The organism is Acidovorax sp. ST3 (assembly GCF_003231145.1).
Classification (GTDB): domain Bacteria; phylum Pseudomonadota; class Gammaproteobacteria; order Burkholderiales; family Burkholderiaceae_C; genus Acidovorax.
Genome location: NZ_QKVP01000004.1, coordinates 111,410 through 224,754, shown reverse-complemented (window position 1 = coordinate 224,754; position 113,345 = coordinate 111,410). Strand labels below are relative to the sequence as shown.

The following is a 113,345-nucleotide window of genomic DNA, read 5'->3' as shown; positions in this document are numbered from 1 at the left end:
TGGACCCGCGCATTCCGCCCGCGCTCATCCACGGCGGTGCGGACCACCTGGTGCTGGCCCTGCGCAGCCGCGCCGCACTGGCGGCCATGCACTACCCGCTGGACGCGGGCCGCACGCTGATGGTGAACGCCAAGCTCGTCACCATCGTGCTGGTGTGGGTGGAGTCCGACCGGCTGCTGCACACCCGCAATGCCTTTGCCTCGGGCGGTGTGCTGGAAGACCCGGCCACGGGCGCTGCCACTGCCGCGCTGGCGGGCTACCTGCGCGACCTGGGCTGGCCGCACGGCGGCGCCATCGATGTGGTGCAGGGCGAGGACATGGGCATGCGCTCGCGCCTGCGGGCCGAGATCGGGCCCGTGCCCGGCAGCTCCATCCGCGTGTCGGGCACTGCACGGTGGATGGGCGATGGTGAATGATTTTTGCTATTGAAAATATAGCTACTGGCATATGATTCACTAGCGCTACCGCCCGATTTGTGCAGAAAGCGGGCAAGCCGAGCACGCGGGGCTCTGTGCGCCCTGCCCGGTCTCCCGCTCAGGCGCTGATCTCGTCCTGGAGCCACTGTACAAAACGCAGCGTCTCCGGCGATGGGTCCGGCGCCATGCCCAGGTAGTGCCGCGTGAGCGGCAGCCGCAAGTTGGGCAGGGGCGACACCAGCCGCCCCGAGGCCAGGTCGTGGGTGATCAGCGACACCGGGGCCACCGCAAAACCCAGCCCATCCACGGCGGCCTGCAGCACAAAGTGCAGGTGGTCAAACTGCAGGCAGCTGGCGGGCTGGAGCCTTGGCGCGTTCACCAGCTTCTTCCAGCTTTCCCAGTCCTTGCTGCGCGATTTGGACAGCAGCAGCACATGGGCCGACAGCGCCTCGGGCTGCGCCACCGGGCGCTGGGCGAACAGGGCAGGCGCGCCCACCACCAGCGCCTCGTCCTCCAGAAACGGCTGCACCTGCATGCCCGGCGGCCAACCGCGTGGGCCGCGCCGCAGGGCCAGGTCGAAGGCCTCGGTGGCATGGTCTGGCGTCAGCGTGCTGGTGATGACCTGGGGTTCGATGTCCGGGTGCTGGGCCACAAAGCCGGGCAGCCGGGGGATCAACCAGCGCACCGCAAAGCTGGGCCGCACATTGATCTTGACGCTGCGCAGCCCGGCGTCGCCCCGCAGCGCCTCGGCGGCGGCGCCAATCTGCGCGAGCGCAGGGCCGACCTGCGCGTGGAACTGGTGGCCCGCTGCGGTGAGCAGCACCTGCCGCGTCTTGCGCTCGAACAGGTCCACGCCCAGGTGGGCCTCCAGCGCCTTGATCTGGCGGCTGATGGCGCTGTGGGTAACGTGCAGCTCCAGCGCTGCGTGGGTAAAGCTCTGGTGCCGCGCCGCCGCCACAAAGGCACGGACCGCGTTCAGCGGGGGCAGGCGGGGTGGCATGCGGAGGATTTTCACACGCGGGGTTGGGCGCTCTGCGGTTGCTGCCGCAGCGGTGCAGGATCCCAAAGCGTGCGATGGCCTCGTCGGATCAAGGTATCCCAGCCCGGCGCGCATTAGACTGCCTGGATCGAATGGCCCACGCTGCCTCTCCCAGCGGTCGGCCTCACCCCTGCACCTTGCCCATGACGCTCGACCTTGCCACTTTGCTGGCCGCCACCATGGCCGCTGCGACCGCCCAGGCGCTGCCGATTGTGTTTGTGGCCCTGCGTGCCCGCTTGCATCGGGGGCTGGCGTTGTGGGGGCTGGGGCTGGTGGTCAATGCGCTGTCCTACCCGGCGTTCGGCCTGCGGGCATTCGGCTGGACCGAAGTGTCGATCCTGGCAACCAACCTGCTCAGCGGCCTGACGCTGGTGCTGCATACCCTGGCGATCGCGTCGTTTCAGCGGCACCGCGCGCAGCCTGTGCGCTCGGCGCTGGTGTGGTTGCCGCTCGCCGTCAACATGGTGGTGGTGCTGTGGTTCATGCGGGACGACCATTGGCGCAACATCCTGGTTGCCGGCATCCAGAGCGTGATGGCCGGCATGTTGCTGTACCAGGCCTGGGGCCCCGCGCTGGTCGAGCGGCGCCTGACGGGCCGCTGGGTCCTGATTGCCGGCTGCGCGGGCTTGGTGCTCACGCTGGTCGTGCGCACCGCTTACATGGTGTGGGCGTCGGATTGGGATGCCGTCTACAACGTGCCGGGCCAGGTGCAGGGGCTGACCTATTTTGCGGTGATGGCCGTTCTGTTAGTCAACAGTATGGGCTTTGTGCTGATGCAGATGGAATTTGCCCTGGAGCAGCAGCACGCCCTGGCCACGCACGACAGCCTCACCGGTCTGTACAACCGCAGTGCCCTGCAAGACCTGCTGCCAGCGCTGGGCGGGCGCGCTCGGCGCCAGGGGGAACCGCTGGCTTTCCTGATGCTGGACATTGACCACTTCAAGCGCGTCAACGACACCTATGGCCACCTGGCCGGAGACGCCGTGCTGCGCGAAGTGGCGCTGCGCATTCGCCAGCGGCTGCGCCAGGCCGACGTGGTCGCCCGCTATGGCGGAGAAGAGTTTCTGGCGGTCTTGCCTGCCACCGACCAAGCCGGCGCTCTGCGCCTGGCAGAGCACGTGCGCAAGGCCATCGAGTCGCCGCCCGTGCGGCTGGCTAACGCCATGGTGCCGATCACCCTCAGCGTCGGTGTGCACGCCGGCATTCCAGACGATTCCCCCCGAGCCCTGGACGCGCAGATCGGACTCAGCGACGAGGCGCTGTACGCCGCCAAGAACGCGGGCAGAAACCGCGTCGAATGGCGTTAGGGCTGCTGCACAGGTCGCAGTGCCTCAGCCCGCAGGCCGCCGGTTCACCAGCACGATGCCCGCGGCCACCAGCACCAGCGCCGCCACCAGCCCGGGCGTCACAGGCTCACCCAGCCACAGTGCGCCAAACAGCAGCGCAAACACGGGCGTGAGAAACACGAACACCGAGATCTTGGTGGCTGGGTAGTGCGCCAGCATCCACATCCAGGCGAGGTAGCTCACAAACGCACCCACCAGCGCCTGCACCAGCAGCGAACCCCAGGCAAAGCCGCTTAACTGCCAGACCCAGGCCTCGCCCAGGCCCAGCGACAGAACCGGCAGCACCGCCGTACTCACCGCCACTTGATAGAAAAGCTGCTTGGCAGGGGCCACACGCGCCAGGGGCGTGGTGCGGATGACCACCGTGGTCAGCGCCCACATCAGGCCTGCAGCCAGTCCCAGCAGATCGCCCAGCCAGCCTTGTGGCAGCGCCGTGCTGGCGTGGCCCAGCAGCCCGTCGCCCAGCGCCAGCCCCACGCCCACAAAGGCCGCGGCCAGGCCCAGCCACTGCCAGCCCTGCAGGCGCTCACCGGGGATGAAGCGCGGCAGCAGCAATGCCACCCAGAAGGGCGACGCATACAAAAACACCGTGAGCCGCGACGCGGTGGTGTACTGCAGGCCCAGGTAGATGCACGCAAACTCGCCGGCAAACAGCGCCCCCGCCAGCAGTCCGGCGCGTGTGGCCCCGGCGGGCTCGCCCACGCCGGAAAGGCTGACACCACGCCACAGGCACCAGGCCGCCACGGCTACCGTCGCCAGCGCAAAGCGCACAAAGGCCTGAAACACCGGCGCCACCTCGGCCACCGTGGCCTTGACCAGCACCTGCTGGAAGCCCCAGAACATGCAGCAGGCGAGCAGCAGGGAGATGGCGAGGGCGTCGATGTGTGTTTTGCGGGTGGAAGGCATCGGTGCATTATCAAAGGGCGCGCCTGCTCTGCCGGTCGCCTCGGTGCATCCGCTGGCCACCTTGCAGGCCCCTGCGCACATCGGAAAGGTACATACGGACGCTTACACAGGCCCACGGTACACTTTGCGCCTTCTGAAACAGGTTCCCGCGCTCCTTTTCCTATCCCCTCATGGCCCTTACGACGGCGGCGCAGTCCCGCTCCAGCTTTGACCTCAAGAGCGCCTCGCTGCCGGTGGTGGCGGTGCTGCTCAAGACCACCGACGCCGCCCAGTTCGTAGCCGACCTGGCCGAGCGCGTGGCCGATGCCCCGGGCTTTTTTGACAACGACCCTGTATTGATCGACCTGGCGCCCGTGCGTGAGGCCGAAGCGCCCATCGACTTTGCCGCCATCGCAGCCGCGCTGCGCCAGCACAACACCCTGCCTGTGGCCGTGCGCGGCGGCAGCCCCGCCCAGATGGAGGCAGCGCGTGCTGCAGGCCTGGCCGCAGCGCCCGATGCCCCCCCCGCGCGTGCCGAGGCGCCCACGCCGGTGCAGGAAGTGGTGCGCGAGGTGATCCGCGAGGTCGAGGTGGAAGTGGTACGCGAAGTCCCGGTGCAGGTGCCCATGCCCGGCCCCGGCACCGTGGTGGTGGACAAGCCCTTGCGCTCCGGCCAGCAGGTGTATGCGCGTGGCGCCGATCTGGTGGTGATGGCCGTGGTGAGCTTTGGCGCCGAGGTGATTGCCGACGGCAACATCCACGTCTATGCCCCGCTACGTGGCCGCGCGATTGCCGGTGCACGCGGCAACACCGAAGCCCGTATTTTTTCGACCTGCCTGGAGCCGCAACTGGTCTCCATCGCAGGCATCTACCGCACCACCGAGACCGAGCTGCCCGCCGAGGTGCGCGGCAAGCCGGCCCAGGTGCGCCTGGAAGGCGAGAAGCTCCTGATCGAGCCGCTCGCCTGAGCCCCCATTTCATTCGTACCAACCCACAGAGAATCAGCAATACATGGCCAAAATCGTCGTCGTGACCTCCGGCAAAGGTGGCGTGGGCAAGACCACCACCAGCGCCAGCTTTGCCACCGGCCTCGCCCTGCGCGGCCACAAGACCGCCGTGATCGACTTTGACGTCGGCCTGCGTAACCTGGACCTCATCATGGGCTGCGAACGCCGCGTGGTGTACGACCTCATCAACGTGATCCAGGGCGAGGCCAACCTGAACCAGGCGCTCATCAAGGACAAGCAGTGCGACAACCTGTTCGTGCTGGCCGCCAGCCAGACGCGCGACAAGGACGCGCTGACGCAAGACGGCGTGGAAAAGGTCCTCAAGGACCTGGCCGCGATGGACTTTGAATACATCGTCTGCGACTCGCCCGCGGGCATCGAAAGCGGCGCGCTGATGGCCATGCACTTTGCCGATGAGGCGCTGCTGGTGACCAACCCCGAGGTGTCTTCGGTGCGCGACTCCGACCGCATCCTGGGCATGCTGGGCAGCAAGACCAAGCGTGCCATCGAAGGCGGCGAGCCCATCAAGGAACACCTGCTCATCACGCGCTACAACCCCAGCCGCGTGCAGGACGGCCAGATGCTGAGCCTGGAAGACATCCAGGACATCCTGCGCATCAAGCTGATCGGCGTGATTCCCGAATCCGAAGTGGTGCTGCAGTCCTCCAACCAGGGCACGCCCGCCATCCACGCGCAGGGCAGCGATGTGAGCGAGGCGTACAAGGATGTGATCGACCGCTTCCTGGGACAGGACAAGCCGCTGCGTTTCATTGACGCTGAAAAGCCCGGCTTCTTCAAACGCCTGTTCGGGAGCAAATAGCCATGGCTTCTTTCCTGTCCTTCCTGCTCGGCGAGAAGAAAAAAACCGCCAGCGTTGCCAAGGAGCGGCTGCAGATCATCCTGGCGCACGAGCGCAACGGCCGCAATGCATCCGAGCCCGACTACCTGCCCGCACTGCAACGCGAGCTGGTGGCGGTGATCTCCAAGTACGTCAAGATCAACCCCGACGACCTCAAGGTGCACCTGGAGCGCCAGGACAACCTGGAAGTGCTGGAGGTCAAGATCGAGCTGCCCGATACCGTGCGATAGGCCGCCACGGCCACCGGGCCGCGCACTCCCATCGCGCCCTCGCGTCGCCCTAGACCCTGCCCTGCAATCTGCGTGGCAGGGTTTCTTTTTGGGCTGGTGGGACCTGATTTGGCCTGACAATTGCTAGATGTACTAGGGTAATCCCTAATCTCTCGGCAACAAGGCTCCTGTGGACACAACCTGGAAACTCAGTTGGCAGCGTGCACGCAACCATGAGGGCGTCACGCGCGGCGCGCGTGCCTTGGTCGCCCTGGCCGCCGTGCTGGCCTATGGCTGGTGGGCCGACTGGCAGGCTGAGCTGATGCCCGTGCTGCTGGGCGTGATCGCCAGCGCACTCACCGAAACCGACGACAGCTGGCGCGGGCGCCTGCGGGCGCAGTGCCTGGCGCTGGCGTGTTTTGGCCTCATGGCCGGGGCCGTCTGGGCGGCGGTGTCCTGGCCCTGGGTGCTGATGGGGGTGATGGCGCTGCTGGCCTTTGGCATCACCATGCTGGGGGCGCTGAGCGAGCGCTACCGCGCCATTGCCTTTGGGTCGCTCATCCTGTTCATCTATGCGGGGCTGGCCGCCCACAGCAGCCGTGCGGGCGCGGGTGACGCCATCCCCCGCATGCTGGCCGGTGCGGCCTGGTACGGCGTGGTGTCGGTGCTGTGGCATGCCGTGCTGCCGCGTGCACCGGTGCGCTACCGCCTGGCCAAGCTGTACGCCATGTTGGGCGAATATCTGCGCCTGAAGGCGCTGTTGCTGGAGCCGGTGCGGGACGTAGACCTGGAGCGCCGCCGCATGGCGCTGGCGCTGCACAACGGCCGCGTGGTGGACGCCCTCAACGCCACCAAGGAAAGCCTGATCAGCCGCATGGGCTGGGGCACGCCCCCGCTGTGGCTGCAGACCGCCATGCACCAGTACCTGGCGGCGCAGGACGTGCACGAGCGCGTGAGTTCGTCCCACGAGCATTACGACCTGCTCGCCCAGTCGTTTTTTCACAGCGACGTGTTGTACCGCTGCCAGCGCGTGCTCACGCTGCTGGGCGAGCAGGCGCTCAAGCTGTCGGTGGCGATCGAGGCGCAGACGGTGCCCCAGCACTGGGGCGTGACGGCCCGTGCCATCGAGGACATGCAGGCTGCCGTGGCGCACCTGGCGTCACAGCCTCAGTCCGTTGGTGCTGCGCCCCTGCCTGCCCAGTCCCGGGCATTGCGATCATTGCAGGCGCTGGCCGACAACCTGACCGCACTGGCCGGGGTGTTTGCCGGTGCGCTGGCGCTGCCCGTCCACACCGCGGAAGCGGCAGTGGACCACGCCCTGTTTGACCGCGAGCCGCGCAGCCTGCGCGATGCCTGGGTGCGCCTGCGCTCGCACTGGCAGCTGCAGTCCCCCTGGCTGCGCCACAGCTTGCGGCTGAGCTTGTCCCTCATGGTGGGCTTTGCCCTCATGCAGGCCACAGCAGACCCGCACGGGTACTGGATCTTGCTGACCATTGTGTTCGTGAGCCAGCCGCAGTACGCGGCCACGCAAACGCGGCTGATGGAGCGCGCCAAGGGCACGGCGATGGGGCTGGCGCTCGGGTGGGCGGTGATCCAGCTGTTTCCGGGCGAGCTGGTGCAGGCCGCCTTGCTGGTGCTGGGGGGCGCGGTGTTTTTTGGGGCGCGGCACACGCGCTACACCCTGGCCACGGCGGCGGTCACCACCTTGCTGCTGCTCAGCTTTCACCAGATGGGCGCGGCCAGCGGCGTGATCTCTGCGCGCCTGCTCGATACCGTGGTGGGCTGCGTGATCGCGGCCGTGGCCTCGTGGCTGGTGCTGCCGTCGTGGCAGTCGCGCCACTGGCCCCAGCTGGCCGCCCAGGTGCTGCAGACCCAGGCGCTGTACCTGCGGGAGATCCTGGCGCAGTACCAGGGCGGCAAGTGCGACCACCTGGCTTACCGCCTGGCCCGGCGCAATGCCCACAACGCAGATGCCGCGCTGTCCAACTCGTACAGCGCCATGCTCAAGGAGCCCTTGCATGTGCGTGGCAAGGCCGAGGTGGTGGGGCATTTCCTGTGCCTGTCGCACACCCAGCTCAACTACCTGTCGGCGCTGGGCGCGCAGCGCGGTGGCGCAGCCGCTCAGCCCATGGACGAGGCCACGCGCGAACTGGCGCAAAGCCTGCTGGCATCCCTGCAGCAGTTGGCGCTGGAGCTGGAGCGCGCGCAGCAGTCCGGCAGGGTGCGCAAGACCCACAGCGCCCCGGCGGTGGCCCAGGTGCTGCGCGAGTGGGGCACGGTGCCGGCAGCGCCCAGCGCGCACAGCCTCATGGCAGCGCAGCTGCAGCTGGTGGGCAAGGTGTTTCCGCAGCTGCAGGCGCAGGCGCGCCAGCTGGTGACCACGGAATAGGTTGGGCGGAGTGCGGTGCGGGAGTCGTGCCGCAGCCAGATCAACGTGCGTGCTTGGCGAACTTGCCCGCAAATGCCTGGGCAATGCTCAGCCCGCGTTGCCCCGCGACCAGCGTCGCAGTCTGCCCGGCGGCGATGGTGCCGGGCCGGTCCACCGCCAGGTAGTAGCCGCAGCAGCCCGCCACCGCCATGGCGCGGCCGGCCTGGGCAAAGCCCATCACGGCGTTGAACTTGAAGCAGGGCTCGCGCGGCGCCGCCACGCGCAGCACGCAGTCCGGGAAATGCCACTCGTCGCCCACAAACACCTCGTGCTCCAGCGGGCCGTCAATGGTGAGGTTCTCGCCCATGAAGCCCGGTGGCAGCGCTTCGTCGAACAGGCTCACGCCCCGCTCGCGGCGCTGGGCCTGCCAGAACGCATAGTGCGCGGCGGGGTAGGCATACACCGCCTTGGCCAGGCCGCCGTGCACGCTCAGGTCGGCCTGCTCGTCCCCCGCCAGCCCCAGCGGGCCCACGGCCACGGGGCCCGTGACAGAGGTTTTGCCGATGGCGGTGAGCACCGACCGCTCGCCCACCTTCAGACGCCGGGCGGTGCCAACGTTCACGTGGCGCACGACGATGACGGGCGCCGTCACAGCGGGTGCTCGGTGTAGAACTTGCCGCCGTGGTACAGCAGGGGCGATGCGCCCTCGCGGTGCTCGCAGCGCTCCACCTCGCCCACGAAGATGGTGTGGTCACCCTCCTTGTACTGGCTGCGGTTGAAGCATTCGAACGTGGCGGCGGCACCGGCCAGCAGGGGCGCGCCGCTGATACCGGGACGGTGCTCCAGGCCGGCCCAGCGGTCAATGCCGCGGGTGGCGAACCGCTCGGCCAGGTCCTTCTGGTCCGCTGCCAGCACATGGATGGCGTAGTGCGAGCCGTTGGCAAACGCGGGCATGGTGCTGGCGCCGTGCGACAGGCTCCACAGCACCAGCGGGGGCTCCAGCGACACCGAATTGAACGAGCTGGCCGTGAGCCCCACCAGTTCACCCGCCGCATTGCGGGCGGTCACGATGGTCACGCCCGTGGCGAACATACCCAGCGCATTGCGGAATTCGCGGGTCGAAAAGCTCGGCGGCAGGGCGAGGGCGGGGCGGGGGAGCGAAGGGTTCACAAAAGCGGCGCCAGCGGTGGCGGCGTGGGGGCAAGCGACAGGACCTATTATCAGGCGCCACCCTCCGCCGCGCTGTTGCGGGGTTTACATCTGCTTTTCACCGCATGGCCGCATTGCTTCCCACCTTCACCACCCTCGGCTCCGGCCCCACTGTGCTCATGCTGCACGACGCGGACGGCGACCACCTCACCTTTGCGCCCCAGGTGGAGACCCTGGCCACCGCCGGCTACCGGGCCGTGGCCTGGGACATGCCCGGCTATGGCCGCAGCGCGCCCGTGGAGCCCTACACCTTCAAGGCGCTGGCACAAAGCTGCCTGGCGCTGATCGATGCGCTGCGCTGCGGCCCCGTCACGCTGGTCGGCCACGGCATGGGCGCCATGGTGGCGCTGGAGGCCGCCGTGCGGGACGCGTCCCAGGTGCGCCGCATGGTGCTGTGTGCGGGCGGCCCGGCGCTCGATGCCCAGGCCGTGCAGGACTGGGTGGCACCGCGCGAGCAGGCCCTCAAGGCCCTGGATACCGGCGGCAGCATGGAGCAACTGGCCCAGACCCTGGTGCCGCGGTGCATCGGCACCGGCGCCCTGCCCGAAGGCGTGCGGCTGGCGGGCCACGCGCTGGGCCAGGTGTTCCCGGGCGCCTACCGCCGCGCCCTGGAGGCCCTGCCCACGTTTGACCGGGGCGCTGCCGCGCTGGCGCACCTGACCATGCCGGTGCTGCTGGTGGGCGGCGAACAGGACCGGTGCACTCCCCCGGCAGCCCTGCAGGCGCTGGCCCAGGTGTTGCCCGATGCCCAAACGGTGCTGCTGCCGCATGTGGGGCATTGGCCCCAGCTGGAAGACCCCGAAGGGTTTGACGCAGCGCTGCTCGATTTTCTGGCCCAGCGGCGCACGCTGCACTGACCCTTTGGACCCCGCTTTGCCCGGCTGCCGCGCCGGGGCATGAACGCTGCCTTTTTTCTCCATGCTGTTTGCCCTCAAGAAAATTCTGTCTGCGCTGCTGCTGCCGCCGGTGTCCAGCATCGTGCTGGCGCTGTTGGGCCTGTGGCTGGCGCGCTACCACCGCCGCACGGGCAACACGCTGGTGGTGTTGTCGCTGTTGTCGGTGCTGGTGCTGTCCTGGCCGCCGGTGTCGGACGCGCTGGTGCGCAGCCTGGAGCGCTACCCCGCCGTCACGCCCCGCCAGCTGCCCGAGGCGAAGGTGCAGGCCATCGTGGTGCTGGGCGGCGGTGCCGACACCGTGGCGCCTGAATACGGGGTGGATGTGCTTAGCCGGGGTGCGCGCGAACGGGTGCGCTATGCCGCCTACCTGCAGCAGCAGACGGGTTTGCCCATTCTGGCCACGGGGGGCTCCACAGGCGGCACACGGGCCGAGGCCCTGGTGATGAAGGATGTGGTGGAGCGGGAGTTCAAGGGCCGGGTGCGCTGGACCGAAGTGGAGTCCCTCGACACCCGCAACAACGCCACCAGGTCGGCCGTCCTGCTCAAGGCCGCGGGCATCGAGCGCATTGCGGTCGTCACCCGCGGCTGGCACATGGTGCGCGCCGCCCGGGACTTTGAGCAGGCCGGGCTGCAGGTGCTGCCGGCGCCCATGGGCTTCAAAGGAGGGCAGGCGCGCAAGCTGTATCGCGTGCTGCCGCGCGCCTCGGCCCTGTCCGACAGCAGCCTGGCGCTGCATGAGTGGCTGGGCATACTGGCCCAGCGCGCTTCGCTGGACCGCTGAGATCAGCCCGCAGCGGGCGTGACCAGGAAGCGGCTGGCCGCCTCCACCGCCTGCGCATCGGCCTGCACGGCGCCCGGGGGGCCGCCTTTGCCCCACAGCGCACCGCCCCAGGTCATGGACAGGAACTGCGCGCACAGCGCCACCGAATCGATCATGGGCTGGGCCTTGGTGCGGTCGCCGCTGGTAGTGATGAGCGACAGCGTCTTGCGGCCCATGGCGCCCTTGAAGTCCAGGCCCGGCACGCGCATCCAGGCGCTCCAGTGGTCAAGGTAGGTCTTGAGCGGCGAGGGGATGCTGTACCAATACACCGGGGCCACCCAAACGATGTGGCTGGCGGCCAGCGTGGCGTCCAGCAAGGTTTTCATGTCGCCCTCAGGCGGTGCGTAGGTGCCGGTGGTGTGGCGCTGGTCCACAAAGGGCGGCAACTGCATGCGCGCCAGGTGGTGCCAGGTTTGCTCCGTGCCTGAGGGCAAGGCCGCCGCGGCCTGCCGCGCCAGCCATTCGGTGTTGCCGAGGTGGCCGGGTTCGCGGGTCGAGGTGGTGAGGAAGAGGTAATGGGGTGCAGACATGGCCGGCATCGTAGCGGGACCGGCCCTTGTCTGCAGGCGCGCTGTGGGAGCCGCCCCTTAGAACGTGTTCACGATCTTAGGCCGCGACCACGGTGCGCGGCGCGCGCACCGCCTCGGCCCCCAGAAAGCCGAAGTTCATCGCAGGCTGCTCGCCGCTGATCAGCTCTGCCAGGGCCTTGCCCGAGCCCGCACCGTGCGTCCAGCCCAGTGTGCCGTGGCCCGCGTTCACCCAGAGCTTGCCCACGCGGGTGCGGCCGATGAACGGGATGTTGGTGGGCGTGGCAGGGCGCAGGCCGGTCCAGTACTGCGGGTTGCCGCCTTCCTCGGGCGTGCGGGTGTCGCACACGCCGGGCAGAATGGCCTCGATGCGGCGCGAGAGCATGTGGCAGCGGGCGCGGGCCAGGGAGCTGTCGAGGGTCAGGTCCCAGCCATTCAGTTCAATGGTGCCCGCCACGCGCAGGAAGTTGCCCAGGCGGCTCATGGCGATCTTCTTGCCGTCGTCGATGGTGGAGACCATGGGCGCACCCTCGGGCTTGAGCAGCGGGAAGGTCGCGCTGTAGCCCTTGCCGGGGTAGATCGGCAGGTCCACGCCCACGCTGCGCAGCAGCGGCGCGCTGTACGAGCCGCAGGCCACCACAATGGCGTCCGCCTTCAATATGAAGTCTTTTTTGCCGCTTGCGCTAGTGGAATTTGGCATGACTGCTACTGAATCAATAGCATTGCCAATCTTGTTCAGACGCAGCACATCGTGGCCGTACAGGAACTGCACGCCCCGTGCCGCGCAGCGGCGGGCCAGTTCTTGGGTGAAGACCCGTGCATCGCCGCTCTCGTCGGTGCTGGTGTAGGTGCCGCCGGTGATCTTGTCGCCGTAGGCCTTGAAGGCCGGTTCGATCTTGAGCAGCTCGTCGCGGCTGATCAGGCGGCGCTGCACGCCATGCTTGCGCATCAGCTCCACGGCATGGCCTGCGGCGTCGAACGATTTCTGGTCGGTGTAGAAGTGGGCAATGCCGCGTTCGAGCCGGTTGTATTCGATGCCCGTGGTTTTCACCAGGTCCTTCAGCGCGGCATGGCTGTAGGCGCCCAACGCCACAATCTGCTGCACATTGCGCTCGAACGCCGCATCGTTGCACTGCGCCAGGAACTGCAGGCCCCAGCGCCATTGCTGCCAGTCCATCTGCGGGCGAAACAGCAGCGGCGCTTCTTTGTCGAACATCCACTTGAGCGCCTTGAGCGGCGCCTCGCGGTTGGCCCAGGGCTCGCAGTAGCTCACCGAGATCTGCGCGGCGTTGGCAAAACTGGTTTCGAGTGCTGCATCGGGCTGGCGGTCGATCACGATGACTTCGTGACCGCGTTCCAGCAGGTGCCACGCTGTGCTGATGCCGATGATGCCGGCGCCGAGAACAATGGTTTTCATATGCGGAATGCCTTGTGAGCCTTTGCGTGCCGCCCGCCCCAGTGCGGGACACGATGGGGCGCAGTGTGCGCGACATTGCATTCAACTAAAAGCAAAATTAAACTTACTCCAAAAACATCAGCGTACCTAATGAATAGCGCTGTAGAGACAACCCTCTTTTGTTCGAGTCCGAGACCATGAGCACCTACGATCCCGCCGCCCTGGAATGCCTTGCCGCCATCGTTGAAGAGGGCGGCTTCGAGCGCGCTGCGCAGCGCCTCAATGTCACGCAGTCGGCCGTTTCGCAGCGCCTGCGTGCGCTGGAGGCGCAGGTGGGCTCGGTGCTCATCGTGCGCAGCCGCCCGCTGCGGCCCACGTCGGCCGGGCAGTTGCTGCTCAAGCACACCAAGCAGATGCGCCTGCTGCGCGCCGACCTGGAGCGCGACCTGCAGGAGCTGGCGCCCAGTGCGCCAGGGGGCTCGCGCGAGGACGAGCGCATCTCGATCGCCATCAACGCCGACAGCATCGCCACCTGGGCCATGGGCGCGCTGCACGACCTGGTGCGCCAGCGCCTGCCGCTCGAAATCATCGTGGACGACCAGGACTTCACCCAGGAATGGCTGCGCTCCGGCCAGGTGCTGGGCTGCGTGACCACGCTCAAGCAGGCGCTGCGTGGTTGCAAGATGGTGCCGCTCGGGGCCATGCCCTATGTGGCGGTGGCGTCGGCCAGTTACGCGGAGCAGTACCTGCCGCAGGGGCTCACGCCCCACAACTTCCGCGATGTGTCGTTTTTGTCGTTCAACCGCAAGGACGACATGGCGGCCGAGTTCGTGGCCCGTGCGTTCGGGCTCAAGCGCGTGGCGCTCAACCACCTGTTTGTGCCGGGCTCCGAGGCGCAGATGCGCGCGGTGGCCGCTGGCTGGGCCGTGGGGGTCATGCCCGAGCTGATGGCGCGACAGGCGCTGGCCGACGGCAGCATGGTGGACCTGGCCCCCGGCCGGTCGCTGCCGATCCAGCTGTACTGGCATTGCTGGAACCTGGAGTCCGAGTTGCTGGATGCGTTGTCGTCGGCACTGACGAGCGCTGCGGCCCAGGCGCTGGTGTCCTAGGAACCTGTTCAAAGGCCGTCTGGCTGCGCCCCTGCGGCGGGGCGCGCGGCACGTTTTGTGCTGTCAAAAACGTGAACGACGTAGTTGCATTGCAACTTCGTCATTTATTTTTTTACTGCAATGTATAAAATGGACGCCATGCAAACGCCGCAACCCAAAGTTTCGTTCAAGGAGCAGATGCACCAGGCCCGCGAGGATGCCATCCTCCAGTCCGCCTGCCGCCTGCTGGGTGAAAAGGCCTTCGACGCCATGACCATGGACGACGTGGCCAACGCCGTCGGCATCGCCAAGGCCAGCCTGTACAAGCATTTCTGCAGCAAGGAAGAGCTGTGCAGTGCCGCCATGGTGCAGATCCTGGGACGGGTGCAGACCTACCTGGCGGGCCTGCCCGCCGACATGCCGCCGCTAGAGAAGCTGCATGCGCTAGTGCGCTGGTCGCTGGAACGTCTGCTGACCAACGAGATGCCCCTGCTGCCCAGCCGCAACTCCACGCTGCGCGCGGTGCTCATGGCCAACAAGGACTACCTGAACGGGCTGGTGGCGGTGAGCGACCAGATCGGGGAGTGGATCACCCAGGCCCAGGCCCAGGGGGTGATCAGCCCCACGCTGCCGCCGCTGGTGGTGCTCTACACGCTGTATGCGCGCGCCTGCGACCCGGTAGTGAGCTTCCTCAAGGAAGGCGGGCAGTATTCGGACGCCGAAATCGTGGACCTGGTGGTGCGCACCTGTTTTGACGGGCTGGCAGCGCGTTGACATGGCGGCACGATAAGCCGCATCGATAAAAAAAGCCCGGCACGCCGGGCTTTTTGCTGTGTGGGTGCTGCGCCGGTGGGGGCGCGCAGCACCTGGGATCCTGTCACTTCGGCAGGATCACCTTGTCCACCACGTGGATCACACCATTCTTGGTGAATACGTCGGTAGCCACGATGTTGCTGGTGCGCATGTTCTGGTCGGTGATCACCAAGCTGGAGTTGATGGTGAAGGTCTGGCCCTGCACGGTGGTGATGGCGGTGTTCACAGGCACTTCGGCCTTCAGCACGCGCGCGGGCACCACGTGGTAGGTCAGCACCTGGGTGAGCAGGGTCTTGTTGGCCAACAGCGCGTCCTTGGTCACGCCCAGCTCGGTCAGCAAGGCAGCAAACGCCGCGTTGGTGGGGGCAAACACGGTGAAGGGGCCAGCGCCTTGCAATGTGCTCACCAGGCCGGCGGCCACCACGGCCTCGACGAGGATGCTGAAGTCCGGCAGGGCCGAGGCGGTGGCCACGATGTCCTTGTCGGCGGGCAGCAGCACCTTGTCCACCAGATGCACCACGCCGTTGCTGGCCTGGATGTCGGTGCTGGTGATGGTGCTCACGCGATTGCGGCCGTCGGTGATCTTCAGGCCGTTGTTCGACTCGATCTTGAAGAAGCCGCCCGACACCGGCGTGATCGCCTTGCCCAGGGGCACATCGGCCCGCATCACCTTGCTGCCCAGCACATGGTAGGTAAGCACGGCGGTCAGCAGGGGCTTGTTGGCCAACAAGGCTTCCTTGGTCACACCCAGTTCGGTCAGCAACGCGGCAAACGCTGCGTTGGTGGGCGCAAACACGGTGAGCGTGCCCGTGCTCAGCGTGGGCGCGAGGCCCGCAGCGACCACGGCTTCGACCAGGATGCTCAGCTCGGGGGTGTTTTGGGCCAGCTCGACGATGTTGCGCTGGGGCTCGTCGTCTCCGCCCCCACAGGCTTGCAGCAGGGTGGTGCTGGCGCCCAGGGCGGCGGCCATCAGGACGGTGCGGCGATTGAATACGGTGTTCATGGCGGCTTCTCCTCGTGAATGGATGGTGGGTGAAAAGAGCGGTGGTGCCGGTGGCTTACTTGGGCATCAGCACCGTGTCGATCGCATGGATCACGCCGTTGCTGGCGGCCACGTCGGTGGCAATGACCTTGGATTGGTCGACCATCACACCCATGCTCGTGCTCACGGTGAGTTCCTGGCCTTGCACGGTCTTGACCTTGCCCGCCTTCACATCCTTGGCCATGACCTTGCCGGGCACCACGTGGTAGGTCAGCACCTTGGTCAGTGCGGCCTTGTCGGCCAGCAGGCCGTCCAGCGTGGCCTTGGGGATCTTGGCGAAGGCTTCGTCCGTGGGGGCAAACACCGTGAACGGGCCGGGGCCCTTGAGGGTGTCCACCAGACCGGCGGCCTGCACTGCGGCCACCAGGGTCTTGAAGTTGCCCGCTTTCACAGCGGTATCGACGATGTCTTGCGCCATGGCGCTGAAGGTGGCGCCAGCGGTCAGAGCGAGTGCAATCAGGGTCTTCTTCATGGGTCGTTCCTCTCGGTTTCGATGGAATTGACACGCCAAGATGGGCGTGGCGCGAATGTATAACCATTTGGTACGAAAGTAAACTAATTGGTTATTCAATAACCATTCAGTCGTAACGAGATGAAAAAAAGCCCTGCAAGGCAGGGCTTTTGGATGGTGTTGCGCGATTGCGCAGCGGAGCTGGACGTTCAGCGAACGATCAGTAGCGGCACCTTGCTGTGCGCCAGCACCTGGGTGGTCACCGAGCCCATCACCAGCGTGGCGATGGCGCCATGGCCGTGCGAACCCATGACCAGCAGGTCGAACTTGCCGGTGTCTGCCACCTTGGCAATGGTCTCGCCCACCGCGCCGACCTTGACGCTGCGCTTGGCATCCACGCCGTGGCGGCCCAGGAACTTGCACACCGGTGCGAGGATTTTTTCGGCTTCTTCCGCGTGGTAGTTGTCCACCACTTCCTTGCCCAGCGCGGCGCGCGCGCGGGGAGGCAGCGGGGCCTGCACCGTCAACACGGTGTAGGTGTGGGTGCCGCCCAGCAGTTCTTCGTGGGTGGCCAGGTAGGCCAGCATTTTCTTGGTGTAGGCGCTGCCATCGACAGCAAGCAGGATGTTCATGGTGTTCTCCGAAAAGGGATGGGGCAGACTACTCTGCGCGGGTGCCTGTTGTCTTGACCTGGGTCATGTTGTTCTGTTCGGCGCGTGGCGGATTCGTACGAACCGCATGCTGATCATACGGTGACCACGCAGCGCGGCTGAAACGCTGCCTGCTCGCCCTTGCGTGCGTAACCCAGCGGGTTGGCCACCACCCGGCACTGCCAGGGCGATCCGTCGCTGCGTTGGCCCTGCGCGGTGTAGTCGCTGGGCGCATGCAGGTGGCCATGCAGCCACAGCGGGGTGTGCAGCAGCAGGTCATCCAGCGCGTTGCAAAACCCTGCTGTGCCAGGCACCAGGCCGTAGCGCGGGTCGGCGCTGCGGAGGCTGGGGGCAAAGTGGGTGACGACCACGGTGGGGCCGTCAAAAGGCTGCTGCAGCACATCGCGCAGCCACTGCTGGCAGACCAGCGCCTGCTCGCGCATGGGCTCGGCCAGAAACGGCTCTGTGTGGCGCGTGCCCCCGGTCTTGCGCAGGTAGAAGTTGGCCGCGCGAAAGGCCTTGTCCCGCAGCTTGAGCCGGCGCGTGAGGTCGGTCGTGCCCTCATGGTCGGCCAGTGCGTCGAAATCGCTCCACAGCGTCGTGCCGACAAAACGCACGCCTTGCAGCACCAGGGTTTCACGTTCGAGCCACGCTATGCCCAGGCGGTCACAGGTCCGGCGCAGCCGCAGGTGCGCGGCATCGAAATCCTGGGCGTCGTACTCGTGGTTGCCGGGCACAAACAGCACGGGGGTCGGCCAGCCCCCATGCTGGGGCAGCGGAGAAAACCGGGCCAGGCCGAAGTCGTCGTCGTCCAGTTGAGAGCCCTGCTGGTAGGAGCCCACGTCCCCCGCCAGCACCAGCACATCGGCGCCAGGGGCGGGCTCAGGCACAAAGTGGGGGTGTGCCTCCAGATGGAGGTCGGACAAAAGCTGGATATTCATCAGCCGTGCAGTCTAAGGCGTGCCGTGCAGGCCCTGCTCCGGAAAGGTGCGCCGTGCTGACCGTGCAAGTGCCTGCAGCAGCCAGGTCATCGCAGCCTGCTGGGGGCCGCGCCGGCGCCACAGGGCATCCACGTGCACGGCGGGCACGTCCAGGGGCAAAGCCCGTTGCACCAAGGCGTCGGCGATGCCGGTCACTGGCACAAAGTGGCGCGGCAGCACGGTCAGCAGGTCCGAGCCCGACACCACCCGACCGGCGGTGAAGAATTGGTTGACCGTGATCACCACCTTGCGCTCGCGGCCCAGCGACGCCAGGGCTTCGTCGATGAAACCAAAGGGCCGGCCCGAAAAACTCACCAGCATGTGCCGCGCTGCGCAGTAGGTGTCCAGTGTCAGGGGCGCGTCGGCCAGAGGGTGGCCCTGGCGCATCACGCACACGTATTCGCCGTCGTACAGCCGGCGGCTTTCAAAGGCGACCACGCCGCCGGACTGTGCCCGCGCCGTGAGGTCGGCCAGTGCCGCTGGAAAGTAACCCACAGCCATGTCGGCCGCCTCTTCTTCGAGCAGACGCCGGGGGTCGCGCGTGGTCAGCGGCAGCACGCGGATGGAGATGCCAGGGGCTTCGCGCTCGATGATCTCCACCAGGGCGGGCACCAACGTCGCCGCCGTGGCATCGGCCATGGCCAGCACAAAGGTGGACTCCGCCGTCGCCGGGTCAAAGTGACCGGGCGCCAGGGACTCCTGCAAATGGGCCAGAGCCTCGCGCACCGGCGGCCACAGGGCCAGTGCGCGTGGCGTGGGCTCCACCCCCTGGCCGCTGCGCACCACCAGTTCATCGCCCATCACGTCCCGCAGGCGCCGCATGGCGTTGCTGACGGCCGGCTGGGTGATGGAGAGCTTGTGCGCGGCCCGGGTGAGGCTGCGCTCCGCCATCACCTCGTCAAAGACGCGCAGCAGGTTCAGGTCCAGGGAGCGGAAGTTCAAAGGGGTCATGGTCGCCCCACAGCATATTCATCACCGATATGAATATCAATGATTCAAAATATAAACTTGAACATGCAAAGGGTAAACCCTAATATCACCCCATCGCCCGGCAATCTCGCCACAAGCGTTAGAAAAGGGAAACCGAAATGACCGCCTTTGCACACGTTGAGTACCCCACCGAACACCCCGGCGTTGTCCGCGCCGAAAACGCAGCCGCCGCCCTGAAGAGCGCTGCCGCCCATTTTGACGGCGCGCGTGGCGCTGCCTCCTTGCTGCTGGCCGCCGTGGTCTCCGCGCTGCTGGTGGTTGCCAACCAAGTCATCGACACTTGGACCGAAGGCCACCTGCTGGCCGCCTGGATGGTGCTGTGGCTCGTGGCCTTCGCTGCGCTGGCCCTGCTGACCAGCCCCGCCCGTCGCGCTGGTGTGGCGCTGCGCGGTTCCGCGCTGGCGTGGGCTGAAAACCGGCGCCGCGCCGCTGAAGACCAGCGTACCTGGCAAGTCGCCCTGAAGGACCCCCGCATCATGGCCGAGTTGAACCACGCGATGGGCATTCCCACCGTGGACAGCATTCGCAAGTACTACTGAGGGTTTGGCGCGGCGTACGCTGCGCAACCCAGCCCATTCAAAGCCGTGGCGGACGCCACGGCTTTTTTTATGCCTCCGTTCGCCGTGCCCCTTCCTGATGCTCCAGGCCGCTGTTGTCGCTGCAGCGCGGAGACGAAAAAAAACCGCCCCGCGAAGGCGGGACGGCTTTGAGTGGGGGAGATTCCGGGAGCGGACCGGCGTATCAGGCCGCCAGGCGCTTTTCCAGTTGCGCCTTGGTATCGAGCAGCGCCTGGGGCAGGTGGTAGGCCAGCTGCTCAAAGTGGGCGGTGTGCAGCTTGAACTCTTCCGTCCATGCGGCCTTGTCGATGCTGGTCACGGCGTCGAACTTCTGGGCATTGAAATCCAAACCGGTCCAGTTGATCTCGGCGTACTGCGGGGCCACGCCAAACATGGTTTCCTGGCCTTGGGCCTGGCCTTCGATGCGGTCGATCATCCACTTGAGCACGCGCATGTTGTCGCCATAACCGGGCCAGACGAACTTACCGGCTTCGTCCTTGCGGAACCAGTTCACGCAGAACACCTTGGGCAGCGCCTTGCCGGTGGCGGCAATTTGGCCTTCCATGTTCAGCCAGTGCTGGAAGTAGTCGCTCATGTTGTAGCCGCAGAACGGCAGCATAGCGAAGGGGTCGCGGCGCACCACGCCCTGGGCGCCAAAGGCGGCGGCGGTAGTTTCGGAGCCCATGGTCGCAGCCATGTACACGCCTTCGGTCCAGGTGCGGGCTTCGGTCACCAGCGGCACGGTGGTGGAGCGGCGGCCGCCGAAAATGAAGGCGTCAATGGCTACGCCATTGGCATCGTCCCACTGGGGGTCGAGCGCTGGGTTGTTGGTGGCAGCCACGGTGAAGCGCGAGTTCGGATGGGCAGCCTTGGCGCCGGTTTCCTTGGCGATCTGGGGCGTCCAGTCCTTGCCTTGCCAGTCGATCAGGTGGTCGGGCAGCTTGCCGGTGTCCTTTTCCATGCCTTCCCACCACACGTCGCCGTCGTCCGTCAGGGCCACGTTGGTGAAGATCACGTCCTTGTCCAGGCTGCGCATGCAGTTGGGGTTGGTGTGCATGTTGGTGCCGGGGGCCACGCCAAAGTAGCCAGCCTCGGGGTTGATGGCGTACATCTTGCCGTCGGCATGGGGCTTGATCCAGGCGATGTCGTCACCGATGGTGGTGACCTTCCAGCCGGCAAAGCCCGCCTCGGGCGGCACCAGCATGGAGAAGTTGGTCTTGCCGCAGGCGCTGGGGAAGGCCGCTGCCACGTGGTACTTCTTGCCTTGGGGGTTGGTCACGCCCAGGATGAGCATGTGTTCGGCCAGCCAGCCTTGGTCACGGCCCATGGTGGAGGCGATGCGCAGGGCCAGGCACTTCTTGCCCAGCAGCGCGTTGCCGCCGTAGCCCGAGCCGTAGGACCAGATTTCGCGCGTTTCGGGGTAGTGCACGATGTACTTGACCTTGGGATTGCAAGGCCAGCTCGTGGTGTCCTTCTCGCCTGCTGCCAGGGGAGCGCCCACGGTGTGCATGCAGGGCACGAATTCGCCCTCTACGCCCAGCACGTCGTACACGGCCTTGCCCATGCGGGTCATCAGCTTCTGGTTCACGGCCACGTAGGCGCTGTCGGTCAGTTCCACGCCGATGTGGGCGATGTGGCTGCCCAGCGGGCCCATGGAGAAAGGCACCACGTACATGGTGCGGCCCTTCATGCAGCCGTCAAACAGTGGCTGCAGCGTGGCGCGCATTTCGGCGGGGGCCATCCAGTTGTTGGTCGGGCCTGCGTCTTCCTTCTTGGCCGAGCAGATGTAGGTGCGGTCTTCCACGCGGGCCACGTCGGAGGGGTCGGACCAGGCCAGGAAGCTGCCGGGGCGCTTGGCGGGGTTCAGCTTCTTGAAGGTGCCGGCATCGACCAGCTGCTGGCACAGGCGGTCGTACTCTTCCTGGGAGCCATCGCACCAGTAGATGCTGTCGGGCTTGCACAGGGCGGCCATGTCGGCCACCCAGGCGAGCAGCCGGGCGTTTTTGACGTAAGCGGGGGCGTTGAGATTCAGGCCCTGCATCGTGGGTGCGTTCATCGGGGAGCTTCCTAAGTTGAAAAAACGTTTTTCCAAAGGAAGCGGACCGAACGGGTCACGGCGAGGCCTGGCGCAATTGCGGTGCTGAGCGCTGCCTTTGAAAAAACGGCTTTCGTGCTCAGTCGGCGGGCGGGAGCGTGTGTCAGCCCCACGGGTGGAGGCTAGTTCCACGGATTCCGCGGGTCGGCTGGGATGTCAATTTTATGAATCTGCCGCCCATTTGTCTGTCAGACAGGGGTCAAAATCATGCAAAAAAAACATGGGGTTATGCAACCAATTCGACGCCCGCCAAGGACCGGGCTTTGGTGCTAGGGGCGGGTCGCCGCACCGCTCCAGCGCTCAAAGCCCGCCTTGCGCAGCGCACAGGCCGGGCAGGTGCCACAGCCGTACCCCCAGGCATGCAACGTGTCACGCACGCCGTGGTAGCAGGTGTGCGAGTCGTTCACGATCAGATCGACCAGTGCCTGCCCACCCAGGGTCCGCGCCAGCTCCCAGGTCTCGGCCTTGTCCAGCCACATGAGGGGCGTCTCGAACGTGAACCGCTGGCCCATGCCCAGCGACACCGCCACTTGCAGCGCCTTGAGCGTGTCGTCGCGGCAGTCGGGGTAGCCGGAGAAGTCGGTCTCGCACATGCCGCCCACCAGGGTGTGCAGCCCGCGCCGGTAGCCCACGGCGGCCGCCAGCTGGAAGAACAGCAGGTTGCGCCCTGGCACAAAGGTGTTGGGCAGGCCGGCCGCGGTCATCTGGATCTCGGCGTCGCTGGTCAGCGCGGTGTCGCTGATGTGGCCCAGCACCGCCAGGTCCAGCATGTGATCGTCGCCCAGCCGGGCGTTCCAGTGCGGAAACTGCGCGCGCAGCGACGCCAGCACCGTCTGCCGCGCCTGCAGCTCGATGTGGTGGCGCTGCCCGTAGTCAAAGCCGATGGTTTCCACATGGGCAAAGTGCTCCAGGGCCCAGGCCAGGCAGGTGGTGGAGTCCTGGCCTCCGGAAAAGAGGACGAGTGCGTGTCCGGGTCTCATGGGGTTCTCCAGGTCAAACGAAGATGGGGTGTGGGGGCGGGACGAAAAAAAGCCCCGCACTGCGGGGCTGTGGGGGTGATGCCTGTCGGAGCGGTCAGGCCATCATCACGGCGATGAACGCCAGCAGGAACATCATGATGCCGCCCACCACTGGCAGCACCACGGGGACCACGTGAACGACGTTTTCCACTGGGTCGTTCGATGGCGTTGCAGAGGCGTGCGAAGTGTTGTGGTCAGACATGGTGGGCTCCAGATGCTTAAAACTTGCGCAATTCTAGCCGCGAGAACCTGTGCAGGGGCAAAACCCTGTGGTCTCTGTGCACAGGCTCTCAGATCAGGTCGGCCTGCATGCCCGCCGCCCGCAGCTGTCCCAGCACCTCATCGACATGGGTCTTGCCCCGGGTTTGCAGCACCAGCTCAATCTCCACGTTCTGCGCGGCCAGCATGGTGAAGGCGCGCTGGTGGTGCACTTCCTCGATGTTGGCACCTGCGTCCGCCACGGTGGCGGTGATGCGCGCCAGCACGCCGGGCACATCGCGTGCGCTGACCTTGATGCGCGCCAGGCGCCCTGACCGCACCATGCCGCGTTCGATGATGGCCGCCAGCAGCAGTGGGTCGATGTTGCCGCCGCACAGCACCAGGCCCACGCGCTTGCCTTTGAAGCGTTCGGGGTAGCGCACCAGCGCCGCCAAGCCAGCAGCCCCTGCGCCTTCGACCAGGGTCTTTTCAATCTCCAGCAGCATCAGCACCGCCTGCTCGATGTCGCCCTCGTCCACCAGCACCAGGTCGTCCACCAGACGTTTGACGATCTCCTGTGTGATCTTGCCCGGGGTTCCCACGGCAATGCCCTCGGCTATTGTTGACGTGCCCTGCGGGTGGTGCGTGCCCTTGACGGCGTTGACCATGGCCGGAAAGCGCGCAGTTTGCACGCCCACGATCTCGATGCCCGGCTTGATCGCCTTGGCGGCCGTCGCCACTCCAGAGATCAACCCGCCGCCGCCGACGGCAATCACCAGCGTGTCGAGGTCGGGCACGGCCTGCAGCATCTCCAGGCCCAGCGTGCCCTGTCCCGCAGCCACGCCTTCATCGTCATACGGGTGCACAAAGGTCAGGCCCTGCGCGTCTGCCAGCGCATAGGCATGGGCGCGGGCTTCTTCCAGCGTGTCGCCATGCAGCACCACCTCGGCGCCAAATCCGCGCGTGCGCTCCACCTTCACGCCGGGCGTGAAGCGCGGCATCACGATGACTGCGCGCAGGCCCAGGCGCTGTGCGTGGTAGGCCACGCCCTGGGCATGGTTGCCGGCGCTCATGGCCACCACGCCGCGCGCACGCTCCTCGTCGGTTAGCAGCGTGAGACGGTTGCAGGCGCCGCGCTCCTTGAAGGACGCGGTGAACTGCAGGTTCTCGAACTTGAGGAACACCTGCGCACCCACGATCTGCGAGAGCGTCTTGGATTCGACACAGGGGGTGTCCAGCACCTGGCCTTGTAAGCGGGTGGCGGCGTCGCGGATGTCTTGAAGGGTCAGCATGGGCCGATTGTGGCGCAATGCGCGCCGTTGGAGCGCGGCGGCGGGTGCAGGCCGAAAAATGGAGTGAAAAGTACCCCAAGCGCTAGAGGATCATGCGTTAGCAGCTATCAATTTTGATGATCTATTTGAGACCCAGCCTGCGCGCCAGCTTGTGCAGGTTGCTCGCGTCCACCTCCAGCGCACGCGCGGCCTGGGCCCAGTTGCCCTGGTGGCGCGCCAGCGCCTGGGTGATGGCGTGCCGCTGGCAAGCATCCACGGCGTCGCGAAGCGGGCTGCCGGCTGTGTCCGTCGTGGAGGCAGTCGCGGGTGGCTCTGTGGCCTGAGCGGGAGCACTCGCGTCCAGCGGGGCAGGGGCTGCGCTGGCGGCGTGGGCGTCCAGGTCCAGCAGCACGGGCTCCAGCGTCACGATGTCGGTGCGGCTCACGCCCCGGCTCAGCGCCTTGAGGGCGGCCCGGCTGATCACATGCTCCAGCTCGCGGATATTGCCGGGCCAAGGGTATCGGCGCAGCGCCTCTTGCGCGCTGGCCGACAGCCGTAGGCTGCGCAGACCGAGGCGCGCACGGTTCAACTCCAGAAACCGGCCCGCAATGAGCAGCACATCGTTGCCCCGCTCGCGCAGCGGTGGGATGGGCACGGGGTACACGGAGAGCCGGTGATACAGGTCAGCGCGAAAGTCGCCCGCAGCCACCTGCTCGCGCAGGTTGCGATTGGTGGCGGCGACCACCCGCACGTCCACACGGCGTGGCCGGTCGGCGCCCAGGCGCTGGATTTCGCCGTTCTGCAGCGTGCGCAGCAGCTTGGCCTGCACGGCCAGCGGCAGCTCGCCCACCTCGTCCAGGAACAGCGTGCCACCCTCGGCGGCCTCAAAGCGACCGGGTCGGTCGGTCACCGCGCCCGAGAACGCGCCGCGCACGTGGCCAAACAGCTCGCTCTCGGCCAGCGATTCGGGCAGCGCCGCGCAGTTCACGTGAACCAGGGGCTTGGTGCGGCGCGTGGACTGGCGGTGCAGCAGGCGCGCGAACAGCTCCTTGCCCACGCCGGTTTCGCCCAGCAGCAGCACCGGCAGGTCCGAGCCCGCCACCACCTCCAGCTCGTGCAGCAGGCGCAGCAGGGGCTCGCTCTGGCCGACGATCTCCATGTCGCCCTCGCCCGCGCGGGTGGTGCGCTCATCCTCGGCACCACGGGTGTGGGGGGCGCTGCGCAGCGCCTGCACCTCGCGCTCCAGCCGTGAGATGCGCACGGCGGCCTCCACCAGCACCTTGCAATCGGCCAGCGCGGCGCGTGCGGCTTCCCCAAAGGTGCCGGTCTGTAATGCATCGAGCGTGAGCACGCCCCAAGGCTGGCCGTCCATCTGCAGGCTCACGCCCATGCAGTCGTGCACGGGCAGGGGCTCGCCCACCAGGGTGTCGAGCAGGCCGTCGTAGGGGTCGGGCAGGGTGCTGTCGTGGTCAAAGCAGGTCACCTCCCGCCGCGCCAGGATGGCCGCGAGCCGCGGGTGCTGGCTGACTGCAAAGCGGCGCCCCAGCGCCTCGCGCACCAGGCCGTCCACGGCCAAGGGTCGCAGGTGGTCCTGTTCCAGCTGCAGCAGCGCCACAGCGCCGCAGTGAAAGCGGGCGCGCAGGTGGTCCACCAGCCGCTGCAGGCGCACGGCCTGCGGCAGATCGGTGGACAGGTCGGCCAGCAGGGGTTGGTGGTTCATGGTGATTTTTACCCATTATGGGTGAATTTAACCCCAATCCAATGGGGTAATAAATACCATGAACTTCGTAAGCACTTGATTTTATTGGGTGCCGCTGCTGGCCCGGCGCTTGCGATAGGTGGGTGGATCGATTCACTCGTCACCTCACCATGATCTTCACATCCAGTCCACCTGCGGCCTGCCTGGCCCTCCGGGCGGTCCATCACGCCGCCTGTCTCGCTGTGGCCAGCCCACGCTGGCCCCGCCCGTTCGCCGTTTCATCGAAGCAGGAGGCCCGCCATGGGTAACTACCGCAAGCTGTGGTTCACGCTGATCGGTGTGCTCATCGTCACCTTCAGCCTGCTGGGCTACTACGGCGCCGAGGTGTACCGCACCGCGCCGCCCATTCCCGACAAGATTGCCACGGCCGGGGGCGAAGTCCTCTACACCCACGACAGCATCCTGGACGGCCAGACCGCCTGGCAGTCGGTGGGCGGCATGCAGCTGGGCTCCATCTGGGGCCACGGCGCCTACCAGGCGCCCGACTGGACGGCCGACTGGCTGCACCGCGAGCTGCTCAACTGGCTCGATGTCGCGGCCGAGCGCGCACATGGCAAGCCGTTTGCCGAGATCGACACCGCCGCCCAGGCCGTGTTGCGTGACCGCATGAAGACCGAGTACCGCACCAACACCTACGACCCCGCCACCGGCGTGGCCACGGTGTCGTCCACCCGGGCCGATGCGATCGCGATGACCGTGCTGTACTACGACCAGCTGTTCAGCGACGCGCCCGCGCTGCACAAGACGCGCGAACACTTCGCCATGAAGGAGAACACCTTGCCCAGCGCCGAGCGTCGCGCGCAGATGATGGGCTTCTTCTTCTGGACGGCCTGGGCCGCCGCTACCGAGCGCCCGGGTACGACAGCAACGTACACCAACAACTGGCCGCACGAACCGCTCATCGGCAACAAGCCCACCGCAGAGAACATGGTGTGGTCGGTGATGAGCGTGGTCGTGATGATGGCGGGCGTGGGCTTTCTCGTATGGGGCTGGGCCTTCCTGCGCAAGCAAGACGAGGTGGACCCCACGCCCCCGAAGCACGACCCGCTGTCGAGCGTGCCGCTCACGCCCTCGCAGCGTGCTCTGGGCAAGTACCTGTTCCTCATCGTCGCGCTCTTCAGCTTCCAGGTGCTGCTGGGCGGCTTCACGGCGCACTACACCGTGGAAGGCCAGCAGTTCTACGGCATCGACGTGTCGCAGTGGTTCCCGTACTCGTTGGTGCGCACCTGGCACATCCAGAGCGCGCTGTTCTGGATCGCTTCGGGCTTTTTGGCGGCCGGCCTGTTCCTCGCACCGCTCATCAACGGCGGCAAAGACCCGGCATACCAGAAGCTGGGCGTGGACATCCTGTTCTGGGCGCTAGTGGTTGTGGTGGTGGGCTCGTTCGCGGGCAATTACCTGGCGATTGCGCAAATCATGCCGCCCGAGTGGAACTTCTGGCTGGGTCACCAGGGCTATGAATACGTGGACCTGGGCCGCCTGTGGCAGATCGGCAAGTTCACCGGCGTGGCCTTCTGGCTGGTGCTGATGCTGCGCGGCATCCTGCCCGCGTTCCGCCAGCCCGGCGACAAGAACCTGCTGGCGCTGCTGTCTGCATCGGTCATCGCCATCGGCCTGTTTTACGGCGCCGGCTTCTTCTATGGCGAGCGCACGCACCTGTCGGTGATGGAGTACTGGCGCTGGTGGGTGGTGCACCTGTGGGTCGAGGGCTTCTTTGAAGTCTTCGCCACTACGGCACTGGCCTTCATTTTCTCCACGCTGGGGCTGGTGTCGGTGCGCATGGCCACCACGGCCAGCCTGGCCTCGGCCTCGCTCTTCATGCTGGGCGGCGTGCCTGGCACCTTCCACCACCTGTACTTTGCCGGCACCACCACGCCGGTGATGGCGGTGGGCGCGGCCTTCAGCGCGCTCGAAGTCGTACCCTTGGTGGTGCTGGGCCATGAGGCCTGGGAACACTGGCGCCTGCAACACCGCGCGCCCTGGATGGCGCGGCTGCGCTGGCCGCTGATGTGCTTCGTCGCTGTGGCCTTCTGGAACATGCTGGGCGCGGGCGTCTTCGGCTTCATGATCAACCCGCCCATCTCGCTGTACTACGTGCAGGGCCTGAACACCACGCCCGTGCATGCCCATGCTGCACTGTTTGGTGTGTATGGCTTCCTGGCGTTGGGCTTCACGCTGCTGGTGCTGCGCTACATCCGGCCGCAGCTGGTGTTCAGCGACCGGCTCATGGCCACCGGCTTCTGGTGGCTCAACGCGGGCCTGGTGCTGATGATTGCCACCAGCCTGCTGCCCATCGGCCTGTTCCAGTTCCACGCCAGCGTGAGCGAAGGCCTGTGGTACGCCCGGGGCGAGGCCTTCATGCAGCAGCCCTTCATCCAGACGCTGCGCTGGGTGCGCACCTTCGGCGACGTGGTCTTCATCGTCGGCGCGCTGGCCGTGGCCTGGCAGGTGGTGAGCGGTGTGTTGGGCTCGCGCGCACCGGCCGTCCCTGCGGGCGCCACCCTGGCGGAGACCCGCCGCTGACCCGCGCCGTGCGCTGCCACCACCATCCCCGGCGGCAGCGCAGGCTCTTATTCATCCCCACAAGGAGCGAACATGAACCTCGACAAATTCAAGCACCAGCACACCGACATCCTGCGCAGCATCGCCACCTTGCGCGCCCTGGCACATGCCGGTGTGGAGGCCAACGCCACGGCCATCGCCCAGGGCATCGTTGCGATGAGCGGCACCATCAAGCTGCACCTGGCCGTGGAAGACCAGGTGCTGTACCCCGCACTGCAGCGCGGCGGCAATGCAGACCTGGCGCGCATGGGCCGCCAGTACCAGAGCGAGATGGCCTCCATTGCCAGTGCCTACGACGCCTTCGCGCGCCGCTGGAACACGGCCGACAGCGTGCGCCGCGATGCCGAGGGCTTTCGCAGCGAAGCCAATGTGGTGCTGCGCCGCGTGTTCGAACGCATGCAGCGCGAGGACCACGACTTTTATCCACGCATCGAAGAGGAAGAAACCGCTGATTGCCATTGATAGGCCCAATGGCTGGGCGCTCCAGCCGTTCCCCATCCATCGGTAGGGCCTGAGGGCACCTCCCTTCACCGGCCCCAGAGGCCGGTTTTTTTGTTGCGGACTCGGTCTTTAGCGCAGAGCGTCAGCCTTGCTGGCACACCCTCAGCACCTCCGCCCCATACGCCTCCAGTTTCTTCGCCCCCATGCCGCTGATGCCCTGCAGGTCGTCCAGGGACGCGGGGTTGCGCTCTGCAATCGCAGCCAGTGTGGCGTCGTGAAAGATCACATACGCGGGCAGGTTGTGCTCGCGTGCCACCTCGGCACGCCAGGCCTTGAGGTTGATGAAGCGCGCCTGGGCATCGGGCCCCAGGTTGGCGGCAGCGGCTGGCGGTGCCGTGCTGCGGCGCGTGCGCTTGGCGGGCGCGCTGGCCGTGGATTCGCGCAGCAGCACGGGCACGTCCCCCTTGAGCACGGGGCGGGAGCCGTCGGTGAGGCTCAGCGTGTCGAAGCTGTGGCCACTCTCAAGCATCACTTTTTGCAGCCCCACGGCCCCGGTGGCCAGCAGTTGGCGCAGCACGCCGCGCAATTGCGCTTCGGAATAGTCCTTGCCCACGCCGAAGGTAGAGAGCTTGTCGTGCCCAAACTGCTTCACCTTCTCTGTGTCCTTGCCGCGCACGATGTCCATGATGTGGCCGGTGCCAAAGCTCAGGCCGCTGGCCTGCTGCACGCGGTAGATGGTGGACAGCAGCTTGCGGGCGGCATCCGTGCCGTCCCACACGGCGGGCGGGTTCAGGCAGTTGTCGCAATTGCCGCAGGGCGTGGAGTGCTCGCCAAAGTAGCCCAGCAGCTGCACGCGCCGGCAATCGGTGGCTTCGGCCAGGGCCAGCAGCGCATCGAGCTTGCCGCGCATCACCTGCTTGAACTCCTCGCTCGCGGGGCTTTCGTCGATCATGCGGCGCTGGTTCACCACGTCCTGCAGGCCGTAGGCCATCCAGGCGTCGGCGTTCAGCCCGTCGCGGCCTGCGCGGCCGGTCTCCTGGTAGTAGCCCTCGATGTTCTTGGGCATGTCCACATGCGCCACAAAGCGCACATCGGGCTTGTCAATGCCCATGCCGAACGCAATGGTGGCCACCATCACGATGCCTTCCTCGCGCAGGAAGCGGTCCTGGTTCTGCTGGCGCACCTCAGCAGGCAGGCCTGCGTGGTAGGGCAGGGACTTGAGGCCCGCTTCCACCAGCGCGGCCGACATCTCCTCCACGCGCTTGCGCGACTGGCAGTACACCACGCCCGCGTCCTCAGGGTGCTCGCGCTCGATGAAGCGCAGCAACTGCGCCAGCGGCTCCTTCTTTTCCTCGATGCGGTAGCGGATGTTCGGCCGGTCGAAGCTGCTCACAAAGTGCTGCGCGCCCTCCAGTTGCAGCCGCTCCACGATGTCGGCGCGCGTCAGCGCATCGGCGGTGGCCGTGAGTGCAATGCGCGGCACGCCCGGGTAGCGCTCGTGCAGCACGGTAAGCGCGCGGTATTCGGGGCGAAAGTCGTGGCCCCACTGGCTCACGCAGTGCGCCTCGTCAATGGCAAACAGCGACAGGTGCCCGCCGTGGTACAGACTGTCGAGCAAGCCCAGGAACCGGGGCGTGTTCAGCCGCTCGGGCGCGGCATACAGCAGCGTGATGTCGCCGGTCTGCAGCCGCAGCTCCACATCCTGCGTCTCGTCATAGCTCAGCGTGGAGTTGAGAAACGCGGCAGATACCCCCGCCTCGTGCAGCGCGCCCACCTGGTCGTGCATCAGCGCAATCAGCGGCGACACCACGATGGTGACCCCACGCCCCTGCTGCTGGCGCACGATGGCTGGCACCTGATAACACAGGCTCTTGCCGCCGCCCGTGGGCATGAGCACCAGCGCATCGCCGCCCGCGATCACATGCTCGACGATGGCCTGCTGGGGACCGCGAAACTGCTCGTAGCCAAAAACGTCCTGCAAAACGGCATGGGCAGGGGACAGTGCGGGGGACAGGCGAGGAGACAAACGAATACTCTGAAATTGATAGCTGCCAGCGCATACGAATCCAGCGCTTGGTGCCAATAAGACCAAAATCCTTTGCCGTGCACGGGCTTGGCCCCGTGCGCGGCAGGCGCATATTGTGCGCTGCAAGAGGGCGAGGGGCTGGCTTTCTACAATAGCGCCCTATGCAAGCCCTCCACTACACGCGCGCCGCGCAACTGCCCGACATCCTCGCCCAACGCATCGTCATCCTCGACGGCGCCATGGGCACCATGATCCAGCGCTTCAAGCTGGGCGAGGCGCAGTACCGGGGCGAGGGCTACACTGGGCCGGATGGCGCGGGCGACCGGTTCAAGGACTTTGCGTACGACGTGAAGGGTAACAACGAGCTGCTCAGCATCACCCGTCCCGACGTGATCCGCGACATCCACGAGCGCTACCTGGCCGCTGGCGCCGACCTGATCGAGACCAACACCTTCGGCGCAACCACGGTGGCGCAGGAGGACTACCACATGGCCGAGCTGGCGCGCGAGATGAACCTGCGCTCCGCCCAATTGGCGCGCGCGGCTTGCGACAAGTATTCGACGCCCGAAAAGCCCCGCTTTGTGGCGGGCGCCCTGGGCCCCACGCCCAAGACGGCCAGCATCAGCCCCGACGTGAACGACCCGGGCGCCCGCAACATCGACTTTGAAACCCTGCGCGCTGCCTACTATGAGCAGACCGAAGCGCTGGTCGAAGGCGGCGCCGACGTGCTGCTGGTCGAAACCATCTTCGACACCCTGAACGCCAAAGCCGCGCTGTTCGCGATTGACGAGTTCTTTGAAAAGAGCGGCGAGCGCCTGCCGCTCATCATCAGCGGCACCGTGACCGACGCATCGGGCCGCATCCTGTCAGGCCAGACCGTGACCGCCTTCTGGCACAGCGTGCGCCACTCGCGCCCCCTGGCCATTGGCCTCAACTGCGCCCTGGGTGCCACGCTGATGCGCCCCTACATCCAGGAGCTGAACCGCGTGGCCGAGGACACGTTCATCAGCTGCTACCCCAACGCCGGCTTGCCCAACCCCATGAGCGACACCGGCTTTGACGAAACGCCCGAGATCACCAGCCGCCTGGTGCACGAGTTCGCGGCGGAGGGGCTGGTCAACATCCTGGGCGGTTGCTGCGGCACCACGCCAGACCACATTGGCGCCATTGCCAAGGCGGTAGCCGATGTGCCTACACGCAAGATGTTCTACCCCGCAGAAGCCTGAATTTGAGTCAAATCAGTCTCTGGCGCTTATTCAATAAGCGCAAGCAGCTATAAAAAAAGTAGTGAATGCCGTACCAGCGCAGTGCGGCAGCCCATTGCAAGGCGCCGCCGGGTGCGGCAACCTTGCAATCCCCCCTTCATTGCGCCTTCCCGTTTCGCCGTCCGGTCCGTCCACTCCATGCTTGATACCGCCACCCCGCCCGCCTCTTCCTTTGTGGAGGGCGACGACGCAGCCGCAGCGGCTGCCAAGGCTGCCGCGCACGCCGCGCTCAAGCTCGAAAAGCGCCTGGTGCGCCAAGTGGCCCAGGCCATTGGCGACTTTGGCCTCATCGAAGACGGCGACAAGGTGATGGTGTGTGTGTCGGGCGGCAAAGACAGCTACGCCATGCTCGACGTGCTGCGCATGCTGCAGCAGCGCAACGGCAACCGCTTCGAGCTGATCGCCGTCAACCTCGACCAGAAGCAGCCAGGTTTTCCGGCCCATGTGCTGCCCGAGTATTTGACGCAGGTGGGCGTGCCCTTCCACATCGAGACGCAGGACACCTACAGCGTCGTCAAAGAGCACATCCCCGAAGGCAAGACCATGTGCAGCCTGTGCAGCCGCCTGCGCCGGGGCATCCTGTACCGCGTGGCCGATGAGCTGGGCTGCACCAAGATTGCGCTCGGCCACCACCGCGACGACATGCTGCAGACCTTCTTTTTGAACATGTTCTTTGGCGGCAAGCTCAAGGGCATGCCGCCCAAGGTGCAGAGCGACCGGGGCGACCACCTCATCATCCGCCCGCTGGCCTATGTGGCCGAGGATGACCTCACGCGTTGGGCAGAGCACCGCCAGTTCCCCATCATCCCTTGCACGCTCTGCGGCAGCCAGGAGAACCTGCAGCGCAAGCAGATCGGCCAGATGCTGCGCGACTGGCAGCAGCTGTACCCCGGCCGCATCGAGAACATGGCCGTGGCGCTGCGCAACCTGGTGCCCTCGCACTTCATGGACACGCGCCAGTTTGACTTCAAGGGCCTGGTGCCCAGTGGCGTTGCTGATGCCGATGGCGACAAGGCGTTTGATGCCGAAGACCTTCCTGCGCAGGCCGTGGGCATGCTCGGCGGCCTGCCGCTGATGCCCCGCTGAACCTGACCTCTGACGATTTTTAGATTGGGCCACCCCATGACCACCCTCAAAGCCCCCGAACTGCTCCTGCCCGCTGGCTCGCTCGACAAAATGCGCGCCGCCTACGACTTTGGTGCCGACGCGGTGTACGCCGGGCAGCCGCGCTACAGCTTGCGCGCGCGCAACAACGAGTTCCGCCTGGAGCAGATCAAGCAGGGTATTGACGAGGCCCACGCACGCGGCAAGAAGTTCTTTGTGACCAGCAACCTCATTGCGCACAACGACAAGATCCGCACCTACCTGCGCGACATCGAGCCCGTGATCGACTGCAAGCCTGACGCGCTCATCATGGCCGACCCAGGCCTCATCATGATGGTCAAGGAGAAGTGGCCGGAGACGGAGATTCACCTGTCCGTGCAGGCCAACACCACCAACTGGGCCACGGTGAAGTTCTGGCAGAAGATGGGTGTGTCGCGCATCATCCTCTCGCGCGAGCTTGCCCTGGACGAGATCGAAAAAATCCGCCAGGAATGCCCCGACATGGAGCTGGAAGTGTTCGTGCACGGCGCGCTGTGCATTGCGTACTCGGGCCGCTGTCTGCTCAGCGGCTACTTCAACCACCGCGACCCCAACCAAGGCACCTGCACCAACGCCTGCCGCTGGAACTACGCCACGCACGACGCCGACATCGACCCCACCACGGGCGAAGCCATTGCGCAGAAGATGGAAGGCGACTTCAACTTCGAGGCCGCGCAGCAAAAGGCCGAGCAATCGTTCTCCACCACCGGCATCGGCCAGCGCCACCCCAAGGCCGACAAGGTCTACCTGATCGAAGAAGCAGGCCGCCCCGGCCAGCTCATGCCCATCATGGAAGACGAGCACGGCACCTACATCATGAACAGCAAGGACCTGCGCGCGGTGGAGCATGTGGCGCGCCTCACGCAGATCGGTGTCGATTCGCTCAAGATCGAAGGCCGCACCAAGAGCCTGTACTACGTAGCCCGCACCGCCCAGGTGTACCGCCGCGCCATCGACGACGCCGTGGCGGGCCGCCCCTTCAATCCCGAGCTGCTCATCGAGCTGGAAGGCCTGTCCAACCGCGGCTACACCGGTGGCCTGCTGGAGCGCCGCCCCAGCAACGACTACCAGAACTACATCAGCGGCCACTCCGTCACCCAGCGCAGCCAGTACGTGGGCGAGGTGCTGGGCACCGAGGGGCTGGCCGATGCGGGCCTGAGCGGTGACTGGGTGCAGGTGGAAACCAAGAACCACTTTGCCGTGGGCGACCTGATCGAGGTGGTGCACCCCAGCGGCAACACCACCGTGCGCCTGCAAGAAATGCGCAATGTGGAAGGCCAGCCCGTGCAGGTCGCCCAGGGCAGCCCCGTGCGCGTGTGGATTCCGCTGCCCCCCCGCTACAGCGGCGCGCTGCTGGCGCGGGTGATTGAGTCGCAGCCCCCCGCAGCCCAGCCAGAGCCCGCGCTGGCCGCCTGATTTTTTGAGAACGCCCCGGGGCTCCCGCATGACAACACTTTTTGAATGCTGCCCCCGCCGGGTGGTTGCGGCTGCTGCGCTTGGTGTGGCTTTGTCTGGCGGTGCCAGCGCCCAGGCCCCAGCCGTCGCTCCTGCCAAGCAGCGCTACGTGCAGGGCTCTTGGGTCAACCTGCGCGAGTCGGCCCAGTCCTCGGCCCGCATCGTGGCCCAGGTGCCCGCCAACACCGTGCTGCAACAGCTCACCGAGCGCGACGGCTGGTGCGCCGTGCTCTACGCAGGCGATGCCCGCCTGGGCCCGCCTTTGGCGGAGCCCCTGCAAGCCCAAGTGGCCTGCAACCTGCTGGCCGACCAGCCCCTCACCCTGGCCCAGGCAGGCAAGGACGCCGCCCGAGCCTTCTGGGTCGCACCGTCGGCCAACCGCATGCGGGCCTACGGCAACGCCCTGCCGCGCCCGGCTGCCTTGCAACTGCCCGCGCTGGCCAAAAGCCATACGCCCGAGATGCCCGTGCAGTACCCCCTGCGCCCTGAATGGGAGGCTGCCAAGAAGCTCATGCGCAGCGGCGTGCTGCTGCGGCCCGAGCAAGAGATTGACCGGGGCCGCCCCGTCAACCCGCTGGACGGTGTGAAGCTGGCCACCCGCGCCGTGGACCACATCCCGGCCGTGGCGCCCCTGGCCGCACTGCCCACGCTGCCTGCCATTGCCCCGTCGTACTTCCGCAGCCACGCCAGTGTGGCCCTGCTGCACGAGACCGAGGCCGATGGCCTGGCGGCCGTTGCGGGCACGCGCATCAGCGTCATCCCCACCAAGGAACCCTACGGCAGCTTCAACCGCCACAGCGGCCCGGAGATCGAATTCGTGACGGGTTTTTGGGACGTGGGAGCCGCCGACCTTGCTTTTGCCCCGGCGCTCACGCTGTACGCCATCACGCACCAGGGCCTGGTGGGCGCCCGCACCTTGGGCCGGCGGTATTGGGACATCAGCAACGCCGACCACTATTGCGGTGGCCACTACCCGGGCAAGGGCTTTGACGACCCGCGCAACGACGAGACCACCGCCGTGCGCGGCTATGCCAAGGTGTCAGAGTCGGCCGACGTGCTGGTGCGCCTGGTGGTGCCCGGCAAGCTGCCGCCCGACGCTGTGAAGGTCACCACCCGGCGGTACTCCACCAGCTGGATGATCCCTTCAGAGCCGCCCGAGCGGCCCAAGCCCCAACGCAAGAACACCGCAGTGCTGGTGCACGAAATTGACGTGGACCGCGACGGCGTGGCGGACATCCTGCGCATCGATACGCCGTCGCCGGGCGGCATGAGCTTCGAGCCCATTTTCGAATGGCGTTGGTATCTCAATATCAACGGCCAGTGGTTTCCGGCGGGGTATTGGGTGGATCAGGAGTGCACCTGAGCTGGCCGGAATGGGCAGCACGTGCTCAGGGGGACACACCGTCGTCGTAGGTGGTGCAGTTGAACCCGTTGAGCGAGGCCAGTGAAGGGACTGCAAAGCGCTTTTCTTTGCTTGTCTTGACGCGACCCTTGGTCCGTTCATAGGTGATGAACTTGTCGGCCAGGTAGTTGACGCTGCTGCGGCCGTACTCCTTGCTTTGAACTTCCCAGACGTTTTCCTTGCCGATCAGTTCAAAGTCGGCACGCCGTGGGTTGAAGCGGAACTGCAAGGTGGTGGTGGCTGATACCTCACCCTCCGCCTTGTCCACAGCAGTCACCCAAAGTGACGCGCCCTTGGCTTCGAGGTTGTAGAACTTCTGCGCCACGCAGTAGCTGGAAGAGGCAGATAGAAGGGTGTAGGCGCCGCCCGCCGTGCCCGCCAGAACCACAAGGCGTATTTCCATTGGCCTGTCTACAGGCCCATCGACTTCGTTGAGTATCAAAGCGATGTCCTGGACGCCATCGCCGTTCCAGTCGCCCGCCGTGGCAGTCCACTCGACGAATTTCTGGTTCGGGAACAGTGCTGCTACCACCGCCTTGGGATGGGCAAATTCTTGTGGTTGTGCGCAGGCTGCCGCCGCCAAGGTCAGCAGGGCGACGGCGATGGAAATGCGGTGGGTGACGGGCATGGGGCGCCTTCCGGGCTCTGTGGATGTGTGGCGTGGAGATTGTGTCAGCGCAAGGGTCATCGCGGGTTGCCCGGTTGCCGCAACAACGCCCCCAACACCAGCGCCTCGGCCACTACCTCTAGTGCCTCCTCCAGCGTGGCCACCAGCGACGGCAGTTCGGGCAGGCTGGGCCAGCGTGCTTGCACCTCGGGCCATTGGTCCACACCAATCGCCAGCCAGCCGACGGCCAGGCCCGTCCACAGCAGGGCGCGGGTGCCGGTGTGCCACAAGGCGCGGTGCAGCCAGGCCATGGAGAAGAGGCCCCCCACTGCCACGGCCAGCATGGGGGCTTCGCGCACGGGGGCCCAGCGGCAGGCGTCGGTCCATTCGTGGCAGCGGAACTTCCACAGCTCGTGCAGCATGAACTGCTCGTCCAGCGCCAGCACAAAAAACGCAAGTGCCAGCCAGGCGCCCAGCAGTCGGGGCAGGGCGCGGTCCCCCACCATCCGCAGGGCCGTGATGCTGAGCGCCAGCAGCAGCGCACTCGACAGCCATGACACCGGCGAGCCGTCCGAGCGGAAGGCTCGCTCCCATTGCGGCGCATACGTCCATACACTGACCAGCAGGAAGCCCAGCACGGCCATTAGCAGGGCCAGCGCAACCCCGGTGTGGGGCGTGGGGTGGCGATCGACAAGGCGAGGGCGGGCAGTGGTGTGCGGGTGCATGGCGGGGCGGTGATTGCGTGCGGAGGGGCTGCACGGCAGGTGGTGGAGCCGAATTGTGGGCAAAAAATGCCGATAGCGCTGGAATTTATTGCACCTTTTGCTATGTAATTGATAGCTGATGCGCTCGGCAGGCCTGCTCGCACCACGGCCTGTTCACGCCGCGCGAATCACTACAGAATCGGGCATCCCTTCCCCAGGCAGCCCGGCATGACCCTCCCTATCGATCCGTCCCGCACGGCATTGCCGCCCGTGGCCCAGTTTCTGGCCGAGGCGGCGCTGCAGCGGCAGACGGCGTTGCTGGGGCTGGACAAGCCTAAACCTGCTGCACCCACCGCCCCCGCGCCGTTGCACACCGCAGACCCCAGCGCCCCGCCGCCCTTCGTCGCGTCCCCCAGCCCGCCTGGCGGGCCGCTGCCCACACCGGCAGACCAGGCCAGCATCTCGCCCCAGGCGCGCGAGCAGTTGGCGGCGGGCTTTGACCCGCGCCGGCCGGGTGGGGCCGATGGCAATTGGCCGGGCACAAGGGGCGAGGGCGCCGCGCGGGCCGCGTCAGCGGGGGCGTCGGCGCTGCTGCCGCGTGGTGCCCCCACGGCTGCGCCAGCCAATGCATCGGCGTCCGCAGCGTCCGCCACGGGCGGTGCCGCCTGGCCTGCGTCGGGCCTCAGCGCACCGCTGCTGCGGATGGTGAGTGCCCTAGTGGCACAGGTCACCGCGCAGGCCGGGGTGCCGCAGCGCGTGGTGGCCGCGCAGCCCTGGCCCATCGGCATGGCGCAGGCGCTGGAGAGTGGTGCGCTGGATGCCGACCAGCCGCCGCTGCAAACCTGGCTGGTGCGCCAGGGTGTGGTGGCGACGCCTGAGGGGCCGCGCGGGCTGGCGCTCACCTTGCGTGCCCCGGTGCCCTGGCTGGCAGCCCAGGCGTCTCCCGCCGCTGCAGGCGCGGCGGCGGTGCAAGTTGGCGCAAGCCTGGGCCCGGGCGCCACCGCAGCAGGAGGTGCGCTGCAGGTGCCTTTTGCGGGTGGGGGCCAGGCGTTGCAATCGGGGGTGATGGCTTTGGTGTTGCAGGGCATGGATGCTGCCGCGCCGCGCACCAGCGCGCTGCTGGTGCTGGACCTGCAGCCGCAACTGGCTGCCACCGTGTATGGCCGCGACATGCTGCAGCAGACCACCGGCCGCCTGGACCCCTGGACCCAGATGGCCGTGCTGCAGGCCAGCGGCCAGGTGCCGCGAGAAGAGGAGAAGGCGCGCAATGGCGCGTCAGGCCTGTGCGAGACGGTGGGCTGCCCTTACGCCGCGCGGGCCGAGTGCGTGCAGCCCTTCTGCCTCGCGATGCGCGGTGTGCTGCCGCCCGAGCCCGTGGGGCCGACGCCGTCTGCCTGAGGGCACGTCCGAAGGCTCTTTAACTCTCTGAGGACCCTCTGCACGAATCACCGCGCCGTGTGCATCTGCGGTCTCGGGCGGTCTGCTGCGTTGCAAAGCCTCGCAATAGCTACGGCTATTGCTGCGTTTTGCGCCTTGCAGCCCATCCCGATCCGCTGCGCTCACTTACCGCTCGATTCGTGCAGAGGATCCCTAGCGGCTGTGTGCGAAGTCGTGCCCACCACTGGGCAGCGTTCGGGAGGGCATCCACGCAGGGCGGGTGGTGTGTTCGCTCTGGCGTGCAGGGGTTGCGGCCATTGCTGCCACTGCGGTCGTACTGACCGCCTCCGCCGTCGCGGGAGCGCCTACGCTGCGCACCAGGTCTGCATGGCGGGCGCGGGTGATGGGGTAGGCCAGCAGCAGCGGAATGGCCAGCACCAGGCACAGCGCTGGCAGCAGTCCCGTCATGGTCGTGATGCCCTGCAGCGCCTGGGCCGACTGGGCCACGTTGGGCACATAGCCTGTCAGCTCCAGCATGCCGGCCACCAGCACCGTGGCCAGGGTGCGCGCCAGCTTGTCCACCAGGCCGTACAGGCCGTAGTACATGCCGGTCTGGCGCTCGCCCGCCTGCATGTGGCCGTGGTCGATGGTGTCGGGCACCATGGCAAACGGCACGATCCAGTGCGCGCCCATGCCGATGCCCACCACCACCAGGATGCCCGTCACCAGGGCCTGCTGGCCCGGACCCACCCAGTACAGCGCCACCAGCCCTGCGCAGCAGAACACCAGCCCGAGGATGTAGGCCAGGTTCTTCTCCCACCGGTCCACCACGCGCTTCCACACGAACAGCGAGATGCCCACCACCGCAAGCAGGATGCCCATGAAGCGCGGCAGGTCGCCCTTGTCGCCCTGCAGCTGGTAGATGACGAAATACGCGAGCGAGGCCTGCACCAGCGTGAGGCCCAGGCGCACCAGCCCGGCTGCGCTCACCAGCATCACAAACGGACGGTTGCGCAGCGTGGCCAGCAGGGTGCTGCGGACCGATGCCCAGCCGGGTGCGGCTGCTTCGGTGGTGGGGGTGGCGGGCGTGTGGCTGGTGGTGGCGGGCTCGCGCACGCGCCAGGCCACCACGGCCACGGCCACCCCGGCGGCCAGCCCAAAACAGGCGCCCGCCAGGGCATAACCCGTGCGTGCATCCGGTGCGGCCCGCACCAGCAGCGGCATGAACACGCTGCCCGCAAAAAAGCCCAGCAGGGCGCCCATGGATGCAAACGCCGTGAGGCTGGTGCGCTCGTCGTAGTCCTGCGTCATGTTGGCGGCCATGGCCTGGTAGGGCAGCTGCACCAGCGTCATCACGGTGTCGAACAGGGTGTAGGTGACGGCGATCCACACAAACGCTGCCCAGGGGCTCAGGCCTGGCGGCACCATCCACACGGCGGCGGCCACCACCGCCAGGGGCAGGGCGCCGTAGATCAGGTACACGCGGTGGCGGCCGTGGCGGGAGCGGGTGCGGTCGGTCAGCCAGCCAAACAAGGGGTCGTTGATGGTGTCCCACACCTTGCCCACCAGCAGCGCCGCACCGGCCACGGCGGGGGGCACCAGGGCCACATCGGTGTAGAAGATCATGAGCAGGAAGCTCATGGCTGCAATCAGCATCTGCAGGCCGACGTTGCCCACGGCGTAGCCGAGTTTGGTACCCAGGCTCAGCCGGATCTGTGGGGTGGGCTGCATGTTCATGGGCGCTGTCATGGGTGAGCGGGTGCCATGGCTTCAGGTTGGGGCGCCGTCGCCATGGCGCCCGCCACATGCGCTGCACTGCTGCGCGGCGGCATGGCCTCCAGCATCAGGCGCACCTCGCGCCGCAGCATCTTGTTGAGGAAGCTGCGCGGAATCTCGGTGACCAGGCGTACATCGTCGGGCCGCATCTCGGGCGGCAGGTGCTGCACCAGAAACTCCGCCAGGTCGTGCTCCAGGGCCTGGGTGCCCCGGTCGTTGCGCCAGTTTTGCCGTAGGCTGGCCACCAGCACGGCGGCGGGGCCATGCTGCACCAGGCAGGCCTCTTTGACGGCCGGGTGGCAGTGCGCTACTTCTTCGATCTCGCGCGGGTTCAGTGCCTGGCCATTGCGCACCACGCGGTCTGCGCTGCGGCCCAGCACATGCAGGTAACCGGCGGCGTCGAAGTAACCCAGGTCTCCCATCACCACCCAGCCGTCGCGCAGGGTTTCGCTGGTCTTTTCCGGGTCCAGCCAGTAGCCGTCAAACCGCACCGGCGTCTGCACGGTGATCAGGCCCATCTGGCCGAGGGGCAGCGGCACAAACTGTTCGTCGCGGATGACCACGTCCACACCCGGCATCACACGGCCCACGGTGGAGAGAATGTCGTTGCCCAGTGGTTGGCCCTGCGCGTCCACGTGCTCGTGGGGCAGCAGCCAGGTGATGGGGGGCAGGGCCTCCAGGCAGCCGTAGCCCTGCTGAAAGATGGGTCCAAAGCGGCGGATGGCCTCCGCAATCTTGGGCGCTGGCATCATCTCCGAGCCGTACGGCACATGGGTCAGCGAAGACAGGTCGTACTGGCCCAGCGTGGGCTCGTCCAGCAGGTCGATGATGGCCGAGGGCGAGAGGAAAGCGCGCGACACACGGTGCTTCTGGATCAGCCCGGCCAGCGTGGTGGCGCGGAAGTCCTCGGGCATGACCAGCGCCGCGCCCGCCAGCAGCGTGGGCAGCACCAGGCCTGAGCCCGGGCCGGTGAGCGGCAGGCCCAGCATGTTCACGTCCGGCCCGTTGGCGGGCGGCTTGAAGTCGATGGCGCGCGAGATCAGGCGCACGCTGTCCAGGTACTTGCGGTTGCTGTAGCCGATGGACTTGGGCAGGCCCGTGGTGCCCGAGGTCATGTGCAGCGCGAACACATCGTCCTCGTGCACATCGACCGTGCCGGCCGACGGAGTCTGCTGCGCCAGGGCGCGCTCGTATTCGTCACCCAGCGCCAGCATGCGCAGGCCGGGCAGTTGCTCGCGCACGGCCTGCAGGATGGGCGCGCTCAGCAGCGGGTCGTGGATGAACACCGTGGGCTTGACGCGGCCCATGGTGGTGAGCGCCGCATCGGCCGGCAGGTGCTTGTGAAAGCTGGCAAAGATGGTGCCGTTCTCGAACGTGGCTAGCCGGGTTTCGTACTGCTCACCGGTTTCGGGCAGCCAGGTGAAGACCACGTCGCCCTTCTTCACGCCCTGCGCCTGCATCCATGCCTGCAGGCGGTACACGCGGTCTTGCAGCTGCGCGTAGGTGAGGGTGCCGCGCCGGTCGATGAGCGCAGGTTTGTGGGGGTGCAGGCGATACGCCAGGCGGGCCACGGAGCGCGCGGTGCGCAGGCGGCTGAGCAGAAAGCGCGCCAGCAGGCTGCGCAGGGATGGAAGGGCCACCGGAATCTCCCGAAGACGGCGTGAATGCGAAGTCCAGGCAGTTTTTCACGCAAGGTCCGGGGCAAAGATCACCATTTGTATGTGTACGTATCTTTTGGTTTCTGCGGCTGCTGCGCGGTCGTTTTGGGCTCTTGAACGGCTGGCGCATGGCATGGTCGCGTCGCCACGGCGCAACAGCCGCCGGGGTTGGGCGGGGTGAGGGCAAAGAAAAACCGCCAGGGCTGGATCGCAGCGGCTGGCGGTGGTCTGACGGCCTGCCCCGGGTAAGGGGCGAGGCCGAGAGGGTGGGCGGCGAGGGCTTATGGATACAGGCCGCGCATTTCGCGGGCGTGCAGGATGCGCTGGCAGGCCACGATGAAGGTGGCGGTGCGCAGGCTCACCTTGTGCTCTTGCGCCACTTGCCAGATGCCCGCAAAGGCCTCTTGCATGATGCGCACCAGGCGGGCGTTGATCTCGTCCTCGCTCCAGAAGAAGCTGGAGAAGTCCTGCACCCATTCAAAATAGCTCACCGTCACGCCACCGGCGTTGGCGATCACGTCGGGCAGCACCAGCACGCCCTTGTCGTTCAGGATGTCGTCGGCTTCGGTGGTCGTGGGGCCGTTGGCACCTTCGATCACCAGCTTGGCCTTGATCTGGCCCGCGTTGTCCTTGGTGATCTGGCCTTCGAGTGCGGCAGGGATCAGGATCTCGCAGTCCACGCCCCAGAACTCCTCGGCCTTCATCACTTCGGCGCCGGCAAAGCCACCCACGCCGCCACGGGTCTTCACATGCGCCAACAGCGCGGGCACATCCACGCCCTTGCTGTTGAAGATGGTGCCGGTGTGGTCCTGCACAGCCACCACCTTGGCACCGGCTTCGGCAAACAGCTTGGCGGCAATGCCCCCCACGTTGCCGAAGCCCTGCACGGCTACGCGGGCGCCGTCCAGCGCCAGGCCGGTCAGCTTGGCGGCTTCCACGCCCACGGTGAACACGCCGCGGCCGGTGGCTTCCACACGGCCCAGCGAGCCGCCCAGGTCCACAGGCTTGCCGGTGACCACGCCGGTGGCGGTAGCGCCCACGTTCATCGAGTACGTGTCCATCATCCAGGCCATGACCTGGCCGTTGGTGTTCACGTCGGGTGCGGGGATGTCCTTGGACGGGCCGATCAGCAGGCCGATTTCGCTGGTGTAGCGGCGCGTCAGGCGCTCCAGCTCACCCATCGACAGCTTCTTGGGGTCCACGCGGATGCCGCCCTTGGCACCGCCGTAGGGCACGTTCACCGCCGCGTTCTTCACCGACATCCAGGCCGACAGGGCCATCACCTCGGACAGCGTCACGTCCTGGTGAAAACGCACGCCACCCTTGCCGGGGCCCCGGCTCAGGTTGTGCTGCACGCGGTAGCCTTCGTAGTGGGCGATGGTGCCGTTGTCCAGCTCGATCGGCACGTCCACGATCAGGATGCGCTTGGGCCGCTTGAGCGTTTCCACCCAGCGCGCCAGGCTGCCCAGGTAAGGGGTGACGCGGTCCACCTGCTGCAGGTAGTTGCCCCAGGGGCCGAGGTGGTCGGCCTGCAGGTACGAGGGCAGGGGGTGGGATTGTGCGGCGGGGGCGCCGACGGGGTTTGACATGGTGAATTTCCTTGTGGGATCAGTTCAGGCTGCGAAGCTTATGCCTGGGCTTGGGCACTGTCCAAGGCCGGTGTGTTTGTGGGTTATGCGTCTGATGCATAGTTTGGCAAAGACGCATTCCATGCTGCGGTGCGGCAATGTGCGGGCGCGATAGCGGCCGCTGGCTCCGGCCCTTGCCCGGCGCCGGTTGCCTCTAGACTCAGCCAGCCTGGCACAGCACCGGGCGCTGCGCCAGGTCCCCCAGAAAGCGGGGGCCACGAAAAAAGAGAGGGAAAAAATCATGAGCGTGACCCAGACCCCCTGCCCGCAATGCCAGGCGCCCAACCACCCGACGGCGCGCTGGTGCGTGAAGTGCGCCCACCCGCTGGAGGCAGAGGCGCCCCCCGCCGCCCCGGCGCCGATGGAATTTGTGTTCGATGACGATGAGCACCCCACCGGCACCCCGCCGCGCCAGCGACCCATGGCCTACGCAGGCGCCGCCGTGGCCGTGCTGGCCGTGGCGGGCGCCGCTGCCTGGTACATGCTGGCCCGGCCCGATGCTGCGTCGCCCGCTCAGCAGGCCTCGGCCGTCGAGTCCCCAGTGGCCGCGCCCGGCACCCCGGGCATTGCGGAGTCCGCTCCCGCGCGCCCCGAGCCGGTGGAAGAAATCATCGAATCCCAACGCGCACGCCCGGCGGCCACTGCATCTGCACCAGACAGCGCCACTGCCGCCCCCCCGCCCGCAGCCGCAGCGGCAGCCTCTGCACCGCCGTTCACCCCCGTCACCGTGCCCCGCGTGGCCGATGCGGCATCGTTGCCCGCCACCGGCAAGCCCCGCACGGCGGCACCAGCCGACGACGCACCCTGGCCGCCCCCCGCAGCACCCGTGCCGTCGCCGGGCGACAGCCTGGCCCGCCTGCGCGGCGCGCTGGCGCAGTGCGCCGCCATGAGCAATGAGCTGTCGCGCGCGAGTTGCCTCACCCGCACGCGGCAGAACTTCTGCGGCGACGCCTGGGGCCGCATCCCGGAATGCCCGCCGGGCCAGTGACGGCCCGCGCAGTTTTTTTCCGCACCCCGCACTGCCGGGCCCGCTGCGGGGCGGGGCCTATTCGATGCGGATCTTCTGCAGCGCCGGGTCGCCCGGCGGGTAGCGCAGGTCCAGGCCGGTAAGCACCTCGCGCACCAGCGTGGCGATCATCAGGTTGCGGTGGGTCTTGGAGTTGGCGGGCACGATGGTCCACGGCGCCCAGGGCGTGTGCGTGGCGGCCAGCAGCATTTCGTAGGCCTTCTGGTACTGGCTCCACTGCTTGCGGGCCTCGATGTCGCTCATCGAGAACTTCCAGTGCTTGGCCGGGTCGTCCAGGCGCTCCTGCAGGCGTTCGCGCTGCTCGTCAGCGCTGATGTGCAGCATGAACTTGAGCACGATGGTGCCGGTGTGCGTGAGCATGCGCTCAAAGTCGTTGATGTGCCCAAAGCGCTGGTGGTGCTGTTCGGGCGTGATCCATCCGTTGACGGCGGGCACCAGCACGTCCTCGTAGTGGCTGCGGTTGAACACCGTGATCTCGCCCGCACCGGGCACCTTCTGGTGGATGCGCCACAGGTAGTCGTGGGCACGCTCGGCCTCGGTGGGGGCGCTCCAACCCACGGCGTGCACGCCCAGCGCGCTCATGCGGCCAAACACGCCCCGGATGGTGCCGTCCTTGCCCGATGTATCGGTGCCCTGCAGGATCACCAGCAGCTTGTAGCGCTTGTCGGCGTAGAACAGGTTCTGTAGCGTGTCCAGCTCCTGCGCGATGGACTCGGTCACGGCTTTGTCCCTGAGCTTGTCGCCCAGCGAAAACGGTTTGGCCGACGGGTCAAAGTCCTTGAGCGACACCGTGCGGCGGTGTTTGCCGGCCTTGCGCCGCTCGGGCTGGCCGTCGGGCCGCTTGTCATCTTCATGCTGCGGCGCGTCCGGCTGCCATTGCGACCAGCGCTGGGCCACATCTTTGTTGCTGCTGTGAAACGGGTGGTTCATGCGGGCTCCTCGATGGGCCATCGTACGTCAGCGGCACGGGCGCAGTATCCTTTTCTTTCAAAAATCAGACGCTACCAAAATCATAGCTATTAGCGCATGATTCACCAGCGCTTGAGGCCTGCTGGGCTTGAAAATGGCCGCAGGAGCCGCTCAGCGCGCGCCATGCGCCATGCGGTAGGCCAGCGGCGTCTGCCCCGTGGCCTGGCGGAACGCGCGGTGCAGTCCGGCCTCGCTGGCAAAGCCCAGGTCTTCGGCAATGCGCTTGAGCGGCAGCGGCGTGTCGCACAGCGCCTCGCTGGCCTGGCGCAGCTTGATGCGGCGCATCCACAGGGCCGCCGTCAGGCCCGTGTGGGCCTGCACCCGCCGCGCCAGTGTGCGGGGCGAGAGGCCCAGCGCCTGGGCCAGCGCCGGCAGCCGCAGATCGGTGGCGGGGCTGCGCTGCACCCACAGCATGGCGCGGCGCAGGTCGGCGTCTGCCAGCGTCATCAGGTCATGCCCGGCAAATGCCGGGTGCGCCGTGCGGGGGCGGGGCAGCATCAGCAGCTCCTGCAGGTCGTTCAATGCCTGGGGCGGCAGGCGGGCCGTCAGCGCGTGCAGCATCAGCGGCAGGTAGCCGTTGGCCCCGGCGGCCGTGGTGGCGGTGGGGCCGGCCACCAGCGGCTCGTCAAAGCGCCAGTCCACCTGCGCAAACTGCTGCTCCAGCGCGGCACGCAACCACCAGGTGGCCGTGGCGCCCTGGCCGCGCAGCCGCCCACTGGCGGCTGCCAGCACCACTCCCGCGCAGTAGCTCCACACCTGGGTGCGCCGGGGCAGCGTGCGCAAGGCCTGCACCGCCGGGGCCAGCTGCTGCAGCGGCGCTTGCAGCTGGTCGGGTGACGAGAGCCACAGGCCCGGCACCAGCACCACATCGGCCTCAGCCTGCTGCAGCGCAACGGTGGGGGCCAGCGCGGGGCCCTGCCAGGTGGGCACGGGCAACCGGTCCACCCCCGCCCAGCAGATGTCCATCACGCTGGCCTGCGCACGCAGGTTGGCGGCGCGTGCCATGTCCGCCGCCGCAAACAGGCCGGCGGGCATGCAGCCCGGGTAGAGCAGTAGTGCCACGCGCAGGGGCGGCTGGGGTGTGGAGGATGGGGAAACCATGGAGGGCACAAAAGCGCAAGAAATTGTCAATCTGCGCCATTTTCGCGGGAGGCCTGCTTTTTAACAATGGCAGCACCTCCTCCCACTGAAAGCCCCCCCATGCTCATCACCCAATTGCGCAACGCCACCGTTCTGCTGGAGTTTCAGCACGCGGGCCGCCCCGTCGGCCTGCTGGTGGACCCCATGCTCGCGCCCCGGGGCAGCCTGCCTGCGCTGCGCTACCTGGGCACCCGTCGCCAGCGCAACCCCCTGGTGGACTTGCCCGCCGAGGCCGACGCGGCGCTGCAGCGCGTGACCCACGCGCTCATCACCCATTGCCAGCGCGGGCACTTTGACCACCTGGACCGCGCGGGCAAGCAGTTTCTGCGCGAGCGCCAGATTCCCGTCTTCTGCATGCCACACGACGCCGCCTACCTGGCGCAGCGCGGCCTGCAGGTACTGCCGCTGGCGGGCGAGGGCCGCCAGCGTTTTGCACTGGGCGGGCACGTCACGCCCGTGGCCTGCACCCACGGCCGGGGCTGGGTGGCGCGCTTCATGGAACACGGCCACGGCTACCTGCTGGAGCTGCCGGGCGAGCCCAGCGTGTACCTGGCGGGCGACACCGTGCTGACGCCCCCGGTGCGCGACTGCCTGCAGCGCCTGCAGCCCGATGTGGCCGTGCTGCCCGCCGGTGGCGCCCGGTTTGACCTGGGCGCCGACATCCTGATGGACGCTGCAGAAGTCGCGCAGGCCGCCGCGCTGACAACCGGCGCGGTGGTCGTCAACCACCTGGAGGCCCTGGACCATTGCCCCACCACCCGCGCCCAGGTGCGCGCCCTGGCGCAGCATGGCGGATGGGCGCACCGCCTGTGGGTGCCTGAGGACGGCGAGTGCCGGCACTACCCCGTGCCCACCGTCAAAAGCGATGCTATGAATTCAGTAGCTGCAGAGGCATGATCGACTAGCGCTACCGCCCGAAAAGGCTGCAAATCACGCCAGCTCGGCCTCCAGCGCCCGCTGGTCCCGCATCAGCGCCACAAAGCGCGCAGCGCCCAGACCCAGTGGGCGCTCCTTGGACCACACCACGTCCACCCACAGCGCGGCGCCGTTGCTCAGGTTCTCGAACGGCATCTCCACCAGCCGCCCCGCCTCGATGCGCGATTGCACCAGCGCGCGCGGCTGCCAGCCCCAGCCCATCCCGGCTTCGATGAGGCCCAGCGCGGCCAGGTGGTTGTCGGTGCGCCAGTGGTGGCGGGCAAACACAAAGCGCGGGTCGGTCTGCGCCAGGTCGCGGCTGGCCACCACGATCTGGCGCGTGGTGGTCAGGTGCTCCTCGCGCAGCATGGCGTCCTCCGGTGGTGCACCACGTGCCTGGGCGGCGGCGCGGGCTGCCACCAGCACCGGGTGCTGCGGCGCCATCACCGCCACCAGGGTTTCGGTGCCCACTTCCTGAAAGCCCTCGCGCCCGTCGATGCTGGGCCGCTCAAACACCAGCGCCAGCTGCGCGCGGCCGCTGTGCAGCAGCGCCAGCGCGTCCACCTGCGGCGCGGCCAGCACCTCGATCTGTAGCAGCGGGTGCTCTTGCGCCAGTGCCGCCAGCGCCTCCGTCCAGCGCGCGGCCAGCAGTTCGGGCGCGATGGCCAGCGTGAGCCGCTCCTCCAGCCCCTGGGTCAGCGCCAGCGCCTGGGCGTTGAGCTGCTGCAACTGCCCCGCCAGCAGCCGGGCCTGGGGCTCCAGCGCGCGGGCGGCGGCGGTGGGGCGGGGCTCGCGGCCGCTGCGGTCAAACAGCTGCACATCCAGTTCGGCCTCCAGGTGGGCAATGGTCATGCTCACGGCCGACGGCACACGCGACAACGCCCGCGCGGCGGCCGAGAACGAGCCGTGGTCGAGCACGGTCAGAAACACCTGCACGCTGTCGGAGTTGAAGGCCATGGTGGTTTGATCTATCAATAAAACTGAAACAAGCTGACTTTATGTGTCAGTTTGGCGAATATAAAGTACAGGCCATGGACAAGACACCGACCCTTTTTGGCCTGCAAGGCGTCAAGCGCCGCCTGATCTATGTGACCCTGTACGAGCTGATCGCCATTGGCGCCGCCACGTTGGGCCTGGCGCTGCTCACGGGCCAGGGCGCTGGGCATTCGAGCGTGGTGGCGGTGGCGGCCTCGGCGATCGCCATCGTCTGGAACATCGTCTTCAACTGGGCGTTCGAGCGCTGGGAGGCGCGCCAGCCCGTGCGCGGGCGCAGCGTGGCGCGGCGCGTGGCACACGCCATCGGGTTCGAGGGCGGCCTGGTCTTCACGCTGGTGCCGCTGTTTGCCTGGTGGTTTGGCGTGAGCCTGTGGCACGCGTTTGTGATGGACCTCGGGCTGATCGTGTTCTTCCTGATCTACACGTTTGTCTTCAACTGGGGTTTTGACCGCCTGTTCGGCCTGCCAGCGTCTGCGAAGGCTTGATGCGAAGCCGCCTGGCGCACCGGGCGCCGGCTTCGCTCAAGGCGCTCGTGTAACCACCAGCACCATGCCCTTAGGTTGGGGACCGGAACCCCGCGCCATGAGCGTCAACGTCCCGTTGTCGTAGTACATCACGCCCGTCCTTGCGCCCATCAAATCCGTGTTCCCATAGCACAGGCCGATGTTGGTGGTGAAGTCAAAGACGTTCTTGCTACCCGCGCGTGGGGTGGCCTTGCCCGTGCCAGTACAACCGATGGTGGCCAGGGTCATGTCCCCCGAGTCGGATACGTGGAGGGACAGCCGCCCCTGGTACCTGCCCGCGATGGCCGCGAGCGACGGGGCCTGGTTCAACGCGCTGGAGTACGCGCCTACGAACGCGCCTTCTTGGAGTTGCATTTGCATGCGGCCGTTCGGGGTGTAGGTGCCGCTGTAGCTGCCTTCCAGGATGTCGGCCTCGATGCCCGTTCCGCTGAGTTTGCCATCAGCCCACGATGTGGCTCCGTGCAGCACGAAGCCCCCCGCCAGCGAGCCGTCGGGGCGGCGGTAGTGGCCCCAGGTATCCCCATCTTCCAACACCAACAGGGTCAGCGTGCGTCCCGTCGGCAACGTACCGGTCCACAGTCCTGTGGGATTCGCCAACGGTTGGGCTGGAGGCGGTGGTGTGGGCGTGGGCCCCGGTGTGATTTCCGATGTGTCGACCGCGACGGCCAGCTCGCCATGGCGCTGGGATACGGGGTCCGGCTCGGGCGTCAACCCCATCAAAATCAGGTGGGTGCCGTCATGCCAAGCCGCCCCCGACATGCGGGGCGACTCGCTCCGGAACAGGGTGGCGTCGGAGCAGCCCTCGCCTGAAAAACTCACTTGCAGGTCAAACACGTTTTTCCCGCTCGTGCGCGGCTTGAGGCTACCGTTGCCCACGCACTTCAGCGCAGGGATGACGCGCAGAGTGCCGGAATCAGAGAGGGTGACGAACCATGGGGACGCAAGTCCCCCTTTGCCGGAGGCCCAGCGACCGCCAGCGAACGCGGGTAGTGATGCGCGCTGGTCATAGCTGCTTACGTAGTGGCCCACAAAGTTGGAAAACCCCAGACGCGCATCGATGCTGTCGCGTGGCGTATAGGTGCCGCTGTAGCTGGTACCGGGTGCTGCGGGCACATCGGAACCGCTGATTTTGCCGTCCACAGAAGACATCGTGCCTCGCAGCGCGGAGAGCGGCGATCCCAAGCCAACGAGGCCCCAGGTATCGCCGTTCTCCAGCACCAACACGCTCGCGGCGGGGCCGGCCAAGCTACCTACGGGCGAAGTGCCCGTCCATATGCCTTCCGCCGTGGTGTGCGTGGGCTGTGGCGGTGCACGGTCGCTGCCTCCGCCGCAAGCGGCCAAAAGCATGGCGCTCGCCAATACTGAGCATGCGGTTGCGCGATTCATAACTATCCCCTGCATAGTTTCTTGAAGGGGACAGTGTAGCCAGCACAGGTCGAATAACCCCGTTGGGTTTGGCGGACCGCCCGATTCCAGGCGACCAGCCCTCGCGGCTGTCCGCGCAAGCCTGCGCTGCCAAGCCGGTAAAATGCAGTCCATCCCAAGGAGCGTTGCAACGGGCCGTTCACCGGCGCGCCAGGCTTGGGATGTTCTCTTTGTGCAACGACGCTCACCTGTTATCTGCCTTTTTGCACAGGTGAGTCCTATGTCTGCGTCTGCCCCGTCCCTGCCCCCCATGAAGCTGTCCGGCCTGGAGCCCGTCTCCATTGGCGAGGGCACGCTGTTCGTCAACATCGGCGAGCGCACCAACGTCACCGGCTCCAAGGCGTTTGCGCGCATGATTTTGAACGGCCAGTACGAAGAAGCCCTGGCCGTGGCGCGCCAGCAGGTGGAAAACGGCGCGCAGGTCATCGATATCAACATGGACGAGGCCATGCTCGACAGCAAGGCCGCCATGGTGCGGTTTCTGCAGCTCATCGCGTCCGAGCCCGACATCGCCCGCGTGCCCATCATGGTCGATAGCTCCAAGTGGGACGTGATCGAAGCGGGCCTGCGCTGCATCCAGGGCAAGGGCATCGTCAACTCCATCAGCATGAAAGAGGGCGTGGAGAAGTTCAAGCACGAGGCGCGCCTCGTGAAGCGCTACGGCGCTGCCGCCGTGGTGATGGCGTTTGACGAAGTGGGCCAGGCCGACACCTACGCCCGCAAGATCGAGATCTGCGAACGCGCCTACCGCGTGCTGGTGGATGAGGTGGGCTTCCCGCCCGAGGACATCATCTTCGACCCCAACATCTTTGCAGTGGCCACCGGCATTGAAGAGCACAACAACTACGCGGTCGATTTCATCGAGGCCACGCGCTGGATCAAGCAGAACCTGCCGGGCGCCAAGGTCTCGGGTGGTGTGTCCAACGTGTCGTTCAGCTTCCGTGGCAACGACCCGGTGCGCGAGGCCATCCATACCGTGTTCCTGTACCACGCCATCAAGGCCGGCATGGACATGGGCATCGTCAACGCCGGCATGGTGGGCGTGTACGACGACCTGGAGCCCGTGCTGCGCGAGCGCGTGGAAGACGTGGTGCTCAACCGCCGCCCCGACGCTGGCGAGCGCCTGGTCGAGATTGCCGAAACCGCCAAGAGCGGCGCCAAGGACGAGAGCAAGAAGCTCGAATGGCGCGGCACGCCCGAACACCCCAAGACGGTGGGCGAGCGCCTGTCGCACGCGTTGGTGCATGGCATCACCGACTTCATCACCGAAGACACCGAAGAGGCTTACCGCGAGATCCTGGCCAAGGGCGGCCGCCCGCTGCATGTCATCGAAGGCCCGCTCATGGACGGCATGAACGTGGTGGGCGACCTGTTCGGCGCGGGCAAGATGTTCCTGCCGCAGGTGGTGAAAAGCGCGCGCGTGATGAAGCAGGCCGTGGCCCACCTGATTCCCTACATCGAGGAAGAAAAGCGCCAGGACGAGCTGGCCGGCCGCGACGTGCGCAGCAAGGGCAAGATCGTCATTGCCACCGTCAAGGGCGACGTGCACGACATCGGCAAGAACATCGTCACCGTCGTGCTCCAGTGCAACAACTTCGAGGTGGTGAACATGGGCGTGATGGTGCCCTGCCACGAGATCCTGGCCAAGGCCAAAGTCGAGGGGGCGGACATCGTGGGCCTGTCGGGCCTCATCACCCCCAGCCTCGAAGAGATGCAATACGTGGCCGGCGAGATGCAGAAAGACGAGCACTTCCGCGTCAAGAAGATCCCGCTGCTGATTGGTGGCGCCACCACCAGCCGCGTGCACACCGCCGTCAAGATCGCGCCGCATTACGAAGGCCCCGTGGTCTACGTGCCCGACGCCTCGCGCAGCGTGAGCGTGGCGCAAAGCCTGCTGGGCGACGGCGTGCAGAGCTACGTGGATGAGCTGAACGCCGACTACGACAAGGTGCGCACCCAGCACGCCAACAAAAAGGCCACACCCCTGTGGCCCCTGGCCAAGATCCGCGCCAACAAGACACCCGTGGACTGGTCGGCCTACCAGCCCGCCGTGCCCCGTGCGCTGGGCCGCCGCGTGTTTAAGAACTTTGACCTGGCCGAGCTGGCCAAGTACATCGACTGGGGCCCGTTCTTCCAGACCTGGGACCTGGCCGGCCCGTACCCCGCCATCCTCACCGACGAGATCGTGGGCGTGGAAGCCACGCGTGTGTTTGCCGATGGGCAGGCCATGCTCAAGAAGATCATCGAAGGCCGGTGGCTCACGGCCAGCGGCGTGATGGCCCTGCTGCCCGCCAACAGCGTGAACGATGACGACATCGAGTTCTATACCGACGACACCCGCACCGAAGTGGCCATGACCTGGTACGGCCTGCGCCAGCAGGCCGAGAAACACACCATCGACGGCGTGACCCGCCCCAGCCGCTGCCTGGCCGACTTTGTGGCCCCTAAGTCCAGCGGCATTGCCGACTACGCCGGTATGTTTGCCGTGACGGCGGGCCTGGGCATTGAGAAAAAAGAAAAGGCTTTCATCGACGCGCTGGACGACTACTCCGCCATCATGTTCAAGAGCCTGGCCGACCGCCTGGCCGAAGCCTTTGCCGAAGCCCTGCACCACCGCGTGCGCACCGACCTGTGGGGTTACGCTGCCGGTGAAGCGCTGAGTAACGACGACATGATTGCCGAGAAGTACCAGGGCATCCGCCCCGCGCCCGGCTACCCCGCCTGCCCGGACCACAGCGCCAAGACCGACCTGTTCCGCGTGCTGCAGGCTGGCGAGATCGGCATGTCGCTCACCGAAAGCCTGGCCATGATGCCCGCCGCCAGCGTGAGCGGCTTCTACATCGGCCACCCCGACAGCGTGTACTTCAACGTCGGCAAGATTGGCGAAGACCAACTGCACGACATGGCCCAGCGCCGGGGCATGGAGGAGAAGGTGCTGGAGCGGCTGCTGGCGCCGAATTTGTAATGCTATGAATTAAATAGCTACTGGCGCTTAATGGACAAGCGCTAGGGGCGCAGTTGGTCACAAATACGAAAGCCCCGCATGCGGGGCTTTCCATTTGGTGCATCTTTCAGCTTGTTAGCGTCCAGAGCGCATATCCCAGTGACCTAAGTGTTTGAGAATCTACCTGAATCCGATACAAACGGCAAACAGGAGAGAGAGGCTCATTCATGCAAAGAGACAACCCCCTGGTCTATCGCTTGGCAATGGACTTGGGCTCCACATCGCTGGGCTGGGCCGTTTTCGATTGGATGCAGAGGGCAGCCCATCAGCCATCATCAAAGCCGGCGCACGCATCTTCAGCGATGGCCGCAACCCCAAGGATGGATCGTCCCTCGCCGTCACCCGTCGGGCCGCACGTGCCATGCGGCGGCGGCGTGACCGGCTGCTTAAGCGCAGGGCCCGCATGCTGGCAGCGCTGGAGCGGAATGGGTTCTTTCCACATGAAGAGTCGGCACGCAAGGCGCTGGAGAAGCTGAATCCGTTTCAACTGCGCGGACAAGGACTGGAAACGCCGCTGAAGCCGGAAGAGTTTGGACGTGCCCTGTTCCACCTCAACCAGCGTCGGGGCTTCCAGAGCAACCGCAAGACCGACCGCAAGGACAGCGACAGCGGTGCGCTCAAGCAGGCTATCGGCACGCTGCGGGCGCAGATGCATGAATCCGGCTGCCGCACGGTGGGCGAATGGTTCTGGAAAGCGCGCATGGAGCAGAAGCCAGAAGGCGTGAAAGGCCAGGGCGTGCGCGCCCGATACCGCGAGACGCCCTTCACCACCGACGAGGGCAAGAAGCGCATCGACAAGCGCTACGACCTGTACGTGGACCGCGCCATGGTGGCGCAGGAGTTCGATGCACTGTGGGCTGCACAGGCGGCCTTCGCCCCCGCGCTGTTTAACGAGGCCGCCCGCGCCGAACTGCGCGACATCCTGCTGCACCAGCGCAAGCTGCGGCCCGTGCAGCCCGGCCGCTGCACGCTGGAGCCCGAGGAGCCGCGCGCCCTGCTGGCGCTTCCGAGCACGCAGCGCTTCCGCATCTACCAGGAAGTGAATCACCTGCGCGTGCTGCATGACGAGTTGCGCGAAGAGGCGCTGACCCTGGCGCAGCGCGACCAGATCGTGGCACTGCTGGAGAAGCAGGCCAAGGTGACTTTCACCGCCATGCGCAAGGCGCTGGGCTTTTCGGCCCTCTTCAACCTGGAAGACGCCAAGCGCGATGGCCTCAAGGGCAATGCCACCGCGGCGGTGCTGGGCAAGAAGGACTTGTTCGGCCCGCTGTGGGCCGGATTCGACACTGCGCTGCAGGACGAGATCGTCACGCAGCTGATGACCGAGGAAAGCGAGCCGCGCCTGATCGCTTGGCTGCAGGAGCGCACAGGCGTGCACGAGGCGCGGGCGCAGGCCATCGCCAATGCCGGCCTGCCGGAAGGCTATGGCAGCCTGGGCCGTACGGCGCTGGCCCGCATTGTTCCGGAGCTGCAGCGCGATGTCATCACCTACGACAAGGCCGTGCAGGCGGCCGGCTTTGCGCATCACAGCGACCTGGGCTTCAGCTTCGAGCACGATGCGGACGAAGTGGAACGCATCGGCGAGCGCACCATTGCCTCCACCGGGGAGATCAAGCCCGTCTTCGCCTTCAAGCAGTTGCCCTACTACGGCCGCGCCTTGCAGCGGCATGTAGCGTTTGCCAAGGACAACCCACGCAACGACGAAGAGCGCTACGGCAAGATCGCCAACCCCACCGTCCACATCGGACTGAACCAGGTGCGCGTGGTGGTCAATGCGCTGATGCGCCGCTATGGCCGGCCGGCCGAAGTGGTGATCGAGCTGGCGCGCGACCTCAAGCAGAGCCGCGAACAGAAGCTGGAAGCGCAGCAGCGGCAGGCGGACAACCAGCAGCGCAACGCGCGCATCCGCCGCTCCATCGCCGAGGTACTGGGCATCAGCGTAGAGCGCGTGCGCACGCTGGACACTCAGAAATGGATCTTGTGGGAAGAGCTGAGCCACGACGCGGCCGACCGCCGCTGCCCCTACAGCGGCGTGCAGATCAGCGCGAGCATGTTGCTGGGCGAGCGCGTGGAGATCGAGCACATCCTTCCGTTCTCGATGACCCTGGACGACAGCCTGAACAACCGCACGGTGGCCCTGCGCGAAGCCAACCGCATCAAGCGCAACCGCACGCCGTGGGAGGCCCGTGCCGACTTCGAGGCCCAGGGCTGGAGCTACCACGGCATCCTGCAGCGCGCCGAGCGCATGCCGCTGCGCAAGCGCTACCGCTTCGCGCCCGACGGCTATGACCGCTGGCTGGGAGAGGACAAGGACTTTCTGGCCCGTGCGCTCAACGACACACGCTACCTCTCGCGCGTGGCCGCTGAATATCTGCGGCTGGTGTGCCCCGGCAGCGCCACCCGCGTGATCCCCGGCCAGATGACGGCGCTGCTGCGCGGCAAGTTCGGCCTGAACGACGTGCTGGGACTGGACGGCGAGAAGAACCGCAACGACCACCGGCATCATGCGGTGGATGCCTGCGTAATCGGCGTGACCGACCAGCGCATGATGCAGCGCTTCGCCCAGGCCAATGCGCAGGCCCGTGAAGATGGTTTGAAACGCCTGGTCGAAGACATGCCGCTGCCCTGGTCAACCTACCGCGCCCATGTGGAACGCGCCGTGCGCCACATCTGGGTGAGCCACAAGCCCGACCACGGCTTCGAAGGCGCCATGATGGAGGAGAGCAGCTACGGCATCCTGCGCGACGGCAGCATCAAGCAGCGCCGCAAGGCCGATGGCAGCGCGGGGCGCGAGATCAGCAACCTGATCCGCATCGCCGAGCCCGGCCAGCCCCAGCGCCATGGCGTCGATGCCGAAGGCCGGCCGCTGCCCTACAAGGGTTATGTGGGGGGCAGCAACTACTGCATCGAGGTCACCGTCAACGACAAGGGCAAGTGGGAAGGGCGGGTGATCTCCACCTTCGATGCGTATCGCATCGTGCGGGAAGGCGGCCTGCGGCAGTTGCGGCATCCGACCCAAGGCCAGAATGGGCAGGCATTGGCCATGCGGCTGGTGATTGGCGATAGCGTGCGGCTGGAAACAGGCGAAGGGAGCTTGCAAACCTTGCGCGTGGCGAAGATGTCTGCAGCGGGGCAGGTCTACATGTCAGAAGTGAATCAAGCCAACGTGGACGCCCGCAACAGAAGCGGCGATTTGCCCTATGTCTCCAAGATGGCGGGCTCTTTCCAGAAAGCCAGAGCCCGCCCAGTCACCATCTCCCCCATTGGCGAACTCCGCGATCCGGGGTTCAAGGGCTGACGCAGCATGGTCGGCCGCATCGTCGAAATCGCGGACGACCGGCGGCACCTCTTCGTGCATCGCGGCTTTCTCGTAGTGCGCGACACCGAGGGCGAGCGCAAGGAACTGGGCCAGATCCCCCTGGACGACATCGCCGCCGTCATCGCCTACGCCCACGGCCTGAGCTACACCAACAACCTGCTGGTGGACCTGGCCGAGCGCGGAGCGCCCTTCGTGCTCTGCGGGGCCAACCACAATGCCGTCGGCATGCTGCTGCCCCTCGACGGCCACCATGTGCAAGCCAAGCGCATCGAAGCGCAATTGGCCGTCGGGCTGCCGTTGCTCAAGCGCCTATGGGCGACAGTGGTCAAGGCCAAGCTGGAACAGCAGGCCGCCGCGCTGGAAGCCGCAGGCGCCGCCACGGCACCGCTGCTGGCTCTGGTGGGCAAGGTGCGCAGCGGCGACCCCGAGAACATCGAAGGGCAGGGCGCCAGGCGCTACTGGAGCCTGCTGTTCGGTGCGGATTTCCGGCGTGACCAGGAGGGCGAAGGATTGAATGCCCTGCTCAACTATGGCTACACCGTGCTGCGCTCCGCAACCGCCCGCGCCGTGGTGGCTGCCTGCCTGCACCCCAGCCTGGGCCTGTATCACAGCAACGATGCCAATCCCATGCGGCTGATAGATGATCTGATGGAGCCCTTCCGGCCAGTGATGGACCTCAAGGTCTGGCAGCTGCACCGCGCGGGCGATGCCCACTTCACGCCCGAAACCAAGCGTGCTCTGGTGCGCGTGCTGTACGACGACATGCAAACCCTGCAGGGCGTGACGCCCGCCATGGTGTGCATGCAGCGCATGGCGATGTCGCTAGCCCAGGTCTATCTGGGGGAGCGGATCCGGCTCGATCTGCCCCTGCCGGGATTGCCGCTCTCACTGGCAGGCAGCTTCGATCCCGATTGAATGCAGCCAACGTACAGGCAGGATTGCAACCATGCTGACGGGGTACCGACTCATGTGGATGGTGGTGATGTTCGACTTGCCAGTAATCACCAAGGCCGAGTGCAAAGCAGCAACGGGCTTTCGCAATGCCTTGCTGGGCGTGGGTTTCCCGATGAGTCAGTTCAGCGTCTATCTGCGCTTCTCCACCAGCCAGGCCAAGGTGGACACGCTCTGCCGGCAGGTGGAGCAGGCCTTGCCGCCTGGCGGCAAAGTGCATATCTTCCAGTTCACCGACAAGCAGTACGAACGCGCCATCTCCTTCCACGGCCGCAGTCGCCAGCCCGCACAAAAAGCGCCCGATCAGTTCGATCTTTTCTAGCCCCACGCCAGTTTTCCTGGACTGCGGAAACGAAAAACCCCTTGACGAATCAAGGGGTTATCGCGATCAGAGTCTAGATCACTGGGATATGCGCACTAGCCGGAACCAGCACGCTGTCTGCCGCCTGGGCGGGTGGGAGTCTAGATCACTGGGATATGCGCACTAGCCGGAACACAAACTAGGAGAAGAGCATGAACCTCGCAAGTCTAGATCACTGGGATATGCGCACTGGCCGGAACCAAGCAAGGAGCAAACCATGACTGAGCCGAAGTCTAGATCGCTGGGATATGCGCACTGGCCGGAACTCTGGGGGAGAGGGGTGGGTGACAACTTCAAGTCTAGATCACTGGCATAAGCGCACCTGCCAGAAGGCGAAGAATTTTTCTATATGGGCCTCGGTCGCGTGGTATCGCAAGGAAATCGGAATCCGACCATGCAGGTGCGGCGGAGGGGGCCCAAAACCGGTGTTTGCTATCTGGCATGCACAATGCTTCGCTTTGATGCCGTCCACCCGCACCGATGCACCACCAACAGCCCGACTTCCTTGACAACCTGAACCAGGAGTTCAAGAACGGGCGGCGGTGGCTGGAGCGCAGCGTGGTACTGGCCTACGCCGCCGCAGCGGGCCTGTGCGTGGTGGTGTTCACGTTGATGGCTGAGCACGCGTTCGGGCTGTTTGAGCGCATTTTCCATTGGCAGGGGGGCTGGGCGGTGCTGCTGTGGACGCCCGCCGTGACCGCCCTCGCCGTGTGGGCCACACGCCGGTGGGCCCCCGGGGCTGCAGGGTCGGGCATTCCGCAGGTCATGGTGGCGCTGGAGCCCGGGCTGGACGCAGGCCAGCGCAGCCGTTTTGTGTCGCTGTGGCTGTCGTTCTCCAAGATGGTGCTGGCCAGCGCGGGCTTTGCGGCGGGGCTGTCGATCGGGCGCGAGGGGCCCTCTGTACAGGTGGCGGCGGGGGTCATGCACCACGCGCGGCGCTGGTTTGGCCCGCACTCAGGCATTACCGGCCATGGGTTGCTGGTGGCCGGCGGTGCGGCGGGCATCGCTGCCGCGTTCAATGCACCCCTGGCGGGGGTGGTGTTTGCGTTCGAGGAGCTGTCGCGCAAGCTCGAGTCGCGCTCCAGCGGTTTGCTGATTGCAGGCATTGTGCTGGCGGGCCTGATGGGGGTGTCGGCCTTCGGCAACCTGAGCTACTTTGGCCGCATTCAGGTGCCCAGGCTCACGTGGGATGCGCTGCTGCCCGGTCTCTGCGTCACGCTGGTGTGCGGTGGTTTGGGCGGGCTGTTTGCCAAGCTCATGGCCGCGTCGTTGACGGCTGCCCCAGAGCGCCTGAACCGGTGGCGGGCACGGTTTCCGGTGCGCTTTGCCGCGCTGGGGGCGCTGGTCGTCGCGATCATCGGACTGGTGACCGGAGGGGCTACGTTTGGTGCAGGCTCCGAGGCGGTCAAGCACATGCTGGAAGGGCAGGCGGATATGCCGGCGTTCTACGTCACGCTGAAGTTCGTGGCCACCTGGCTGTCGGCATGGGTGGGGATTCCGGGCGGCATCTTTGCGCCGTCGCTGTCGATAGGTGCGGGGGTGGGGCACAACGTGGCCGTGCTCATGGGCCATGACATTGCTCCCGCGTTGATTGCCATGGGCATGGCGGCGTTTCTGGCCGCAGTGACGCAGGCGCCCATTACCGCCTTCATCATCGTGATGGAGATGGTGGACGGCCACTCCATGGTGCTGAGCCTGATGGCGTCGGCCATGCTGGCCAGCCTAGTGTCGCGCATGGTGGCGCGGCCCTTGTACGAAACCTTGGCCCTCTACATGCTGAGTACCTTGCAGCCCGTAGCGGCACCGCCGACTGCCGAGCCGGTGCCCGAGCCAGCCCCTGCCGATGCGACGGCTAACTCGTCGGCACCGCATGGAGAGCCCGAGGTCTCAGTAGAACCGATCAAGCCCCCGTCTGCGTCCTAGTGCGGGCCTTGGGTTGCTGCTGCCCCCTCGGCGGACGCGACCTGCGTGGAAAGCGGCCATGCCAGCGAATGGCATCGTTACTCAGCGGCTCCCAAGCCGCTGTGGAGCGATCATTGACCGGTTGGCGCGCCGTCAGTGTCCCCTGGGCCGCGGGCGCTGTGGGCCATCTCCAACTGCATCATCACCATGTTGACCAGCGTGTGCACCGACGGTCGTCCGGTCTCGATCACGTAGTGGGCGGTCTCGCGGTACAGGTGGTCGCGCTGGGCGTAGAGGTCGCGCAGCTTGTCCATGGGGTTGCCGCCTTGCAGCAGGGGGCGGGTCTTGTCGTGTTTGACGCGCTTGAAGATTTCTTCGGGCGAGGCGCGCAGGTACAGCACGTTGCCGAACTGGCGCAGCACCTCGCGGTTCTCGGGGCGCAGCACGGCGCCGCCGCCGGTGGACAGGACCATGCCGCCGGGCTGGCGGGCCACGTCGGCCAGCACCTGGGCCTCGATGTCGCGAAAGCGGGCTTCGCCCTCGGCCTCGAAGAAGCTGCGGATGGTGGTGCCCAGGGTTTGTTCCAGCCGGTGGTCCAGGTCGATGAAGGGCACGCCCGCGCGGTGGGCCAGTTGCCGGCCGACGGTGGATTTTCCCGAGCCGGGCATGCCGACCAGTGCGCAGCGAATCTGCATAGGTTCAAAAAAGAGATCTGGGGGACGGGCTTGCCAGCGGTGTGTGAGGCCGCGGCGTGCCGAAACTGGACGTTGAGTGTAAGCCTGCCCTTCTGGCGCCAGATTTAGAGCGTAGCCTTTGCAACTGGCACGACCCCCGCCAGGGACGCCGAGCAAGGGCCGCCCCGCAGCGAGGGCGTCGTCCCCCTGCCCGCGCGCAGCGCGAGAGCGGGGGGCTGAGGGCCGCGGCTCCAAGCCTGCCTGCGCAGGCTTGGACGGCCTGAAGAGCTGCCGCCTCTGGCGGCTGCCCCGTGGCGCGCGCTCAGGGGGGTGTCCCAATCAAAGAGCTGCGTACACCAGCGCCGGATACAGCTCGCACAGATACCGCAGCTGGCCGGGCGCCTGGGTGAGCAGGATGGCGAACAGGTCTTCCGCCGGGTCCACAAAGAAGAAGGTGCCGCCCAGGCCGCTCCAGCTGTAGTGCCCGGCCGATCCGGGGCGGGTGGCCTGGCCCGTGGCAGTGCGCACGGCCACGCCCAGCCCAAAGCCGTAGCCGGTGGGCAGAATGTCGCCCGCCACGGGCAGGTTGCCCAGGTGGTCGGCGGTCATGAAGTCCACCGTGGCGCGGCCCAGCAGGCGCACGGGGGCGTCCATACCGTCGGGCCCGGGGGCGGTGCCCCGGCCCAGCATGAGCTGCAGAAAGCGCGCGTAGTCGCTGGCGGTAGACACCAGCCCGCCACCGGCCGACTCGAACACGGGCGGCGCGGTCACGTCGATCAGAGGCATGCTGATGCCGGTCTGCGGGTCGCGTTCAAAGGCTTCGGCCAGGCGGTGCTGCTGCGCGGCGGGCACCGAGAAGCCCGTGTCGTGCATGCCCAGCGGGCCGAACACGCGGCGCTGCAGGATGGCGCCCAGGCTTTCGCCCTCGATCACCTCCAGCACCGCGCCCAGCACGTCGGTAGCGCGGCTGTATTCCCAGCGGGTGCCGGGCTGGTGGACCAGGGGCAGGGGGCCCAGCGCCTTAACCAGATCCGCGTTGCTGTGGCGGCGCGAGCCGACGCGGGCGGCGCGGTAGGCGTCGGGCACTGTGCCCGCCTCCCACGCGTAGCTCAGGCCGGCGGTGTGGCGCAGCAGGTCGTGCACCGTGGCCTCGCGCTGCACGGGGGCGGTGGTGCCGGTGGCTTCGTCGTACACGCGCTGGCCGGCAAACGCGGGCAGGTAGTGCGCCACGGGGTGCGACAGCAGCAGGCGGCCTTCTTCCATGAGCATCATCGCCACCAGCGAGGCGATGGGCTTGGTCATGGAATAAATGCGGAACAACGTGTCCGGCGCCATGGCGGGCACCGCCGATTCGGCGCTGGGCGGGCGCTGGTGGCCCACCGCCGTGTGCAGCACCGTGTGGCCCTGGTGGTGGACAAGTGCGACGGCGCCGGGCAGCAGGCCCTGGTCCACATGGGTTTGCAGCACGGAGCGCAGGCGGGCGAGGGCGGTGGGGTTCATGGCAGTGGGAAGTGGGTTTTGAGGTAATTTTGGCCAGTAGCGCAAGTGCATATTGCGCTGGTAGCTATCAAAAACAGAGCGTATGACGCAGGCCTTCCATGGTGGCTTCAGGGCGTCGCATTGGCCGCGCGGCTGCGTTCCTGCTCTTGCAGCTCGCGCCACTGCACCTTGCCCGTGCCGGACTTGGGCAGGCTGTCCACCAGCTGCACGATGCGGGGGCTTTTGTAGGCGGCCATGTGTTCGTGGCTCCAGTCGATGATGGACTGCTCGCTCACCTGGCCTTTGAAGGCGTCGCGCAGCACGACCAGGGCCTTCACCGTCTCGCCCCGCCGCTCGTCGTGCGCGGCGATCACGCACACCTCCTGGATGGCGGGGTGGGCGTACATCATGGCCTCGACCTCGGCGGGCCAGACCTTGAAGCCCGACGCATTGATCATGCGCTTGAGCCGGTCCACCATGAAGAAGTAGCCATCTTCATCCACCTGCGCCAGGTCGCCCGTGCGCAGAAAGCGCTTGCCGTCCAGCGTCACAAAACTGTCGCCGGTGGCCTGCGGGTTGTTCCAGTAGCCCAACATGACCTGCGGGCCATGCACCACGATCTCGCCGATCTCGCCCGGGGGCAGTTCGGCGAACGTGGCCGGGTCCACCACGCGCGCATCCACGTCGAACACCGGGATGCCCAGGCACTGCGGCTTGGGGCGGTGGGGCGGGTTGATGTGCGTGGCGGCCATGGTTTCAGACATGCCATAGCCCTCCACGTAGTCGAGCCCGGTCAGGTCCTTCAGCTGCTGCGCCACGGCCTTGGGCATGGCCGCGCCGCCGCCGCGTATGGCCTGGATGCTGCTGATGTCGTAGTCGGCGATGCGCGGGTTGGCCAGAAAGTCCACCACCATGGTCGAGATGGCCTGCCAGATGGTGACCCGGTAGCGCTGGATGAGCTGGGCAGCCGCATCGCGGTCCCAGCGCGGCAGCACGACCACGGTGGCACCCACAAACAGCGGCCCGTTCATGCTGCCCGACAGGCCGGTGACGTGGAACAGCGGCAGCACGGTGAGGTAGGTCGAATCCTGCGTGCGCGAAAACCACTGCGCGCCGCCCACCAGTGTGCTCATGGCGCTGCGGTGCGTGTGCATGCAGCCCTTGGGGTGGCCCGTGGTGCCCGAGGTGTAGGGCATCACGCACAGGTCGTCGGGCCCGGTGGTGATGGGGCCCGGGGTGCGCTGCTGCGCCAGCATGTCGCTCCACAGCGTGACGCCGGGGGCATCAATGGCCTGGCGCGGAGCGCTGACGAACGCGGGCACGGGCAGGTCGGTGGGCACCTGCAGGTAGTCGCTGTACGCGGCCACGATGAGGTGCTTCAGCTTGCCTTCCCCGCCTGCCACATCCACCAGCGGCTGCACCTGCGCATGCAGGTCCTGCGGCACAAAGGCCACGGTCGCGCCGCTGTCGTGCACATAGTGGCGCAGTTCGTCGGTGCGGTTCATGGGGTTCACCGGCACCACCACCGCGTTGGCGCGCAGGATGCCGTAGAACGCCAGAATCCACTGCGGGCTGTTCTGCATGTACAGCAGCACCCGGTCGCCCGCCTTCACGCCACACACCTGCTGCAAGAAGCCCGCGATGTGCTCGGCCTGCTGCTGGAACTGGCGGAAGGTCACCAGCGTGTCGTAGAACACCAGAAACGGCTTGTCCGGGTAGCGCGCGGCCGACACCTCGGCGTTGTGAAACAGATGAGTCTGTGGCAGCGTGAGGTGGCAGGGCAGGCCGGGCGGCCAATGGGCGAGGTGGCGGTCGGACATGGGATACGGAACGCTGGGTTGGTTCGTGCGGGGCGCAGACCTGACGAAGCAGGTCGCGCCCCAGGGGGCGTTAAATCAAGCTAGCGCCACCATCCACCACGATGGACTCACCCGTGATGTGCCGCGAGGCGTTGGACGCCAGGAACACCACCGCGCCCTTGAGGTCCTCTTCGCCGCCAATGCGGCGCAGGGGGGTGCGCTCGATCATGGCCGGGCCCAGCTTTTCGATCAGGCCGCTGGCCATCTTGCTGGGGAAGAAGCCGGGGCAGATCGCATTGACGCGAACGCCGTAGTGCCCCCATTCGGACGCCAGCGTGCGCGCAAAGTGCAGCGCCGCCGCCTTGGAGGTGTTGTAGGCAATGGTGTTCATGCCCGGGGGCGTGCCCTTGAGCGCGGCCACCGAGGCTGTGACGATGATCGAGCCCTTGCCGCGCGGAATCATGCAGCGCTTGCCCACTTCGCGCGACAGGAAGAACGGTGCGCTCACGTTCAGGTCCATCACCTTGTGCCAGGCGGCATCGGGGTAGTCCTCGGCCTTGGCGCCCCAGGTGGCACCTGCGTTGTTGACCAGGATGTCGATGGTGCCAAAGCGTTCGACCACCTGGTCCACCAGGCCGGGGATGTCCTCGGTCTTTTGCAGGTCGTTCACCACGGTCAGCACCTCGTAGCCCATGCCTTCCAGGTGCTTTTTGGCCTCGGCCAGCTCATCGGCCTTGCGCGCGGTGATGGCGAGTTTGGCGCCCATTTCGCCCAGGGCTTCGGCCATCTGCAGGCCCAGGCCGCGCGAGCCGCCGGTGACCAGGGCGACCTGGCCGGTGAGATCGAAGAGTTGCTTGACGCTCATGGAGAAAACGCTTTCGTGCAGAGAGAGGGTGAAGGTGAATGAATGCCCGATCCCGGGCCCTGGTGGCTCGTGGCGCGCCGGGTGGGGCGAAGGGGTGCAGGGAAGGCGGCGGTGGCCGCCGTGCAAGCTGGTCGGTCAGCGCTTCATGCTAGCCCCGCACCCGCCTGGTGTAAAACCGCCGCTGTCACCTTTGAAACTCTGCGCGCTGCCGCCTTCCCGCCGCTTGTGGGATGGCGCCTACCCGCACTTGCGACCACGGCGGATGGACGGATGCGCGCCCTGGCCCTAGGCTCGCAGGGATGAACGAGTCTTCCCCACCCCTAGCGACAACCCCCTGGCTTGCCCGCATGGCCCAGCCCTTGCAGCCGCTGGGGCGCCTGGTGCAGCCGTTCTGGCGCGCCGCGCAGATGTGGCTGGACGCCGACGGGCTGCGCATGAGTGCGGCCATGTCGTTCTACGGCATGCTGAGCCTGGCGCCCCTGCTGCTGCTGCTGGTGGGCGTGCTGGGCTGGTGGGTGGACCGCAGCTACCTGGAGAGCAGCCTGGTCGCCCAGGTGCAGTCGGTGATGGGCCAGCAAGTGGCCGACGTGGTGCGCCAGGCCCTGGCCAGCGCCCAGGCGCCGTCCGAGGGGCGGCTGGCATCGGTCATCGGATTTGTGGTGCTGGTCTCGGGCGCCACCGGGGTGTTTGTGGAGTTGCAGTCTGCGCTGGAGCGGCTGTGGCGCCGTGACGATGACACGCCGCCCCAGCGCGCCGCGTGGTGGCGCATGGCGTCGCTGCGGCTGCGGGGGCTGGCCTATGTGCTGGCGCTGGGGTTCTTGCTGCTGGTGTCGCTGGCGCTGTCCACCTTGATCCACCTGTTGGCGGGCTGGGCCGGGCAGCATCTGGCCGCAGGCCACCTGCCTGTTTTGGCGCCCCTGGCGCCGCTGCTGCAGCTCGTCAACGAAGCCATTGCTTTTGGCCTGGCTGTGGCGCTGTTTGTGGGGCTCATGCGCATTGGTGCGGGCCCCAAGCCGTCGCTGCGCTACCTGGTGATGGGCGCCGTGGTGGGGGCCTCGCTGTTCACGGTGGGCAAGCAGCTGCTGGCCTGGTACCTGTCCACCGCCGCTGTGGTGTCGGCCTACGGGGCGGCGGGCTCGCTGGTGGTGCTGCTGATGTGGATCTACTTTTCGTCGGCCATCCTGCTGTTTTCTGCGAGTTGTGCGCAGGCGCTGGAGGATGCCTTGCATTCCGGCCCGCGCCGCCCAGCGGCGTTGGCGCGCTGGGCTGCATCCGCCCGGGCACGGGTGCAGGAGTTGTAAATGTTGGCAACAGGGCGCTGTACACCGATGCGGTGGTGCGGGCCTCACCGGGGCAGTTGCCATGATGGTCCCGGTGCGCTGCCAGGCAGGGCGCGCAGGGGCTCTCCGCTAGGCCATCGGGCACAAATGCCGCCAAAAGAGGCTTACCGCTGCTTACTGCCGCTTACAAACCGGCCACACCGCAGCGTTCGCCGCTGTGTACCTTTCGCTCATCTGGTCCGTTGAAACACCACGGCCCCATCCCGTAGCGGGCGCACAGCGCTTTCTTTGCACACCCGCCCCCCTGCGGACTTCTCCGATACGAACAAGGAAATGACCATGAACCTGACGGTTTCTTCTCCCACCCCGCCTGCGTCCATCCCCGCTGCGGTCCCCGCTGGCCCGGCCCTGAAATGGATGTGGGCAGCCATTGGCGTACTGGGCGTGAGCGTGCTGGCCCTGGGCGCCACCCTGGTGATGCAAAACCGGGCACCGGCGGCAGCCGATGCGGCAGCCCCCGCCACCCTGGCAGCGGCCCCCCGCACGCCTGAGGCCGAGATCATTGAAGAAAAACGCGCCCAAGCGCCGGTCGCACCTGCCCAGAGTGCTATGAATAGCGGAGCAAATTACCGTCAGCAGACCGGCGGCAGCGCAGGCCGATCCGGCGACATGGCGGGCGGCATGGCCCCCGGGGGTGTGGCCCAGCCCGTGCGTGCAGCGGCGCCGGTGTGCCGCAGCTGTGGCCGCGTTGAATCGGTGCAGGCGGTTCAGCAGGCCGCGCCCGCCACGGGCGTAGGCGCCGTGGCCGGTGGCGTGCTGGGTGCCGTGGTGGGCAACCAGATCGGCAAGGGCAGCGGCCGCACCGCCGCCACCGTGCTGGGCGCCGTGGGCGGTGGCTATGTGGGCCACAAGGTGGAAGAGCGCACCCGCACCCACACGGTGTACCAGGTGGCGGTGCGCATGGAAGACGGCTCGCTGCGCCACTTCCAGCGCGCAGAACCCACGGCAGTGGGCACGCCCGTGGTGCTGCAGGGCAAGGGCTTCCGCGTGGACCAGGGCGGCTCGGCCCGGGCGGCAGACCCCTATGCGCAGCCACAGCCCCAGCCAGGTGCGGTGCGGGTGTCGGACACCTACTGAGCCCATTGCTTCCCTCCAAACAAAAGCCCGCAAATGCGGGCTTTTGTTTTTGTCGCTGTTGATTGCTGGTGGCTGGTGAGCGGGTTACAGCACCACCGGGATCTCGGTCGCAGGCGGCGTGTTGCGGCTGCGGCCGCAGCGCACCAGGCCGTCGATCATCACCATGCCAATGCCCGGGATGTCGCCCAGCTGCACGCTCTCCAGCAGCGTGGCGCCAGCGGTGTGCTGCGCCCGGTCCATGAACACAAAGTCGGCCGCGCGGCCCGCTTCGATCAGGCCGCAGTTCAGGTTGCGGATGCGCGCCGTGTTGCCCGTGGCAAAGCAGAACACCAGCTCGGCGGGGATGTCGGCAAAGCTCGACAGCAGCGCAATCATGCGCAGCATGCCCAGCGGCTGCACGCCCGAGCCCGCCGGGCCGTCCGTGCCCAGAATCACGCGGTGCGGGCACTTCAGCTCCATGGCTGCGCGCGCGGCCTGGATGGCGATCTTCTCGTTGCCGTTGTGCACTAGCTCGATCGCGCGGGACGATTTCTCGCACAGCTCGCACACATGCTTCCAGGGCAGCGAGGTGTGGCCGCCGTTGATGTGGCCGATCACGTCGGCATCCGCCTCCAGCACCACGTCCTTGTCGATCAGGCCCGAGCCCGGGATGGACGGGCCGCCCGTGTGGATGGTGCTCTGGATGCCGTGCTTGCGCGCCCAGGCCACCATCTGTTGGGCCTCGTAGCCCGCCTTGACGGAGCCCAGGCCCACTTCGCCCAGCAGGGTCACGCCCGCGTCGGCCATGTCCTTGAAGTCCTGCTCGGTCATGCCTTTTTCGATGACCGGGGCGCCCGCGATCACCTTCACCCCACCAGGGCGGAAGTTGTCGAACGCACGCTGCGCGGTGATGGCCAGGGCCTTCAGGCCCACGATGTCCTTGGGGCGGCCGGGTAGGTGCACTTCGCCGGCCGAGACCATGGTGGTCACGCCGCCGTTCATGGTCGAGTCGATCCAGCCGATCTGGTTCTGGCGCGGCGTCCAGTCGCCAAACACCGGGTGCACGTGGCTGTCGATCAGGCCCGGCGCCACACAGGTCTGGCGCGCGTCGATCACGGTGTTCGCGTGGTCGGTATCGCAGTCCTTGTAGCGGCCCACGGCCACGATGAGGCCGTCATTCACCACGATGGTGTCGGCGTCGAGGATGGGGCGGTCCAGGTCGCCCGACAACAAAAGACCGATGTTCTGGATGACGACCTTGCCCGATTTGCCGCCTGCTGCTGCTTCTGCCATGGATTCTCCTCGTGGGGTGGTGGGCGGGGCGCCACGCGGCACTCCGCAGGGAAAAATCTCTTAGAACGTGTTGACGATCTTTTCGGGGCCGCGTTGGGGCGCAATCGGGATGAGTGGATGCTTCGGGTGCGCCGCATGGGCTCGTGCCCATGCAAGCAGCCGGGGCTTCCAATCGCCCGATTTCGCCCCAACCCTTCGGGCAAGTGCCTTGCCGGGCGGTCTGCGGCGTTGCGGCGCTTGCCAATAGCCAAGCTATTGGCTGCGCACCGCGCCTTGCATCCCATCCCGGCAAGGTACTTGCGTGGCCCTGCAAAGATCGTAAACACGTTCTTATTGATCTTGTCGATTCAGGCCGTTGCTGCCGCCTTGCCCTTGGGCAGGTGGGGGCCGGGCGCCACGGTGCGCAGCACGGTGTCGATGACAAACGACTCCCAGTGCGCCAGCGCGTCGGGCGTCTCCAGGTCTTCACCCAGAAAGGCCGACAGCGTGTGCCGGTTGGACATGTAGAAGTAGCCCGTGGCTGCGATCAGCAGGTACACATCGCGCGCCGACACGTCCTTGCGGAACAGGCCCTGCGCCTGGCCGCTTTCGAGCACGCGACGGATCACCTCGATGGCGGGCGATGAGTATTCGCGGGCCCGCATCGACTTGGAGATGTGCTTGCCCTTGTGCAGGTTCTCGGTGTTGAGCAACGTGATGAACTCGGGGTTCTTGCGGTAGTAGCCCACCACAAAGCGGATCACGGCCTGCAGTGCCTCTACCGGTTTGGCGGTGTCCAGGTCCAGTTTGGATTCCGCGTCGTTCATGCGCCGGTAGGTTTCCTCCAGCACCTCGATGAACAGGCCTTCCTTGCTGCCGAAGTAGTAGTAGATCATCCGGTCGAAGGACTTGGCGGCCTTGGAGATCTTCTCCACGCTGCCGCCTTCGTAGCCGTAGCGGGCGAACACCTTGGTCGCCGCTTTCAGGATGTTGTCGCGCGTGGTCTGTGCGGCCTGCTCGCGCACGCCCGTCTTGCGGGCAGAGGCTGCGCGGGGGGACGCGGTCCGGGTCTTGGTGGGAGTGGCAGACATGGCGGGTCCTGGTGGATGGCGCGGGCCCCGGGAGTGGAGCCCGCCGGGGATCACTGCTCTGCGAACGCGCGTTCGATCACGAAGTCGCCAGGCTTCGTGGTGTTGCCTTCATTGAAGCCGCGCTCTTCCATCATGTGCTTGAGGTCGCGCAGCATCTCGGGGCTGCCGCAGATCATCACGCGGTCTTCGGCGGGGTTGAGCGCGGGCAGGCCCAAGTCGCGCGCCAGCTGGCCGTTCTCGATGATCGTGGTGACGCGGCCCTGGTGCTTGAAGGCCTCGCGCGTCACGGTGGGGTAGTACTTGAGCTGCTTGCTGACCATCTCGCCCAGGAACTCGTGCTTGGGCAGTTCTTCGGTGATGTAGTCGTGGTAGGCCAGCTCCTTCACCTCGCGCACGCCGTGCACCAGGATGACTTCCTCGAACTTCTCGTAGGTCTCGGGGTCGCGGATCAGGCTCAGGAACGGTGCCACGCCCGTGCCGGTGGAGAGCATGTACAGGCGCTTGGCGGGCAGCAGGTAGTCGATCAGCAAGGTGCCCGTGGGCTTTTTGCCGACCACGATGGTGTCACCCACCTTGATGTGCTGCAGGCGCGAGGTCAGCGGGCCGTCGGGCACCTTGATGGACAGGAACTCCAGGTGCTCTTCGTAGTTGGGGCTCACGATGCTGTAGGCGCGCAGCAGGGGTTTGCCGTTTTCGCCGCGCAGGCCAATCATCGTGAAATGGCCGTTGGAGAAGCGCAGCGCGGTGTCGCGCGTGGTGGTGAAGGAGAAAAGGCGGTCCGTCCAGTGGTGGACCGTCAGGACGCGTTCGTCAAGAAAGGCGCTCATGGTGCGTTAGATGGAAAAGTTGGAAGCAAATAAGGAATTTGGCTGAAGAGCAGGGCCCTGTGCGCTCTACAGCGCAATGTTCAGGCCTGAAAGCTTGTGGCTCACAACCCTCCATTGTTCCGCATCTGGCAAAGCCGCTTTTCTTTTGGTGATTGTGGGGAGCGTGGGCGCCAGCTTTTTGTTGAACTGCAGAAAGATTTCCATGCCTTCGGGCAGGTCGTCTTCGGCATAGATGGCGTTGGCCGGGCACTCCGGAATGCACACCGCGCAGTCGATGCATTCGTCCGGGTCAATGACCAGGTATTCCGGCCCTTCCTTGAAGCAATCGACAGGGCACACATCGACGCAGTCGGTGTACTTGCACCGAATGCAGGCGTCTGTCACAACGTGCGTCATTTTGGGGCTCCTCATGCACCATTTTTGGGGGCGCAAAAACACCATTGCAGAGTCTGATTGATTCCGCTACATTGACATCAAATGTAGTGTTCACAACATTTAAGTTAAGTGAATGCTACACAAAATGCAATGCGCGTACAAGCACTTGCCACAATGCAATGAATGGGCCGCCACGATGACTGAACACACCAAGACCGACGGGCTACCTGGCATGGATGCGCCGGATCTGCCGCAGGTGCTCGAGCGCGCCCGGCCTCGCAACGAGCGCATGAACGCTGCCAAGGTCGAGTGCAATGCGTGTCCGGTGCTGTGCCAGATTTCCGAAGGCCGTGCAGGGGCTTGCGACCGTTATGCCAACCACGCGGGCGTGCTTGTGCGGCTGGACCCGGTGGTGCTGCTGCGCAAGACCCTGGAGGCGGGCGAGGCCACGCTGGTGCCGTTTGCGGGCCGCGCCCCGGCTGCAGAAGACGCAGAGACCGCAGTGGCTTCAGAACCCGCATGGAACGGCGACCTGCTGCTGTCTGAAGAGGTGTTCGTGACGGGCGTGGGCTCGTCCACCACCTACCCCGACTACAAGCCGGCGCCCTTCATCGTGGGTTCCCAGACCGATGGCGTGGACATGGTCACCGTGGTCACCGAGGGCATCTTCAGCTACTGCAGCTTCAAGGTGAAGATCGACACCGACCGCTTCCTCGGCTCCGAGCAGGCCAACGTGCGCTGCAAGGGCGAGGTGGTGGGCCATGTGACCACGGCAGAGTACGGCTCGCAGATGCTGTCGCTGGGCGGTGTGCACCACCTCACGGGTGGCACCAAGAAGGAAGGCCGCATCACCGCCGAGATGATGCAGGCGCTGGGCAACAAGCAGGCGGTGGAGTTCACCATCGACGGCGGCTCGCAGCTCGTGATCCAGGCGGGGCGTGCGCCCATCGTCAACGGTGTGGCCGAGCAGCGCATGCGCGTGGGCTGCGGCTCTGCGGCCATTGGCATCTTTGCGCGCCAGTTCTTCGGCCATGCCGACGAGGTGGTGGTGGTGGACGACCACATCACCGGGGTGCTCACCGAGCACCAGGCGGGTCGCTGTCTGGACATGAATCCCTCGGGCATCCAGATGCGCGGGCGCAAGTCCACGCCGGGCCGCTACTTTCAGGTGGCCAACCCGGGCACCGGCTGGGGTGGCACCGACATTGCCGACCCGCTGTCCATCATCGAGGGCTGGGACGAATCCGTCGCCTGGCCGGGGTTGCGCCTCTTGATGACCTCCACCACGGGGGAGCACGCCTCCTGGTACGTGCTGGACGAGCAACTGAATCCGGTGGAAGCCGAGATGCCCGTCGAGGTGCGTCGCATCGTGGACCGCATCGGCGAAAACTGCGAGCCTTCGCTGGCGTCTGTGCTGTTCCTCGGCGGTGCGGGCGGCAGCCTGCGCGCAGGGGTCACCGAGAACCCGGTGCTGCTCACACGCTCCATCAAGAACGCGCTGGTCAACGTGACCTGTGGCGGTGCCCCGGCCTATGTGTGGCCGGGTGGCGGTATCACCGTGATGGCCGACGTGCTGCGAATGCCCGACAACAGCTTTGGCACCGTGCCCACGCCCGCCATCGTGGCGCCCATCGAGTTCAGCATGCGCCGTGCGGACTATGAAGCGCTGGGCGGCCACACCGAACAGATCCGCAGCCTGCGTGAAGTGCTGGAGCGCGGTGCGTGGCACAACGACGGTGCACCGCAGGCGCGCGTGTGGCAGACCTTGCCCGCCGCCAACCCGTGGCCGCTGGGCCGACCGCCTCTGCTGGGTTGATATGAAATACCCCCTGAGTCGCTTCGCGCCTTCCCCCTCCAGGGGGACGACACCCTCGCTGCGGGGCGGCCCTTGCTCGGCGTCTCTGGCGGGGGCCGCGCCGGTGTTTAGGGCTGCGGGCGGTGCGCCCTGCGGTGAGTACTGAAACGCACATGCAAGCCGCTCGCAAGCTCCTGTCCGACGACCGCTGGCATTTCCAGCATGGTCCGATGGACCTCATCCTCCAGGCCGAAGGGGTGCGCGACGTTGTGGCCCAGGCGCACGAACGCGCCTGGCAACGTTTTGAAGGGCTGCTGCAGGAGCTGGTGAATGAACTTCCCGGCCTGCGCGCGCCGGTGGGTGCGCACTGCACGTTGCAGGGCGTGGTGGCGCGTCGCATGTGGGCCGCCTGCAGTCCCTACCGCGCAGGCTTCATCACATCGATGGCGGCGGTGGCGGGTGCAGTGGCGCAGGAGATTCTGGCCTGCTACGAGCAGCCGGGCATAGACCGCGCCTGGGTCAACAACGGCGGCGACATTGCGCTGCACCTGGCGCCCGGCCAGTCGGTCACGGTGGGGGTGTACGCTGACATCGCCGCACTGAATGCGGCACAGTTGCGCAACGGTTTGGTGCTGGATGGGCAGATCCGCATCGACAGCGCCATGCCAGTGCGCGGTGTGGCCACCAGCGGCTGGCGGGGGCGCAGCCAGTCGCTGGGCATTGCGGACAGCGTCACGGTGCTGGCGCGTACGGCGGCGCAGGCCGATGCGGCGGCCACCATCGTGGCCAACGCGGTGAATGTGGCCGATGCGCGGATTGTGCGCAGGCCCGCGTGGCAGGTGCGGGACGACAGTGACCTGGGGGCCATTCCAGTCACCGTGGATGTCCCTGCCTTGCCCAGGGAGCTGGTGGCCCGGGCATTGCACCAGGGGCTGCAAAAAGCGCAAGAATTGCAGTTCAGCGGCCTGCTGTGGTTTGCGCTGCTGGCGTGCCAGGGGCAGTTGGTGGCGACCTCGGCGCCCCAGGCGCTGGCGGATGCGGTATGGCCCCGGGATCCGGCGTTGGAATCGGAAGTTGGTTCAGTATTTGCTTAACGAAATGCACAGGTCTCCAGAATGATCCAGATACGACGCGTTTTCACCCATCTTGAGGAAATCCGGCACGAATTCGGGCCGGTGGCCGACGTGCCGCTGCTGCGCGGCGCCATCGGCGCGGTGCTGACCAACCCGTTTGCGGGCCGGTACGAGCCCGACATCCTCCCCATGATGGACGCGCTGCAGGATGTGGGGCTGGACATGGCCCAGCGCCTCCTGAAGGCCATGGGCGTGCCGGCCGAGCGCATCGAGACCTACGGCAAGGGCGCCATCGTGGGCGCGGCGGGTGAGCTGGAACACGGCGCGCTGTGGCATGTGCCCGGTGGCTACGCCATGCGCGAGTTGCTGGGCTGGAAGGGCGACCGCAACGCCTACGCCAAGGGCCAGGCCGAAGAGAAGACCGGGCAACCCGCCAATGCGCTGTCCATCGTGCCCTCCACCAAGAAGGTGGGTGGCCCCGGTGCGGCGCTGGATGTGCCGCTGACGCACATCAACGCCAGCTATGTGCGCAGCCATTTCGACGCGATCGAAGTGCGTGTTCCGGGCGCGCCCTCAGCCGATGAGATCGTGTTCATACTTGCCATGACCACGGGCCCGCGCATCCACGCCCGCGTGGGGGGGCTCAAGGCGGCAGACATCAGCCAGTGGAACGGCCTGCGCTGAGCCGCACGCCAACCCGCACACCATCGAACAAGACAAGACAAGATCCCAAGGAGCCAAAAAATGCCAGCCAAGATACGAAAGATCATCGTCCAGACCGACGAGGTCCGCGTGGAAATGGGGCGTGATGTTCAGCCCCCGGTGCGCAAGGCGCTGGCCATGGCCGTGATCGAGAACCCCTTTGCCGGACGCTATGTGGAAAACCTTGACGAACTCATCGCCATCGGTGAGGAGCTGGGCGGCCTTCTGGGCGCCCGCTGCGTGCAGGCCCTGGGCATTGAACCCGGCCAGGCCCAGAGCTACGGCAAGGCCGCCATCGTGGGCGAGGCGGGCGAGCTGGAGCACGCCGCCGCCATCCTGCACCCCAAGCTGGGCGCACCCCTGCGTGTGGCGGTCGAGAAGGGCGCCGCTCTGGTGCCATCCAGCAAGAAAATGGGTGGCCTGGGCACGGCCATCGACGTTCCCCTGGGCCACAAGGACGCCGCCTACGTGCGCAGCCATTTCGACGCCATGGAAGCCCGGGTGGCCGATGCCCCACGGGCCAATGAAATCGTGGTGGCCGTTGTCGTGACGGACAGCGGGCGGCCGTTGCCACGTGTCGGCGGCCTCACGGCCTCTGAAATCAAGGGTGTTGACGGCCTGCGCTGAGCCCGGGGCGCACACAACACACACCTGTCCTGTCTTACCCCCCGTTCGATCTCTCTCCAACCATCCTTCAGGAGTCTCCCCATGACGATGCGACGAAACCTCATGCGTGCCACGGCTGCGGCTGCATTGGCCCTTACCCTGGCCCCTGTGTTTGCCCAGGGCGTGATCAAGATTGGCGAGGTCAACAGCTACAAGGCACAGCCTGCCTTTCTGGAGCCCTACAAGAAAGGCATGGAGCTGGCGGTCGATGAGATCAACGCTGCGGGCGGCGTCAATGGCAAGAAGATCGAACTGATCACGCGCGACGACAACGCCAACCCCGGCGACGCCGTTCGCGTGGCCGAAGAGCTGGTGTCGCGCGAGAAGGTTGATGTGCTGGCGGGCACTTTCCTGTCGAACACCGGCCTGGCGGTGGCCGACTTCGCCAAGCAGAAGAAGTTCTTCTTTCTCGCAGGCGAACCGCTGACCGACAAGATGACCTGGCAAGGTGGCAACCAATACACCTTCCGCCTGCGACCCGGCACCTACATGCAGGCCGCCATGCTGGTGCCTGAGGCCGCCAAGATGAAGAAAAAGCGCTGGGCCGTGGTCTACCCCAACTACGAATACGGGCAATCTGCCGTGGCGGCGTTCAAACAACTGCTCAAGGCCGCCCAGCCCGACGTGGAGTTTGTGGCCGAACAAGCCACGCCACTGGGCAGGGTGGATGCCGGCAGCGTCGTGCAAGCGCTGTCCGATGCCAAGCCCGACGCCGTCTTCAACGTGTTGTTTGGCGCGGACCTGTCGAAGTTCGTGCGCGAAGGCAACACGCGCGGCCTCTTCAAGGGCATCGAGGTGGTCAGCGTGTTGACGGGCGAGCCCGAATACATGGACCCCCTGAAAGACGAGGCCCCCAACGGCTGGCTGGTGACCGGCTATCCCTGGTACGGCATCAACACCCCCGCACACAAGGCGTTCGAGCAGGCCTACCAGGCCAAGTTCAAGGACTACCCGCGTCTGGGCTCGGTGGTGGGCTACAGCATGATCAAGTCGGCTGCGGCTGGTATTGCCAAGGCCAAGAGCACCGACACCGACAAGCTGGTCGCAGCCTTCAAGGGTCTGCAGGTAGACACCCCGTTCGGCAAGATCACCTACCGTCCTGAAGACCACCAGGCCACCATGGGCGCGTTTGTCGGTCGCACCAAGAACGAAGGCGGCAAGGGCGTGATGGTCGACTACGTCTACCTGGATGGCGCCGATGCGAAGTACCAGCCGTCCGCTGCTGACGTGAAGAAGTCGCGAAGCGCTGATTGATTCCCTCTGAGGTCTGAGGCGCCTGCCGCGCCTCGGTCCCGGTAGACGCTACCGGCGGTCCGGCACAGCCGGATTTCTGGTGGCGCTGGCTGGGGCGTGTCTGGCTTCTTTCATGTGCTGCGAGTGATGCGCAACACGGGTGGTGATGACTTGAGGGTTTATCGAACATGAGTTTTTCGGGTTTCATCGTTCAGCTCATCAACGGGCTGGCGAGCGCGTCGTCGCTGTTCCTCGTGGCGGCGGGTCTGTCGCTGATCTTTGGCGTGACGCGCATCGTGAACTTTGCCCATGGCTCGTTCTTCATGGTGGGCATCTACGTCGCGTATTCGCTGGTCGAGCGTCTGAGCGGTGCCCTGGGCTTCTGGCTGGCTTTGCCACTCGCCGCGCTGATCGTCGGCGTGCTCGGGGCGCTGATCGAAGTGGTGCTGCTGCGCCGCATCTACAAGGCGCCCGAGCTGTTCCAGCTGCTGGCCACGTTTGCCCTGGTGCTGGTCATCAAGGACGCGGTGCTGTGGCTCTGGGGCCCCGACGAACTGCTGGGCCCGCGCGCGCCGGGCCTTTCGGGTTCAGTCAGCCTGCTGGGGCGGCAGTTTCCCAGCTACGACCTGTTCCTCATCGTGGTCGGTCCGCTGGTGCTGGGCGCGGTCTGGCTGCTGCTCACGCGCACCCGGTTCGGCACACTGGTGCGTGCCGCTACACAAGACCGCGAGATGGTGAGCGCCCTGGGCGTCAACCAGGCCTGGTTGTTCACGGCCGTGTTTGCGCTGGGCGCGATGCTGGCCGGGCTGGGGGGCGCACTGCAGCTGCCCCGGGAGCCCGCCACGCTCGAGATGGACCTGCACACCATCGGTGCCGCTTTCGTGGTGGTGGTGGTGGGTGGCATGGGCTCCATTCCGGGCGCGTACGCCGCCGCCCTGCTGATCTCCGAGATCAAGGCCATCTGCATCTGGCTGGGCGTGGTCGATGTGTTTGGCCTGAGTGTTTCGTTCTCCAAGCTGACCCTGGTGGTGGACTTTCTGGTGATGGCCGTGGTGCTGGTCTGGCGCCCGTGGGGCCTGTTCGGCAGGCCGCAGGCGCCCAGCCGCTACGTGGGCATGCAGGAGGAGCCGCTGCGTCGGCCGGGCAAGGCCTACCTGGTGGCAGCCGCCGTGCTGGGCCTGCTGCTGGCAGCAGCACCGGTGCTCACGGCGCAGTCGCCGTACACCACGGTGCTGCTGATCGACCTGCTGATCGCAGCGCTGTTTGCGGCCAGCCTTCACTTCATCATGGGGCCTGCGGGCATGCACTCCTTCGGCCATGCCGCCTACTTCGGGCTGGGCGCCTATGGCGCGGCCCTGCTGGTGCGCTCGCTCGGGCTACCGATGGAGATCGCACTGGTGGTGGCGCCGCTGGTGGCGGCGGCCGGGGCGTTTGTCTACGGGTGGTTTGCGGTGCGGCTGTCGGGTGTGTACCTGGCCATGCTGACGCTGGCCTTCGCCCAGATCACCTGGGCCATCACCTACCAGTGGGACAGTTTCACGGGGGGCAGCAACGGCCTCACAGGCGTGTGGCCTGCGGTCTGGCTGGCAGACAAGCGCATGTATTACTGGCTCACGCTGGCGTTGGTGGGGGCAGGGGTGTGGTGGCTGCGCCGCGTGCTGTTCTCGCCGTTTGGCTATGCGCTGCGCGCGGGGCGCGACTCTGTGCTGCGGGCCGATGCCATTGGCATTGACGTCAAGCGCATGCAGTGGGCCGCATTTGTGGTGGCGGGGACGGCGGCAGGGCTGGCAGGGGCGCTGTATGCGTTCTCCAAGGGCAGTATTTCGCCAGAGTCGCTGTCCGTGGGCAAATCGGTGGACGGGCTGGTGATGGTGCTGCTGGGCGGCATCCAGACGCTGGCAGGCCCGGTGGTGGGCGCGGTCACCTTCACCTGGCTGCACGACACCGTGGCACGCAACACCGACTACTGGCGCGCCATGCTGGGCGCCATCATCCTCATCCTGGTGCTGCTGTTTCCGCAGGGCATCGCGGGCACCATCAAGCAGATTTTTGACAACATGCGCGACGCCAAGAACACCAAGGAGGGCACAGCATGAGCCTCCTCAAAGTCACCGGTCTGGGCAAATCGTTTGGCGGCGTCAAGGCGGTGGATGGCATCCACTTCGAACTCGCTGCGGGCGAGCTGCTGGCACTCATCGGCCCCAATGGCGCAGGCAAGTCCACCACCTTCAACATGGTCAACGGTCAGTTGCCCGCTGACGCCGGCTCCATCCAGCTCAACGGCCAGGAGCTGGTGGGCCGCAAGCCGCGCGACATCTGGCGCATGGGCGTAGGCCGCACCTTCCAGATCGCCGAAACCTTTGCATCGCTGACGGTGGTGGAAAACGTGCAGATGGCGCTGATCTCCAACGACAGTCTGCTGTTCTCGATGTGGCGCAGGGCTGCCGACCACAAACGTGACGAAGCCCTGGCGCTGCTGGACCAGGTGGGCATGAAGTCGCAGGCCGACCGGCCCTGCAGCGTGTTGGCGTATGGCGATGTGAAGCGTGTGGAGCTGGCGATTGCCATGGCCAACTCGCCCAAGCTGCTGCTCATGGACGAGCCCACCGCCGGCATGGCGCCCAAGGAGCGCAACGAACTCATGGCGCTGACCAAACAACTGGTGATCGACCGCCATATGGCCGTGCTCTTCACCGAGCACAGCATGGACGTGGTGTTTGCCTATGCCGACCGCATGATCGTGCTGGCGCGCGGACGTTTGATTGCCGAGGGCAAGCCGCTGGAGCTGCGCGACCACCCCAAGGTGCAGGAGGTGTACTTCGGCACTGGTAAGACCTTCGAGAAGAAAGCGGCAGCCGCTGCTGTAGAGGCCGCATGACCATGACGACCCACAACCCCAAAGAACTGCTGCTCCAGGCCAAGGGCCTGCAGGCCTGGTACGGCGCAGCGCAAATCCTTTACGACGTGGACTTGGACGTGCGCCGTGGCGAAGTCGTGGCCCTGATGGGCCGCAACGGCGCAGGCAAGTCCACCACGCTCAAGACGCTGATGGGCATGCTGGCCAAGCGCAAGGGCAGCATCCAGTTCATGGGCCGCGACATCTCCAAAAGCGACCCGCACGACGCCGCGCGCCTGGGCCTGGGCTTTGTGCCCGAAGACCGCCGCGTGTTCACCGACCTCACGGTGATGGAGAACCTGGAAGTGGGCCGCCAGCCCGCCCGCACCTGGCCCGACGGCACGGCTGCCCCGGTGTGGACGCCCGAGCGCCTGTTCAAGCTTTTCCCCAACCTGGGCGAGATGCCCCAGCGCCCCGGCGGCCGCATGAGCGGCGGCGAGCAGCAGATGCTCACCGTGGCTCGCACGCTCATGGGCAACCCGTATCTGGTGCTGCTCGACGAACCCTCCGAAGGCGTGGCCCCGGTCATCGTGGAGCAGATGGCGCACATGATTCTGGAGCTGAAGGAGCAGGGCGTGAGCATCCTGCTGTCCGAGCAGAACATGCATTTTGCCGAGCTGGTGTCCGACCGCGCCTATGTGCTCGAAAAGGGCCAGATCCGTTACCAGGCCAGCATGGAAGAGCTGGCCGCCAACGAAGAGGTGCGGCGCGCCTACCTCAGCGTGTGAAGCAGAGTTCCCCGGCCCTGGCCCTACCGGGCCGTGGCCGATGTGTCAGTGCGTTCCCAACCGGAGTGTTCACCATGCAAACTGCGCAACGTCGTCGCTTTCTTCTTCAATCGGCCGCGCTCACCGTGGCCGGGGCCAGCTTCCCTGCCAGCTGGGCGGCAGGCAAGATCAAACCCGGTGAGCGAGCGGCGCTCATCGTGGTCGATGTGCAGAACTGTTTTGTCCCCGGCGGCACGCTGCCCGTGGCCAAGGGGGATGAGGTGGTGCCCGTCATCAACCGCATCGCCGCAGCGTTTGAAAACGTGGTGGTCACCCAGGACTGGCATACCCAGGGTCACGCCTCTTTTGCCAGCGCCCATGCAGGCAAGAAGCCGTTTGAAACCACCCAACTCAGTTACGGCCAGCAGGTGCTGTGGCCTGATCATTGCGTACAGGGCACCGACGACGCCGCCCTGCACAAGGACCTCAAGGTGCCCAAGGCCCAGGTGATCCTGCGCAAGGGCTTTCACCAGCATGTGGACAGCTATTCGGCCTTTGAAGAGGCCGACCGCAAGACCTCCACTGGCCTGGCCGGCTACCTCAAGCAGCGTGGCATCAAGACCGTGTTTGTCACGGGCCTCGCCACCGACTTCTGCGTGGCCTGGACGGCGCTCGACGCCAAACGCCTGGGCTTTGAAACCTATGTGGTCGAAGACGCCACCCGCGCTATCGACCTCAACGGATCGCTCGACGCGGCCTGGAAGAACATGAAGGCCAAGGGCGTCAAACGCATCCAGTCCAGCGATATCGACGTCGCCTGATGGCGCCCCGCCCCGGTGCTTGCGCGCCGGGGTTTGACGGATTCACAACACCCCGCAGAAATGGTTGCGCAGCCGCTCCGCTTGCAGGGAAACTTGCGCACTTGATGTAAGGAGCGTTTCATGAAATGTCGTGGGATGGAGGAGGGGGGCATCGACCGCCGTGTGATGCTGACAACCCTGGCTGCCGCTGCGCTGGGGGCCGCAGGCCCGGCAGCTGCCGAGACCGGGGTGACGGACACCCGCATCAAGGTGGGGCAGTCGGCGGTGTTCACCGGCCCGGCCAAGGATTTCGGGGTGGACTACAAGGCGGGCATTGCGCTGGCGTTCGACAAGGTGAACAAGACCGGCGGCGTGCAGGGGCGCACGCTGGAGCTGGTGTCGCACGATGACGCGTACGAGCCCAAGAAGACCGCCGAGAACACGGCCAAGCTCATTGACGAAGACAAGGTCTTCGCCCTGATTGGCTACGTGGCCACCGGCAACCTCATCGCCGCCATGCCCCTGGCAGAGAAGGCGGGCGTGCCCATGTTCGCGCCGCTGGTGGGCACCACCTCGTTTCGCACCACGCACAACCGCTACCTGTTCCACGTGCGCGCCAGCTACGAGACCGAGCTGCGCAAGATCGTGGGCCACCTCGCCACGCTGGGCATCAACAACATTGCCGTCATCTACCAGAACAGCGCGTTTGGCAAATCCAACCTCGACACCTGTCTGCAGATCGCCCAGGGCCTGAAGGTCAAGGTGGTCGATTCCGTGCCCATGGAGATCGCCGCCACCGACGCCAAGCCCCAGGTCGCGCAGCTCACCAAGGCCCAGCCGGGCGCGGTGGTGATGATCATGGCGGGCAAGATGGTGGAGGTGTTCCTGCGCGACTACCGGGCGGCAGGCGCAGCGTCGCCGCTGTACACGATCTCGGTGGGCATTACCGACGCACCGGGCTCTGCGCAGCGCCTGAACGGTGGCATCGAAGGCCTGGTCACGGCCAGCATCGTGCCCTCGCCGCAGGCCAGCCGCCTGGCCATCGTGGCCGACTACCGCAAGGACCGCGCGGATGCAGGCGAGAAGATCGACAGCTACACCATGCTGGAGGGCTACATCGCCGCGCGCGTGTTTGTGGAAGGTGTCAAGCGCGCAGGAAAAGCGCTCACGCGCGAAGGTTTCATCAAGGCCATGGAAGACATGGGCACCACCAAGATCGGCGACTTTCCGCTGGTCTACGGCCCGAACAACCACAATGGCTCCAACTTTGTGGACCTGGAGATGTACACGCGCAGCGGGTCGCTGCGACGCTGACTGAGAACCACCTACCGAGACATGCACGCGCCCGCTTCACCTTCCCCGGTTGTCGTCAATGGCCAGCCGTGTGCCCTGCCGCAGAGCACCTTGGCCAGCGCCACGCTGCTGCACGTGCTGCGCAACGATTTGGCCCTCAACGGTCCCAAATACGGCTGTGGCCTGGGGCAGTGTGGTGCCTGCACGGTGCTGGTGGACGGCATTGCTGCGCGGGCCTGCGTGATCCCGGCGCAGTGCGTGGCAGGTCGCGAGGTGACCACGCTGGAAGGGCTGCCCGGGCGCTGCAGCCGCACTGCAGGACTTCACCCGGTGCAGCAAGCCTTTGTGGATGAGCAGGCCGCGCAATGCGGCTACTGCCTGAACGGCATGGTGATGATGGCCGTGGCCTTGCTGGAGCGCAATCCTGACCCCGACGAAGCGGCAGTGCGCCGCGAGCTGTCGGGCAACCTGTGCCGCTGCGGCACGCATGTCGAAATCATCCGCGCCGTGCTGCGCGCGGCCCAGCTGATGCGCGAGGCCCAGGCATGAACACGCCCCCATCCCTGCGCGCCCACAGCCCGCTCACCCGCGCCGACTTCCATGCCGCCCAGGGCGTGCTGCTGGTGGTGCGCAACCCGCCGCCCGCACCACCGCCCGTCAAGGGCCAGCCCGCCCTGGTGGCGGGCAACCCGGCCGAGGGCGTGGAGATACTGATCGCCGTGTGGGACGACGGCAGCGTGACCGCACTCAACGGCCATGTGGACCTGGGCACCGGCATCCGCACCGCGCTCGCGCAGATCGTGGCCGAAGAATTGGACGTGCCCTTGGCCCAGGTGAACATGGTGCTGGGCGACACCACACGCGCGCCCAACCAGGGCGCCACCATCGCGAGTGCATCCATCCAGATCCACGCCAAGCCTTTGCGCATCGCCGCCGCACAGGCACGCCACTGGCTGGTGGCCCAGGCCGCAGAGCGGCTGGGCGTGCCGGTGGATCAATTGCAGGTGCGTGCGGGGATCGTGCAGGTCACTGCAGACCCGTCGCGCCACGTGGCCTACAGCGCGCTGCTGGCGGGCGCGCACACCACGCTGGAGCTGGCCGACACCACGCCCACCAAGGCCGCCGCCGATTACACCGTGGTCGGCCAGTCCGTGCCGCGCGTGGACATCCCCGCCAAGGTCAGTGGCGAGCTGGTGTTTGTGCACGACATGCGCGTGCCCGGCATGCTGCACGGCCGCGTGGTGCGCCCGCCGTATGCGGGGGCGGACCATGGCGAATTCATCGGCAACACGCTCGAATCGGTGGACCAGCAGTCCATCGCCCACATCCCCGGCATCCGCGCCGTGGTGGTGATCCGCGACTTTGTGGGCATCGTCGCCGAGCGCGAGGAGCAGGCTGAGCAGGCGCTGCGCGACCTGAAAGTGCGTTGGAAGGACTGGCCCGGCTTTCCGCGCCAGGACAGCGCCGAGGCGCTGGAACAAGCCATCCGCGCCAACCCCGCCACGCAGCGCCGCCTGGTGGACGAGGGCGATGTGGAGGGTGCCCTGGCCGCGCTGTCTGCCGACGGCCAGCCCATGCCGCGCACCTATGTGTGGCCGTACCAGATGCATGGCTCCATCGGCCCGTCGTGCTCGGTGGCCGAATGGCGCAGTGATGACAGCACCGGCCGCCCGCGCATGACCGTGTGGGCAGGCACGCAAAACCCACATGTGCTGCGCGCCGACCTGGCCCGCCTGATGGGCCTGCCCGATGTGGACATCGACCTCATCCGCATGGAGGCCGCAGGCTGCTATGGCCGCAACGGTGCCGACGATGTGGCGGCCGATGCCGCGCTGCTCTCGCGCGCCGTGGGCGCCCCGGTGCGCGTACAGCTCACGCGCGAGCAGGAGCATTTGTGGGAGCCCAAGGGCACGGCGCAGCTCATGCAGGTGCGCGGCGGGCTCAAGGCCGATGGCACCGTGGCGGCGTACGACTTTGAAACGTCCTACCCCTCCAACGGCGCGCCCACGCTCGCCCTGCTGCTCACGCGCACCATCGAGCCCGTGGCCCAGGCCTACGAGATGGGTGACCGCACCGCGCGCCCGCCCTACCAGTACGACAACCTGCGCGTGGCCGTCAACGACATGCCGCCCATCGTGCGCGCGTCGTGGCTGCGCGGCGTGTCGGCGCTGCCCAATTCGTTTGCGCACGAGTCGTATGTGGACGAACTGGCCACGGCGGCGGGTGTGGACCCGGTGCAGTTTCGCATGCAACTGCTGAACGACCCGCGCGCTGCCGAGCTGGTGCAGGCCACGGCCGAAAAGGCGGGCTGGATTCGCCGCACCGGCCCGCAGCAGCGCCCGCTCGATGGCGATTGGGTGCAGGGCCAGGGCTTTGCCTATGCCCGCTACATCCACAGCAAATGGCCTGGCTTCGGCGCCGCCTGGGCGGCCTGGGTGGCCGATGTGGAGGTCAACAAAAAGACCGGCGAGGTGCATGTGCGCCGCGTGGTCGTGGGCCACGACGCGGGCCTGATGGTGAACCCCGCCGGTGTGGAGCAGCAGGTGCACGGCAACGTGCTGCAGACCACCAGCCGCGCGCTCAAGGAGCAGGTGACGTTCGAGCCCGTCAAGCAGGCCGTGGACAACCGCGAATGGGGCAGCTACCCCATCCTGAGCTTTCGCGAAGTGCCGGTCATCGAGGTCATGCACATGCCCCGGCAGGACGAGGCGCCACTGGGCTCGGGTGAGTCGTCGTCCGTGCCGGGCACGGCGGCGATTGCCAACGCGATTTTTGATGCGACGGGCGTGCGCTTTCGTGCGCCGCCGTTCACGCCCGAGGTGGTGCGCGCCGGGCTCAACCCCTTGCCTGGTGGCGCAGGCGAGGCGGCTGCAGACGGGACCCCACCCACCGAGCCCGCCGAGGTCTTGCCCACGCTGGAGCTGCCATCCCCCAGTTTGTCCACCGTGCCCGCCAGCGCCACCTGGCCCGCAAAACGCAGCCCCTGGGCCCGCGCCTTGGCTCTGGTCGCTGGTGGCATCGCTATGGGCGCGGCGCTGCTGGGCTGGCGCCCCTCCATCGCGCCCGTGGTGCAGACGGCGGGTGCCTCGGTCTACAACGCCGCCACCATCGAGCGCGGCCGCCTGTTGGCCGCTGCCGGCGACTGCGCGGTGTGCCACACCGCCCCAGGCGGCACGCCCAACACGGGTGGCCGCGCCATGGAAACGCCGTTTGGCAAGGTCTACACCACCAACCTCACGCCCGACGCAGAGACGGGTATCGGCCAGTGGTCCTTCAGCGCCTTCCAGCGCGCCATGCGCGAAGGCATCTCGCGCGACGGCAGGCACCTGTACCCCGCGTTCCCCTACACCTCGTTCGCCAAGATGAGCGACGACGACCTGACCGCGCTGTACGCCTACCTCATGGCGCAGCCCGCCGTGCGGGCCGAGGTGCCGAAGACCGCGTTGACCTTCCCGTTCAGCGCGCGCCCCCTCATGGCGGGCTGGAACGCGCTGTTTCACGACGCCACGCCGTTCAAGCCCGACCCGACCCGCCTCCCCGACTGGAACCGGGGCGCCTACCTGGTGCAGGGCGTAGGCCACTGCGGTGCCTGCCACACGCCGCGCAATGCGCTGGGGGCCGAGTTGGGTAGGGCTGCATTCCTCTCGGGCGCCATGGTGGATGGCTGGGAGGCGCCCGCGCTCACGGGCCTGTCGAAGGCGCCCGTGCCCTGGACGGCCGATGCGTTGTATGGCTACCTGCGCCACGGCCACAGCCCGCAGCACGGCAGCGCCTCCGGCCCCATGGCGCCCGTGGTGCGCGAGCTGGCCCACTTGCCCGACGAAGACATCCGCGCCATGGCCAGCTACCTGGCCTCGTTCACCGCCACAGACGCTGCTACTCAGCCCGCCACACAGCCTGTGTCTGACCCGCAGCAGCGCGCCCAAACCGCCGTGGCCCAGGCCGCCGCGCTGGCCCCGCAGCCCGGCCAGGCCCAGCGCCTGTTCGACGGTGCCTGCGCCGCCTGCCACCACGACGGCGACGGCCCCAAGCTGCTGGGCGTGAACGTGCCATTGGCGCTCAACAGCAACCTGCACAGCGACCGGCCCGACAACCTGCTGCAGGTCATCGTGCACGGCATCCGCGAGCCCGCCGCGCGGGACATTGGCTTCATGCCCGGCTTTGGCCACGCGCTCAGCGACGCGCAGATCACCGAGCTGGCGGGCTACATGCGCCAGCGCTACGCACCCGGCCGCCCGGCGTGGCGCGATGTGCCCGAGGCGCTGGCCCGCGTGCGGGCGGGGCCTGCGCATCCTTAGAGCGGCTCTTAGACGGTTCTGACGACCCTCCAAGCCATATCTGGGGGATCGTCAACACGGTTTTGAAGCCTTTTGGTGCTGATGCGCTAGTGGAATATGCGCAATCAGCTATCAAAAATGGAGCAGATGGATCATCCGCAGCCCCCGTGTTCAGCCCGACAATCGCGCTACACCACCGCCCAGATACCATGACACCTGCCGCACTCTTGCCATCGCACAGCGCCCTGCGCACCCCGCAACGGCGCGTGCGGCGCATCGGCGGGGCCGCAACGTTGGCCCTGTGTTGCCTGGCCCTCACGGCCTGTGGGCCGGACGTGCAAGGGTCACCCAAGCCGCCCCCGGCGTTTGGCCCGGTGCAGAGCAGCTGGTTCGGTTGCCCGTCCCTGCAAGGCGTGTACGCCTGGCCGCCGGTCGAGCCTGCGGGTGTGCGGGGCAGCCTGCCGTTTTTTACCGGTTCGGCCGAGATGCAGGTCTGGGTGCAGCAGCAGCGCGGCGAAACCACGATGCGCACGCGCACCATCAACCGCGCGCGCAACGTGCGCACCTCGCTCACCCGGCAGTGGAGCCTGGTCACCTACAGCGGCGCGCAGGCCCGCTGCAGCTCCGGTATGCTCGACCTGGCTCCGCAGACCGCGCCGTCCGGCAACGAGCCCGGGACCTCTGGCAAGCTGCAGGGGTTCCGGCTGGCGCTGCTCAAAGACGGCAGCCTGGCTGTGGGCAAGCGCACGCTCACCACCGGCAACAAGGGCTCGTACTTTTCGTGGGGCGGGCAGTCCTACGGCAGCTACGACGCGCCCGATGTGGAGACCTGGACCTGGTTCAAGCTGGCCCGCACCGCAGCGGGGGACAGCGAGCCGCCGGTCATCGACGCCTACGTGCCCGGGGCCACCTCTCCATAAGCCCCTTGGTTGCAGAGCGGCGCGCGAAAAAAGCCGCGAACTTCCCCGTTTATCGCGCTACCGCCTGCGTTGCCCCCCCGGCACAGTGGCATCGGGGCTTGGTCCATGGTGGGGCAGGCCCGGGCGCCCGCCTCTTTTTGTCGTGGCAGGTGCCCATGTCATCGGCCAGCCACGCGGCGGCCGCCCACTGTTGCCGTTCAAGGAGAAGACCATGCCCGCTAGCGAAATTGAAATCCACGCGATCGTGCTGCGACTGCTGCGTGAAGGCTATACCGCCCTGACCGCCGCCCAACGCCGGGTGGTGGACTCGCTGATGGCGGTGTGCTGACGCCCGTCTGCGGGCTGTTCAGAGGCGCCACGGTGCTGTTCACGACCCGTTTGAAGCCTTTGGGGCCAGATGCGCTAGTGCCCATTGCCTGAGGCGCTATTAAAAATGTAGTGATTGCAGCTCGGCCTGCATCGCCTGCGCAATCAGGCGCATGTCGTGGTCGCTGACGGCCAACAGCCCAAACCGGAACTTGCTGCCCCAGCGCTGGCGGTCGTCCACAAACTCCAGCGCGTCCAGCAGCGGCGCAATCGCCGCCTCACGTGCAGGCACATAGGCCACGTCCCGCCGCGACGGCACAAACCCGCCACCCATATCAAACGCATACGGCGACCCCGGCAACACGATGCCGATGGAGACAAAGGCCTGCAGCCGGTCCTTGCCGCCCATGGTCACCGTGGGCGCGTAGTACGCAACACGGTCGCCGGGCCGTATGCGCTGCAGCGGCGCCACCTTGCCATGGCACACCTGCATGTAGCCCGCGCCCGGCGTGGCGCAGCCCCGGCGGGCGTGCTGGGCGCAGGCCACGGCGATCCAGTTGCGGCGCGTGGCGGCTGCAGAGGTCGCTGCCGATACAGGTATGTCGTTGCGCGCAGGCTCGGCATCCGGCCAAAGGGGGTGTTGCAGCAGGGCGTCGGTCATGAAAAAGCTCCTGGTCAAAGAAGCCACCGATGGTGCGGGCCTGCTGCTGACACCGCAGTGTCAGTACCTTTGCAGCATCCCTGTGCGCAGCGCAACGCCTCAGACCAGCTGCCCCCACTGCCACAGCGCAAACCCGCCCAGCAGCAGGGCCGACGCCCGGTTGATGCGCAGGCGCCAGGCGGGCGTAAAGCGCTGCCGCTGGTAGGCAATCGCACTGGTCAGCAGCAGCCACCAGGCGGCAGAGCCCACCAGCACACCTGCCACCATCCACAGCGGCGACGGCAGGCTGGGCCGGCCGCCGCCCAGCGAGCCAAACACCGCAATGAACGACACGATGGTGGCCGGGTTGGCCAGCGTCAGCGCAAACGTGCCGGCCGCCAGGCCCAGCAGGCCGCGCGCGTCGCGTGCTGGTGCGGCGTTGTGGTCCACTGGCGCGTGCCAGGTGCGCCACGCCAGCACCAGCAGCAGTGCGCCACCGCCCAGCGCCAGCGGCGTCCTGGCCTGCGTCATCCCGTCGATGAGCCAGCGCACGCTGAAGGCGCCCACGGCGCCATACACCGCATCGGCCATAGCGGCGCCCAGGCCCGTGGCCAGCCCGGCCGCCAGGCCGCGCTCCAGAGTGCGTTGCATTGTCAGCAAGCCAATGGGGCCCACAGGGGCCGCAATGAGCACGCCGATGACGGCGGCTTGCAGAAACACGGTGATTGAAGTGAAGTCCATGCACCGATGCTAGGGCGGCGTCTGGCGATGGAGAATGCAGAAAATTCGGCGAATCCAGAATTGGGTTTCGCTTTTTTCTGTGCCCATCGAGAAAGGCTTGTATGGAAGTCGATGACAAAGCCTGGCGCCTGATCAGCGCGCTGCAGGCCGATGGCCGCGCCTCGCTCAAGGAACTGGCCGAGGCCGTGGGCCTTTCGGTGCCCGCCACGCTGGAGCGCCTGAGGCGTTTGCAGGAAGCGGGCGTGGTGCGTGGCGTGCATGCCGACATCGACCCCACCAAAGTCGGCTACGGCGTACGCGCCGTGGTGGGCATCAACGTGCCGCAGCCCGGCAAGAAGGCGCTGATCGACAAGCTGCGCCAGTCGCCCCAGGTGCTTGAGTGCCACCATGTCAGCGGCAACGACTCGTATGTGATGCAGGTCGTGGCGCGCGACCTGCCCGATCTGGAGCGCTTCTTGGGCGACATCAACGGCTATGGCGAAACGCGCACGTCCATCGTGTTCTCCACGCCCATCCCGCTGCGTGGACTGGCCCGGCCGGAGGCTGGCTGACCGGTCCGTTCAGAACGTGATCTTCACCGACGGCGCGCTGCGTTGCGCCTCGCCGTGGAACACGGCCTCGATGTTGTTCCCATCCGGGTCCAGCACAAACGCCGCGTAGTAGCCGGGGTGGTAGGCGCGTTCACCCGGTGCGCCGTTGTCCTTGCCGCCATGGGCCAGGGCCGCCTTGTAGAACGCGTCCACCATTGCCCGGTCCTGCGCCTGAAAGGCCAGGTGGTGTCGGCCTGTCAGGTGCCCCTGCGCGGCCGCGCTGTCGGCGGTGGAGATAAACAGCTCATCCGCCCAGAAGTAGTCCTTGGCCGTGCCGCCCATGGGCACGTTCAGTGCGTCGAACACGGCCGTGTAGAAGCTGTGACTGGCGGCGAGGTCGCGCACCACGAGCTGAATGTGGTCGATCAGCCGGCCTCGGTGCAGTTCCTGTGTTTCCATGGGGGCTCCTTTTGGTGAGAGGGATCGGTGCCAGGTCTCAATCGGGCGCATGCAGCCCGACACGGTTGCCATCCAGGTCATGGATGTGCGCAAAGAACCCCATGCCCGGCGGCAGCGCCTGGCGCGGCAGGGCCACGCGGCCGCCGTGGGCCACCGCGCGCTCCAGCGCGGCGTCGAGCGAGGGCGAGGCGTCCAGGTACACCAGTGTGCCGCTGCCCGACACCTGGGGCGCTGTGGGGCCCATCATCAGCGCGCCGCCCGCGCCATCGGCCTCGGGGTCGTAGGCAAACACGGCGCCTTCGCTCGGGCCCATGTTCTCGCGGCGCATGGGCTGGCCCAGCACGGCTTCGTAAAAGGCCTGGGCGCGGTCCAACTGGGTGGTGGGGATCTCAAACCAGGCGATGGCGTTTTTCATGGGGGCTCCTTGTGTGTGAAAGAACGAAAGTAAGAAGCCCCGATGGTGAGCGGGGGCTGCTGACAGCGGCGTGTCAGCAGCCTGTCACGCGGCATCACATCGCCGTAGCGGGCGCTGACGCCGCCACCTGCGCCCGAAACGCGCGCGGTGACAGCCCCGCATCGCGCGTGAAGGCGCGGGTGAAGTACGCCGGGTCGGCATAGCCCAGCGTGTAGGCAATCGTGGCCACGCCCAGGTGGGTGTAGGCCAGGTTGCGCCGCGCCTCGCGCATCAGCCGCGCCTCAATCAGCCGCTGGGCCGACACGCCCGTGGCGGCCCGCGCCACGCGGCTCAGGTGCGTGGGCGACACGGCCAGCGCCCGCGCGTAGTCGGCCACCTGCCAGTGCTCCAGAAAATGCGCCTCGATCAGCGCCTCCAGCCGCTGCACCAGGCTGGACTCTGGCGCTGCCGCATCGCCCGGGCTGTGCTCTTCCAGTGCGCGCGCCACCCAACCCAGCAGCGTGGCGCTCAGGCCCCGCAGCACCAGCGCACGCGCCTTGGCGCGGCCCGAGAACTCCTGCCAGACCTGGGCCATGGCCTGGTGCAGCTCCGGCGGCGCAGGCGCCACGGCAGGCCGCGCCAGGTCGCGCCGCACATCGCCTACGCGCACAAAAATCTCGTCCATCAATTCATCCGCCAGCGTGGCCACCCAGCCCTGCGTGTGCTGCGCAAAGCGAAACGCGTGCACATGCCCCTGCGGCACGTTGATGAGCGCGCCGGTAAACAGCGGCACCCGCTCGCCATCCAGGTGTGCCACGCCGCCGCCCGAGTTGATCAGCAGCACCTGGTGCAGCCGCGTGTGCCGGTGCGGCGCCAGCTCCCAGTCGTGCAGCGCCGAGCGCTCGGCAATCGTCTCGCAGTGCAGCACATCGGGCAGGTGCTGCGACTCGCCAAACAGGCTGTAAGAGCGGATGCCATCGATGTTCGAAAAGTGCATGTTCTGGCTCCATCCGTCCATTCAACGCGGCGACTGTGCCACGTATCTTTGGGTGGTCGTTTTGACCCATGTCATCAACCCAACAGAGCGGCTCACACAACTCAGCGAAGCGGCCCTGGCTAGGCGTCCTGCCGCAGACAGTACAAGCAGTACGGCAAGGCAGGACAACAACGCCAGGGGAGTTTTGTGAGCCGCTCGCCACAAAGGAGACACCATGAAAACCCAGGTTTGCATCATCGGCGGAGGCCCCTCAGGCCTCATGCTCTCGCAGCTCTTGCACCTCAAGGGCATTGACACCATCGTGCTGGAGCGCCAAAGCCGCGAATACGTGCTGGGCCGCATCCGCGCCGGCGTGCTGGAGCACGGCTTTGCCGCGCTGATGCGCGAGGCCCAGTGCGGCGACCGCATGGACAAGGAAGGCGAGATCCACGACGGCTTCATCATTGCCCACGACGGCAAGATGGACCGGGTCGATTTGCACAAGTACAGCGGCAGCAGCTCCGTAGTGGTCTACGGCCAGACCGAGCTGACGCGCGACCTGTACGAAGCGCGCGACCGCATGAAGGGCATCGTCATCCACAACGCCGAAGACGTGCAGCCGCACGACCTCAAAAGCGCTACCCCGTATGTGACCTACCGCAGCGGCGACGAGGTGGTGCGCATCGACTGCGACTTCGTCATCGGCGCTGACGGCTTCCACGGCGTGAGCCGCAAGTCCATCCCGCGCGACGTGCTCAAAGAGTATGAAAAGGTCTACCCCTTCGGCTGGCTGGGCGTGCTCTCGCGCACCAAGCCCGTCTCGCCCGAGCTGATCTACGCCAAGCACGAACGCGGCTTTGCGCTGTGCTCGCTGCGATCGCAAGTGCTAAGCCGCTACTACATCCAGGTGCCGCTGACCGACAACGTGGAAGACTGGTCCGACGAAGCCTTCTGGGCCGAGCTGAAGCGCCGCCTGCCCGCCGAGGTGGCTGCCCAACTCATCACCGGCCCCTCCATCGAAAAATCCATCGCCCCCCTACGCTCCTTTGTGGCCGAGCCCATGCGCTACGGCAACCTGTTCCTGGCCGGCGACGCCGCCCACATCGTGCCGCCCACCGGCGCACGGGGCCTGAACAGCGCGGCATCGGACATCTACTACCTGTACCACGCCATGGTCGCGCACTACAAAGATGGCGACAGCACCGGCCTCGACAAGTACTCCGAGAAGGCGCTGGCCCGCGTGTGGAAGGCCCAGCGCTTCTCGTGGTGGATGACGACGATGCTGCACACCTTCCCCGAGTCGCTGGCCTACGACCAGAAGCTGCAGGACACGGACCTTGCGTATCTGTTCTCGTCAGAAAAGGCGCTCGGGTCGTTGGCGGAGAACTACGTGGGATTGCCGTTCTGAGCACCTGGCAGTAGCACGCCACCCAATCAAAGGCCTGCATGGGGTTTCCTCATGCAGGCCTTTTTTGTGCATGCCCGGTCGGCGTTGCGTAAAAACTGTGATGCGTCCGTGTACTCTCGGCGTGACCTATAGCCTGCGCACTGCGGCTCCATACGAACCTCATTCCAACGCCGCTTTTCATGCAGCTGCCCTGCACGGCAATATTGATCTGCTACGCAAAATTTAGGCAGAACTGATGCTTACGCCCACACAGCAGGCCCGATAGCATCGCACCAAGTTTCAGATCGTTGGCCCCGTGGTGTCGATGTGCAAATCGACAATGGCTTGAACACGATGAAGCTGCTGACGCAGCGTTTTGGGGCACTGCACTTGACGGTAGTGGGTGCCCATCAACAACTAGGAAAGCCATCAACAATGGATTGGGTCCCGATAGTCTTCATCACCTTCAAGGTGCTCGTGTTTGGCACCTGCATGTTTTACGCCATCAAGTGGCATCACGACCAAGGGAAGAAGGCGAAAGAACAGGCCAGCAGATCGCATGAACGAACACCGGGCGAGTCGGGGTAGGCGGCTGTCTCTCCGAGAAAAGAAAGGCTTGCATTGGACTAACCCTTGCAAGCCTTTTGCGCCCTGTTCGACGGTCCATCCGTCGAAACTCCCTGTTGACGTTTCGTCGCGTAGGCATCCTCAAGAGGTATGTGGAGATAGAGACCAAAACGGGTAGGCGGTTGTAAGGCGCCTACCTGCTTCAGTCGGCCAAGACGAAGCGCGCGTCAGTTCGACTGAGCAGTTCAAACGTGTCGATACACGTCACGCCAAAAGGCTCGCAGACATTCGGGATGCTGTATTTGCGGCGTAGTTGAGGGTTGAACTGCTCATGCGTTACCACGATAGCGCCGGGAATAGTCATCGCCTTTGCGAGAAGCCAAGGGTCTGCTCCACCTAGAAATTCCTCCATCGCACCTGTTTTCATCGTCGCAGCTTGTGAGGCAACGTATGCAGCGACATGGGCGAAGGCCTGCTGTGTCGTTTCATCTGAAACGGGTAGGAACAGCCCGTTTTGGCTCTTTGCCCACTCCGCGAGCTCGTCGTTCCCGCGCCTGAGTTCAGCACCAACTGGCTCAATACTGACCACGACTCCAGCGTGATGGCTGCGTTGCACCCAGCTCCAGTAAGCTGGGCAAGTGGTCATGCGGTAATAGCGATTCTTCGCTTCGATCAGCGTATTGGTGTCAAGTAGATAGGTCATGCGCCAAGCTGTCCCGCGAAGTCACGGATCTTCGATGGTTGAACACCCAAAAGCCTGCCGGCATCGCGAAGGAGTAAGCGGCCGCTGAACGCTTCTGCAATAACCGCTCGGGCGAAGCGAGCGCTGTTCTTAGCACCAGCATTTCGATAGAAACTACCGCCGCCGCCCTCTTCGGTGCGGAAAGCGTCAAGCTCTGCTCGGTAAAAGGCAGAGTAAGTTGCCTGACTGACGAGGCCTAGGTCCAACGCCCGGCGAATAACTACAAATCGGCTCACATGGAAGCCGTGCGCAAGCTCGGCCACGCGTACGGCAATGTCTTGAGCACCAGCAGCCCACAGCTTGGCGAAGATGTCCGTCGGGGCCAAGAATTCACCTGCAATAGCGTTGCTGGCGATCTCCTCGCGGCGTGTACCGCCGGGCGCAACGTTGGAAATTCCGCTACTGCCGAGCCAGATATGGGCGAGTTCGTGCAAAAGCGTAAAGAGTCTGGCGGAAGGTGCATCGGCAGAGTTAATAAAAACGACAGGGGCCAGCGGGTGGCTGATCGCAAAGCCTCGGAACTCACCTACGTCGAGCTTCCGACGGGTGTTATTGCCGACGATGCCACTACGCATCACCAGTACCCCAGCGCGTTCAGCCGCTTCGATCAACTCCCGGTAGTACGTTTCCCAACTGCGCTGCCCTTGCTCGATATCGACTTTGAGTACGGTGCGAATGTCTTGCGCTACCTTTACGACGTTGGCACTCGTGTTGAAACGGCCCACGAATGGCAAAGGCTGCGCGCCTTGATCTTGAAGGTACTCGACGAACCAAGCCTGCCGCTGCATTGCGTGCTGGACAGTTTCCGTGAGGTCGACACTGGGCTTGCCAGCTGGAGCTCCGCCAACGGTACGAAGGTCAGGCAACACAGGCTCCTCTGCAGGGGCCTCGTTCAAGAAGAAATAACCGAACGGCGCATGCAGCGCATTTGCGACTTGCTGGGCTTGTCGGAAGGTCGGTTGAGAGTCACCTTCTTCCCAGCGTTGGAACTGCTCAGGTTTAACGCCAACCGCTGTCGCTGCCTCGCTCACATCGAGACCGACACGACCACGTGCCCAGCGAAGCATTGCTGGGTTAATAAGAGCGTGAGGGTGGGCCATAGATCTATTCTAAGAAAACAACCTGTCTATCAGTTGCCTACCGAATGACCGCAAGGAGTGGTGTATTGAAACCAGCAACTTGGGCAGATTGTCACTGGTAAGAACGCTGGCTGCAGAAGGATAAACGCTTGCTAAGTCACCACCCAGAAACTTTAGTCAAACCCTCGTACAAAAAAGGCCCAGCACAAGCCGGGCTTCCCACTTTCAACCCCCATCACTTACAGCTAAAACTGCTCGCACTCTCCACATCCCCCGTCCCGTTGTAGCGCGCCACCTTCGGGTACGCGCACAGCCGCCGGGTGCGGTTGGCTGACCAGCTGGTGGGCAGCTCGGTGTTGACCACATTGGGGCCTGCGCCGCGTGCCTTGGCGGTTACGCTGTTGGGGGCCTTGCCTTGTTCCACCCAGGCGATCACAGCGACGTCCCCACCCATTTCTCCAGCACCTGTCACAGCACCCTCACCCCACACGTCTTGAGAGCAGGAGGCCGATATCGCCCTCCGCCCAACATTCAATGTGAAGGAACTGCTGTATGAATCGCGCTGTCTGGTTCAACGTGTCGCCTGAGGGTGCCAAGGCCATCGGGACGCTGCACCACTTCGTCACCCAAGGCACAGGCCTGCCCAGCTTGCTGACGCACTTGGTCTTTCTGCGCGTGTCGCAGATCAACGGGTGCGCGCACTGCATCGACATCCACACGCGTGACCTGCTGGCCGAAGGGATGTCGGTGGAGAAGGTGGTGCTGGTGCCTGTGTGGCATGAGGCTGCGTATCTGTTCTCCGAGCAGGAGCGTGCTGCGCTGGCCTGGGCCGAGGAGGTGACCCGCGTGAGCGAGACGCACGCCTCCGATGAAGCCTATGCGGCCGCGCTGGCCGTGTTTGGCGAGAAGGACCTGGTGGACCTGACGCTCACGATTGCCACGATGAATGCCATCAACCGCATGGGCGTCAGCTTTCGCATGAAGCCTCGCGCCAAGGCGTAAAAAGAAAAAGAAAAGGGAAGCCCGGCTTGCGCCGGGCTTCCCGCTTTTCAAGAGCTGATCACTTGCAGCTGAAGCTGCTTGCGCTCTCCACATCCCCCGTGCCGTTGTAGCGTGCCACCTTGGGGTACACGCACAGCGGCCGGGTGCGGTTAGCGGACCAGCTGGCGGGCAGCTCGGTGTTGACCACATTGGCGCCTGCGCCGCGTGCCTTGGCGGTGACGCTGTCGGGGGCCTTGCCTTGTTCCACCCAGGCCACCAGCGGGGCCAGCATGTCGAACTGGTCGGTGGCGGGGCCGCCGGAGCAGTGGTTCATGCCGGGCACCAGGAACAGGCGGGCAAAGGCGTCGGCCTTGCCGCTGTGGTTGGCCTGCAGGCGGTCCATCCAGTTGGCGGTGTCCATGGGCGAGAACACGCCGTCGGCCACGCCGTGGAAGACGATCATCTTGGCGCCCCGGTTCTTCAGGGCGCTCAGGTCAGCTTCGTTGGGCGGGGTCATGTATGACCAGGGCGACTCGGCGTATTGCGCGTTGGTGGCGAACATCTTGGGGTAGTCCGTCTCCATGCTGAAGTTCAGCGCGTACTGCATGCCGGGGATGGCGGTGAACGCTGCCACGGTGGATGGGGGCGAGGTGAAGATGAAGGCCACCGCACCGGCGTCACGCGTGGCGGGGGCGCCAAAATGCCACGATGCAAAGTTGGCGCCGGCAACGCCGGGGTCCCACCAGGTGCCGGCGTACTGCGCTTCGCCCTTGCTGTTCTTGGGGCCGGCAAAGATGCTGGCCAGCACGCCCTTTTGCTCGCTGGTGATGCAGCTGCCGTCGCGGGCGCCGGTGCAGGTGGGCACGTCGGTCTGCAGGTTGAAGGCGGCCTGGCAGGCGGCCACGTCGTTGACCTGGCCGTCTGTGGCGCCGTCCAGCGCGTCGCACTTGGCGACGATCTTGCTGCTGATGAGCTTGAACTCGGCCGGGCTCACGGCGGTGGTCAGGTCGGGCAGGCCGCTGGCGTCTTTGGTGGATACCTTGGCGTATTGCTGGGCCTTCCACAGCTGCGTGGTGGCGGCTTTGGGCAGGTGAAAGCCGGGGTTGCCCGCCAGGATGCCGTCGTACTGGTCGGCATAGCGCGATGCGCCCACCATGGCGTGGCGGCCGCCGTTGGAGCAGCCGGCCAGGTACGAGCGGTCGGGCGCCTTGCCGTAAGCGCTCTTAATCAGGTTCTTGGCCATGGGGGTGAGGGTGCCCACGGCCTGGTAGCCGTAGTCCAGCCGGGCCTGCGGGTCCACGCCAAAGAAGGGCGTGGGCGCGCCGTGGCCTGCGTCAGAGCTGAGCACCGCAAAGCCTTGCACCAGGGCGGGCGCCACGGGGGCGCCACCGCTCACCGAACCCAACGCGGTGACCACGCTGCCATCCAGGCCGCCGTTGGCCTGGTGCAGAAAGCGGCCGTTCCACTCTACGGGCAGGCGCATTTCAAAACCGATGGCGTAGCTGGCGCCGTCCACGGGGCCGGTGCGCTCTTTCATCTTGCCTTTGACGAGGCAGTGCGCAGGCGCCTGGGTGGTCACGCCCTGCACGGTGATGGGGCCTGCGGGCACCTGTTCGGCCGAGGTGATGCGTGTGTCGGGCAACGCCAGGCTGCTGGCCAGCGTGGCGCACGACTGCAGGGTGGCCGGTGTGGCGGCGGAGAGCTGGGGCAGGGCGGCATCGGACGAGCCGCCGCAGCCCATGAGCAAGGCGGCGGCTGCGGCCGAGAGCGCCAGGGGTTGGTGGGCACGCATCCGGTTTCTTCTCATCTTCAAGCGCATGGTGTTGTCTCCTATGATTTTTCGAGGCGCAGGACAGCCCTCAGCGCGGCCTCAACACGCTGTGGGAGGGAGATCGATGGAAGGTGTTTTGCTACTGAATCAGGAGCTGCTGGCGCATATGGTTCATGCGCTTGCGGCCTCCTGGGGCCTGAACTCAAACGCCTGGGCAATGCGCTGGCGAAGGATGGTGGTGCGCAGGTCGAATTCGGGCAGCACCCACTGGGCGAAGGCCTGGGCGGGTGGGGTCCAGCGGTCTGTGGCACCGGTGGACTGATCAGCGCGGTGGGGGCGGGCGGCGCCGATCTGGGCCCAGGCCCATTCCAGCAGCACCAGCGCCACGGCGCGCAGGTAGTCGTCGGCCACCCAGTACGGCAGTTCGGGGTCGGACTGGGCGGCAATCGCCAGGGTCTGCGTGATCTCGACCAGCGCATGGCGGCGCGCGCTGGCGGCGGCGCTGGGGGCTGCGCCGGGCAGGCTGCCCAGCAGGGCGCCCAGGCCCTGGCCGCCATCGGCCAGCACCTTGCGCACCAGCAGGTCGATGGCCTGGATCTCGTTGGTGCCCTCGTAGATCATGGCCACACGCGCGTCGCGCACGATCTGCTCGATGCCCCATTCACGCACATAGCCGTGGCCGCCAAACACCTGCAGGCAGGCGCTGGCGCCGTGGAAGGCCTGGTCGGTGAGCGCGGCTTTGAGCACGGGCGTGACCAGCGCGCACCAGCGCTGTGCGGCAGCGCGTTCGCCCGCGTCGGTGCTGTGTTTGGCCGCATCGAGCTGCAGGGCCGTGTGGTACGCCAGCACGCGGCCGCCGTCGATCCACGCGCGCTGCGTGTGCAGGATGCGGCGGATGGCGGGGTGGTCTTGAATGAGGCTGGTGTCCTTGGCGCCGGGGGCGCGCATCTGGCGGCGCTCGGCGGCGTAGGCGCTGGCCTTTTGCCACGCGGCCTCCAGCAGGCCGATGCCTTGCAGGCCCACGTGCAGGCGTGCGGCGTTCATCATCACGAACATGGCGTTCAGGCCCTTGTTGGGCTCGCCCACCAGCCAGCCGGTGGCGTCGTCAAAGCGCATCACGCAGGTGGGGCTGCCGTGCAGGCCCATCTTTTCTTCGATGCGTTCGCAGACCACGGCATTGCGTGTTCCATCCTTAAGCACCTTGGGCACCAGGAACAGCGACAGGCCCTTGGGCCCCGCCGGTGCATCGGGCAAGCGCGCCAGCACCAGGTGCACGATGTTGTCCGTCAGGTCGTGCTCGCCGCCAGAGATAAAGATCTTGCTGCCGTTCACCCGCGCGCTGCCGTCGGGCTGGGGCACGCCGCGTGTGCGCACCATTCCCAGGTCGCTGCCCGCGTGGGCTTCGGTCAGGCACATGGTGGCCAGCCATTCGCCGGTGGCGACCTTCTCCAGGTACTGGGCCTTGAGTGCGTCGCTGGCGTGGTGCTTGATGCATTCGTACGCGCCGTGCAGCAGGCCGGGGGCCATGGTCCAGCCGTGGTTGGCACCGGCCAGCCATTCAAACAGCACACACTCCAGCACCGCAGGCAGGCCCTGGCCGCCATCGTCGGGTGCGCAAGACAGCGACGGCCAGCCCGCCTGCCAGAAGGCCTGGTACGCATCGCGAAAACCTGCGGGGGTGTGCACCTGCCCGCCGTCAAAGCGGCAGCCTTCTTCGTCGCCGCTGCGCTGCAGCGGGGCGATGGCGCTGTCCACAAACTTGGCCGCCTCGTCGAGCACCTGGGCCGCCAGGTCGCCGTCGGTATCCACAAACGGTGCCAGGCCCTGCCAGCGCGTGGGCGCCTTCAGCACGGTGGTCAGCAGGTGCTGGATGTCGGCAAGGGTCTGGCGGGCTTGCATGGTTTGCTCTCTTATTAGTAGCTGTTTGCGCTTGATGGTTGGGCGCTAGCGGCTGTTTCTTTTATTTTTTGCCATGCGGCGGCCCGGACTGGGGTGCCAGTCCGGACCTGCGGCGCAGGGGAAATCAGGACTCTGCGGTGAAGCCGATCTTCTTGATCAGTGGGCCCCAGCTGTCGTACTCGGCCTTTTGCCAGCGGGCCTGTTCTTCAGGGGTGGAGCCATGGGGCATCAGGCCCACGATGGCCAAGCTGTCGATGACCGACTTTTCCTTCAGCGCGGCGTTGATGGCGGCGTTGGCAGCGGCAATCACGGGCTTGGGCGTGGCGGCCGGGGCGTAGAAGCCAAACCATTCTTCAGTGGTCAGCTCAGGGAAGCCCTGTTCGGCAAACGTGGGCACATCCGGCACGTAGATGGAGCGCTTGGGGCCCGAGGTGGCCAGGATGCGCAGCTTGCCGGCCTTGTAGTTGGCGATGAAGTCGCCGTGCGGCGTGACCATGGCAGCCACCTGGCCGCCCACCACGTCCGTCACGCCAGGGATGGAGCCACGGTAAGGCACATGGCGCAGGTCCACACCGCTGTTGATGCCCAGCAGTGCGCCCAGGAAGTGGGGCGTGGAGCCCGCGCCGGGCGAGCCGTAGCTGGCGTCCTTGGGGTTGGCCTTGGCCCAGGCCAGGAAGTCCTTCACGTTCTTCACGCTGGCGGGCACCATGGGGCCCACAGCCAGGCCGTGGTGCATGATGGCTGCGATCGACACGGGCGCGAAGTCCTTGTCGGTGTAGTTCATCTTGCTGTAGATGTGCGGGTAGTTGGCCAGGGCCGATACCTGCGCCACGGCCAGCACCGAGCCGTCGGCGGGCGCAGCTTTGAGCGTCTCCAGCGCAATGCGGCCGCCTGCGCCGGGCTTGTTTTCCACCACGCCAGGGTTCTTGCTGAACGCGCTGCCAGCCCACTTCTCGGCCACGCGGCGGGCCACGGTGTCGCCCGAGCTGCCGGCGGGGAAGCCGAAGTACACCTTCACCTGGTCCACCTGGGCGTGGGCGGCAAAGGGGTGGAAGGCGCCCAGCGCGGCGCTGGCGCCAAGGGCCTGAACAAATTGACGGCGGGTGGTGGTCATGCTGATGTCTCCTGGTGTGTGTCTGACGGAAATCTCGGGGGTCAAGCTGGAGCGCTTTCGCGCCCTCTTGTTATTTACTGATGTGTGGCGCTGATCGTTTACCGGGGCGCCATGCGCAGGGCGCCATCCAGGCGAATGACTTCGCCGTTCAGGTGGCCGTTGGTCACGATATGGCAAGCCAGCTCGGCAAACTCTTCGGGTTTGCCCAGGCGTGGCGGGAAGGGGATGCTGGCCGCTAGCGACTGTTGCACTGCCTCGGGCAGCTCTTTCATCAGCGGCGTGGCAAACAGGCCGGGCGCCACAGTGCACACGCGGATGGCGTGCTGCGCCAGGTCGCGCGCCATGGGCAGCGTCATGCCGGCCAGGCCCGCCTTGGAGGCGCTGTAGGCCTGCTGGCCCACCTGACCGTCAAAGGCCGCGACAGAGGCGGTGAACATCATCACGCCGCGCTCGCCGTTGTCCAGCGTGGGCAGCTTGCTGCAGGCAGCGGCAAACAGGCGGCTCACGTTGTAGCTGCCAATGAGGTTGATGTTGATCACGCGCACAAAGTCCTCGAGCGGCGCGGCGCTGCCGTCGCGCTGCACCACACGCTTGGCACTGCCAATGCCGGCCACGTTCATGAGGATGCGGGCGGGGCCGTGGGCGGCGGCGGCTTTCTCCAGCGCAGCGGTCACGCTGGCGGCGTCGGTGATGTCGCAGGGGCAGGCTACGCCGCCGATGTCTGCCGCTACTTTCTCCGCAAGCTCGGCATTGCGGTCGAGCACGGCCACCTTGGCGCCCAGGCGGGCCAGTTCGCGTGCGGTGGCCTCGCCGAGGCCCGATGCGCCGCCGGTCACGAGGGCGGCTTGTCCTTGAATCTGCATGGTGGGTCTGTCCTGTTCGAGGTGTGGGGTTCAGGCGCCGGGCTTGAGGATGCCCGGTGCCGTGTCGTCGTGCAAGGCCGTGACGAGCGCATCGCGGTGCTTGAGCACGGCGCGCTGGTTGACAGAGCCCTTGTCGGTGATCTCGCCCTTGTCGATGGACGGTGGCTCGGCCATCAGCAGCGCGCGGGCCACGCGGCTGGCGCTGCCGGTGGCCTCGCGGGCCAGCTCGTCCAGCACGGCTTCGATGCGCTGGCGCACGGCGGGGTGGGCCACCACGTCGGCCCAGGGAGCGTCCGCGCCCAGGCCGGCCACTTCGCGGCAGGCGGGGGAGGGGAACAGCAGTGCGCCGACTTCCTTCATGTTCAGGCCGGTGAGCACCACGTCCTGGATGTAGGGCGCGCCCGCCACGATGATCTTGGCGCGCATGGGGCCCACGCTCACGAAGGTACCGGTGGAGAGCTTGAAGTCCTCGGCAATGCGGCCGTCAAACGCCAGGCCGCGGTGGATGTTGTTCTCGTCGATCCACTTCACGGCGTCGCCGGTGCACAGGTAGCCTTCGTCGTCAAACGCATCGCGTGTGGCGGCATCGGAGCGCCAGTAGCCGGGCGTGACGTTGGGGCCGCGGTAGCGCACCTCGGTCTTGCCATCCACCTCCACCAGCTTGAGCACCATGCCGGGCACAGGCGCGCCGATGTGGCCGGAGCGCACGTCGGGGCTGTTGCAGAACATGGCCGAGGGCGCGGATTCGGTCATGCCGAGGCCGGTGCACATCACGATGCGCTCGCCAATGGCGGCCTCTTGCGTGGCGTGCAGGCTGTCCCACACGGGCTGGGCCAGGCCGGCGCCCGAGTAGAAGAACAGGCGCACGCGCGACAGCAGGTTGGCGCGCAGCTGGGCGTCGGTCTTCATCGCCTCGGCAATCATTTCAAAACCGGTGGGCACGTTGAAGTACACCGTGGGCGCGATCTCGCGCAGGTTGCGCAGGGTCTCGCCAATCAGCGCAGCGGTGGGCTTGCCGTCGTCGATGTACAGCGTGCCGCCGTGCATCATCGTGAGGCCGAAGTTGTGGTTGCTGCCAAAGGTGTGGTTCCATGGCAGCCAGTCCACCAGCACGGGCGATGCCTCGGCCAGCACCGGCAGCGACAGCGAGATCTGCTGCAGGTTGGCGCACCACATGCGCTGGGTGTTGATGACCGGCTTGGGCATCTTGGTGGAGCCGCTGGTGAACAGGAACTTCACGATGGTGCCGGGGCCGGTGGCGTGCATGGCAGCGTCCACCGCCGGGGTGGCGGTGGTGTGGCGCAGGCTCTGGAACGTGCCGGCCTTGCGGCCCTCCAGCGCGCCCTGGGCCAGGATCACTTCGACATCGGCCGCCACGGTGGCCGCAATGGCCTTGCCGTAGCGTGCGCCGTCGGCGGCAAACACCAGGCCGGGGGTGAGGGTGTCGATGACGTGGCGCAGCTTGTCGTAGTCCTGGCTCACGGTGGCGTAGGCGGGCGACACGGGGCAGTAGGGCACCCCGGCGTAGATGCAGCCCAGCGCCAGCAGCGCGTGCTCAATCGTGTTCTCGCTCAGCACCACCACCGGGCGCTCGGCGTTCAGGCCGCGGTCCAGCAGGGCCTGGCCGATGCTGCGCGCGGCGTCCAGCGCCTGGGCGTAGCTCACATGCTGCCAGTCACCCGTCTTGCCGCCGGGCAGTTGCTCGCGGCGTGCCAGAAAGCTGTGGTCGGGCGTGGTCTCGGCCCAGTGCACCAGGTAGTCCGTCACGCGGCGGGCAAAGGCGCCCAGGGGCAGGTCCGCCTGCAGGTAACGCACGCCCGGCGCACCTTCACGCAGGCTGACGCGGGTCACGCCGAAGGTCACGGGGCGGTAGCGGGCCGGGGCGGTGGGGGTGGAGAGGTCGCTCATAGGGGTTCCAGCAGGGGCAAGGGGTGACTGGGGGCGGGCTCAGTCCTTGCGGACCTTGGCGGCGCGGCCTTCCAGGAAGTCGGCGAGGCGGGACTTGGCTTCGGGCGCGCTCTGGGCGATGGCCGCCATCATGGCTTCGGTGAAGAAGCCCTGGTCGGCGGGCTGCTCGGCAATGCGGGGCAGGGCGTGCATCAGCGCGTAGTTGGTCAGCGGGGCGTTCTGCGCCACGCGCACGGCCAGCTCGAAGGCCTTGGCAAAGGCCTGGCCTTCGGGCACGAGGTACTGGGCAAAGCCGACCTTTTCGCCGTCCTGCGCGTTGTAGACGCGGCCGGTGAGCATCATGTCCGTCATGCGCGCAGCGCCGATGAGCTTGGGAATGCGCACCGCGCCGCCGCCGCCCACGAAGATGCCGCGCGAGCCCTCGGGCAGCGCGTAGAAGGTGGACTCGTCGGCCACACGGATGTGGCAGGCGCTGGCCAGCTCCAGCCCGCCGCCCACCACGGCGCCGTGCAGCGCAGCGATGACCGGCACGGGGCCGTACTGCACACGCTCCAGCGCGGCGTGCCACATGCGCGAGTGGTGCAGGCCCTGGCCGGCGTCGCGTTCTTTGAGCTCCGACAGGTCCAGACCGGCGCAGAAATGGGGGCCGTCGCCATCGATGACAGCGGCGCGCACGGTGCTGGGCATTTTCTCGAACAGGTCGCGCAGCGCGAGGATCAGGCCGTCGTTCAGTGCGTTGCGCTTGGCCGCGCGGGTCAGGCGGATCACGGCCACTTCCTGGTGGTCGCCGCGCAGCTCGAAATGGATGTCTGGATGGGTCATAGAGGCTTTCGTGTTGGTTGAATTGTGGTTATAGTTCATAACCAATTCAAGCAAGCCAAGCCCGTTTTTTATTGGTGTTTACCCTTGATCTGCGTCACGCGCCGTGGCGCATGCTGGGGGTTTGACGCCGCACCGGCGGGCGCCAACCCAGGAGACACGCATGGACCACGCCAATCTGATCGCCATCGACATCCACACCCACGCCGAGGTGAGCTGCTGGAACCCGTTTGACAACTACGGCGAGGAATACGACCGCGCCGCCGACAAGTACTTCAAGAACGGCCGCCGCCCCACCATTGCCGAAACGGTGGCCTACTACCGCGAGCAGAAGATTGGCCTGGTGATGTTCACGGTGGACGCCGAGTCCAAGATGGGCCGCCGCCGCATCCCCAACGAAGAGATCGCCGAGGCCGCCAAGGCCAACAGCGACATGATGACGGCCTTCGCCAGCATCGACCCGCACAAGGGCAAGATGGGCGCGCGCGAGGCCCGCCGCCTGATCGAGGAGTTCGGCATCAAGGGCTTCAAGTTCCACCCCACGGTGCAGGCCTACCACCCCTACGACAAGATGGCCTGGCCCATCTACGAGGTGATTGCCGAATACGGCATGCCCGCCATCTTCCACACCGGCCACAGCGGCATCGGCAGCGGCATGCGCTGCGGCGGCGGCCTGCGGCTGGAATACAGCAACCCCATGCACCTGGATGATGTGGCCATCGACTTCCCCGACATGCAGATCGTGATGGCCCACCCCAGCTTTCCGTGGCAGGACGAGGCGCTGTCGGTCGCCACGCACAAGCCCAATGTCTGGATCGACCTGTCGGGCTGGAGTCCCAAGTATTTTCCGAAGCAGCTGGTGCAGTACGCCAACACGCTGCTGAAGGACCGCGTGCTGTTCGGCAGCGACTACCCGCTGATCACCCCCGAGCGCTGGATGAAGGACTTCCAGGAAGCGGGCTTCAAGCCCGAGGTGATGCCCGGCATCCTGAAGGGCAACGCCGTGCGCTTGCTGGGGCTGGACAAGGCCCCGGCGACTTCGGCACCGGCTGCCTGACGCACGGCAACGGGCGGTGGCTGCCCGCTCAGTCGTAGACTTTTTGCAGCAGCCGGATCAGCGTCTTGCGCTCGGCCGCCGTCAGGCGGTGGGTGGCGTCTTCTTCCAGTTGCGCGGCCGTCTGCTCGGCCTGCGCGGTCAATTCGACCCCGGCGGGCGTCAGGTGCACGCCCATGGCACGCCCGTCGCTGGGGTGTGGACGGCGCTCGATCAGGCCGCGCCGTTCCAGTGCCGCAATCAAGCCCACCATGTTGGGCGGCAGCACGCTGAGCGTGGCGCACAGCTGGCGCGAGGTGATGCCCGGGTTGTGCGCCACCAGCGACAGCACCGAGAAATCCACCACCTTCAGGTCGTACACAGCCATGCGTTCCATGAACACGGCAATGATGGACAGCGCCGCGCGACGCGTGTTGTAGCCCACCAGCGTGCGCAAAAAGCCGGTGTCCACGGGCTCGCTGGCGGGCGCTGCAGTGTCTGCAGGGGCGGGAACCGAGGGGGATTTCTTGGAGGAACGGACGCTGGACATGGGGGGAGATTGTGCCGGGCGCCCGGGCCCCCGCGACCGGCCCGCAGTGCCCGCTAGGTGCTGCGGCGCCTCTTTTTGATCGAAATCAGCCGCATGCGCTAGTGAAACATGCGCCAGGTGCTATCAATTTGATATTACCTGCGCCACCGCTCCGGTTGGGCGTGCCGCGCCGTCCGCGCCGCTCATGCCGGGCTACGCAGTACGCGGCGGTATTGCACGGCCTCGGCTACGTGGCTGACCTCGGTGGTGGGCGCGCCCGCCAGGTCGGCGATGGTGCGCGCCACCTTCAGCGCCCGGTGCGTGCTGCGGGCCGACCAGCCCAGGCGCGCGGCAGCGGTGTTGAGGAACTTGGCAGCCGCATCATCCAGGTGCAGGTGGGCGTCGATGGCTTGGCCCTGCAGCGCCTGATTGGTGCAGCCTTGGCGTGCCAGGGCCAGGGCGCGGGCCTGCTCCACCCGGGCGCGGATGCTGGCGGTGGATTCGCCCGCAGCCGCCTGCACCAGTTGCTCGGCGGGCAGGGCGGGCACCTCCAAATGCAGGTCGATGCGGTCCAGCAGCGGGCCGCTGAGCTTGGCCTGGTAGCGGTGGACCTGGTCGGGTGTGCAGCGGCAGGCGCGCTGGGTGGAGCCCAGAAAGCCGCAGGGGCACGGGTTCATGGCCGCAATCATCTGGCATCATGAGACGTAACTATGAACCATTCAAAAGCTATTTCGTACGCCCGCTTTAGCTCAGGCAAGCAAGGTAAGGGTTCCACATTACAACGGCAATTGGGAGCCTTCCATGATTGGTTGGCGAGACACCCCATGTACGTCGAGTCGACCTTGTCGCAAGTTGACCAAGGAGTGTCTGGCTACACAAGTGAAAACTTGGAAGAAGGACGAGGTCTAAACGTCATTCTTGATTATGTGGAGAAAGGGGCAATAGCTCCTGGCGATGCAATTGTTGTTGAAGCTATAGATCGGCTCGGGCGCTCCGACTTTGTCACTATGTTGGGAGTGGTGATCAAATTGCTACAGGCAGGGGTATCTATAGTTACCTTGGAAGATAACAAGGTATATAACGAACAAAGTGTTAATACCCCAGATGCGTATACCCTTGTAGCCAAGATTCAGGCGGCTCATGAGTACAGCAAAAGGCTGGGTATGAGGGTGTCAGCTGCTTACGAAGCAAAGCGGGTTAAGGCCAGAAAGGGAGAAGACATTCGGATCTCGGTTCCCTTTTGGCTAAAAAGCGGTGGCACTGTAGAACCGGAAGCGGGTGATATTGTAAAACACGCAATTGAGATGTACCTTGCAGGTAAAGGTACGCGACATATCGCTAAGAATTTGCGTGGCCTTCATCCTTCTCTAGTAAATCTAAACCCTTCAACGCTGAAAAGATGGTTTAGCAATAAGGCACTAATTGGGACTTGGAAAAATAAGGGTGATCCAATAGATAACGTGTTCCAATCTCTTATAGATGAGCCTACTTTTGCGAGTCTCCAGCATGAATTAAAGCGACGGACTAGGACGCCCTCACCTGCCGAAAAGTACATTCTTAGCGGAATGGTCTGGTGTGAAGAATGCGGTACACGTTTCCAAACCAGAAGGCAGAAGCCAAAACCAACAATAAGCGCGCCTCTGGGTAGCCCGGCGTACTTGAAAAAGCCCCCGATTCTCTACTTGAACTGCAGGAACTATCTACAAAAGGCGGCTTGCGATAACTCGACTACTTGGCCCTATGAGGTGCTTTATTTCATCTATCGCAGAGTAGCAATAGACGCGTTAGTCGACGTTGCTGTGGGTTTAGCCCTTGATGTAAGAGCGAAGGATCTGCAGGCACTCATTGTGAAAAAGGAGGACCTAGTAAGTCTTCAGGAAAGCAGTGAGCAGCTCTACACCGCAACCAGAAAACAGAAGCATCTCGACGATGTCAAAGCGCATCAACAAAAAATTGACGCAATTGAGCTGGAAATAAAGCGCTTAACTGAAAGCCTGGAAAAGCAGGCGACGCTTGATGCTGAAGAAGTTGAGGATTCAATGCCGCAATTCGATAATCAAATGGAGTTGCAAAGAGAGCGAGTACAAGATGAGATAGAAAAACTGACAAAGAAGCCGGAAGATGAATTAGCACATCTGCTGAAACGATACATCAAAATTTCTATCAAGCGAAAACAAGCCTCAACTGCATACGATGAATTTGCTTATGAATTGTTAAGCAGAAGCCAGAAACATGCATGCTATTTAATCTCTTCCGAAAGTCCGGACACTAGCATGCGCTTTCACGCAATTGGAAAGGGTGGAAATGAGATTGCCACCGCTGATTCTTTGGAAAAATTAAAACAAAAACTGGAAAAGGGATTAGACAACTAGGCTGTGGGTGAGGCAATAAAAAAGCAGGATATTGAAATATCTTTACCTATACAGCAGCCGCACAGTAGCGTTTGACAGTAGATGCGCTGATGTCGTAATGAGCAGCGGTCTCCGCGATACTTGCTTTGTTCAAAAGTCTCCAGTTCTTTACTGTCGCTGCATCGGCGGCACTTGGACGACCAAGACTAAATTTTCCGTTCTGGGTTCTTCCCGTGCTCGCTATGAGCGCCTGGGCACGTTCTCTTCCCAATCTAGTACGCTCAATAATACGAGCGCGTTCCATATCAGCGATCTGAGCCAAGACTGCCAATATGAGCTCCCCAACGCCCGTGCCGAGACGCCCAAGGCCGTGAACTTCAAGTTCAACACCTTTTGCTAGTAGCAATCTCACCGTTGATTGGACGTCGATTGCATCCCTGCCCAGCCTGTCAATTGCATAGACGTGGAGTGAATCGCCGCGTCGGATATACGCAAACAACTCTTTGAAGCCGGGACGCTCCAATGCAGGGACTGAGCCTGAGATTCCAACATCGGAAAATTCAACATCGAACACTGAATTCAGCGCCTGTCTTTGACATTCAATGTTTTGATCCAGTGTCGACACTCGGTAATATGCAATTCTTTGACTCATGGTAAGGCTCAAAAGTTACCCATGAATTTTGCGCCTAGATCAAAAATAGATCAACTAAGTTTTGGTCTATCAGTTCGGTTCAATTCGTGAATGGAGCAAAAGCTACAACATTTGACCTAGTGCCTCCCCGATAGTCCGCAGCTAGAGTGCCGAGAAAAGAGTCACCCCTCTGCTGGCATCGAGCGGGCTAGAGGGTTACAACGCCTATTGGGTTATAAAACCTGCTAAAACAATCCATGACAATGCTACTCAAGAACCTCGCGATCGGCGGATACCGAAGCTTTGGAAAAGAAATTCAATATTTTGAAAGGTTCGATAAGATAAATTTGTTCATCGGGCAAAACAATGCCGGGAAATCAAACGTCCTTAGATTTATTGACGATGTCATAGCGGCGCGTGAGGGACAAATGAGAATAATAAATGACCCATTGGCTAGGCATCTTCCTGATATACCGGAGATGTATATTGGGTTTATAGAAGAGTATTCTCCGACAGGCCGTGGTGACTACATCGTGAGCGAAAATCACCGCTTACTAAATGAGCACGCGGTTGATTCGGCTTTCGGTAAGAGCCTAGGGCACCTCTTTAAGATAAAAGCGGAAATTGACGGAACCAAATACGCTTGGAACTTCATTAATGTCCTATTCCAAGACAAGCCGCACGACTCCTGGCTAAAGGCATTCGCAGCACTGGAAGATAGCGAACTCCACCGCTTATGGGTAGGTACCTCACGTCAGTCAGGTGGAAGTCGGCAACACTGGGTTCCTGTATTTCATAGAACTATTACGCCTCGGCTCACCAAGCATCCTGTCCAAATCATTCCGGCTATTCGACAAATCGGAGATGGGGGCTCAGTATCCGAAGGCTTTGACGGGCTTGGAATTATTGATCGTCTCGCTAAACTACAAGATCCCGACGTGCACAATCAAGGACTACGAGAGAGATTTGGCGAAATTACCCGGTTCGTCCAAGTGGTGCTGGATAGCCCAAACGCTAAAATAAGCATTCCATATCAAAGAGACACCATCCTTGTCCATATGAATGGGAAAGTGCTCCCAATCGAATCTCTAGGTTCTGGAATTCATGAAGTCGTCATCATAGCCGCTGCGGCAACCACACTTTCGAACACTATTGTATGTATTGAAGAGCCTGAAATTCACCTTAACCCAATATTGCAAAAGAAGCTTTTGCGATACTTGAAGGATAAAACAACTAATCAATACTTCATTGCGACGCATTCGGCTGCGCTTATGGATACCGAAGGTGCAGAGATTTATCACGTAACGCAAACCAGTGGGGAATCGCGGGTTGAGAGAGTTACTTCGAATTCGAAGCGCTCCAACGTATGTGAAGATCTTGGATACCATCCGTCTGATATTTTGCAATCTAATTGCGTGATATGGGTTGAAGGACCATCGGATCGAATATATATCAATTATTGGATAAAGGCTAAGCATCCAAAACTAATCGAGGGCGTGCATTATAGTGTAATGTTCTACGGGGGGCGATTGGCCGCGCATGTCTCAAATCTAGATATAGATGAAGAGATTGAGGATTTTATATCGCTGAGAAGGTTAAATAGGCGTGGAGCGATATTAATTGATAGTGACAAAGACTCTCCCGGGGCCAGGATTAACACTACAAAAAGTCGTCTCAGGACCGAATTTGAACGTGATGCAGGAGTTGCGTGGATAACCGCTGGCAGGGAGGTTGAAAACTATGTTCCCGCCACTCAAATAGCACAAGCTTTAGCTGATGTGGCACCCAGATGTAAGCCATTAGCAAAGTATGGTAGATACGACAACACTTTGCGGCTACAAACATCAAAGGGAGAGACACAGGCGAATAAAGTAAAGGTCGCCAAATACGTCGTTGAAAATTTTGTTCCAGATTTCAGTTGTCTTGATTTGGACAAAAAAATCACTGAACTGGTGAGGTTTGTAGCAGAATCAAATAAAACACAGATATTAGGCTGAAGTCTGTAGTTGATTCAATTTATTAAAACTTGTGTTCGACGCAATGTTTGTGGGTATCTCGATTGTTAGATAGATACCATTATTCATGACGTCTCTGAGTTCAGGCTTTCGAGTTGTATAGCTCGCGATTGAGTCAGTCGAATAAGCTATACGACGCTCAAAATATAAATCAACTGGCGAGAGCACTGTTGAGTAGCCTCGGCCTAATGAGTGCTCCTGAGGAAGATCAAAGAAATCCAGCGCATATATCTCGCCAGAATAGCTAGGTGTACGCTTCTGGTGAAGTACGTCGAGGGCGTGTAAGAATAGCCGCTGCAAATCCGCATCAGTTGTCGAACTCTTAAGTTTGGCAATATGCGTTGCTCCATGAATTCGGCTTGCTATCTGATAAATAACCCAATAGATCGGGGTGTTTACTAGGTTGTGACGTTCCAACTCTTCTGCAAGAACCACAACAATTGGTGCGGGTTTCCCTTGCGGCATATGTAAGCGAAGTCCAAGTTCAGCCTTTATCTCCTGCAAGCGCTCAATAGTAGTTACCTCTTCGATATTCTCCTTATGCTTTCTCACCTCATTAATGAGTTTGGCATGGATTCCTGGTTTAAAAGTATTTTTCAGTAGGAAATTATCAAAATCTTTCTTGAGAAGCCTCTTTAGCTTATGGATAATGTCAGTTGCGGGTGAGAGTTCGTTGCAACTAAAATGAGGTTTAAGAATATTTTTGCAAATGCTTCTCCCTCTCCCATCAACGGCTTCCTCGCAGTTTCGACGAGACAAATTGTATTTTGCAGGGGCGATAACCAAGTTTGTGGGGTGAAGAAGGCCGATGTTTCTTTGATTGCCTCTAGCGCTAAATATGTGGCTAAGATGATATTCGCGAGTTGGCTTTCCTTTCTCGAAGCCATTGAATCGACTTGCAGTAGTTTTAAGTCTCAATAATGCGCTTAAATCTTCTTCCTTCAAACCTTGCAGAATCTGAACTGTCCCATGAGTTCTGATAGTTTGTAGTAGCCATCTGCCGAAGGACGACTTCAAAAATGAAGATATCCGCCTTGAAAGAAGTTTACTTTCTTTCGATAGCTCCGTAAGCTTGCGTCGATGCATGGATTGCTGGTGCTCCTTGCATTTTCTAGAGCAATAGATCTGATCGCTTCTTGACTGGGTGAATTTAGCTTTACATTGCAGACAACTCCTTGAATAATTCATTCAAACCTCCCTTTTTTATTAAAACTCCTTTGATTGATAGATTTTCTACGGACGCAGCACCGTTGCCTCCATTTGACAATGGATTACTGGAGTTGTATTCGTAGAGTAAATCGGCAGAAGAAATGCCAATGAAATCAAGCGGTTAGTGAAATCCTGAACCGCGGCCACATGAGTGGAGACACGCAGATGAATGCCTGAGCAGGCGCGTGTCATTTGGAATTGTAGCAAAAATCCGGTATTAATGCAACGACTCAAAAGAGGCGATTTGTATTGCTACTGATTAGCTAAATGTTAAGAATTGATTGCTGAATTTCAGAGGATTTGCACTGAGGCTGTGCATATCTCGACCCAAAAAGGTTAAAAAATTAAATGGAAAGTGAAGCGTGCAGATGGTTCATACTTAGAATGCCAACTTCTGGAACCGGGCCGGAAACTCCGCGCGTTGCGCCGCCCGGGCGATGGTGATGTGGCCGGTCTCCATCGGCTCGCGCAGGGCCTCCAGCGCAGCGCGGGGGAATTCGGGCAGTTCATCGAGGAAGAGCACGCCCTGGTGGGCCAGCGAGATCTCGCCCGGCCGGGGTGGCGAGCCACCGCCCACCAGCGCCACCGCGCTGGCCGTGTGGTGGGGCTGGCCCGTGGGGCGCACGCCAAAGGTCTCGGGCCTGAAGCGGCCCGCCAGGCTGGCAATGGCGGCGCTCTCCAGCGCCTCGTCCACCGTCATCGCCGGCAGCAGCCCGGCAAAACGCTGCGCCAGCATCGACTTGCCCGAGCCCGGTGGCCCGGCCATCAGCACGCTGTGGCCCCCGGCCGCTGCA

Annotated in this window: 98 protein-coding genes, 3 pseudogenes, 1 CRISPR repeat array and 1 riboswitch (2 of these 103 running past the window's edge); of the genes and pseudogenes, 48 read left to right on the top strand and 53 right to left on the bottom strand. The window is 65.4% G+C overall.

All coding sequences use genetic code 11. The features are described 5' to 3' along the window. Positions 1-416, top strand: the 3' portion of a protein-coding gene (locus DNK89_RS13715) for a PhzF family phenazine biosynthesis protein (RefSeq protein ID WP_110960554.1). The gene continues 427 nt to the left of window position 1, outside the view; only the last 416 of its 843 coding nucleotides appear in the window; the start codon falls outside the window, past its left edge; the stop codon is at positions 414-416. Positions 417-534: 118 nt separating this feature from the next. Here DNK89_RS13715 and DNK89_RS13710 read toward each other — a convergent pair whose 3' ends face one another. Further along, entirely contained in the window at positions 535-1,416 is an 882-nt protein-coding gene (locus tag DNK89_RS13710; RefSeq protein ID WP_110960553.1) for a LysR substrate-binding domain-containing protein, read from the bottom strand. Positions 1,417-1,598: 182 nt separating this feature from the next. Here DNK89_RS13710 and DNK89_RS13705 point away from each other — a divergent pair, with 182 nt between their 5' ends. Next, positions 1,599-2,762: a diguanylate cyclase gene (locus DNK89_RS13705; protein ID WP_110960552.1), complete on the top strand. Its 1,164-nt coding sequence runs from the start codon at positions 1,599-1,601 to the stop codon at positions 2,760-2,762. A 24-nt stretch (positions 2,763-2,786) separates the two neighbouring features. On the opposite strand, the gene DNK89_RS13700 is transcribed toward DNK89_RS13705, so the two are convergent. Beyond that, entirely contained in the window at positions 2,787-3,707 is a 921-nt protein-coding gene (locus DNK89_RS13700) for a DMT family transporter (protein ID WP_110960551.1), read from the bottom strand. A gap of 170 nt (positions 3,708-3,877) precedes the next feature. On the opposite strand from DNK89_RS13700, the gene minC reads away from it, so the two are divergent. The 4 genes from minC to yccS all read left to right on the top strand — a co-directional run bounded on the left by minC (position 3,878) and on the right by yccS (position 8,150). Beyond that, positions 3,878-4,654 carry a septum site-determining protein MinC gene (gene minC, locus DNK89_RS13695; RefSeq protein ID WP_110960550.1) on the top strand — a complete coding sequence of 259 codons (777 nt, stop codon included), beginning with the start codon at positions 3,878-3,880 and terminating at the stop codon, positions 4,652-4,654. Between the two features lie 43 nt (positions 4,655-4,697). Continuing rightward, complete coding sequence (gene minD, locus DNK89_RS13690; protein WP_015011986.1) at positions 4,698-5,513, top strand: septum site-determining protein MinD; 816 nt, start codon at positions 4,698-4,700, stop codon at positions 5,511-5,513. Between the two features lie 2 nt (positions 5,514-5,515). Continuing rightward, a complete protein-coding gene (minE, locus tag DNK89_RS13685; RefSeq protein WP_015011987.1) occupies positions 5,516-5,782 on the top strand; it encodes a cell division topological specificity factor MinE in 267 nt (88 codons plus the stop codon). 169 nt (positions 5,783-5,951) lie between these two features. Further along, on the top strand, positions 5,952-8,150 hold the full coding sequence (gene yccS / locus DNK89_RS13680; protein ID WP_110960549.1) for a YccS family putative transporter: 2,199 nt from the start codon (positions 5,952-5,954) through the stop codon (positions 8,148-8,150). A 40-nt stretch (positions 8,151-8,190) separates the two neighbouring features. Here yccS and DNK89_RS13675 read toward each other — a convergent pair whose 3' ends face one another. Continuing rightward, positions 8,191-8,781 (bottom strand): MOSC domain-containing protein, encoded by a 591-nt coding sequence (locus DNK89_RS13675; RefSeq protein WP_110960548.1) that lies wholly within the window; start codon positions 8,779-8,781, stop codon positions 8,191-8,193. Further along, positions 8,778-9,299 (bottom strand): flavin reductase family protein, encoded by a 522-nt coding sequence (locus DNK89_RS13670; protein ID WP_015011990.1) that lies wholly within the window; start codon positions 9,297-9,299, stop codon positions 8,778-8,780. Before DNK89_RS13670 ends, DNK89_RS13675 begins: the two co-directional genes overlap by 4 nt. Before the next feature lie 104 nt (positions 9,300-9,403). On the opposite strand from DNK89_RS13670, the gene DNK89_RS13665 reads away from it, so the two are divergent. Together DNK89_RS13665 and DNK89_RS13660 are read left to right on the top strand one after the other, a co-directional pair. After that, entirely contained in the window at positions 9,404-10,195 is a 792-nt protein-coding gene (locus tag DNK89_RS13665; protein WP_110960547.1) for an alpha/beta fold hydrolase, read from the top strand. A gap of 61 nt (positions 10,196-10,256) precedes the next feature. Beyond that, the gene (locus tag DNK89_RS13660) at positions 10,257-11,015 is read left to right on the top strand and encodes a YdcF family protein (protein WP_110960546.1); all 759 of its coding nucleotides are present in this window, start codon (positions 10,257-10,259) and stop codon (positions 11,013-11,015) included. Positions 11,016-11,017: 2 nt separating this feature from the next. Here DNK89_RS13660 and DNK89_RS13655 read toward each other — a convergent pair whose 3' ends face one another. Together DNK89_RS13655 and DNK89_RS13650 are read right to left on the bottom strand one after the other, a co-directional pair. Further along, complete coding sequence (locus tag DNK89_RS13655; protein ID WP_110960545.1) at positions 11,018-11,593, bottom strand: flavodoxin family protein; 576 nt, start codon at positions 11,591-11,593, stop codon at positions 11,018-11,020. A gap of 67 nt (positions 11,594-11,660) precedes the next feature. After that, positions 11,661-12,998 carry a D-amino acid dehydrogenase gene (locus DNK89_RS13650; RefSeq protein WP_110960544.1) on the bottom strand — a complete coding sequence of 446 codons (1,338 nt, stop codon included), beginning with the start codon at positions 12,996-12,998 and terminating at the stop codon, positions 11,661-11,663. 176 nt (positions 12,999-13,174) lie between these two features. Between DNK89_RS13650 and DNK89_RS13645 the strand changes: the two genes are divergently transcribed. Beyond that, positions 13,175-14,086 (top strand): LysR family transcriptional regulator ArgP, encoded by a 912-nt coding sequence (locus DNK89_RS13645; protein ID WP_110960921.1) that lies wholly within the window; start codon positions 13,175-13,177, stop codon positions 14,084-14,086. 129 nt (positions 14,087-14,215) lie between these two features. Beyond that, entirely contained in the window at positions 14,216-14,839 is a 624-nt protein-coding gene (locus DNK89_RS13640; protein WP_108626237.1) for a TetR/AcrR family transcriptional regulator, read from the top strand. 103 nt (positions 14,840-14,942) lie between these two features. Here DNK89_RS13640 and DNK89_RS13635 read toward each other — a convergent pair whose 3' ends face one another. From DNK89_RS13635 to DNK89_RS13615, 5 genes are all read right to left on the bottom strand, one after another. Next, complete coding sequence (locus DNK89_RS13635; RefSeq protein WP_015011997.1) at positions 14,943-15,881, bottom strand: fasciclin domain-containing protein; 939 nt, start codon at positions 15,879-15,881, stop codon at positions 14,943-14,945. 55 nt (positions 15,882-15,936) lie between these two features. Next, entirely contained in the window at positions 15,937-16,392 is a 456-nt protein-coding gene (locus tag DNK89_RS13630) for a fasciclin domain-containing protein (protein WP_110960543.1), read from the bottom strand. Between the two features lie 188 nt (positions 16,393-16,580). Continuing rightward, complete coding sequence (locus tag DNK89_RS13625) at positions 16,581-17,003, bottom strand: universal stress protein (protein ID WP_015011999.1); 423 nt, start codon at positions 17,001-17,003, stop codon at positions 16,581-16,583. A 113-nt stretch (positions 17,004-17,116) separates the two neighbouring features. Beyond that, on the bottom strand, positions 17,117-17,962 hold the full coding sequence (locus DNK89_RS13620; RefSeq protein ID WP_110960542.1) for a metallophosphoesterase: 846 nt from the start codon (positions 17,960-17,962) through the stop codon (positions 17,117-17,119). A gap of 12 nt (positions 17,963-17,974) precedes the next feature. Then, a complete protein-coding gene (locus tag DNK89_RS13615; protein ID WP_110960541.1) occupies positions 17,975-18,952 on the bottom strand; it encodes a LysR family transcriptional regulator in 978 nt (325 codons plus the stop codon). A 137-nt stretch (positions 18,953-19,089) separates the two neighbouring features. Here DNK89_RS13615 and DNK89_RS13610 point away from each other — a divergent pair, with 137 nt between their 5' ends. Beyond that, complete coding sequence (locus tag DNK89_RS13610) at positions 19,090-19,530, top strand: hypothetical protein (protein WP_110960540.1); 441 nt, start codon at positions 19,090-19,092, stop codon at positions 19,528-19,530. 202 nt (positions 19,531-19,732) lie between these two features. On the opposite strand, the gene DNK89_RS13605 is transcribed toward DNK89_RS13610, so the two are convergent. The 5 genes from DNK89_RS13605 to norR all read right to left on the bottom strand — a co-directional run bounded on the left by DNK89_RS13605 (position 19,733) and on the right by norR (position 25,851). Then, positions 19,733-21,604 (bottom strand): phosphoenolpyruvate carboxykinase (GTP), encoded by a 1,872-nt coding sequence (locus tag DNK89_RS13605; RefSeq protein ID WP_110960539.1) that lies wholly within the window; start codon positions 21,602-21,604, stop codon positions 19,733-19,735. A 308-nt stretch (positions 21,605-21,912) separates the two neighbouring features. Beyond that, positions 21,913-22,623, bottom strand: coding sequence for a 7-cyano-7-deazaguanine synthase QueC (queC, locus tag DNK89_RS13600; RefSeq protein WP_110960538.1), 711 nt, complete (start codon positions 22,621-22,623; stop codon positions 21,913-21,915). A gap of 94 nt (positions 22,624-22,717) precedes the next feature. Further along, positions 22,718-22,864 (bottom strand): hypothetical protein, encoded by a 147-nt coding sequence (locus tag DNK89_RS24575; protein WP_203422270.1) that lies wholly within the window; start codon positions 22,862-22,864, stop codon positions 22,718-22,720. Positions 22,865-22,952: 88 nt separating this feature from the next. Continuing rightward, positions 22,953-24,152, bottom strand: coding sequence for a threonine ammonia-lyase (locus DNK89_RS13595; protein WP_110960537.1), 1,200 nt, complete (start codon positions 24,150-24,152; stop codon positions 22,953-22,955). Between the two features lie 121 nt (positions 24,153-24,273). Further along, positions 24,274-25,851, bottom strand: coding sequence for a nitric oxide reductase transcriptional regulator NorR (norR, locus tag DNK89_RS13590; protein WP_110960536.1), 1,578 nt, complete (start codon positions 25,849-25,851; stop codon positions 24,274-24,276). Positions 25,852-26,130: 279 nt separating this feature from the next. Between norR and DNK89_RS13585 the strand changes: the two genes are divergently transcribed. Both DNK89_RS13585 and DNK89_RS13580 read left to right on the top strand, forming a co-directional pair. Beyond that, positions 26,131-28,413 carry a nitric-oxide reductase large subunit gene (locus tag DNK89_RS13585; protein ID WP_110960535.1) on the top strand — a complete coding sequence of 761 codons (2,283 nt, stop codon included), beginning with the start codon at positions 26,131-26,133 and terminating at the stop codon, positions 28,411-28,413. Positions 28,414-28,485: 72 nt separating this feature from the next. After that, the gene (locus tag DNK89_RS13580) at positions 28,486-28,914 is read left to right on the top strand and encodes a hemerythrin domain-containing protein (protein WP_110960534.1); all 429 of its coding nucleotides are present in this window, start codon (positions 28,486-28,488) and stop codon (positions 28,912-28,914) included. A gap of 121 nt (positions 28,915-29,035) precedes the next feature. Here DNK89_RS13580 and recQ read toward each other — a convergent pair whose 3' ends face one another. Then, positions 29,036-30,895, bottom strand: coding sequence for a DNA helicase RecQ (recQ, locus tag DNK89_RS13575; RefSeq protein WP_110960920.1), 1,860 nt, complete (start codon positions 30,893-30,895; stop codon positions 29,036-29,038). A 185-nt stretch (positions 30,896-31,080) separates the two neighbouring features. On the opposite strand from recQ, the gene DNK89_RS13570 reads away from it, so the two are divergent. The 4 genes from DNK89_RS13570 (at position 31,081) to DNK89_RS13555 (ending at position 36,145) form a co-directional block, all read left to right on the top strand. Further along, entirely contained in the window at positions 31,081-32,145 is a 1,065-nt protein-coding gene (locus tag DNK89_RS13570) for a homocysteine S-methyltransferase family protein (RefSeq protein ID WP_110960533.1), read from the top strand. Between the two features lie 177 nt (positions 32,146-32,322). Next, positions 32,323-33,270, top strand: coding sequence for a tRNA 2-thiocytidine(32) synthetase TtcA (gene ttcA / locus DNK89_RS13565; RefSeq protein WP_110960532.1), 948 nt, complete (start codon positions 32,323-32,325; stop codon positions 33,268-33,270). Positions 33,271-33,306: 36 nt separating this feature from the next. Next, the gene (gene yegQ, locus DNK89_RS13560) at positions 33,307-34,743 is read left to right on the top strand and encodes a tRNA 5-hydroxyuridine modification protein YegQ (protein ID WP_110960531.1); all 1,437 of its coding nucleotides are present in this window, start codon (positions 33,307-33,309) and stop codon (positions 34,741-34,743) included. 28 nt (positions 34,744-34,771) lie between these two features. Further along, positions 34,772-36,145, top strand: coding sequence for an SH3 domain-containing protein (locus DNK89_RS13555; protein ID WP_203422268.1), 1,374 nt, complete (start codon positions 34,772-34,774; stop codon positions 36,143-36,145). A 25-nt stretch (positions 36,146-36,170) separates the two neighbouring features. Here the strand turns inward: DNK89_RS13555 and DNK89_RS13550 are convergent, their stop codons facing one another. Together DNK89_RS13550 and DNK89_RS13545 are read right to left on the bottom strand one after the other, a co-directional pair. Then, positions 36,171-36,812, bottom strand: coding sequence for a hypothetical protein (locus tag DNK89_RS13550; protein WP_110960529.1), 642 nt, complete (start codon positions 36,810-36,812; stop codon positions 36,171-36,173). A gap of 56 nt (positions 36,813-36,868) precedes the next feature. Further along, positions 36,869-37,516, bottom strand: coding sequence for a hypothetical protein (locus tag DNK89_RS13545; RefSeq protein WP_110960528.1), 648 nt, complete (start codon positions 37,514-37,516; stop codon positions 36,869-36,871). A 207-nt stretch (positions 37,517-37,723) separates the two neighbouring features. Between DNK89_RS13545 and DNK89_RS13540 the strand changes: the two genes are divergently transcribed. Further along, positions 37,724-38,893 carry a hypothetical protein gene (locus DNK89_RS13540; RefSeq protein ID WP_110960527.1) on the top strand — a complete coding sequence of 390 codons (1,170 nt, stop codon included), beginning with the start codon at positions 37,724-37,726 and terminating at the stop codon, positions 38,891-38,893. A gap of 192 nt (positions 38,894-39,085) precedes the next feature. Here DNK89_RS13540 and DNK89_RS13535 read toward each other — a convergent pair whose 3' ends face one another. The 3 genes from DNK89_RS13535 to DNK89_RS13525 form a co-directional block, all read right to left on the bottom strand. Next, positions 39,086-40,609, bottom strand: coding sequence for an MFS transporter (locus DNK89_RS13535; protein ID WP_110960526.1), 1,524 nt, complete (start codon positions 40,607-40,609; stop codon positions 39,086-39,088). Between the two features lie 8 nt (positions 40,610-40,617). Further along, positions 40,618-42,288 (bottom strand): class I adenylate-forming enzyme family protein, encoded by a 1,671-nt coding sequence (locus DNK89_RS13530; RefSeq protein ID WP_110960525.1) that lies wholly within the window; start codon positions 42,286-42,288, stop codon positions 40,618-40,620. A gap of 299 nt (positions 42,289-42,587) precedes the next feature. Further along, a complete protein-coding gene (locus tag DNK89_RS13525; RefSeq protein ID WP_108498790.1) occupies positions 42,588-43,895 on the bottom strand; it encodes a Glu/Leu/Phe/Val dehydrogenase in 1,308 nt (435 codons plus the stop codon). Between the two features lie 280 nt (positions 43,896-44,175). Here DNK89_RS13525 and DNK89_RS13520 point away from each other — a divergent pair, with 280 nt between their 5' ends. Beyond that, positions 44,176-44,922: a hypothetical protein gene (locus DNK89_RS13520; protein WP_110960524.1), complete on the top strand. Its 747-nt coding sequence runs from the start codon at positions 44,176-44,178 to the stop codon at positions 44,920-44,922. Between the two features lie 57 nt (positions 44,923-44,979). On the opposite strand, the gene DNK89_RS13515 is transcribed toward DNK89_RS13520, so the two are convergent. Continuing rightward, entirely contained in the window at positions 44,980-45,891 is a 912-nt protein-coding gene (locus DNK89_RS13515; protein WP_060986716.1) for a PPK2 family polyphosphate kinase, read from the bottom strand. A 150-nt stretch (positions 45,892-46,041) separates the two neighbouring features. Further along, on the bottom strand, positions 46,042-47,031 hold the full coding sequence (locus DNK89_RS13510; RefSeq protein ID WP_110960523.1) for a GlxA family transcriptional regulator: 990 nt from the start codon (positions 47,029-47,031) through the stop codon (positions 46,042-46,044). A gap of 99 nt (positions 47,032-47,130) precedes the next feature. Between DNK89_RS13510 and DNK89_RS13505 the strand changes: the two genes are divergently transcribed. After that, a complete protein-coding gene (locus DNK89_RS13505) occupies positions 47,131-47,967 on the top strand; it encodes an MBL fold metallo-hydrolase (protein WP_110960522.1) in 837 nt (278 codons plus the stop codon). Between the two features lie 33 nt (positions 47,968-48,000). On the opposite strand, the gene DNK89_RS13500 is transcribed toward DNK89_RS13505, so the two are convergent. Further along, on the bottom strand, positions 48,001-48,942 hold the full coding sequence (locus tag DNK89_RS13500; protein WP_060986161.1) for a LysR family transcriptional regulator: 942 nt from the start codon (positions 48,940-48,942) through the stop codon (positions 48,001-48,003). Positions 48,943-49,016: 74 nt separating this feature from the next. Here DNK89_RS13500 and DNK89_RS13495 point away from each other — a divergent pair, with 74 nt between their 5' ends. Continuing rightward, on the top strand, positions 49,017-49,466 hold the full coding sequence (locus DNK89_RS13495) for a PACE efflux transporter (protein ID WP_110960919.1): 450 nt from the start codon (positions 49,017-49,019) through the stop codon (positions 49,464-49,466). A 36-nt stretch (positions 49,467-49,502) separates the two neighbouring features. On the opposite strand, the gene DNK89_RS13490 is transcribed toward DNK89_RS13495, so the two are convergent. Further along, the gene (locus DNK89_RS13490) at positions 49,503-50,852 is read right to left on the bottom strand and encodes a hypothetical protein (protein ID WP_110960521.1); all 1,350 of its coding nucleotides are present in this window, start codon (positions 50,850-50,852) and stop codon (positions 49,503-49,505) included. Positions 50,853-51,041: 189 nt separating this feature from the next. Continuing rightward, positions 51,042-51,123, top strand: a riboswitch (S-adenosyl-L-homocysteine riboswitch). A 57-nt stretch (positions 51,124-51,180) separates the two neighbouring features. Here DNK89_RS13490 and metH point away from each other — a divergent pair. The 5 genes from metH to DNK89_RS13465 all read left to right on the top strand — a co-directional run bounded on the left by metH (position 51,181) and on the right by DNK89_RS13465 (position 60,488). Next, positions 51,181-53,895 carry a methionine synthase gene (metH, locus tag DNK89_RS13485; protein ID WP_110960918.1) on the top strand — a complete coding sequence of 905 codons (2,715 nt, stop codon included), beginning with the start codon at positions 51,181-51,183 and terminating at the stop codon, positions 53,893-53,895. Positions 53,896-54,178: 283 nt separating this feature from the next. Next, the gene (cas9, locus tag DNK89_RS13480; protein ID WP_238990811.1) at positions 54,179-57,232 is read left to right on the top strand and encodes a type II CRISPR RNA-guided endonuclease Cas9; all 3,054 of its coding nucleotides are present in this window, start codon (positions 54,179-54,181) and stop codon (positions 57,230-57,232) included. Positions 57,233-57,238: 6 nt separating this feature from the next. Further along, entirely contained in the window at positions 57,239-58,168 is a 930-nt protein-coding gene (gene cas1, locus DNK89_RS13475) for a type II CRISPR-associated endonuclease Cas1 (RefSeq protein ID WP_110960520.1), read from the top strand. A 31-nt stretch (positions 58,169-58,199) separates the two neighbouring features. After that, the gene (gene cas2 / locus DNK89_RS13470) at positions 58,200-58,526 is read left to right on the top strand and encodes a CRISPR-associated endonuclease Cas2 (protein ID WP_203422266.1); all 327 of its coding nucleotides are present in this window, start codon (positions 58,200-58,202) and stop codon (positions 58,524-58,526) included. Between the two features lie 70 nt (positions 58,527-58,596). Beyond that, a CRISPR array of direct repeats spans positions 58,597-58,888; the repeat unit is 27 nt; unit sequence AGTCTAGATCACTGGGATATGCGCACT. A 157-nt stretch (positions 58,889-59,045) separates the two neighbouring features. Next, positions 59,046-60,488: a chloride channel protein gene (locus DNK89_RS13465; protein ID WP_110960518.1), complete on the top strand. Its 1,443-nt coding sequence runs from the start codon at positions 59,046-59,048 to the stop codon at positions 60,486-60,488. A gap of 110 nt (positions 60,489-60,598) precedes the next feature. On the opposite strand, the gene DNK89_RS13460 is transcribed toward DNK89_RS13465, so the two are convergent. From DNK89_RS13460 to DNK89_RS13445, 4 genes are all read right to left on the bottom strand, one after another. After that, positions 60,599-61,162: a shikimate kinase gene (locus DNK89_RS13460; RefSeq protein WP_110960517.1), complete on the bottom strand. Its 564-nt coding sequence runs from the start codon at positions 61,160-61,162 to the stop codon at positions 60,599-60,601. Positions 61,163-61,480: 318 nt separating this feature from the next. Then, positions 61,481-62,641 carry a serine hydrolase gene (locus tag DNK89_RS13455; protein WP_110960516.1) on the bottom strand — a complete coding sequence of 387 codons (1,161 nt, stop codon included), beginning with the start codon at positions 62,639-62,641 and terminating at the stop codon, positions 61,481-61,483. A 107-nt stretch (positions 62,642-62,748) separates the two neighbouring features. Continuing rightward, positions 62,749-64,440: a long-chain fatty acid--CoA ligase gene (locus DNK89_RS13450; RefSeq protein WP_110960515.1), complete on the bottom strand. Its 1,692-nt coding sequence runs from the start codon at positions 64,438-64,440 to the stop codon at positions 62,749-62,751. A 70-nt stretch (positions 64,441-64,510) separates the two neighbouring features. Continuing rightward, the gene (locus tag DNK89_RS13445; protein ID WP_056057149.1) at positions 64,511-65,284 is read right to left on the bottom strand and encodes an SDR family oxidoreductase; all 774 of its coding nucleotides are present in this window, start codon (positions 65,282-65,284) and stop codon (positions 64,511-64,513) included. A gap of 299 nt (positions 65,285-65,583) precedes the next feature. Between DNK89_RS13445 and DNK89_RS13440 the strand changes: the two genes are divergently transcribed. Both DNK89_RS13440 and DNK89_RS13435 read left to right on the top strand, forming a co-directional pair. Beyond that, the gene (locus DNK89_RS13440) at positions 65,584-66,585 is read left to right on the top strand and encodes a YihY/virulence factor BrkB family protein (RefSeq protein WP_110960514.1); all 1,002 of its coding nucleotides are present in this window, start codon (positions 65,584-65,586) and stop codon (positions 66,583-66,585) included. Between the two features lie 318 nt (positions 66,586-66,903). Further along, positions 66,904-67,701: a glycine zipper 2TM domain-containing protein gene (locus tag DNK89_RS13435; RefSeq protein WP_110960513.1), complete on the top strand. Its 798-nt coding sequence runs from the start codon at positions 66,904-66,906 to the stop codon at positions 67,699-67,701. A gap of 84 nt (positions 67,702-67,785) precedes the next feature. Here the strand turns inward: DNK89_RS13435 and DNK89_RS13430 are convergent, their stop codons facing one another. The 4 genes from DNK89_RS13430 to fdxA form a co-directional block, all read right to left on the bottom strand. After that, complete coding sequence (locus DNK89_RS13430) at positions 67,786-68,973, bottom strand: amidohydrolase family protein (RefSeq protein WP_110960512.1); 1,188 nt, start codon at positions 68,971-68,973, stop codon at positions 67,786-67,788. 347 nt (positions 68,974-69,320) lie between these two features. Further along, positions 69,321-70,043: a TetR/AcrR family transcriptional regulator gene (locus DNK89_RS13425; RefSeq protein WP_110960511.1), complete on the bottom strand. Its 723-nt coding sequence runs from the start codon at positions 70,041-70,043 to the stop codon at positions 69,321-69,323. Positions 70,044-70,093: 50 nt separating this feature from the next. Beyond that, the gene (locus tag DNK89_RS13420) at positions 70,094-70,870 is read right to left on the bottom strand and encodes a ferredoxin--NADP reductase (RefSeq protein WP_015012048.1); all 777 of its coding nucleotides are present in this window, start codon (positions 70,868-70,870) and stop codon (positions 70,094-70,096) included. 66 nt (positions 70,871-70,936) lie between these two features. Then, complete coding sequence (gene fdxA / locus DNK89_RS13415; RefSeq protein WP_056057161.1) at positions 70,937-71,266, bottom strand: ferredoxin FdxA; 330 nt, start codon at positions 71,264-71,266, stop codon at positions 70,937-70,939. Between the two features lie 175 nt (positions 71,267-71,441). On the opposite strand from fdxA, the gene DNK89_RS13410 reads away from it, so the two are divergent. From DNK89_RS13410 to DNK89_RS13350, 13 genes are all read left to right on the top strand, one after another. Further along, complete coding sequence (locus tag DNK89_RS13410) at positions 71,442-73,061, top strand: 6-hydroxynicotinate reductase (protein WP_110960510.1); 1,620 nt, start codon at positions 71,442-71,444, stop codon at positions 73,059-73,061. 152 nt (positions 73,062-73,213) lie between these two features. Beyond that, positions 73,214-74,134, top strand: coding sequence for a UPF0280 family protein (locus tag DNK89_RS13405; RefSeq protein ID WP_110960509.1), 921 nt, complete (start codon positions 73,214-73,216; stop codon positions 74,132-74,134). A 21-nt stretch (positions 74,135-74,155) separates the two neighbouring features. After that, complete coding sequence (locus DNK89_RS13400; RefSeq protein WP_110960508.1) at positions 74,156-74,797, top strand: amino acid synthesis family protein; 642 nt, start codon at positions 74,156-74,158, stop codon at positions 74,795-74,797. Positions 74,798-74,857: 60 nt separating this feature from the next. Further along, entirely contained in the window at positions 74,858-75,442 is a 585-nt protein-coding gene (locus DNK89_RS13395; protein ID WP_110960507.1) for an amino acid synthesis family protein, read from the top strand. A gap of 81 nt (positions 75,443-75,523) precedes the next feature. Then, a complete protein-coding gene (locus DNK89_RS13390; RefSeq protein ID WP_015012054.1) occupies positions 75,524-76,735 on the top strand; it encodes an ABC transporter substrate-binding protein in 1,212 nt (403 codons plus the stop codon). 167 nt (positions 76,736-76,902) lie between these two features. After that, on the top strand, positions 76,903-78,810 hold the full coding sequence (locus DNK89_RS13385) for an ABC transporter permease (RefSeq protein WP_110960506.1): 1,908 nt from the start codon (positions 76,903-76,905) through the stop codon (positions 78,808-78,810). Further along, complete coding sequence (locus tag DNK89_RS13380) at positions 78,807-79,592, top strand: ABC transporter ATP-binding protein (protein ID WP_110960505.1); 786 nt, start codon at positions 78,807-78,809, stop codon at positions 79,590-79,592. The genes DNK89_RS13385 and DNK89_RS13380 overlap by 4 nt, the downstream gene beginning before the upstream one ends. 2 nt (positions 79,593-79,594) lie before the next feature. Further along, positions 79,595-80,338 (top strand): ABC transporter ATP-binding protein, encoded by a 744-nt coding sequence (locus tag DNK89_RS13375; RefSeq protein ID WP_110960917.1) that lies wholly within the window; start codon positions 79,595-79,597, stop codon positions 80,336-80,338. Positions 80,339-80,412: 74 nt separating this feature from the next. Further along, positions 80,413-81,138 (top strand): bifunctional nicotinamidase/pyrazinamidase, encoded by a 726-nt coding sequence (gene pncA / locus DNK89_RS13370; RefSeq protein ID WP_110960916.1) that lies wholly within the window; start codon positions 80,413-80,415, stop codon positions 81,136-81,138. A 120-nt stretch (positions 81,139-81,258) separates the two neighbouring features. Continuing rightward, positions 81,259-82,431 carry an ABC transporter substrate-binding protein gene (locus tag DNK89_RS13365; protein WP_203422263.1) on the top strand — a complete coding sequence of 391 codons (1,173 nt, stop codon included), beginning with the start codon at positions 81,259-81,261 and terminating at the stop codon, positions 82,429-82,431. Between the two features lie 21 nt (positions 82,432-82,452). Beyond that, a complete protein-coding gene (locus DNK89_RS13360) occupies positions 82,453-82,959 on the top strand; it encodes a (2Fe-2S)-binding protein (protein WP_110960504.1) in 507 nt (168 codons plus the stop codon). Continuing rightward, a complete protein-coding gene (locus DNK89_RS13355) occupies positions 82,956-86,708 on the top strand; it encodes a molybdopterin cofactor-binding domain-containing protein (protein ID WP_110960503.1) in 3,753 nt (1,250 codons plus the stop codon). The genes DNK89_RS13360 and DNK89_RS13355 overlap by 4 nt, the downstream gene beginning before the upstream one ends. A gap of 188 nt (positions 86,709-86,896) precedes the next feature. Further along, on the top strand, positions 86,897-87,607 hold the full coding sequence (locus DNK89_RS13350; RefSeq protein ID WP_238990809.1) for a hypothetical protein: 711 nt from the start codon (positions 86,897-86,899) through the stop codon (positions 87,605-87,607). 427 nt (positions 87,608-88,034) lie between these two features. On the opposite strand, the gene DNK89_RS13340 is transcribed toward DNK89_RS13350, so the two are convergent. After that, positions 88,035-88,574 carry an EVE domain-containing protein gene (locus tag DNK89_RS13340; RefSeq protein WP_203422262.1) on the bottom strand — a complete coding sequence of 180 codons (540 nt, stop codon included), beginning with the start codon at positions 88,572-88,574 and terminating at the stop codon, positions 88,035-88,037. 99 nt (positions 88,575-88,673) lie between these two features. Then, entirely contained in the window at positions 88,674-89,294 is a 621-nt protein-coding gene (locus tag DNK89_RS13335; protein ID WP_110960500.1) for a LysE family translocator, read from the bottom strand. A 101-nt stretch (positions 89,295-89,395) separates the two neighbouring features. Between DNK89_RS13335 and DNK89_RS13330 the strand changes: the two genes are divergently transcribed. After that, the gene (locus tag DNK89_RS13330) at positions 89,396-89,845 is read left to right on the top strand and encodes an Lrp/AsnC family transcriptional regulator (RefSeq protein ID WP_060987274.1); all 450 of its coding nucleotides are present in this window, start codon (positions 89,396-89,398) and stop codon (positions 89,843-89,845) included. Positions 89,846-89,854: 9 nt separating this feature from the next. Here the strand turns inward: DNK89_RS13330 and DNK89_RS13325 are convergent, their stop codons facing one another. From DNK89_RS13325 to DNK89_RS13315, 3 genes are all read right to left on the bottom strand, one after another. Beyond that, the gene (locus DNK89_RS13325) at positions 89,855-90,283 is read right to left on the bottom strand and encodes a VOC family protein (protein ID WP_110960499.1); all 429 of its coding nucleotides are present in this window, start codon (positions 90,281-90,283) and stop codon (positions 89,855-89,857) included. 37 nt (positions 90,284-90,320) lie between these two features. Continuing rightward, positions 90,321-90,698, bottom strand: a complete 378-nt coding sequence (locus DNK89_RS13320) for a VOC family protein (RefSeq protein WP_060985658.1) — start codon at positions 90,696-90,698, stop codon at positions 90,321-90,323. Positions 90,699-90,792: 94 nt separating this feature from the next. Further along, on the bottom strand, positions 90,793-91,674 hold the full coding sequence (locus DNK89_RS13315; RefSeq protein ID WP_110960498.1) for a helix-turn-helix domain-containing protein: 882 nt from the start codon (positions 91,672-91,674) through the stop codon (positions 90,793-90,795). A 214-nt stretch (positions 91,675-91,888) separates the two neighbouring features. Between DNK89_RS13315 and pobA the strand changes: the two genes are divergently transcribed. Continuing rightward, positions 91,889-93,061, top strand: a complete 1,173-nt coding sequence (gene pobA / locus DNK89_RS13310) for a 4-hydroxybenzoate 3-monooxygenase (RefSeq protein WP_110960497.1) — start codon at positions 91,889-91,891, stop codon at positions 93,059-93,061. Positions 93,062-93,367: 306 nt separating this feature from the next. Then, positions 93,368-93,628, top strand: coding sequence for a hypothetical protein (locus tag DNK89_RS24505; protein WP_203422296.1), 261 nt, complete (start codon positions 93,368-93,370; stop codon positions 93,626-93,628). A 181-nt stretch (positions 93,629-93,809) separates the two neighbouring features. Here DNK89_RS24505 and DNK89_RS13305 read toward each other — a convergent pair whose 3' ends face one another. The 3 genes and pseudogenes from DNK89_RS13305 to DNK89_RS13295 form a co-directional block, all read right to left on the bottom strand. Further along, a complete protein-coding gene (locus DNK89_RS13305) occupies positions 93,810-94,310 on the bottom strand; it encodes a DUF4411 family protein (RefSeq protein ID WP_110960496.1) in 501 nt (166 codons plus the stop codon). After that, on the bottom strand, positions 94,307-95,449 hold the full coding sequence (locus DNK89_RS13300) for an ImmA/IrrE family metallo-endopeptidase (RefSeq protein WP_238990808.1): 1,143 nt from the start codon (positions 95,447-95,449) through the stop codon (positions 94,307-94,309). Before DNK89_RS13300 ends, DNK89_RS13305 begins: the two co-directional genes overlap by 4 nt. 214 nt (positions 95,450-95,663) lie before the next feature. Further along, positions 95,664-95,864 (bottom strand): annotated as a pseudogene (locus DNK89_RS13295) (tannase/feruloyl esterase family alpha/beta hydrolase); the annotation flags it as partial. Between the two features lie 116 nt (positions 95,865-95,980). Here DNK89_RS13295 and DNK89_RS13290 point away from each other — a divergent pair. Beyond that, positions 95,981-96,430 carry a carboxymuconolactone decarboxylase family protein gene (locus tag DNK89_RS13290; RefSeq protein WP_110960495.1) on the top strand — a complete coding sequence of 150 codons (450 nt, stop codon included), beginning with the start codon at positions 95,981-95,983 and terminating at the stop codon, positions 96,428-96,430. A gap of 58 nt (positions 96,431-96,488) precedes the next feature. On the opposite strand, the gene DNK89_RS13285 is transcribed toward DNK89_RS13290, so the two are convergent. The 6 genes from DNK89_RS13285 to DNK89_RS13260 all read right to left on the bottom strand — a co-directional run bounded on the left by DNK89_RS13285 (position 96,489) and on the right by DNK89_RS13260 (position 104,786). Next, positions 96,489-98,228 carry a tannase/feruloyl esterase family alpha/beta hydrolase gene (locus DNK89_RS13285; RefSeq protein ID WP_370220915.1) on the bottom strand — a complete coding sequence of 580 codons (1,740 nt, stop codon included), beginning with the start codon at positions 98,226-98,228 and terminating at the stop codon, positions 96,489-96,491. Between the two features lie 123 nt (positions 98,229-98,351). Next, positions 98,352-100,079: an acyl-CoA dehydrogenase family protein gene (locus DNK89_RS13280; protein WP_110960493.1), complete on the bottom strand. Its 1,728-nt coding sequence runs from the start codon at positions 100,077-100,079 to the stop codon at positions 98,352-98,354. Between the two features lie 124 nt (positions 100,080-100,203). After that, entirely contained in the window at positions 100,204-101,193 is a 990-nt protein-coding gene (locus DNK89_RS13275; protein ID WP_056057208.1) for a Bug family tripartite tricarboxylate transporter substrate binding protein, read from the bottom strand. A 98-nt stretch (positions 101,194-101,291) separates the two neighbouring features. Continuing rightward, positions 101,292-102,056: an SDR family NAD(P)-dependent oxidoreductase gene (locus tag DNK89_RS13270; RefSeq protein ID WP_056742222.1), complete on the bottom strand. Its 765-nt coding sequence runs from the start codon at positions 102,054-102,056 to the stop codon at positions 101,292-101,294. A 30-nt stretch (positions 102,057-102,086) separates the two neighbouring features. Beyond that, a complete protein-coding gene (locus DNK89_RS13265) occupies positions 102,087-103,964 on the bottom strand; it encodes a feruloyl-CoA synthase (RefSeq protein ID WP_110960492.1) in 1,878 nt (625 codons plus the stop codon). A 39-nt stretch (positions 103,965-104,003) separates the two neighbouring features. Next, a complete protein-coding gene (locus tag DNK89_RS13260) occupies positions 104,004-104,786 on the bottom strand; it encodes a crotonase/enoyl-CoA hydratase family protein (protein WP_108626295.1) in 783 nt (260 codons plus the stop codon). A 160-nt stretch (positions 104,787-104,946) separates the two neighbouring features. On the opposite strand from DNK89_RS13260, the gene DNK89_RS13255 reads away from it, so the two are divergent. After that, positions 104,947-105,840 (top strand): amidohydrolase family protein, encoded by an 894-nt coding sequence (locus DNK89_RS13255; RefSeq protein ID WP_110960491.1) that lies wholly within the window; start codon positions 104,947-104,949, stop codon positions 105,838-105,840. Between the two features lie 28 nt (positions 105,841-105,868). On the opposite strand, the gene DNK89_RS13250 is transcribed toward DNK89_RS13255, so the two are convergent. Next, positions 105,869-106,366 (bottom strand): MarR family winged helix-turn-helix transcriptional regulator, encoded by a 498-nt coding sequence (locus tag DNK89_RS13250; protein WP_110960490.1) that lies wholly within the window; start codon positions 106,364-106,366, stop codon positions 105,869-105,871. A 182-nt stretch (positions 106,367-106,548) separates the two neighbouring features. Next, a pseudogene (locus DNK89_RS13245) lies at positions 106,549-107,037 on the bottom strand (ATP-binding protein); the annotation flags it as partial. A gap of 18 nt (positions 107,038-107,055) precedes the next feature. Between DNK89_RS13245 and DNK89_RS24750 the strand changes: the two are divergent. After that, a complete protein-coding gene (locus DNK89_RS24750; protein ID WP_110960489.1) occupies positions 107,056-108,717 on the top strand; it encodes a recombinase family protein in 1,662 nt (553 codons plus the stop codon). Positions 108,718-108,763: 46 nt separating this feature from the next. Here the strand turns inward: DNK89_RS24750 and DNK89_RS13235 are convergent, their stop codons facing one another. After that, complete coding sequence (locus DNK89_RS13235) at positions 108,764-109,348, bottom strand: recombinase family protein (RefSeq protein WP_110960488.1); 585 nt, start codon at positions 109,346-109,348, stop codon at positions 108,764-108,766. A gap of 236 nt (positions 109,349-109,584) precedes the next feature. Here DNK89_RS13235 and DNK89_RS13230 point away from each other — a divergent pair, with 236 nt between their 5' ends. Continuing rightward, positions 109,585-111,324: an ATP-dependent endonuclease gene (locus tag DNK89_RS13230; protein ID WP_110960487.1), complete on the top strand. Its 1,740-nt coding sequence runs from the start codon at positions 109,585-109,587 to the stop codon at positions 111,322-111,324. Here DNK89_RS13230 and DNK89_RS24270 read toward each other — a convergent pair. Further along, positions 111,316-112,428, bottom strand: coding sequence for a hypothetical protein (locus DNK89_RS24270; protein ID WP_153064287.1), 1,113 nt, complete (start codon positions 112,426-112,428; stop codon positions 111,316-111,318). The genes DNK89_RS13230 and DNK89_RS24270 overlap by 9 nt on opposite strands. Positions 112,429-112,936: 508 nt before the next feature. Then, a pseudogene (locus DNK89_RS13225) lies at positions 112,937-113,345 on the bottom strand (YifB family Mg chelatase-like AAA ATPase); its annotated part runs 659 nt beyond the window's last position; the annotation flags it as partial.

Bases quoted from the DNA above. Each gene is read 5' to 3' on its own strand.
- DNK89_RS13620 (WP_110960542.1), bottom strand. From the start codon at position 17,962: ATGAATATCCAGCTTTTGTCCGACCTCCATCTGGAGGCACACCCCCAC.
- DNK89_RS13230 (WP_110960487.1), top strand. From the start codon at position 109,585: ATGACAATGCTACTCAAGAACCTCGCGATCGGCGGATACCGAAGCTTT.
- DNK89_RS13355 (WP_110960503.1), top strand. From the start codon at position 82,956: ATGAACACGCCCCCATCCCTGCGCGCCCACAGCCCGCTCACCCGCGCC.
- DNK89_RS13335 (WP_110960500.1), bottom strand. From the start codon at position 89,294: ATGGACTTCACTTCAATCACCGTGTTTCTGCAAGCCGCCGTCATCGGC.
- minD (WP_015011986.1), top strand. From the start codon at position 4,698: ATGGCCAAAATCGTCGTCGTGACCTCCGGCAAAGGTGGCGTGGGCAAG.
- cas2 (WP_203422266.1), top strand. From the start codon at position 58,200: ATGCTGACGGGGTACCGACTCATGTGGATGGTGGTGATGTTCGACTTG.
- DNK89_RS13450 (WP_110960515.1), bottom strand. From the start codon at position 64,440: ATGTCCGACCGCCACCTCGCCCATTGGCCGCCCGGCCTGCCCTGCCAC.
- norR (WP_110960536.1), bottom strand. From the start codon at position 25,851: ATGAACCACCAACCCCTGCTGGCCGACCTGTCCACCGATCTGCCGCAG.
- DNK89_RS13495 (WP_110960919.1), top strand. From the start codon at position 49,017: ATGGACAAGACACCGACCCTTTTTGGCCTGCAAGGCGTCAAGCGCCGC.
- DNK89_RS13460 (WP_110960517.1), bottom strand. From the start codon at position 61,162: ATGCAGATTCGCTGCGCACTGGTCGGCATGCCCGGCTCGGGAAAATCC.
- DNK89_RS13665 (WP_110960547.1), top strand. From the start codon at position 9,404: ATGGCCGCATTGCTTCCCACCTTCACCACCCTCGGCTCCGGCCCCACT.
- DNK89_RS13435 (WP_110960513.1), top strand. From the start codon at position 66,904: ATGAACCTGACGGTTTCTTCTCCCACCCCGCCTGCGTCCATCCCCGCT.
- DNK89_RS13400 (WP_110960508.1), top strand. From the start codon at position 74,156: ATGATCCAGATACGACGCGTTTTCACCCATCTTGAGGAAATCCGGCAC.
- DNK89_RS13385 (WP_110960506.1), top strand. From the start codon at position 76,903: ATGAGTTTTTCGGGTTTCATCGTTCAGCTCATCAACGGGCTGGCGAGC.
- DNK89_RS24270 (WP_153064287.1), bottom strand. From the start codon at position 112,428: ATGCATCGACGCAAGCTTACGGAGCTATCGAAAGAAAGTAAACTTCTT.
- DNK89_RS13275 (WP_056057208.1), bottom strand. From the start codon at position 101,193: ATGACCACCACCCGCCGTCAATTTGTTCAGGCCCTTGGCGCCAGCGCC.
- DNK89_RS13380 (WP_110960505.1), top strand. From the start codon at position 78,807: ATGAGCCTCCTCAAAGTCACCGGTCTGGGCAAATCGTTTGGCGGCGTC.
- DNK89_RS13290 (WP_110960495.1), top strand. From the start codon at position 95,981: ATGAATCGCGCTGTCTGGTTCAACGTGTCGCCTGAGGGTGCCAAGGCC.
- DNK89_RS13255 (WP_110960491.1), top strand. From the start codon at position 104,947: ATGGACCACGCCAATCTGATCGCCATCGACATCCACACCCACGCCGAG.
- pncA (WP_110960916.1), top strand. From the start codon at position 80,413: ATGCAAACTGCGCAACGTCGTCGCTTTCTTCTTCAATCGGCCGCGCTC.
- DNK89_RS13610 (WP_110960540.1), top strand. From the start codon at position 19,090: ATGACCGCCTTTGCACACGTTGAGTACCCCACCGAACACCCCGGCGTT.
- DNK89_RS13630 (WP_110960543.1), bottom strand. From the start codon at position 16,392: ATGAAGAAGACCCTGATTGCACTCGCTCTGACCGCTGGCGCCACCTTC.
- DNK89_RS13235 (WP_110960488.1), bottom strand. From the start codon at position 109,348: ATGAGTCAAAGAATTGCATATTACCGAGTGTCGACACTGGATCAAAAC.
- DNK89_RS13505 (WP_110960522.1), top strand. From the start codon at position 47,131: ATGCTCATCACCCAATTGCGCAACGCCACCGTTCTGCTGGAGTTTCAG.
- queC (WP_110960538.1), bottom strand. From the start codon at position 22,623: ATGAGACCCGGACACGCACTCGTCCTCTTTTCCGGAGGCCAGGACTCC.
- DNK89_RS24575 (WP_203422270.1), bottom strand. From the start codon at position 22,864: ATGTCTGACCACAACACTTCGCACGCCTCTGCAACGCCATCGAACGAC.
- DNK89_RS13395 (WP_110960507.1), top strand. From the start codon at position 74,858: ATGCCAGCCAAGATACGAAAGATCATCGTCCAGACCGACGAGGTCCGC.
- DNK89_RS13525 (WP_108498790.1), bottom strand. From the start codon at position 43,895: ATGTCAAACCCCGTCGGCGCCCCCGCCGCACAATCCCACCCCCTGCCC.
- DNK89_RS13705 (WP_110960552.1), top strand. From the start codon at position 1,599: ATGACGCTCGACCTTGCCACTTTGCTGGCCGCCACCATGGCCGCTGCG.
- DNK89_RS13490 (WP_110960521.1), bottom strand. From the start codon at position 50,852: ATGCTTTTGGCCGCTTGCGGCGGAGGCAGCGACCGTGCACCGCCACAG.
- minE (WP_015011987.1), top strand. From the start codon at position 5,516: ATGGCTTCTTTCCTGTCCTTCCTGCTCGGCGAGAAGAAAAAAACCGCC.
- DNK89_RS13260 (WP_108626295.1), bottom strand. From the start codon at position 104,786: ATGACCCATCCAGACATCCATTTCGAGCTGCGCGGCGACCACCAGGAA.
- DNK89_RS13270 (WP_056742222.1), bottom strand. From the start codon at position 102,056: ATGCAGATTCAAGGACAAGCCGCCCTCGTGACCGGCGGCGCATCGGGC.
- DNK89_RS13515 (WP_060986716.1), bottom strand. From the start codon at position 45,891: ATGAACCACCCGTTTCACAGCAGCAACAAAGATGTGGCCCAGCGCTGG.
- DNK89_RS13655 (WP_110960545.1), bottom strand. From the start codon at position 11,593: ATGCCGGCCATGTCTGCACCCCATTACCTCTTCCTCACCACCTCGACC.
- DNK89_RS13605 (WP_110960539.1), bottom strand. From the start codon at position 21,604: ATGAACGCACCCACGATGCAGGGCCTGAATCTCAACGCCCCCGCTTAC.
- DNK89_RS13645 (WP_110960921.1), top strand. From the start codon at position 13,175: ATGAGCACCTACGATCCCGCCGCCCTGGAATGCCTTGCCGCCATCGTT.
- DNK89_RS13440 (WP_110960514.1), top strand. From the start codon at position 65,584: ATGAACGAGTCTTCCCCACCCCTAGCGACAACCCCCTGGCTTGCCCGC.
- DNK89_RS13625 (WP_015011999.1), bottom strand. From the start codon at position 17,003: ATGAACATCCTGCTTGCTGTCGATGGCAGCGCCTACACCAAGAAAATG.
- DNK89_RS13595 (WP_110960537.1), bottom strand. From the start codon at position 24,152: ATGCTGACCCTTCAAGACATCCGCGACGCCGCCACCCGCTTACAAGGC.
- DNK89_RS13265 (WP_110960492.1), bottom strand. From the start codon at position 103,964: ATGAGCGACCTCTCCACCCCCACCGCCCCGGCCCGCTACCGCCCCGTG.
- DNK89_RS13340 (WP_203422262.1), bottom strand. From the start codon at position 88,574: ATGACCGACGCCCTGCTGCAACACCCCCTTTGGCCGGATGCCGAGCCT.
- DNK89_RS13425 (WP_110960511.1), bottom strand. From the start codon at position 70,043: ATGTCTGCCACTCCCACCAAGACCCGGACCGCGTCCCCCCGCGCAGCC.
- DNK89_RS13420 (WP_015012048.1), bottom strand. From the start codon at position 70,870: ATGAGCGCCTTTCTTGACGAACGCGTCCTGACGGTCCACCACTGGACG.
- DNK89_RS13585 (WP_110960535.1), top strand. From the start codon at position 26,131: ATGGGTAACTACCGCAAGCTGTGGTTCACGCTGATCGGTGTGCTCATC.
- DNK89_RS13360 (WP_110960504.1), top strand. From the start codon at position 82,453: ATGCACGCGCCCGCTTCACCTTCCCCGGTTGTCGTCAATGGCCAGCCG.
- DNK89_RS13510 (WP_110960523.1), bottom strand. From the start codon at position 47,031: ATGGTTTCCCCATCCTCCACACCCCAGCCGCCCCTGCGCGTGGCACTA.
- DNK89_RS13465 (WP_110960518.1), top strand. From the start codon at position 59,046: ATGCACCACCAACAGCCCGACTTCCTTGACAACCTGAACCAGGAGTTC.
- fdxA (WP_056057161.1), bottom strand. From the start codon at position 71,266: ATGACGCACGTTGTGACAGACGCCTGCATTCGGTGCAAGTACACCGAC.
- DNK89_RS13405 (WP_110960509.1), top strand. From the start codon at position 73,214: ATGCAAGCCGCTCGCAAGCTCCTGTCCGACGACCGCTGGCATTTCCAG.
- DNK89_RS13325 (WP_110960499.1), bottom strand. From the start codon at position 90,283: ATGGAAACACAGGAACTGCACCGAGGCCGGCTGATCGACCACATTCAG.
- ttcA (WP_110960532.1), top strand. From the start codon at position 32,323: ATGCTTGATACCGCCACCCCGCCCGCCTCTTCCTTTGTGGAGGGCGAC.
- DNK89_RS13700 (WP_110960551.1), bottom strand. From the start codon at position 3,707: ATGCCTTCCACCCGCAAAACACACATCGACGCCCTCGCCATCTCCCTG.
- DNK89_RS13535 (WP_110960526.1), bottom strand. From the start codon at position 40,609: ATGAACATGCAGCCCACCCCACAGATCCGGCTGAGCCTGGGTACCAAA.
- DNK89_RS13710 (WP_110960553.1), bottom strand. From the start codon at position 1,416: ATGCCACCCCGCCTGCCCCCGCTGAACGCGGTCCGTGCCTTTGTGGCG.
- DNK89_RS13660 (WP_110960546.1), top strand. From the start codon at position 10,257: ATGCTGTTTGCCCTCAAGAAAATTCTGTCTGCGCTGCTGCTGCCGCCG.
- DNK89_RS13635 (WP_015011997.1), bottom strand. From the start codon at position 15,881: ATGAACACCGTATTCAATCGCCGCACCGTCCTGATGGCCGCCGCCCTG.
- cas1 (WP_110960520.1), top strand. From the start codon at position 57,239: ATGGTCGGCCGCATCGTCGAAATCGCGGACGACCGGCGGCACCTCTTC.
- DNK89_RS13250 (WP_110960490.1), bottom strand. From the start codon at position 106,366: ATGTCCAGCGTCCGTTCCTCCAAGAAATCCCCCTCGGTTCCCGCCCCT.
- yegQ (WP_110960531.1), top strand. From the start codon at position 33,307: ATGACCACCCTCAAAGCCCCCGAACTGCTCCTGCCCGCTGGCTCGCTC.
- DNK89_RS13445 (WP_056057149.1), bottom strand. From the start codon at position 65,284: ATGAGCGTCAAGCAACTCTTCGATCTCACCGGCCAGGTCGCCCTGGTC.
- DNK89_RS24750 (WP_110960489.1), top strand. From the start codon at position 107,056: ATGAACCATTCAAAAGCTATTTCGTACGCCCGCTTTAGCTCAGGCAAG.
- DNK89_RS13365 (WP_203422263.1), top strand. From the start codon at position 81,259: ATGAAATGTCGTGGGATGGAGGAGGGGGGCATCGACCGCCGTGTGATG.
- DNK89_RS13455 (WP_110960516.1), bottom strand. From the start codon at position 62,641: ATGAACCCCACCGCCCTCGCCCGCCTGCGCTCCGTGCTGCAAACCCAT.
- DNK89_RS13280 (WP_110960493.1), bottom strand. From the start codon at position 100,079: ATGCAAGCCCGCCAGACCCTTGCCGACATCCAGCACCTGCTGACCACC.
- DNK89_RS13300 (WP_238990808.1), bottom strand. From the start codon at position 95,449: ATGGCCCACCCTCACGCTCTTATTAACCCAGCAATGCTTCGCTGGGCA.
- DNK89_RS13640 (WP_108626237.1), top strand. From the start codon at position 14,216: ATGGACGCCATGCAAACGCCGCAACCCAAAGTTTCGTTCAAGGAGCAG.
- pobA (WP_110960497.1), top strand. From the start codon at position 91,889: ATGAAAACCCAGGTTTGCATCATCGGCGGAGGCCCCTCAGGCCTCATG.
- DNK89_RS13410 (WP_110960510.1), top strand. From the start codon at position 71,442: ATGACTGAACACACCAAGACCGACGGGCTACCTGGCATGGATGCGCCG.
- DNK89_RS13545 (WP_110960528.1), bottom strand. From the start codon at position 37,516: ATGCACCCGCACACCACTGCCCGCCCTCGCCTTGTCGATCGCCACCCC.
- DNK89_RS13570 (WP_110960533.1), top strand. From the start codon at position 31,081: ATGCAAGCCCTCCACTACACGCGCGCCGCGCAACTGCCCGACATCCTC.
- DNK89_RS13550 (WP_110960529.1), bottom strand. From the start codon at position 36,812: ATGCCCGTCACCCACCGCATTTCCATCGCCGTCGCCCTGCTGACCTTG.
- DNK89_RS13330 (WP_060987274.1), top strand. From the start codon at position 89,396: ATGGAAGTCGATGACAAAGCCTGGCGCCTGATCAGCGCGCTGCAGGCC.
- DNK89_RS13500 (WP_060986161.1), bottom strand. From the start codon at position 48,942: ATGGCCTTCAACTCCGACAGCGTGCAGGTGTTTCTGACCGTGCTCGAC.
- DNK89_RS13520 (WP_110960524.1), top strand. From the start codon at position 44,176: ATGAGCGTGACCCAGACCCCCTGCCCGCAATGCCAGGCGCCCAACCAC.
- DNK89_RS13285 (WP_370220915.1), bottom strand. From the start codon at position 98,228: ATGCGCTTGAAGATGAGAAGAAACCGGATGCGTGCCCACCAACCCCTG.
- DNK89_RS13580 (WP_110960534.1), top strand. From the start codon at position 28,486: ATGAACCTCGACAAATTCAAGCACCAGCACACCGACATCCTGCGCAGC.
- minC (WP_110960550.1), top strand. From the start codon at position 3,878: ATGGCCCTTACGACGGCGGCGCAGTCCCGCTCCAGCTTTGACCTCAAG.
- DNK89_RS13430 (WP_110960512.1), bottom strand. From the start codon at position 68,973: ATGGCAGAAGCAGCAGCAGGCGGCAAATCGGGCAAGGTCGTCATCCAG.
- DNK89_RS13555 (WP_203422268.1), top strand. From the start codon at position 34,772: ATGACAACACTTTTTGAATGCTGCCCCCGCCGGGTGGTTGCGGCTGCT.
- DNK89_RS13315 (WP_110960498.1), bottom strand. From the start codon at position 91,674: ATGCACTTTTCGAACATCGATGGCATCCGCTCTTACAGCCTGTTTGGC.
- DNK89_RS13540 (WP_110960527.1), top strand. From the start codon at position 37,724: ATGACCCTCCCTATCGATCCGTCCCGCACGGCATTGCCGCCCGTGGCC.
- DNK89_RS13650 (WP_110960544.1), bottom strand. From the start codon at position 12,998: ATGAAAACCATTGTTCTCGGCGCCGGCATCATCGGCATCAGCACAGCG.
- DNK89_RS13375 (WP_110960917.1), top strand. From the start codon at position 79,595: ATGACGACCCACAACCCCAAAGAACTGCTGCTCCAGGCCAAGGGCCTG.
- DNK89_RS13615 (WP_110960541.1), bottom strand. From the start codon at position 18,952: ATGACCCCTTTGAACTTCCGCTCCCTGGACCTGAACCTGCTGCGCGTC.
- metH (WP_110960918.1), top strand. From the start codon at position 51,181: ATGAAGCTGTCCGGCCTGGAGCCCGTCTCCATTGGCGAGGGCACGCTG.
- DNK89_RS13320 (WP_060985658.1), bottom strand. From the start codon at position 90,698: ATGAAAAACGCCATCGCCTGGTTTGAGATCCCCACCACCCAGTTGGAC.
- DNK89_RS13350 (WP_238990809.1), top strand. From the start codon at position 86,897: ATGACACCTGCCGCACTCTTGCCATCGCACAGCGCCCTGCGCACCCCG.
- DNK89_RS13390 (WP_015012054.1), top strand. From the start codon at position 75,524: ATGACGATGCGACGAAACCTCATGCGTGCCACGGCTGCGGCTGCATTG.
- DNK89_RS13305 (WP_110960496.1), bottom strand. From the start codon at position 94,310: ATGACCTATCTACTTGACACCAATACGCTGATCGAAGCGAAGAATCGC.